The organism is Sphingobium estronivorans (assembly GCF_008692605.1).
GTDB lineage: Bacteria > Pseudomonadota > Alphaproteobacteria > Sphingomonadales > Sphingomonadaceae > Sphingobium > Sphingobium estronivorans.
This window is the reverse complement of sequence record NZ_LFCT01000011.1, coordinates 56,977-167,155: the sequence shown is the minus strand read 5'-3', so window position 1 is coordinate 167,155 and position 110,179 is coordinate 56,977. Positions and strand designations below refer to the sequence as shown.

The following is a 110,179-nucleotide window of genomic DNA, read 5'->3' as shown; positions in this document are numbered from 1 at the left end:
CATCATACTAACAATGTCAAAGAACTCACCAAAATCAGAAGCGGACAACCAGCACTCCTCGAACTTTCATTCGAGGATTTGGCCATCCTTGATGTTGGCGACCGTTCGCAGCGAAAACCGGAGGTCATCACCGCGTCGGTGGAGTGGCATCTAGGCGTGTCCGATGAGTCGGTCAACAGGAAAAATAGGATTTTTTCAAATTTCCTACAAAAGCCCGGGAAAGGCGAAATTCAGCGCCCATACGGCCAAGGCCGAGGGCCGACACGGGACAAGGGTTCAATCTTCCGCGCCGAGCTTTTGCCAGATCGGCGCGCAGCAAAAACAGTCAACCGACGTTGAGCACAACCGCCTGGTCGCGCGCATCGCGCAATCGGATATAGAGCTTGCCGTCTTTCGGCGCGGGCACGGATAGGCTGGACCCGGTAAAGCCCTGCGCGACCAGCGTCGGCTTTTCAAAGCCCGGCGTGCCGTCCACCGCATCGATCAGGAATAGGTCCCGCCCCCTGATGGTGCAATCCTGCCCTTCGCAGCTGACCCCCTCGATATGCGGCAGGCGCGCCAGCGTCACCAGCGGCTGCCAGTCGCTCATCTCATCCCCCCGCAACAGCCGGAAGCGCAGCGGCCCGGAAACAGGCGCCAGCGCGGCCGGATCGAGCGTCGCCACCATGACATCGGGGCCTGACAGCCGTATGCCGGGCCTGACGAACCTGGCGCCGTCCGCCGGGGCCACCTCCAGCACATCGTTCGGTTGAAAAGCGGCTCCCTGACCCATCCGCACCGAAAAGACCAACCGCCCGTCATCCGGCAGCAAATCCTCTCCCGGAAGCTGCAAGCGCCGCTCTTCGCCCGCCGGGCCGGGCGCAATGCTCTTGCCGATCAAGGTCACGCGGGGCCGCGCCTCCTCAACCGTCGCGGCCAGGTTGACCGAGCGCCCATCCTTCAGGCGCACCCGCGCGGTGGCCTGATCGCCCGACTTCAACGGCGCGCCTTCGCCCTTCGCCGCCAGCCGCAGCCGGTCCACCGACCCATTGCGCACCAGCCCATCGGGTTGCAGCATCATGCCCGACAGTTCGACAGCGGCAACCTGATCCAGCCGCTGCCCGGACAGGGTGGCCCAATTGTCCCCGGCATGGAGACTGAGCCCCTCCAGACGGCTCGCCTGCACATAGGCCCTGAACGGCAGGACGGAGGGTGCCGCCACGCCCTGATATTTGACCTCGACCTTGATATCGCCCGGCTTGCGGTCACTGAGCGGCAAGGACAGCAGCAGCTGGTCCGCCCCCTGCACCTTCCATGGCAGCGACTGCGCGGCGCCGTCCCCCTGCCGCAGCGTCACGCCCTCGACGCAGGCAGGCGCATCGCCGGTGAGGGTCAGCGCATTGTCGCGCCCGACGACCAATGTGGGCACCTCACCCGCCACCTTCCACGGCGCGTCACCGGGCGATTGCAGCGTGAAGTCCGGGCCCTCGAACCGCTCGAATCCCCAAAAACCGTAAACATGCCCTTTCACGGCGCCCGTGAAGGCCGCAGGCAGCGGATCGTTGCTCTTCACCACATAGCCGCCGCGATCCGCCCGCGCCTCCACCGGCAGATCGATCGTCTCGCCGGTCCCGGCGGTCAGCTTCACCATCATGTCCCGCGCATAGGCGGTGGAATAGATGAGCGGCGCACCCTCGACCGGCAGCACCACGCCGGGGCGCGCGGCGCAGATCGGGCCATTGGCGGCGCTGCGCAGACGGGGCGGGCTGTCCGCCTCGATGGAGGGCATGCCAACGACCAGCACCGATTTGGGCTTGCGGAAGGACGGCGCCTTGTTGAGCAGCAGCGAAGCGGACGCGTCGCGCCGCACGCTCAGCGTCGGCAGATAGTCGAATTCCGGACTGCTGAAGGCGCCGAAAATCTTCGCCACGTCGCGCACCACGCCGATATAGGGGCTGTAGAAACCATAGCCCGCCTCCCGCGTGGAACTGAGTTGCAGCGCGAGGTCGGTCGGCGCGCCGGTCAGCGTTTCGGCAATGGAGCTGCTGTGCACATCCGCCAGCACCAGTTGCTCCCGATTTTCGAGCAGGCAGCTTGCCTGAAGCTCGACCACCTTGGACAGGCATTCGTCATTGAGCTTCATCGACAGGCTGCGCGCCAGCGCCGGGGCGACCGAGCGCAGATATTCCGGATGGGTGTTTTCCTGCGCCCGGATCGCCGCCATGAAGGCATCCAGCCGCGAACGGTCGAGCGACGCCTGATTGAGTTCCTGCGTCGCGCGGATGAACTCGCCCGGCTTGCCGCGCACCGCGTCGACGATGGTGCCTTCCGCGCCGCCGGTTTCCGGCACCAGGAACAGGGTCATCTGCCGCGCGCCCTTGGGCACGGTCAGGGTGAGGCTGTTGTCCTTGTCCTTCTTTTTCCAGGTTTCGGCCGCTTTCACCCAATCCTTGGGCGGCGGATTGGTCGCGCCCCGCAAAAATGTCGAAAGCAGCAGGAAACGCGCGCCCTGATCCTCCGGCAGATCGGCCTTGATCGACAGCTTGTCGCCTTCGGCGAGGCTCGGCACCTGCGCGATGGGCAGCGTGACCTTGCCCCGCGTCACCGTGACGCGCAGGCCCGGTCCACTGAGTTCGAAGGGCGCGGGATCGGCCGCCTGCGCCGAGGCGATCGACAGCGCGACGCTCGCCGCGCCGCAGGCCCGGGACAAGGTTCTCAATCGGCTTGGCAACGGCATGATGTTCCGGTTTCTCTTCCAGCGATCGGGACCACGCTGTTCCACATCGGTCCCCCAATTCCAAGAGCGGAACCGATGCAACCGGCTTTGCGATGAAGGGCGAAGGCGACGGGACGAACGGCCCGGCTCGTCCCTTTCGCTTTGGGCGGGACCCGCCTTGGGGAAAGGGTTGGCAAGCCCGGCAATCCGGGTGTAGGATGGCTGCCATTGGCCATGAGGCGCTCCCTCATGCCGAGAGATGTTCGCCCCCAAAGGACGGGCATGTCCCGACAGAGGACCAAAGCAGAGCAACAGCGCGTCATGGCGTTCGGTCAGGAGAGCGAACCATGGCCATTGCCCATCCGTCGCCTGTAGCGTCCGCCAGGGACGATATTTCCATTCGCACCATCACCTTCGACGATCTGCGCATTTCCCTGCGCCAGGGCTGGGACGATTTCCTCGCCAAGCGCGGCGATCTGGTGTTCATCGGCTTCGTTTATCCGGTCATCGTCCTGCTGGCGATCATGTCCGCCAGCCGCATGTCGATCATGCCCCTCGTCTTTCCGCTGGTGGCTGGGTCGGTGCTGCTGGGACCGGCCTTCGCCAGCGGCTTCTACGAACTGGCGCGGCGGCGCGAGGCGGGGCTGGATTCCCGCTGGCGCCATTTCCTGGATGTGGTGCGCAAGCCGGGCACGTCGGCGGTGTTCGATCTCACCTGCGTGACGGCCATGCTGTTCATCGGCTGGATGGCGATGGCCTGGCTGATCTTCCATGTGACGCTGGAAAATGTGCCGGGTTCGACCTCCTCGACGGGCGCCTTCCTCTCCGCAGTGTTCGGCACGGCGGAAGGCTGGCAGATGATCGTCATCGGCAATCTGGTCGGCTTGTGCTTCGCGGTCCTGACGCTGGCGGTCAGCGTCGTGTCCTTCCCGATGGTGGTGGACAAGACGGTGAGTTGGGGCGTGGCGCTGCGGACATCCTTCCGCGTGGCATGGCATAATCCGGTCACGGTCCTGGCCTGGGGCGTGATCGTCGTGGCGCTGCTGTTCGTGGGCGCGCTGCCGGCGCTGGTCGGCCTGGCCGTGGTGTTGCCGGTGCTGGGCTATGCGACCTGGCATCTCTACACCCGCGCCGTGGTGCGGTAACAGACGCGGCCGCCCCGGCGAGCGGGGCGGCCGTCCGTCGGCACCTGCATTTTTGCACAACCAATGTGCCGTCATATCCGTATAAGTGCAAAGCCGATGCGGCTATCGTCGCTCCTGTCTCATCGGCAGGAGAGGTCAATATGCGTTCCATCACCCATTATATCCACGGCACCGCCGCGCCCCTTCCCGGCGCCCGCCTGTCCGACGTGCTCGATCCGGCGACCGGCGCGGTTCAGGCGCAGGTGGAACTCGCCAATCCCGCGCATCTCCAGAAGGCGATCGATTCCGCCCGCGAAGCCCAGCCCGCCTGGGCCGCGATGAACCCTCAGCGCCGCGCCCGCGTGCTGTTCCGCTTCAAGGAACTGATCGAGCAGAATATGGACAACCTCGCCCATCTGCTCTCGTCCGAACATGGCAAGGTGATCGCGGATGCCCGGGGCGACATCCAGCGCGGCCTGGAAGTGGTCGAATTCGCCTGCGGCATCCCCCATCTGCTGAAGGGCGAATATACCGAAGGCGCCGGCCCCGGCATCGACGTCTATTCGATGCGCCAGCCGCTGGGCATCGTCGCGGGCATCACGCCGTTCAACTTCCCGGCGATGATCCCGCTGTGGATGAGCGCCATGGCCATCGCCTGCGGCAACGCCTTCATCCTGAAGCCCTCCGAACGCGATCCCTCCGTGCCCGTGCGCCTCGCCGAACTGGCGATGGAGGCGGGCCTGCCCGCCGGCATCCTGAACGTCGTCCATGGCGACAAGGAAATCGTCGACGCCATTCTCGACCATCCCTACATCAAGGCGGTCAGCTTCGTCGGGTCGTCCGACATCGCCAATTATGTCTATGCCCGTGGCGCGCAGAACGGCAAGCGGGTGCAGGCCATGGGCGGCGCGAAGAACCATGGCATCATCCTGCCCGACGCCGATATGGATCAGGCGGTGGCCGACATTGTCGGCGCGGCCTATGGATCGGCGGGCGAGCGCTGCATGGCGCTGCCGGTCGTGGTGCCGGTCGGCGAAGCGACGGCGGACGCCTTCCGCGCCAAGCTGGTGAGCGCCATCGAAACGCTGCGTCCCGGCATCCCGACCGATCCCGACGCGCAATATGGTCCGCTCGTCACCGACCAGCACAAGGCGCGCGTGGAAAGCTACATCCAGATGGCGGCGGACGAGGGCGCGGAAATCGTCGTCGACGGTCGCGGCTTTGCGCTCCAGGGCTATGAGCAGGGCTTCTACCTGGCCCCGACCCTGATCGACCGGGTGACGCCGCAGATGAAGAGCTATCAGGACGAGATTTTCGGCCCGGTGCTCCAGATCCTGCGCGCCCAGACCTTCGAAGAGGCGCTCAGCTATCCGTCCAGGCATCAATATGGCAATGGCGTCGCCATCTTCACCCGCAATGGCGATTATGCCCGCCGCTTCGCCGCCGATGTCGAAGTCGGCATGGTCGGCATCAACGTGCCGATCCCGGTCCCGGTCGCCTATCACAGCTTCGGCGGCTGGAAGCGCTCGGGCTTCGGCGATCTCGACCAATATGGCATGGACGGCGTGCGCTTCTACACCCGCACCAAGAAGATCACCCAACGCTGGCCCACCGGCGGCGCGGTGGTCGACCAGAGCTTCGTCATCCCGACGATGAAGTGACGGCTATGGGAAGGGGGCGGCGGCGCAGCCCCCTTCCTCTATCCTGGCCGCACCGCTCAGCGGTTCACGGCGGACACCGGCCGCCGGACCGCTTGCCGGCTTCGCGCGCCAGCTTACCGGGGTCAGCCAGGCCGATGAGCTGGCGCACCTGCTCGGGATCGTGCCCGAACAGACCATGGAGCTATTATTGACCCGCATCGGCAAATAACTTCGTTTGCCGATGCAGGATGCGCCAGCCATCCGCTGCGCGGCGATATGATACGCGCACCACGCTGAACGTGTGGTTATGGATATGTCGATCGGATCCGCCTTGCGCCGTCACCCATTGGGTACGGATTTCAGCCACGGCCTCGTTTAAATCGACGGTGATACTGGGAGGCTGGAAGTAATGAAGGCCCGGCTGCGCATGAGCGTTTTTCGAGCAAAATTCCAGCAAGGCCTTCCGGCCGCGAATATTCTGTCCGGTCCGTGTCCCGACCCCAACGATTTCAAATACACCATCTTCATCGAACAGGGACGCCCAGCCATCGCAATCGCCAGCATCGTAGCGACGCGCATATTCTGCCTCGATATCATTCAATGCCAGCCGATCTTCGATGTAGGATAGCCGCTTTTCAACCGTGGAGGCATCCTCGCGACCGCCTTTCCGATGCACCTCACCGGCGTAAAGCGTCGAGGGCAAAACAGCCAATGCCGCCACGACCAACCATATCCCTTTCGCCACCGGCGTCTCCCTTGTCCGCTTCCTCGTGCAAATCGGAAGTCACAGCCTTCGCCCCTGCGCAGCCGGATCGACGCCATGCCGGTACAAGGGCTGCCATCATGTCGCCAACCGCGTCTCCCTCCCTGGCGATCAGACCAGTTCGACCGCCATGGCCGTCGCTTCGCCGCCGCCGATGCAGAGGCTCGCAACGCCGCGCTTGAGGCCGCGATTCTCCAGCGCGGCGAGCAGCGTCACGAGAATGCGCGCGCCCGATGCGCCGATGGGATGGCCGAGCGCCGTCGCGCCGCCATTGACGTTCAGCCTGTCGGCCGGGATGTTCAGTTCCTTGGCCGCAATCATCGCGACCACGGCAAAGGCTTCGTTGACCTCGAACAGGTCGACATCGCCGACCTGCCAGCCCGCTTTGTCCAGCACCTTGCGGATCGCCGGGACGGGCGCGGTCGTGAACTTCGCCGGTTCCTGGGCATGGGCGGCGGTGACGACGACCTTCGCGATCACCGGCAGGCCCAGCCTCTCCGCGACGCTCTGGCGGGTCATCACCAGCGCGGCAGCGCCGTCCGAAATGGAGGAGGCATTGGCGGGCGTGATCGTCCCGTCCTTGACGAAGGCGGGCTTGAGCGTGGGGATTTTCTCCGGCCGCGCCTTGCCCGGCTGTTCGTCGGTATCGACGACCGTGTCGCCGCCCCGGCCGGATATGGTGACGGGCACGATTTCCTTCGCGAAGGCGCCGCTGCCGATGGCGGCGTTGGCGCGTTCGAGCGAGCGGATGGCATAGGCATCCTGTTCCTCGCGCGTGAACTGATAGTCGCGCACCGCTTCCTCGGCAAAGACGCCCATCGCCTTGCCAGGCTCATAGGCGTCCTCCAGCCCATCCATCATCATCGTGTCGACGATGCGGTCATGGCCGATCCGCGCGCCCGAACGATGCTTGGGCAGGGCATAGGGGGCGTTGGTCATGCTTTCCATGCCGCCCGCGACGATGACGTCCGCCGTCCCGGCGGCCAGCGCCTCGGCCGCCATGATCGCCGCCTGCATGCCCGAACCGCACATCTTGTTGACCGTGGTCGCTTCCGTATTCAGCCCCAGCCCCGCGCCCAGCGCCGCCTGCCGCGCGGGCGCCTGACCGAGTCCTGCCGGCAGGACGCAGCCCATATAGATGCGGTCGACCGCACCCGGATCGAGCTTCGCCCGTTCGATCGCGGCCTCCACCGCCGCCGCGCCGAGCTGCGTCGCCTTGAGCGGCGAGAGCGCACCCTGGAAACCGCCCATGGGCGTGCGCGCATAGCCCGCAATGACGACCGGATCCTTGTGCATGTCCAACTCCTCTGCGAAAATTTTTATAGCCGCATTTCTCGTCCGTAAAGCCGCGACGTCGGCGCGGAAAGCCCGGCCGCGGCTCAGCCGATCATCATCAGACTGGCATTGCCCCCCGCAGCGGTGGTGTTGATGGAGGTCGACACCTCCTCCAGCAGCCAGTTGCCATGATAGGCAAGACCCCGGCGCGGGTCGGCGGCGTGGACCGACAGGATCGGGCCGGGCATGTGCACGGCAGCAGCCACCGCTGCTGCCACGCGATCGGTGCCGCCTTCCACCAGGACGGCGGCAAAGGGCCGGTCCGCCCGGGCCGGGAAGACCGCCGTCACGCTTGCGGGCAGACCGCCGGGCAGCGCCATGCCCTCGACAAAGCCGCGATTGCCGGTCGCCAGCACCACCGCCATCTGCTCGATCAGCCCGGCGGGGGTCTGCGGCTTCATCTGGATCAGCCCGCGCGGATGGAGCGCGTAGAGATTGCGTTCCCCGACCGGCCCCGGCAATTCCAGCGCCACGCCCAGCGCCGATTCCTCCCCATGGCGGCGCGCCATGGCGGCGGCGTCCCCGTCGCCCTTGGCGTCGAGCCAGGCGATGAAATCGTGCAGCGGCGAATCCAGATGCCCGGCGCGGGCCATGAACACCGGCGGTTCGACCACCAGCCGCCCCAGATAAAGCGGCCCGCCCGCCTTCGGACCGGTGCCCGACAGGCCGCAGCCGCCAAAGGGCTGGACCCCGACAATCGCGCCGATGACGTTGCGGTTCACATAGATATTGCCGACCTTCACCCGGCCGGTGACATGGGCGATCGTCTCGTCCAGCCGGGTGTGGAGGCCGAAGGTCAGGCCATAGCCGGTCGCGTTGATCGCCTGAATCAGCGGATCCAGCCTTTCCCGACGGAAACGGATGACGTGCAGCACCGGGCCGAAAATCTCTCGCTTCAGATCCGCGATATCCTCGATCTCGACGATCGTTGGCGGGACAAAGGTGCCGTGCCGCGTCTCGGGCGGCAGGTCCAGTTGCTCGACGGATCGGCCAAGGCCGCGCATCGCATCGATATGCGCCTCTATCCCCGCCTTGGCCTCGGCAGTGATGACCGGGCCGATGTCGACCGCCAGCCGGTCGGTGCGGCCGATGCGCAGTTCCCGGAGCGCGCCCTTCAGCATCGCCAGCGTCCGGTCAGCGACATCCTCCTGCAAGCAGAGGATGCGCAACGCCGAACAGCGCTGTCCTGCGCTGTCGAAGGCGGAGGCGATGACATCGGCCACCACCTGCTCCGCCAGCGCGGAGGAATCGACGATCATCGCATTCTGCCCCCCGGTCTCCGCGATCAACGGGATCGGCTTGCCCTCGCGCGACAGGCGGGTGGCCAGCTGGCCCTGGATCAGGCGCGCCACATCGGTCGAACCGGTGAACATGACGCCCGCGGCTTCGGGTGCGGCGACCAGCGCGGCGCCGACGACGCCATCGCCGGGCACCAGTTGCAGCGCATCGGCAGGGATTCCCGCCTCATGGAGCAGGCGCACCGCTTCGGCGGCGATCAGCGGGGTTTCCTCGGCGGGCTTGGCCAGCACCGGATTGCCCGCGACCAGCGCGGCGGCGACCTGCCCGGTGAAGATGGCGAGCGGGAAGTTCCACGGGCTGATGCAGACGACCGGTCCCAGCGCCGTCTGCGCCGGGCCGAAGGTCGTGCGCGCCTGCGCCGCATAATAGCGCAGGAAATCGATTGCCTCGCGCACTTCGGAAATGGCGTTGGGCAGGGACTTGCCCGCCTCCCGCACGATCAGGCCGAGCAGGATCGGCATCCGCGCCTGCATCGCATCGGCGGCCCGATCCAGCGTCGCTGCCCGGTCGGCAACGGGGACGTCATTCCAGTCCGATCCGCTAGCGCGGCGCACGGCGGCGGCGGCCTGTTCGGGCGAGGCTTCGGTCACGGTGCCAACCCGGTCACGATGATCGGCGGGATTGCAAACCGGCCGCGGCGCGCCCTCCCCGCCTTCCGGCGCGGCGGTCCATGCGACGGTCGCGCTCTGTTGAAGCGCGACGGTCAGATCGGCCAGCGCGGCTTCGTCGCTCAGGTCGATGCCAGCCGAATTACGGCGGTCGGGGTAGATGTCGGCGGGCAGCGCGATCTGGTCATGATGCGCGCCGGGGCGGGCCATAGCGCGGACAATCTCGACCGGATCGGCGATCAGCTCCTCCACCGGCACCAGCGGGTCGGCAATGCGGTTGACGAAGGAGGAGTTGGCGCCATTTTCCAGCAGGCGGCGCACCAGATAGGCCAGCAGCGTCTCATGCGTGCCGACCGGCGCGTAGATGCGGCAGGGCCGGTTGAGCCGCGCCGCGCCGACCACCTGCTCGTATAGCGGCTCGCCCATGCCGTGCAGGCATTGGAACTCATAATCGCCGACCGCGAAATCCGGCCCGGCGAGATGATAGATGGTCGCCAGCGTCTGCGCATTATGGGTCGCGAATTGCGGAAACACGGCGTCCGGCGCGGCCAGCAGCTGACGCGCGCAGGCGACATAAGCGATGTCGGTATGGACCTTGCGCGTATAGACCGGGAAATCGGCCAGCCCCTCGACCTGCGCGCGCTTGATCTCCGCGTCCCAATAGGCGCCCTTGACCAGCCGCACCATGATGCGCCGCCCGGCGCGGCGGGCGAGATCGACGATCCAGTCGATCGCATAGGGGCAACGCTTGCCATAGCCTTGCACCACGAAACCCAGGCCGTTCCACCCCGCCAGATCGGGATCGAGCGCAAGACTTTCCAGCAGATCGAGCGAAAGTTCGAGGCGGTCAGCCTCCTCCGCGTCGATGTTGATACCGATGTCATAGCCCTTGGCCAGCAGCGCCAGCTGCTTCACCCGTGGCAACAATTCGTCCATCACCCGGTCGGCCTGGGCGCGGGCATGGCGCGGATGCAGGGCCGACAGCTTGATGGAGATGCCCGGCCCTTCATAGATGCCGCGCCCGGCCGACGCCCGGCCAATGGCGTGGATGGCGCGCTCATAATCCGCATGATAGCGCGCCGCATCGGCGGCCGTCGTCGCCGCCTCCCCCAGCATGTCATAGCTGTAGCGGAAACCCCTAGCCTCCATCTCGCGGGCGCGCTTCAGCGCTTCGGCGATGGTTTCGCCGGTGACGAACTGCTCGCCCATCATCCGCATCGCCAGATCGACGCCGCGGCGGATCACCGGCTCGCCCGCCCGCGCGACCAGCCGCGCGAGCGCCGCGCCCAGCCCCCGGTCATCGACGCTGCCGACCAGCTTGCCGGTGACGACAAGGCCCCAGGTCGCCGCGTTCACGAACAGCGACTTGCCGCCGCCCAGATGCGCGCTCCAGTCGCCATCGGCGATCTTGTCGCGGATCAGCGCGTCGCGCGTCGCCGCGTCGGGAATACGCAGCAGCGCTTCGGCCAGGCACATCAGCGCCACCCCCTCCTGACTGGAGAGCGAATATTCCTGCACCAGCCCTTCGACCCCGTTGCCGCGACGGTTCGCGCGCAGCGCTGTCACCAGCCGACGCGCCGTCTCGCGCGCTTGCCGCCGGGTCGGCTCGTCCAGCGTGGCCGCTTCGATCAGCGGCGCGAGGCATTGGGCCTCGTCCCGGCGACAGGCGGCGGTGATGGCCTGCCGGAGCGGCGACTGTTCGCGAATGGGCGGGGCGAAGGCGGCGAAGGGGCGCTGGCTGGTCATGGCAACAGATTAGCGCAGTTCAGCCTGTCAATCCGACTGAATATTCCCTAATGTTGGTCGAAATGAACTTGTTATCGAACAAGAAGCAGGCGGATGGCATGGATAAGGACGATGAAAAGGTCGAACTGGATGGCTTCGACCGCAAAATTCTCGCTGCCTTGGCGCAGGACGGCCGGATCACCGTGACCGATCTTGCCCGGCAGATCGGGCTGTCGAAAACGCCCTGTCAGATCCGGTTGAAAAGATTGATCGACACGGGCGTCATTCTCGGCTTCCGCGCCGTCACCGATGCCGCCAAGCTGGGGCTCGATCATGTCGCCTTTACCGAGGTCAAATTATCGGACACGCGCGAAAAGGCACTGAACGAGTTCAACGCCGCCGTCCGCCGCATCGCCGAAGTGGAAGAATGCCACATGATCGCCAGCAGCTTCGACTATCTGCTGAAGGTGCGGACGGCGGACATTCGCCGCTATCGCATCGTGTTGGGCGAGAAGATTTCAAGCCTGCCCCATGTCGCCAACACCTCGACATTCGTGGCGATGGAGACCGTCAAGGAACACTAAAACATCGTGCGAAAAAGTGGGCACCGGCTTTTCGTAAAAAACGATGCGACAACCAAGAATTCCAGGTCGTCCGGCGTCGTGGGGCAGCCATGAAGCGGGCAAATATTGTCCATTGCGAAGAGAAGGGGAACGGATAGGATAATGGCCTACCATCCCCTGTCGGACCTGCGTTAGCGCCGTGCCATGACCGACTATGCCCGATTGCGCGACCAGATGGTCGATCGCCAGATCGCCGGACGGGGCATCCGCGACGCCCGGGTTCTTGCAGCGATGCGGACCGTGCCGCGCGAATGCTTCGTGCGCGAGGGAATGGAGGAATTTGCCTATAAAGACGCCGCGCTGCCGATCGAACAGGATCAAACCATATCCCAGCCCTATATCGTCGCGCTGATGCTGGAAGCGGCGGAGGTGCAACCCGGTGCCCGCGTGCTGGAGGTCGGCGCGGGGTCAGGTTATGCGGCGGCCTTGCTCAGTCGGCTCGCCGACCGGGTCTTCGCGATCGAGCGGCATGACGCGCTGGGCCTGCTGGCAAAAGAACGGATGGCGGCGCTGGGCTATGCCAATGTCGAAATTCGCGTGGGGGACGGCACGAGAGGCCTGCCGCCCGAAGCCCCCTTCGATGCGATCCTGGTCGCGGCCGGTGCCCCCGCCGTACCGGAGGCGTTGCGAACCCAATTGAAGGTTGGCGGCCATCTCATCGTTCCAGTCGGCGGTCCCGGACGACAAAGGCTGTGCAAGATCACACGGAAAAGCGCGGACCGCTATGTCGAGCGGGATTTGGGCGCGGTGATGTTCGTGCCGTTGATCGGCGAGCAGGGGTGGCGGGAGGATTGACCCTATGCGGGAAACCAAATTCCGGCTTCCCGCATAGGGTCGATGGCTTCAGGTCACGATGGCGGGATGCGCGATGCGCGGATCGCCCAGCATGGCGCGGTAGGAAGGCGGTGTGCGCCCGCCCGCCTCGGTAATGCCGTAGCGCGCCGCGATCTCGGCGGAGATCAGCGTCTGGCCGTTCAGCTCCGCCAGGTCCAGATCGTCATGGATCGCAGCCAGGATGCGGCCGTTGAATTCCGGCGTCTCGGCATCGGCCATGAACTTTTCATATTGTTCGGGATGTTCGGCCAGCGTCTGCTGGCTGCGTTCGGTCAGCAACGGTCCCATCCAGAGCGAGACGGCCGCCGCGCCCGTGCCGCGCAGATCGACGCCCATATCGGCGGCGAACTTGTCCACGCCCGCCTTCTGCGCGCCATAGGCCGGGCCATGCATATAGCAGACCGAACCGAAGGAGGAGGTGAAGGCAATGAGGCCGCTGCCCGCCGGAACCATCATCCGCGCCGCATGCCAGCTCGCCAGATAGTGCGAACGCAGGCCGACATTCAAAATCTCGACCAGATCGGGCGACTTCTCCCAGAAGGGACCCGGCTTCACCAGATCGTCGTGCAGGGCCGCGACATTGTTGACCAGCAGGTCCAGGCGACCGCTTTCATCGCGCACCTGCTCGAACAGCGCGGCGATGGCGGCGCTGTCGCCATGGTCGACCTGCACCGCGCGGCCTTCTCCGCCCACGGCATCGATCTGTGCGGCGGTGGCGCCGATGGTGCCGGGTAGCGCAGCGTCGCCTTCGCGCACCGTGCGGCCCGTCACATAGACGCGATAGCCCTTTTCCCCCAGCGCCGCCGCGATCCCGCGGCCCGCGCCCCTGCTGGCGCCGGTGACAATCGCCACCGGACGTTCGCTGCGTCCCATGTTCGTCTCCCCGTTACGCGGCTGCGCTGGACTTGCGCTTGTCGAGCGTCACATACGACCCGTTCGCGCGCTTCTGCAGTTCGGGCGCCTTGTCGCGCGAATTGTAGAACTGCTTGTACCAGAGACGGACCTTGCCATAGGGGCCGTCATTGGGAACCACCAGCGGGTTGAGGCACGCACGCTTGTTCTGCCAGATCTCCACGTCCTGCGCGAAGGCCAGACGGTCACCTTCCTGATATTCGAAAGCGGCAGCGCGCAATTCGTCGGTGATCGGTTCCGAACCGTCAGTCACCTGCACCATCAGACCGTGCCAGACGCGGATCTTGCCATCCTCGATCGGGGTGTGGGTGATCAGAATGAAGGATTTGAACGTGCCCTCCATCTCCGACTGGAGGATCGACGGGCCGGTGTACCAGGTGTCCAGCGTCAGCACGTCTTCCGGGTTGAGCGTCAGCGTGCGATGGCCGGCCGCATAATATTGGTGGACGATATGATCCTTGAACTCATTGGCGAAGTAGACAAAGTCCTTGGCGCCATGGATCGGGATGAAATGGCCGAAATCGGCCATATTGTCGACCACCTCGATCGGGTGGATGTCGAGATCGCCCATATGGTCGATCTTCCAGTTCACCCAGCCGGGCGCGTCGTAATGGCCGCCGAAATCGGGCAGGTCATATTCCGGCTCCAGCCCTTCAGGATCGTGCCAGACCCAGATGGTGCCGGCCCGCTCGACCACCGGGAAGGTCTTGAGCTTCGCCGCCTTGGGCACGAAGTCCGAATAGGGAATATGGTTGCACTGGCCGTCCGGGCCATAGCGCCAGCCATGGAAGGGACAGCGGATCGATTCGCCTTCCACCTGCTCGCCGTCGCGCACGATATAGGAAGTCGTGTTCTTCGCCAGATGCGCGCCCATATGCGGGCAATAGGCCTCGACCACATAGGGTTTGCCGCTTTCGCCGCGATAAACCACCAGATCCTGGCCGAAATAGCGGATCGCGCTGGGCGTCGATGTCGCCTCCGCGCTTTCGCCGATCATGAACCAGCCGCGCGGGAAATCGAATTCACCCAGACGGTAGTCCGCAGACTTTGCCATGTTCACATCCTCTAGACAGCGTTCGTGGTCTGCCCATGCCTTAGCATGGTTGGGCAAACGGCGCCAGAGAGGAAGCGCCGGCCACATCGGAAAAATCGGGAACATGCTACGCAAATAACGCCATGATGCGCAAATGCGTCTCTCATTGCGTCCTTGTTATCGCCAAAAATCCTGCGCATTATGATTTTCAGGGCGTCAGAGCGGCGGGCGAATCGGCCCGGTCCGGCCGAATGCCAAGGGAGAGAGAAAGATGCTGCTGAAAGACAAGGTCGTGATCGTTAGCGGGGTCGGCCCCGGCATGGGTCAGGCGCTCGCCCGGATCGCGGCGCGCGAGGGCGCGAGCGTCGTGCTGGGCGCGCGCAATGCAGATTTTCTCGAACAGGTGCGGCGCGAAATCGTCGAGGCGGGCGGCAAGGCCATCGCCGTTTCCTGCGACGTGTCGGACGCCGACCAGTGCGCCGCGCTGGCGCGGCAGGCGGCGGAGGCCTTTGGCGGCCGGGTCCATGGCCTGGTCAACAGCGCCTATTTCCATGGCGACTGGGCCTTTGTCGAAAATGGCGACCCGGCCGATTTCGCCAAGACCTTCGACATCAATTGCGTGGGCGCGCTGCGGCTGACGCAGGCATGCATCCCCTATCTGAAGGACGGCGGCGCGGTGGTGAACGTGTCGACCATGGCATCGGTTCGCCCCTTCGGCACCGAACATGGCATGGAAATGAGCTATGCCGTCGCCAAGGGCGCGCTCAACACGCTCAGCAAATATATGGCGACTGACCTCGGACGGCACGGCATTCGCGTCAACACCTGCCGCATGGGCTGGATTCACGGCGAGCCGGTGGAACAGCATATCCAGGCGCAGGTCGATGCCGGGCTGAACCGCGACGATGTGGTCCATGGCATCACGAAGGATATTCCGATCGGCATCATCCCGCCCGAGGCGGACTGCGCCCGGGCGGTGCTGATGCTGCTGTCGGACTATGCCCGCGTGGTGAGCGGCGCGACGCTGGACGTGAATGGCGGGCACTGGATGGCGCCCTGAACGGAGACTGCCGCCTTCCCGTCAGCGGTCGGTTTCGGCCAATGTCGGGATAGGCGACATCGGCGGAGCGTTATGGGCATAACCCATTTCCTCATGACGTTCCGCGATGCGCCAGCCGCTTTCGGTGCGGACCAGCCGGTCGCGATACCAGAGGCCGACGAAGAACAGCTGCTCCGTCCCATCTTCGGCCCGATGCAGCATGGGGTTGAACAGGATGGAGCGGCAGCGCGCGCTGTCGCCGTCCAGTTCCAGCTTCGGGGCCGCAACCATATGCTGGAAGAAGGGAAAGCGCGCCATCGCAACGGCAAGCCAGCGCTTGATCTGCGCCACGCCGCCCCTCGCGCCACCGGTTTCGCTATAGTCGATCACCGCATCGGGGGTGAAGATGTCGTCCAGCGCGTCCCAGTCGCGCGTGTCAATCGCATGGGTGTAACGGGTGAGGAGATCCTGAATCTCCAGCCGGTCGGACATTTCCTGCAAGGACAGCATGGCCTGCTCCTCTCCTGTTCGTCGAAACCGTACGCAATTTTGGAATGATTTTATATTTCTTGCGTCGAATGCGTAGATATACGACAGTTGGCCGCGCTCCAACAGAAAAGGATGCACCGGAGCGCTCCCTCCCATATGGGATTATGCAGATCATATTCGGGTTATAAGATCGCGGGGAAATGCGCGTTGCGCACCACCGTTGGAGAGGAAAAAGATCATGGCCACCCCGCCCCAGACCCCGCTTGACCGCGAAGCCCTGTTGCAGGCGGCGCGAGAGCGCGCGGGCCTCAGCGATTTTGGCGACCTGTGGTTTCTGGAACCCATGGATCGCTACCTGGAAGCGATGAATCGCGAAGGGCAACTGACCCCGGCGGGCCAGGGCGCGCAGACCGAAACCATCGTCAGGGGGCTGGTCAGCCGCCTGCGCATGATGGAGGACATCAAGCGCCATCCCGAAATATTGGACGAGCCACTGGAGGTCGCGGGCATCATATTGGGCCTGCCGCGCACGGGCAGCACCATATTCCAGCGCCTGCTGGCAAGCGCGCCCGGCATGACCGGGATCAAATGGTATGAGGCGCAGAATTTCGCCCCCTTCCCCGGCGAGGCGCGCGGCGAACCCGTCGAACGGCGGGCCTATGCGGACGCGCTGATCGAGGGGTGGTTGCAGGCGGCGCCGGAACTGGCTTCCATCCATCCGCTCGAGGCCGATGCGCCCGATGAGGAGATATTGATCCTGGGCCAGATGTTCGTCAGCACCATGGTCGAGGGGATGAGCTTCGTGCCCAGCTTCACGGCATGGCTGAACGATTATGACCAGTCGCGCGGGCATGAGGATCTGAAGACGATCCTGCGCTATCTGCAATGGCAGGACCCGTCGCGGCGCGGCCGCAAATGGATCCTGAAAAGCCCGTCCAACCTGCCCTATACGGAGGTGGCGGCGAACGCCTTCCCCGATGCGCTGCTGATCATGACGCATCGCGATCCGGTGCAGACCGTGCCCTCCTATGTCTCGATGCAGGCGGCGCTCTACAAATTGAGCACGACGGTCAGCGACGCCCAGGTGGGCGGCTTCTGGTTCCCGCGCCTGGTCGAATGGATGCGCCGGTTCGAGGCCGCGCGCGAACGGATCGGCGAGCATCGCTTCATCGACATCGACTATCGCGAGGTCGCCGCCCATCCCATGGCGCAGGCCGAGCGGGTGCTGGCGCGCTTCGGCATCGCGGTGGATGAGCATGTCGAGGAAGTGCTGAGCGAATTTCTCGCGGGGAACCGGCGCGAACAGCGGCCGATGCACGATTATTCGCTGGAACGCTTCGGCCTGGACGAAGCGGCGATCAAGCGGGAATTCGCCGCCTATCGAGCGCGCTATATCGGGGAATGACGGATGGGCGGCGCTGTCCTGCCCGGCAATTTGGTGGAGAGGACGAGATGACGGATTTGAAGGGCAAGATTGCGCTGATCACCGGAGCCGGGCAGGGCGTGGGCCAGGGCATAGCGCTGGCGCTGGCGAGCGAGGGCGTCAGCCTGCTGCTCGCGGGACGCACGGTGGAGAAAGTGGAACAGACCGCGCGTCTCGCCGCCGAGCGTGGGGTGCGGGCCATCGCCATCGGCTGCAACGTCAAGTCCGCCGAGGATCTGGCAACAGCCGTGGAGCGGGCCGTGGGCGAGTTCGGCGGCCTCGACATCCTGGTCAACAATGCGCAGGAAGTGCCGCTGGGGCCGCTGGACAAGGTGACGGACGACGCCTTTCTGGCCGGGTTCGAATCCGGACCGCTGGCATCTTTCCGGCTGATGAAGCTGGCGCGGCCGCATATGGCGGCACGGGGCGGCGGGACGATCATCAATTTCGCCTCTTCGGCGGGCATCCGGTGGGACATGGCAGGCTATGGCGCCTATGGCGCGGTCAAGCAGGCGACCCGTGCCCTGACCCGCGCAGCCGCGTCGGAATGGGGCGGGGACAATATCCGCGTGCTCACCATCGCCCCCCATGCCGAATCGCCGGGCCTGAAAGGATGGATCGAGAAGAATCCGGAGGAGGCCGCGGCCTTCTTCCGCACGATCCCGCTGGGCCGGGTCGGCGATCTGGAACAGGATATTGGCCGCGCCATCGTGGCGCTTTGCGGGCAGGACCTGCGCTATCTGACCGGCGCGACGATCCCGCTCGACGGCGGACAGGCGAATTTCGACTAAGCCCCATCAACAGAGGGAGAGGATATGGAAAAGCTGATCTGCGCGCTCTGGGCGCCGGAGGGCGAGGCGCGGGCCGATTTCGGCGCGCGCCTGACCGCCACCCTACCCGGCGCGCTGAAGGAGGTGGGCGCCAGCGGCATTCGCCTCAACATTCGCGACGCCGCGGTCGATCCGGCGGCCGGACTGGTTCAGACCTGGCAGGCGCCGCAGCAGGATGCCATCGTGCAATTCTGGCTGCCTTCGGCCAATGCGCTGTTTCGCGAAAAAGTCGATGCGGTTCTGGCGGCGTCAGCCGGACGCTTCGCGGCGTGGCTGGTGGCGGAATCGACGATCATCGCCAATCGCGATCATCCGCCGCAGGCCGGGGAGCGGAGTTGGGGCTGGAGCCAGGCCAGCTTCATCACCTTCCGCCCGGACAAGAGCTGGGACGATTGCGTGGCGCACTGGCATAGCCATCACACGCGGGTGGCGATCGATACCCAGTCCAATTTCGAATATGTGCAGAATGTCATCGTTCGCGCGCTGACGGCGGATGCGCCCGCTTATGACGCCTTTGTCGAGGAATGCTTCCCGCTGGAGGCCATGAGCAATCCCCAGGCCTTTTTCGACGCCGTCGGGGATGAGGCCAAATTTGCCGAGAATCTAAGGCTGATGATGGAAAGCTGCGGCGGCTTCATCGATTTCAGCAAGGTCGACATCATCCCGACCAGCCAGTTCGACTTCGCGAATCTGGATTGATCGAACGCACCGGGCGGAATTGCTTCCGCCCGGTGCGTTGAAGATCAAAACGCCGTTGCCGCGCCGTCCACGACCATCGGATGACCCGTTACGAAGCTGGCCGCGTCGGAGCAGAGCCAGACCACCGCTTCGGCGATCTCTTCCGCCTTGCCCATGCGGCCCATGGGGGTCATGTTCTCGACCACCGTGCGCAGTTTCGGATCAGCCGTGACCGCGGCGGTCATCGCGGTTTCGATCACGCCGGGGCAGACCGCATTGACGCGGATGCCCGCCTTGGCCCAACGCAGCGCGCCATGGCGGGTCAGGCCGACGACGCCATGCTTGGACGCGGTGTAACCGGGCTGGCTGGGATTGCCGACCAGGCCGTTGATCGAGGCGGTGTTGACGATCGCACCGCCGCCCTGCTTCAGCATCACTTCCGCCTCTTCGCGCATGCAGAACATCACGCCGCTCAGGTTGATGCCGATGGCCTTCGCCCAGACCTCATCCTCATATTCGTCGCGGCCCAGATTGTTGATGCCGGCATTATTGAACGCATAGTCCAGCCGCCCGAAATGGGTGACGGCGGCGGCGACCATCGCCTTCACCTGCGCGCCGTCGCTGACGTCGCACTGCTGCCAGGCCGCCTTGCCGCCCTGCGCCTCGATCAGAGCCACGGTTTCCGCGCCGCCCGTTTCGTTCACATCGCTGACCAGCACCGCCGCGCCCGAGCGGGCGAAGGCGAGCGCTGCCGCCCGGCCGATGCCGCCGCCCGCGCCCGTGACCAGCGCAACCTTGCCGTCCATGCCGTAATCAATCATTGCATCTTCACTTTCCTGTTCAGGGATTTCATTCAGCAGCTTGCGCCGGAGGCGGCGGCGCTTCGCCCCAGACGAGATAGCGGGACGCGCCGTCCTCCGCGATTTCCTCGGTCAGCATGGAGCTGATGCGGCTCACCGATTCCGCGATCCACCAGCGGCCGTCCTGGCGGCGGTAGACATCCTCATATTCCACCACCAGTTGCGTCACGGACCGCAGCCCGAGGATGATGGTGCGGAAATTGAGCGTCCAGCGCCCCCGCGCCTCGTCCGGCCCGGTCAGTTCGATATCGGCATTGCCCGCATGGTGAAGGTCGTAGACGCCGCCCTGGCAGGCCATGCTTTCGAACAGGGCGATGAACGCCTCCCGATCGGTGAACAGCGGAAAATTCTGATAGTCGAGCTTCAGGCCCTGCGGCGCCAGCGTGTCGCGCAGATCCTCCACCTGCTTGAGGTCGCAGGCGCGCAGATAGCGGGCCTTGAGCTGGCGGATGGCGTTGATGTCCTCCAGCGCGGCGATGCGCGCGGCAAGGCTTTCCAGAGTGACCGACATTCCCATTCTCCCTTGCTTCAGGCCTGCCCGGCTTCCTGCTTGACGATTTCCAGGAACAGCGGCCGCTCGCCGCCGCCATGGACGTCGAGCCGCGCACCGCTGACATAGGCGGCGCCCGGCGAGGCGAGGAACAGCACCGCATCGGCGATGTCCGCGCCGCGCCCCATGCGCTTGAGGGGCAAGGAGGCGGCGATGCGATCCTGCGCGCCTGCGCTGCCATAGGTCAGTTCCGACGTTTCGGTTTCGATGAGGCCGACGATGATCGCGTTGACGCGCACGTCCGGCCCCCATTCCTGCGCAAGGCTGGTGGTCAGGCTGACCAGTCCCGCCTTGGCCGCGCCGTAGATGGCCGTGCCCGGCGAGGGTCGGACCGCCGACACGCTGGCGATATTGACGACGGAACCGCCCGCCGCCTTCAGATGCGGATAGGCGGCCTGCGCCACATAAAGCGGCGCGAGCAGGTTCAGTTGCAGGATGCGTTCGGAAAAGCGGGCGCTGGCCGTGGCGGCATCGGCATGGGGCGAACCGCCCGCATTATTGACGACCAGGTCGATGCGGCCATGACGCTGCGCCACGGCGGCGATCCAGTCCGCCACGGCCGCCGGATCGCGAATGTCGCAGGCGTCGAACACCGCCGCCCGCCCATCGACGGCGATCGGCGCATCGGGTGCGGTGCGGCCGCAGGTAGCGACGTCATAGCCGTCCTCCAGCAGTCGGCGGACGATCGCGGCGCCGATCCCCCGCGTCCCGCCCGTGACGATCGCCACCCTGCCTTGCCCTGCCCTGCTCACGCCATCGTCTCCTGCCATTCCTTCACTCAACAACGTAATATATCATCGTGACAAATACGCATATGCCAGTTACTAGTCCATAACATATATATTTTGCGTGATGGAGAGAGGCATGGCATATTCGCTGCAAGAGCTGAGCGATTTCGAGGATATCCGCACACTCAAGCATCGCTATTTCCGGGGCATCGATACGGCGGATTTGCCCTTGCTGGCAACGCTGTTCACGGACGATATCAGCGTCGAATATCGCGGCGGCGGCTATAAGGTGAAGCTGGCCGGGCGCGACAATATGATGGATTTCCTGGCCAACAGCTTCCATTCCGGCACGGCGCCCATGCATCATGGCCATATGCCCGAAATCACTCTGACCGGCGCCGACGAGGCGGAGGGCATCTGGTATCTGGAGGACATCTTCATCAATCTGGATGACCAGCTCCACACCAGCGGCAGCGCCATTTATCGCGACAAATATCGCCGGGAAGACGGCGTGTGGCGGATCGCGCGGACCGAATATGACCGGCTGGTCGAGGTCGTTCAGCCCTTGGACTCCAAATTGCAGATCACCGCGCACTGGCTCGCCAACACCGGGCGCAAGCCGCATGAGCGCACCGACATCGGCCATTTCATCCAATGGGGTAATGGCTGACGGAGACGGGGAGCCAGCCTTCCTCTTGCGCGGTGGGCTGCGGCGTGGCTCTATAGCGGGCCTATGGACGATCCGAACGACACCGATGCCGCGTCGGCGAGGGACACTGCCGATGAGGCGGATGTCTCCTCGCTGCTGGAGGCGCTTTATGGCGGGCTGACGGAAAATCCACCTTGGGAGGGGTTTTTGCGCGCGCTGGCGGTAGCGGCCGACGCGCCCTTCGCCACGTTGCTGGTCGCGACCGGGCATAGCGGGATCGCGTCGCAGGTTACCCCCGGCGGCGATCCGTCCCGTTCCGCCGAATATGAGCAGCTGTTCGCCGCCGACCCTTTTGTCGACCTGCCCGAAGGCCGGGCCGTGATCTTCAGCGATTTCGTGCGCCATGTTCCGCCCCGCTTCCGCGAATGGCTGCACAAGGCAGGGACCGGCCAGATCATGGGCGTCGACCTGCATGCGCCGTCGGGCGCATCGGTGCGGTTGCGCGTCACCCGCGACATGAGCTGGCCCGATTTCGGAGAGCGGGAACTGGCATTGATAGCGCGGCTGGTGCCGCATCTGCGGATCGCGCTGAACCTGCACGCGCGGCTGACCTCGACCCAGGCCGAACGGCAGGTGTTCAGCAGCGCGATGGAGGGGCTGGCGGTCGCGAGCTTCATTCTGGCGCGCGATGGCCGGATCCTGCGGCGCAACGCGGTGGCGGACCGGATGCTGGTCGAAGCGACCGCCCTGGCCGAGCGCCAGGGCCGGCTGGAGCCGCTATTGGGTGCGGCGGCAGCGGCGCTGGACCGCCTGCTGCGCAACCCGCCCGCCGCCGGGGAAGAACAGCGGCTGGAGATTGCCGTGCCCGATGGCCAGCCGCTGCGGGGGGTGGCGCGGGCGTTGCCGGCCAATGCCTATGGCGACGGGGCCAGCCTGGCGCTGTTCCTGGCCGATCCGGCGCGGGTGGAGGGGCCCGATCCCGAATCGCTGCGCGACCGGTTTCAGCTCACGCCCGCCGAGGCGGGGCTGGCGGTTCAGCTTGCCCGCGGCGCGGCGCTGGTGGACGCGGCGCGGGCGCTCGACATCGCCCATAATACGGCGCGAGCCCATCTGCGCGCGATCTTCGCCAAGACCGGGACGCACCGGCAAGGCCAACTGGTCCATCTGTTGCGGACCATTGGGGGTGGGTTGACGATTTAGAGCGATTTCTTATCCGGCGATCTTTTCCGATCGCCTGAAAATCGCTCTAGAAAATCGCTCTAACCCTCGCCCTGTTTCCGCGTGATTTTGGCGATGCCTGCCTCATATTTGACGTTATGCACCGAAATCGAGGTTTCCACTCGCTGCACGCCCGGCAGGGGTCGAATCCGCTGAACGACAAGATCGTTCAACTGCTCCAGATTGTTGAACAGCCCCATGATCAGCAGGCTGTACCGGCCGAGCAGCGAGATGACGCAAGTGATTTCCGGAATGTCCGACAGGCTGCGCGCCAGTTCCTCGACATGGGATGGATCGGCATCGATCCCCAACATGCAGAGATTGGGCGATCCCGCCATGCGGAAGTCGGTGACGACCGTGAACTGGATCAACCCTTCATTCTGCAACCGCTTGATGCGGGTGCGGATGGTGCCTTCGGTCACGCCCAGTTCGGCCGCGATGGCGCGGTTGGAAATGCGCGCATCGCGCGCCAGCCTTTCGACGATGCCGTGGTCGAGCTGGTCGAGGCGGGATGTGGGAGCAGGAGCGGTCATAGCGGCACCACGTTGAATTCGAACTTCACCATGTCGACGGCGACGCCCGGCGAGATATGCGACACGCCGTCGATATCCGCGATATGCGCGAACAGCAATTGCTGCACTTCGGCGAAATCATGCAGGGCAACCAGCAATTCGATGTCATGACTGCCGCTCATGATGTTGACGCTCAACACCTCGCGCAGATCGGCCAGATCGCGCGCAACGGCCTCCACGTCGCGACCCTGCACCTGCACGCCCAGCGCAATGATGACGTTATAGTCATAGGCGGAAAAATCCGTGACCGCGACGACCCGCATGACGCGGGCATCCTCCATCTTCTGCAGGCGGGCGGAAACGGTGGCGGCGGTGACGGACAACCGTTCGGCGATTTCCTGGTTGGTGGCTCGTCCGTTCGTGCGCAATATTTCGATAATATTGGTGTCAAGACCGTCCAGCGCTGGCGGCGTCATCGTTCGCCCACTTCTGATCTGCATTGCCGCTCGCCCTCCTTTTCGATGCATGCGCCCTAGCCTGCCCGCCCAAGGAGTTCCAGATACAATGAAATCCCGCCGGTCAAAGCCAAGCCGTCCCCTCGTTACATCGGCAATATCTCTATCGACCCATATTACGAAAGAAAATAAATTTTTTTTCCGGTTTTCACATAATGCGTAACAATTTAGCATGTCGGCAACGTGGATGCGAAATCCTCTCGACTGTGCCGGTGGCGCGGAACGGACAAAAAAAGGAGAATATCATGCTTTCAAAGGTGAGGATCGGCAGCACCGATCTATCGGTCAGTGCGCTCTGTTACGGCACGAACATGCTCGGCACCGCCATCGCGCAACCGGAAGCGAACGCGATATTGGATCGGTTCGCGGCGCTCGGCGGCAATTTCCTCGACACCGCCCGTTCCTACGGCGACTGGATTCCCGACGCACCCAAGGGCGCCAGCGAGCGGGCAATCGGGGCATGGCTGAAGGGCCGGAAGCGGGAGGATTTCGTCATCGCCACCAAGGGCGGTCTGTTCGATATGCGGGTTGGCGATTACCGCAACCGGGTGAATCCGGAAGATGTCCGCAGCGACCTTCTGGAAAGCCTGGAGCATCTGGGCATCGACACGATCGACCTCTACTGGCTGCACATGGACAATGTGGACGCGCCGGTCGCGCCCATCATGGACATGCTGATCGACGCCAAGGCGGAGGGGAAGATCCGCTGGTTCGGCGCGTCGAACTGGACCGCGGCCCGCGTGCTGGAGGCCAATGAATATGCCCGTGGCAAGGGCAGCGAAGGCTTTGTCGCGCTGCAACCCTTCTGGGGCCTTGCCAAGCCGGATGAGGCGCATGCCGCGCAGCAGGGCTATGTGCTCTATTTCGAAGACCATGCCGAGCAGGCGCTGAAGGACAGCGGCCTTGCCATCATACCCTATTGTTCGCAGAGCCGCGGCTATTTCGCCATGCGCGAAAAGGGCGCCTTGCCTGAGGCGCTGGCCGCCTTTTACGCCAATCCGGCCAATGACGCCCGGTTCGAAGCCGCCCGGCGGATTGCGGCGGACCGTGGCGTCGGCATCAACGATGTCGCGCTGGCCTATCTCGTCAACCAGCCGCAGCCGACCATTCCGATCTTCGGCGCGTCCAGCCCCGCGCGGGTAGAGGAAAGCGTGAAGGCCGCCGAACTGCGGCTGTCGCCGGAGGAACTGGCGGCGCTGCGGGTGGGATGACCGGCGCTTTCGCCCCCCGGGCGACGCCGCGATATGAAACCTGCGATATGAGGGGGTAATCCCTTTCCCCCCGATTCGCGCTGTTCCGATCGGCGGTCACGGGCATAGGATGGCGCTGCATGCGCGATCCTTCCCCCTTCCGCCGTCCGCTGCGCATTGCCGTCCATTGCCTGGTCGGCGTGGCGTTGCTGCTGCTCTTCCTGCGCCAGGTCGACATGGGCGCGGCGATGGCGGCCCTGTCGCGCGCGGCGATGATGCCGCTGGGCGTCGCCCTGGCCGCCTATGCGCTGGATTTCCTGCTGCGCGCCGTCCGTTTCTGGGTACTGCTGGAGGCGGCGACGGGCCGGAGCCTGCCGCTGCGCGCCGTGCCCGCGCCCTTCATCGCCAGCTTCGGCATCAGCGACCTGTTGCCGCTGCGGGCCGGGGACCTGTTCCGCCTGGCCTGGTTCCAGCGGCATATGGCCGTGCGCACCGGCAGCGTGCTGGGCGCGATGCTGATCGAGCGATTTTACGATCTTGCCGCCCTGCTGCTGCTGGGCGTTGCGCTGGTGGCGCTGCATCTGCCGCCAATGGGTGGATTGGCGCTGATCGCGGTGGCGACGATCGGCATGGTGGGGGCGCCCCTGATCCTGCGTTTCCTGCCCGTCAGATCGCCCGCCGGGGGGCGGGATAAAAGCCTTAAAGGCCGCATCGCGCATGCTTTCCGCGACATGCTGGCCACCTTTGCCATCCTCCGTTCCCCCCGAAGGGTCGCGCTGCTGAGCGCCCTTTCCCTCCTCTGCTGGCTGCTGGAGGCGGTGCTGTTCCTGGGCGCCTGGGTCAGCCTTGGCGGCACGCTCGGCCAATGGCAGGCGCCGATGACCGCCTTCACCGCCAGTACGCTCGGCACGCTGGTCCCCGGCCTGCCGGGCCATTTCGGCACGTTCGAGCTGTTCGGACTGGCCGCCTTCACCCGCAGCGGCATCGCGGCGGACCATGCCGCCGCCGTGCTGCTGCTTGCCCACCTGCTGCTCTGGGCGCCGACCGCCCTGTTCGCGATTGGCTGGCTGCCCTTTTCAGGAAAGACGGCGAAGCAAGCCGATGGCCTGTTGCCGCAAGGGGGAGCGGTGCGCTGAGGCGTCCCCCACAGGCCGCCGCGCCCGGTAGCTGTCGTAGCTTTGCGCCAGCATCGTCGCATTGGACCAGCGCGGCGTCCATCCCATCGCCAGCAGCGGCGCGACATCGAAATAACAGTCGCGATGATAGGTCCGATATTGCCACGGCACCAGCGGCGACAGGCGCAGCGCATGCAGCGCCCCCAGCGCCATCATCGCAGGCAACACCGGCAGGCCGGCGATCCGCGAGCGGCTGCCCGCATGATCGATCAGCCCTTCCAGATCCTGGCGCAACGTGCCGAAATCATCCGTCCCCACATTATAGGTCCCGCCGTGCCCCAGCGACAGCGCCAGCAGGATGAAATCCACCAGATCCTCGACATGGACGAACTGCATCCGGTTGCGGCCGTCGCCGATGATGTAGAGCCGCCGATGCTCCGCGATCCAGTCGAACAGGATCTGGTAGATGCCGAGCCGCCCGTCCCCCAGCGTCGCCCGGGGCCGGATGGTGATGAGCGGCACACCCGCCCGCTCGCATAGCCCCGCCATCACCCTTTCGGCGGCCCATTTCGAGCGGCCATAGCTTTCCAGCGGTTGCGGCACCGTCTCGGCGGTGATCGGTCCCGGTGGCGGCAGGCCATAGACGGACGTGCTGCTGAGATGGACGATGGCATCGACGCCAGCGCGGATCGCCTCTTCCGCGAGGATGCGGCTGCCCTCGACATTGACCTGGTGATAGCGCCGCCCGGCATTGCTCTGCGCCACCAGGGCGGCATGGTGGTGCAACACGGTCACGCCCCGCATCGCCCGCGCCATCGCGTCGCGGTCGCAGATGCTGGCCTGGTGGAACTCGATGCCGGGCGGCAGGGCAGGGTCGCGCAGCAGATCGACCACGCGCACCCGGTCCCCCTGCTCATGCAACCGCCGCGCCATCGACGCGCCGATGAAGCCCGAGCCGCCCGTGACCAGATGCAGCGTCACGCAAATCTCCGTGCGATGGCGTGCAGCGCGTTGCGATGGGCGATGGCCATGACGCTGCCCTGCGGGTTGGCGATGGTCGGCCCGCACATCAGCGAGGCGTCCGCAATGCGCAAGCCGTCGGCATCGTGAATCCGTCCCCAGGAATCGGTGGCGCTCAACCGCCGATCCTCCCCCATCGGGCAGGAGGCGAAGACATGCACCGATGTCAGCATGGCCGACTTGCGCGGCAGGCATTCGGGCAGGGTCGCCATGTCCTCAACCGACCGGAGCATGGCGAAACCCGGCATGCAGGGCTGGACCGCCTGCGCGCCCGCCGCGAACAGGGCGCGGATCAGATGCTGGAGGCCGTCGTAAAGCTGATCCAGTTCCGCCTGCTCATGGCAAACCGACACGACGGGATCATGACAGCCCGGCAGGGTGCGGACCCGGCCATGGCCCGTGCCGTTCTGCACATAATAGAGTCCCATCCGCGCCGCATCGGCAGCGATCCGCGCCCGCATCGGGGGATTGGCCGCCAGAGCCAGCGCCAGCATCGCGGGCGAGCTGATCGAGCAGCCGATGCCGAAGCGCGGCTCGAACATCTTGATCTGATGGACCGGATCGGGGTCGCCCAGCCGGTTGACCGGCGTATCGAACAGCGCGACCGCCTTCAGCATCGGATGGAAGCGCAGGCTGTCGCCGATATTGTGCCGGATGCCCGACCGGCGCAACAAAGCGGGCGTCTGCACCGCCCCGCAGGCGACGAACAGCGCATCGGCGACGATGGTGACCGACCCCGTCGAGCGATGGCGCGCCGTCACTTCCCATCGGCCATTGATCCGGCGGATACGCTGCGCGCGCATATCCGCGATCACCCTTCCCCCCGCCTGGCGAAAACGCGGCACGAAGGTCGCGCTCATCGACTGTTTGCGCCCCGTCTCATAATCGTAGAGCCGGTGCGCGGCGATGGCATCCCAGCCGAGCCGCATGGCCCCCTCCCCCAGCCGCTGCGACAAGGGCGGCGGCGTGCCCGGCAGGGCGGCAATCCGCGCGGTCGCCTCGCACGCCTCGAAATGCGGGGCAAGAGCTTCGGGGGTCAGCGCATCGACATGATGGCTCCCCGCCCATTGCTCCAGCACATAGGGCGGCGTGCGGTGATAGAGGCCGCGATTGACCTCGCTTCCGCCGCCGACGCAGCGCCCTTCGACATAGGTGATGGAGGGATTGCCGAACGCCATGGTGACGCCGGCGTGGCGATATTTATGGAGGATTTCCTCGCCCGAAAAATGCGCCATGGCATCGAGCGGCAAATCGGGACCCTCCTCGACCAGCAGGGTGGAATAGCCCGCCTCGGCGCAGAGCGTCGCGGTGACGGAGCCGCCCGGTCCCGATCCGATCACCGCCACATCGGCGCGCAGCCTGTCCGCCACCGGCTCACTCATGCCAAAGGCTGACGAGCGCGAGGCTGACATAGAAGCGCATCAGCATATGCGCGGGTCCGGCCTCCCACGCCTCCATCTGCGCGCGGCGCTCGGCGGGGGACAAAGCATGGAAAAACCGCCCGCGCCGGGGCAATGGCCAGGCGTCGAAGAACAGCGTCGCCGCGCGCAAGGGCGGCCGCAAATAGCCCGGCATCGCCGCAAAACTCGCCAGCACGAAGTCGCGCGCAGCCTGCGGCGATCCGCCCGCGCCCTGCTCCCTTTCGGCGACAGTCGCGGCCAGCGCGCCGACGGTGGCGGTAAAGTCAGGCAGCATGGCCGAAGACCGGATCGTTATAATGGCGGAAATCGCGCCCCCGGATCAGCGCCCGCACCCCGGCCCGGCGCGCAGCCTCTCCATCCCGGTCGTCGCGGTCGCCGATCATCAGCGTGCGGGAGGGATCAGCCCCCGCCATCGCCATCAGCCAGCGCAGCCCCGCCGGATCGGGCTTCAACCGCCCGACATCCTCCGCCGCGACGGCGTAGCGCGTCGACAGGCCAAGCGCGGCGAGCTTCGCTTCCACTCGATAATCGCTATGGACCGCCACCTTATGGCTGGCCGACAGGCGGGCGAACAGCCGCCCGGCCCCCTCGACCCGGAAACGGCGCAGCAGCGGCAAGGGGCGCTGCTCCATCCACTCGCTGACCACCGCCCGCACCGCGCCGGGGTCGCAGCCGGGAAGGCAATATTGCTCCCGCGCGAAATCCTGTGCCATCGCCTCGGCCAGCGCCTCGCGGCGGCGGCGATAGGCGCCCAGCATGCGCGGCACCGCCGTGGACCGGCTGCGGATCACCTCCCCCGCCAGCATCACCGCCATCCGCCTGCGCACGGGCGGCTGGTCATAAAGCGTGCCGTCCAGATCGAACACGATCAGGTCCAGGCGATCCCAGTCGATCATGGCCGGACATAGATGAAGCTGGGCGTCGACAGATAGTTCAGGAACGGCATGTCGACGAAGGTGAGGATGGTGAGCGAGGCCGCCACCGCGAAGCTCGCCAGCATCAGCCGCCGGGACCGGAACAACCGCTCCGGCCGGGAGGCCACCGATCCGCGCAGCATGGCGAGCCAGAAATAGCTGGCGAAGAGGATCGCGATGAAGGGCAGCGCGAAAATATATTCCTGCCGGTATTTGATGAGGAACACCGCCAGGAAAAAGGCCGACAGCATCGCGTAGAGCAGGCAGGACACCGCCAGATTTTCCGCATTATACCGCCCGAAGGACCGGCGGTAGCGGGGCAGCAGATCGGCGCCGCCGTCGGCGGTGATATCCCGATATTCCGCCAGCCGCTTCGCCGCCATCAGGAAAGCGCCGCCCATCCAATAGGCGAAGAGCAGGCTGCTGGGCGGCATGGTGGCGGGGTCGATCATCGTCCAGCCCAGCATCAGACGGATGGGATTGTTGATGCTCTCGCTCACCACGTCCAGATAGACCCGGTCCTTGGTTCGCACCGGCTGGACGTTGTAGATGAGGCCCGACAGCACGAAGGCGGCGGCGGTCCAGGCGAAGAGCGGCCCCAATTGCACGGCCAGGCCCAGCCCCACGCCGACCAGCAGCAGATATTCGGCATAGATGATCGGCGCCGACAGGCTGCGATGGACGGCGGTGCGGGCGGACTTCAGCGGATGATAGGCGTCGAACTCCCGGTCCAGCCATTCGTTGATGACATAATTGGCCGAGGCGATGGCGACCGCGCTCACCAGACCAATCAGGATCGGAAGCGCCGCGATCTCTGTGGCCGGATGGCGCAGCACATGGGCGAGGACAATGCCCGGCAGGATGAACACATGCTTCGTCATATGGTCGAGCCGCGCGATCGCCACATAATCGCGCAGGCGGCCCCGGCCGGCCTTGGACGGCGCGGCCACGGGGCGGACAGTGATGCCGTCAGTGTTCATGATTCACTCCGTAGATGCTGCCGTCCGCGCGGCGGGTGATGAGGCGAAGGTCGAGGCGCCGGACCAGTTCGGTCTCGCTCGCCATGTAGAAGCGCCAGTCGACGCCGTTCAGGAACACGATATAGGCCTTGCCCCCGGCCAGCGCCCTGCGGGCATCGGCCAGTTGCGCGGCATAGGGGAAGGCGGGGTCCTCCCGCCCCGTGCGCAGCAGGATGTGCGCGGGAATGTTGCGCGCATGGCGGCGCAGCACATAGCCGATGGCATCGGGGCCGTTGCTGTAGAGGATGGCGTCGGACGGCAACTGCCCCACCGCCGCCAGCGTCGGCGAACGCGTCCATTGCAGCGACGCGAAGCCCAGCCCCTCCCGATAGGCCTGATGCACCCGGTCGGCGGTGCGCAGCATATGGCTGACCCCCATGAAGAGGGCGAGGCCGACCAGCGCGCCGTGCAGCTTGCGCGCCCGCCCGGTCTGCGCGGGCAGGCGGGCCAGAACGATGGTCATGGCCATGATGCTGGTGCAATAGACCGGATAGGCATAGCGGCTGTTGAGGTGGAGATTGGCCTCGATCGAGGTCGCCAGTACGATGAAGCCCAGATAGGTGAAGAAGAACAGGCCCAACGGCACCGCGAGCAGCGACGGATCGGCCTGCTCCCGGCTCAACACCCGCCGTCCATGGTGCCAGAGCAGGACGAGGCTTGCCGCCACCGCCATCAGGAACAGCGCGGCGCGGGGCGCGAAGGGCACTTCATCGGGCACGATCCAGGCGGTGAGCGCGGTGAAGCTGGTGAGCCAGTCGTCGGCGGTCATATTGCCCAGCCATTCCAGCGGACGGCCGGTGGATCGGCCGATCAGCCATTCACTCACCATCGCCCAGCCGAGGAACAGGAGGGCGGACGGCAGCGCCACATAGGCCACATCCCCCAGCCTGCGCAGCAAGGGCTGGCGCCGGTCGAGCAACAGGAACAGCGCAATGGCGGCGCCCAGCGGCGGCCCGGTGAAACGCACCAGCGACGCCAGCCCGACCGCGCATCCCACCGCCAGCAGCCAGCGCCGGTCGTCCGACCCCAGATAGCGCAGCAGCGCCCACATGCTGACCAGGATCATCGTCAGGAACAGCGGTTCCGACATGGCCAGCGCGTGCAGGGCGACGGTCTGCGGCGCGATCACCACCAGCGCCGTGCCCAGCGCCGCATAGCTCCCCCGCCCGCTCGCCTCGCGCAGAACGGCCCATGTCAGCGCGGCATTGAGCGCGCACAGTATAAGGCCGATGCCCCATGCCGCCGCGGCGATGTCGATCCCCGCCGCCGCCACCAGATGCAACAGCGCCGGATAGAGCGGCGCATCCCATGGCCGCGCCGCCAGCCCCATATAGCGCGTGCTGTCGGGATAAATGCCGATTCCATGATGGGTCGACAGAAGGAACAACAGCACCGCCGCCAGCGGAAAGCCGATGGCGCAGGCCGGGTCCAGCACCGGCGTCGGTTTGGAAGCGGCCAGCGCTTCCCGTGCCCGGAACTGGAACATTCACCGGTCCTTGGCGAAGGGGCGGCTCAGCACCCGCTTGGCATTTTCCACGACGAAACGGAGCGCGCTGTCGGCGATACCCCGCGCGAAAATATCGTCCAGCCCGTCGATCAGCTGATCGATCTGCGCCCGCGTCACGACGAAGGGCGGCATGAAATGCAATATGTCGCGCGCGCCCGGCTGGAAGTGGACGATGACATTGTGCCGCTCATAAAGCTGCCGCGCGACCGCGCCGATCAGCACGGTCTGATAGGTGAGGAAGAGCGGATTGGTCGACACGTCGATCAGCTTCGACGCCAGGTCCTCGCGGAAATTGAGGCGGATCGCGCGGAACAGCCCCCTTCCCCGGATGTCGATCAACGTGCGCGGATAACTGGCCTTCAGCGCCTCCAGCCGCGTCTCCAGATAGAGGCCCATTTCCGCCGCATTGTCGATCAGCCCGTCATCATAGAGGGTGTTCAGCGTCTCGATCGCCACCGCGCAGCTTTCGCCCAGACCGCTGAAGGTCGAACTGTGCAGGTTGCAGTCGTTGCGGTTGCCATAGGCGCGCTCGAACAGCGCCTGCGACGTCACCATCGCCCCCATGGCGCATTTTCCCCCGCCCAGCGTCTTGGCCAGCGTCACCATGTCGGGCACGACATTTTCGTGCATGAAGGCGCAGAAACGGCCGGTGCGGCCCGTCCCCACCTTCACCTCGTCGAAGATCGAGAGGATGTCGTTGTCGCGGCACAGTTGCGCGAACGCCGCCAGATAGCCCGGCGGCGGCACTTCGCAGGCGGTGCCCCGGATCGGTTCGATGATGGCGGCGATGATGCCGTTGCCCTTTTCCATCGCCTCCGCCGCGACCGCCGCGCGCAGGGCGTCGATGTCGCCATAGGGAACGTAGACGACATTCTCCTTGGGCACGCCCAGCAGGAAACCCTGATGCACGTCGGTCGCCGTCGTCAGCGCCAGCGCGCCATGGGTCTTGCCGTGGAACGCCCCCTTCATGCAGAGGAATTTCCGCTTGCCCTTGGGCGTCTGGATGCGTTCGGCCAGCTTCATCGCGGCCTCGTTCGCCTCCGCCCCCGATGTGGTGAAGAAGCTGGTGTCGAGCGGATCGGGCAATATCTGCGCCAGATTATAGGCAAGCGCCGCCTGCAACTTGCTGGGCGACAGCTTGGCGCAGTCGATCACGCGCCGTTCATGGCAAAGGCGTTCGGCCTCGATCACGCGCGGGTGATTATGGCCCAGCCCGACCACGCCCATGCCGGTCGAAAAATCCAGGACCTGCCGCCCGTCGGTCAGGTGCAGCACGGTCCCCTCCGCCGCGCGCACGTCCATGCGGTCGAGGCCCAATATGCCGAAAATCTGGAGCATGTAGCGGTTGACGTGATCGGCATAGAGCCGGTTCGCCTGCCCCATGTCGAGCGCCAGCGCCTGATCCAGCGAAAGCAGATCGGGTTTCAGCATATAGGCTGGTGGCGGAAGGTCATCCCGAATCTGCGTCGCCATCTTGCCTCTGCCCCCAGTTTGTTTCGGATGCGGGCAGGATAGGCGGCGCCGGCGGGCCGGCGGAATCCATGGAATTATATACTTCGAAGGAACCGGGGCTAACCCTTCCAGCTATCCCCTTTTGCCCGCTTTGGGGTGGTCAGGCGTCCGGCGGGGCGCCGGACTCCATCCGCTGGTAATAAAGCGCCGCCAGCGCCGTGCGATTATTGATCCGCAGCTTCTGGAAGATATTGTGCAGGTGGATTTTCACCGTCCCCTCGCCCGCGCCCAGTTCGCGGGCGATCAGCTTGTTCGACAGGCCGCTGCACGCCAGCCCGGCAATCTCCAGTTCCCGTGGCGTCAACCCGGCCAGCCCCGGCGGCGGCGGCGGCGCCTCCATCGGCAGGCTGCCGAGCTTGACCGCCACATCCTCCGCGAACCAGCGTCGCCCGCCCGCCACGCTGCGCAGGCAGTCGATCAGCGTGTCGGGCGCGGCCTCCTTCAGCAATATGCCCCATATGCCGTGGGCCAGCGCCTCGGCCGCCTGGGGCGGCGTGATCATCGCGGTCAGGAACACCGCCCGCACCGGCAGGTCCGCCGCCCGGATGCGCCGCAGGATCGCAAGTCCGCTGACATCGGGCATGTTGATGTCCAGCACCGCCAGATCGGGCTTCAACCTGTCGATCATGGCAAAGGCCTCGGCGCCCTGCGTCGTGCTGCCGACGACCGTGAAATCGCGCTCCATCGCGACCAGATCGGCCAGGCCGCGCAGCAGCACGGGATGATCGTCGACCAGAAAGACGCTGTACCGGGTCATGACGGTCCGCTCATGGCAGGGGCACCTCGATCCGCAGTGCCAGCCCGGGAGCATAGCGGGTGATGGCCAGGCTGCCGTCCATATCCTCCACCCGCGCCAGCAACGAACGGGGCCGGGACGGATCGTCATTATCCCCCGCAACCATGCCGCAGCCATTGTCCGCGATGCAGAGACTGAGGCCATGGCCGATCCGGCTGAGTTCGACGTTCAGCCGCGTCGCGCCGCCATGGCGCACCGCGTTGGCGGTCGCTTCCGACAGAAGCTGCGCCAGTTCGCGATGGACGAGGGCGGGCGCCTCCATGTCGGGAGGCGTGACCGTCAGGCCGATGTCGCAGCCCCACTGATCGCACAGATCGTTCACATTTTGGGAAAGGCTGGCCGACAGGTGGCGGACGGCGGCCATGTCGGGCGCGCGGCTGCCCTCGACGAACAGGCGGATGCGCTGTTGCTGGGCGGCCATCATCGCGCTCACCGCCTGAAGCGACGGACGGGCGGAGGGTGGCACGGCGGCGGCGGCGGCCTTCAGCGTCAGCGTCGCCGCCGTCAGGTCCTGCAACACGCTGTCATGCAGGTCGCGGGCAAGCCGGACGCGTTCCTGGTCGCGCGCGCTTTCGGCGATGGCCTGCGTCAGCGCGAAACGTTCCAGCTCGTCGCCGATGCGCTGAGCAGTGATCCGCGCGAGCGCGGCGTCATCCTCGCGGCGGCCGGGCGCGTCGAGCACATAGAGCCGCCCCTTGCCGCGCGTCCCGGCGAAGGGTGCCGAGCGGATGTCCCGCATCGCCGGCACCGGCCAGCCCGCCGCCTGTGCGATACCGCCGATCCCAGTCCGTTCGGCGGCACTGGACAAGGGCAGCAATATCAGCCCATCCGGCCCGTACAGCGCGGCGCGGCCATAAGGATCGGCACGGTCCTGCCACAACAGGATCAGCCGCCCCGCGCCCAAAAGCCGGGCGGCATGGTCCAGCATGTCATGCAGCCATGCCCGCTCGTCCATGCTGGCGGGCATGGCGGACCAGGAGGCAAGCTGGGCGAAGCGCTGCCCGCTGCGCGCGCGGTAGGCGCCGAAATAGCCGAGCATCGCCGCCGCCACCAAAAAATAGGCCGACCGCATGATGACCACATTCAGTTCCGAATCGCCATCGGTGAGATCCTGCCATCCCACTATGATCATCATGATTTCCATGGCGACCGCGCCCAGCACCGCGCCGCGCATCCCCCAGCGCAAGGTGGTCGCCAGCAGGATGAAGGGCACGAAGGGGAAGAAGGGGCTGTCCAGTTCATCGGTGAGGAAAACCAGCGTCCCCAACGCCAGCACATCCACGCCATGGGACAGCAGGTGCAGCGGATGGGCGAGCGAGCGGCGCAGCGGGCGCGGAATGAGCAGCAGGGAGAAGAGGATATAGGCGCCCAGCACCAAATGCGCTTCGTCCAGCGACCGGGCGGGGCGCGTGGGGTCGAGATAGATGGCCAGCGCGGCGAACAGGGCCGACACCAGGCGCCCGGCGGAAATCAGCCGTTCCGGGTCAGCGCCGAGATGGATTTTCGCGGCGAGGCGGAGCCTGTTCGGCAAGGAACCGCGCTGCGCTTCGTCATCCTGGCCCGGTCGTTCCATGAAACACCCTCGGAAATGTCTGTCATGACGGACAGCGGCGCTCAATTGCGATTATGGATAGGGATGGCGGGGACCGGCTGGCGGGAAACGCGTCAATGCCATCGATTTCACGCCGAAAAGGGATATAAGGATTATCCCTGATGGCGACGGCGCCAAAGAAGGGCCTCGTCAGGCAGGGCACGAACGTTGCTTGCCGGGAGACAGTCGATGAAATCGGTCCTGCTGCACATCCACGAAGATCATGGCGCGGAAAGCCGCTTGCAGGCGGCCTGCGATCTGGCCCGGGCTTCGGGCGCGCACATCCATTGCGTGCAGGTGACGAGCATGCCCGATTTCGTCGCGGCGGACATGTATGGCGGCGCGTCCATGGCGCCCGCGATGATGGCGGAACTGTACGACATCGACGAAAAGGCCAGGCTCCGCGTCGAGGACCGGCTGCGGCGGGAGGATGTCAGCTGGGACTGGCGGCATGTCGAGGGCGACATGGTGCACGGCCTGCTGTCCGCCGCGACGCTGACCGACGGGGTCATCGTCACCCTGCCGTCCGGCGCGCGTCGGGAACTGGCCGATCCGCTGCATCTGGCCGCCGATCTGGCGCTGGCCGGGCGGACGCCGGTGATCGCAGTGCCGCAGGAGGCGAAATCCTTCTCCGTGACCGGCCGCGCGGTCGTGGCGTGGGAGGGGTCGCAGGAAGCCTCTACCGCATTGCGGCTGGCCGTGCCGCTGCTGAAGCTGGCGGAGGAGGTGCATGTCGTGACGGTGGAGGAAGCGGGCAAATATCCCTTCCCCGCCACCGATGCGCCGGAATATCTGGCCCGCCATGGCATCAAGTGCCAGTTCCACACCTGGCCGCAGGACGGCCGCACGATCGAGGCGGCGCTGAAGGCCGCGATCGGCGTGCTGAAGCCGGACTGGATGGTGATGGGCGCCTTCGGCCACAGCCGCCTGCGCGAAATGGTATTCGGCGGCGTCACCCGCACCATGCTGCGCGAAGTGCGCGTGCCGTTGTTGCTGGCGCACTGACGCGGCGCTTTGGCGGCTGGGGTTGAAGATGCTTCTGCGGGATGGCCGGCCCATGGGGCACGCTCGATCCCGAGCCAGTCATTCCTGTTCAGTGTCCGGATGCGACCAGTTGTGGTCATTCATCTGGATATGCGTGATACTCTGAAGCGGACGTTAACGGAAAATACCTTGGAGCCGGAACAGGCCGAATGCACGAATTGATGTTGAGATGAGGATATGAGTGGTGTCTTATTAGAGCAATTCACATCAAGCTCACTGCGGAAGCCATAAATAAACATGAATCTCATTGATCGGCGCCTTTTTTATATCTGGTTGTTAGGGACGATAGGAACCGCCTGCGCGATTTTCCTGCCAGGAATAGTCGTTCTGCTCATGCTGACGCTTATCGGCATCCCCTTGGCGTGGCTTATCGTCCTCGCGCCGGGAGCGTGGATTTATTTAACGCCGACGCTAGCAATCTATATGATCCTGCGGAGAGTGTCGGACGGCACTCCGCGTTTGGCAATGCTGGCGGCCGCCGCCATACTGCCGCTGGCGGTTGGCTTTGGTATTCCACGGTGGGCCAATGGGATCACTGAACGACGCGTTCAGGCCCTGATCGCGCAAGATCACGGCGCCCCTCCAATACTGCCGGTTGGTCTTTCCGTCACCCATGCAATCGACAGAGGCTTAGGTTCCTCCGGCAAGTGTTGGGACATTTGCCAGCGGCTCCTATTTTCGCTCGTGGCAAAGAGCTTTGTCGAAGTGCCGCTCGACAAGCTGTCGATGCGCGCATCGCGGCTGACCTCTGCGCGCCGCTTTTCACTCGGGCCGATTGGACCGGGATGCAACAACGAGCGATTACAAACGACCTACGCCACGAGCGCAGAAATCGGGCGCGAAATCCCACCCCCGCCTCCGCCACTTTCAGATAAACTGGAGAATTTCGCTGAGGAGGGATTGTGCTTGCATGACGATGCGGTGCGAGATGTGCGCTCCGATGTCCTCATTGTCGAACGTTGGAACTACGATCCGGCTTTTCGAAGCTTTCGTTTCGACGGTGAGGGTTGGCGCCTTTCACTTCATCCCATCACCCCATTCAAACGGCGCGAAGTGTTCCGTCTTACGCCTTCAGGCTTGGTGCGGCTTATGCGCCGCACTGAGGTCCGGTATGCGCGCTTGGCGGAGCCTTTATGGCTGTCGCCAGGATTCAGTTTCGATACGGCGTCGCCGACGCACTGGGCTTGGCGCGATCAGCGTGTCATCGGCAGTCCGGTGGAAAGCTTTCAGCCAACCAAATGGAACGGGCTAATTGCCAATGATCTGGCGGTGCATGGTCTGCGATGAACGGGCGACGTAGCTTCTAAACGAAGCTGACATGCAGAACGAATGGCCGCTAATTTTCTATGCCTGTTTGTAAGCCGTCAGTCCGCTTCCCACCCTTTCGTCATCCCAGCGCAGGCTGGGATCTCGGGAGATAGCGCGCGACATGGCCTGAGACCCCAGCCTGCGCTGGGTGACGATGGGGGCCTTGGCGTGACGGAGGGGCGGCGTCCGCCACCCACCCAACCGCCCTCTCAAGCCACGAGCATCACCGCCAGGCCAATGCAGGCCAGGCCCGTGGCGAGGGACACGAAACGCCCCCAGGGCAACAGCTTTTCCAGCGCGACCAGCAGCGTCAGCAGCGCGATCCAGGCGATGTTCATGATGCCGCCCACGAACAGCAGCACCATCAGCATCCAGCAACAGCCGACGCACCAGGCGCCGTGGACCATCCCCATGCGCAGCGCGCCCGTCCGGCCGGGGCGATAATAGCGGCTGAGGAACACCGCCGGGTTGCGGCACTGGCGCAGGCAGGCGTCCTTCCATGGGCTGAGTTGATAGAGGCCCGCCGCCGCCAGCAGCCCCGCCGACAGCCAGCGGCTGGATGACGCCATCGCCATGGGCGCCAGCATCGCGGCGGCGCTCAGCCACCCTTGCGCAATCGTCGCGAGCAGGGAGAACAGGCCCCAGACCAGCAGATAGCCCGCCAGGAAGCTTTCCGTCGCGGGACGGGTCTCGATCTCACGATGGGAGACGGCGCGGGCGTAAAGCAGGATCGTCGGCGCGGCGGAGGGCAGCATCATCGCCACCATCATCACCCACCACATGGCCAGCGTCAGCGCGAACTGCGCCGCCGTCCAGGGACTGGCAGCCGGCATGGGCATCGCCATCGTCGAATCTGGCATCGGATCTGGCATCGCGTCCGGCGGCTGAAGGCCGGCAGGCGCGAGCGAGGCCATCGGAGCCATGTCCATGCCCGCCCCCAGCAGCAGCCAGCCCCAGGCGAGCAGGATGAGCGTAGCCAGCGCAGCGAGGGACAGGATGCGATGCCGGGCGAGCACCGCCTCCACTTCAGTCCTCATGCGCTTCGGACGACGCCATGGCTGTCGAGATGAAGATGGGCAAACTGGCCGTAGCTCGACCCATGGGCCAGCGGCATCGGGTCGGTCGAGCGGGTCGCGCCGGAGCCAATCTCCGCCACTTCATATTCGAAGCCGTCGGGCAATTGAATGCGGGCGCGGACTTCGGCGCCGTTGACCGGGCTGCGGATCGGTTCGCCGTCCATTTCCAGATGCCCGGGGATACGCAGCCGGCCCTTGCGTCCCTCCACATCCACCTCGAACTGCAAGGGCACGAACAGGGGGTCGTGCAGGGTCGTGATGGTGGAGGCAAAGACCGCGAAGACGGTCGCGAACGGATCGGTATCGCCGCCGGTCATGATGGTGAGCAGCGCATGGCGCTGCGCTTCGGTGGCGCGTTCATCGACGAAGGCGACGCATTCGCCACGGCCTTCGTGGATCGGACCGGGCCAGCGGAAGACGCCCGCGATGTTGAGGCCCGACAGGTCCGTGTCGCCATGATGGCCTTCGTCGATGGCGATGCCGACGGCCGCCTGGCAATGGCCCTTGTCCGGCAGGCCGCCAAACTGGCAGTTGCAGCCATATTCGCAATTGCAGTTGGCGAATTCCCGGCCCTTGAGCTTCCAATAGACCATGGCGAGTCCCCCTTGGATGGGTGCGCGGGGACTATAGCATATCGGTTGGGTGGCGTTCCAGATTTTCGGAAGGGGAGCGGCTCGTTCAGGCGTGGAAATGGGCGACCAGCGCATAGCGGTCGCCGGGGTAGAGCAGGCGGGCGTAGGTGATGCGTTGCTCGCCCTGCCCCTTATCCACCCACGTCCAGCGTTCCAGCGCCATGCAGGCGGCGTTTTCGGGAACGTGGAGCCTGTCCGCCATGGCGGGGTCGGCATTGATCGCGGTGATGCGGTGTTCCGCCTCCGTCCAGGGGACATGGCCGAGCAGCCACGAGCCGGGGGGTTCGGCGCTGAAATCGACATCAGCGGCTTCGGGGACGGCGGCAAGGTTGATCAGGCGATGTTCGAGGGCATAGGGCAGGTCTTCGGCGAAATGGCGGCATTCCATGACCAGCAGTTCGCCGCCGGGGACGCGGAGCAGCGCCCTGTCCTCCTCCGTCGCCTTGCGCCGATGGCGGGAGAGGAGTTCGAGGCGATAGGTCAGGCCCTGTCCCTCCACTTCCGCGCGGATGTCGGGGATTTCGAGCGCGGCCCGGTGGAAGCGCGGGGCGGCGACGAAGGTGCCCGCGCGCTTACGGCTTTCCAGCAGGCCCGATTGCACCAGCGAGCGCAGCGCCTTGTTCACCGTCATGCGGGAGCAGCCATAGGTGTCCATCCACTCATGTTCATAAGGGATGCGGTGGCCGGGGCGCCATTCGCCCGACATGATGCGGCTTTCTATGTCGCGGCGGATGCGGCTGTGGAGGGCGGTCAATCGAGGAGAGCCTTCAGGAGTTGGTTATAGCGCGCCTCTATCGCGGGGCGGCCATGGTGAACGCCCGCGCTAACCCGCTTCCTGCCGTCGCACCAGACGCTATCGATCCGGGCGCGGGCGAAGATCCAGCCGTCGAGCAGGGCGTGGGCGGGCGGGTCGCGACGCAGGGTCACGATGTCGGCGCGAGCGCCGGGGGCGAGCGTTGCGGGGGACGCGCCGAGGGCGTGGGCGCCTTGCCGCGCGGCATTGTAGAGGCTGGCACCGGTGGATTGACCGGGTGCTGACGCCAGCAGGTTGCGGCCTTGACGGCTCAGGCGCTGGCCATATTCGAGCAGGCGTAGTTCAGCGGCAACGTCGATTTCGACGTTGGAATCGGAGCCTATGCCGATCCGGCCGCCTGCCGCCAGAAAGGGTTGGGCGGGGAAGAGGCCGTCGCCCAGATTGGCCTCGGTGATCGGGCAGAGGCCGACGGTGGCGCCGCTTTGCGCGATGCGGTTGCGTTCGCTCTCGGTGATGTGGGTGGCGTGGACGAGGCACCAGCGGCGGTCGACCGGGGCATGATCCATCAGCCATTCGACCGGGCGCTGGCCGCTCCAGCCGAGGCAGGCGTCGACCTCGGCCATTTGTTCCGCGATGTGGATGTGGATGGGCCCGTCCGGCGCGAGGGGAAGGATGGCGGCCAGTTCTTCCGGCGTGACGGCGCGCAGGCTGTGGGGGGCGATGCCCAACGGGACGTCCAGCGGCTTCAGGGCTTCCAGCAGGCGGGCGAAGCTGTCGCGGTCGTGGAGGAAGCGGCGTTGGCCATGGGTCGGCGGCGCTCCGCCGAAATCGGCATGAGCGTAGAAGACCGGGAGCAGGGTCAGGCCGATGCCGCTGTCCCGGGCGGCCTGTGCGATCGCTTGGGCCATGGCGGCGGGGTTGGCATAGGGCGCGCCATTGGGGTCGTGGTGGAGATAATGGAACTCGCCGACGCGGGTGAAGCCGCCTTCCAGCATTTCGGCATAAGCGAGCGCGGCGATGGCGTGCAGCCCTTCGGGGTTCAGGCGGTCGACGAAGCGGTACATCGCCTCTCGCCAGGTCCAAAAGCTGTCGGCAGTGTTTCCAGCGCGTTCGGTCAAGCCCGCCATGGCGCGCTGAAAGGCGTGGCTGTGGACATTGGGGAGGCCCGGAAAAGCGGGGCCGTGGCGTTCGTCTTGGGGCTGCGGGTTCGTGTCGGAGGTGAGGGTCGCGATCCGGTTTCCGGCCAGCGTGATGCGGACGCCCTTGCGCCAGCCTTCGGGGAGCAGTGCCTGTTCGAACCAGAGCGCCATGCGCTTCCTCTCTGGACAATGGTGAGGAGGCGCATTTAGGTATATACATTATTGAGTCGACGCCAGTGGGAAATAGGATGCCACCTCCCTGCGACAGAGTTTGGACCCATGCCCGGATCGCCACTTTTTGCGAGGACGCTGGACGGGAGGGGATGGATGTCATTGAAGGCGGCGCCGTGGGCGTGCGCGGGGGTGCGATCTGCTATGTCGGGAGCGCGCGGCACGCGCCCGATGCGGTGGAGGTCATCGATTGCGCCGGACGGTGGATCACGCCGGGGCTGATCGATTGCCACACCCATCTGGTGCATGGCGGCGACCGGGCGGCGGAGTTCGGGATGCGGCTTTCGGGCGCCAGCTATGAGGAGATAGCGCGGGCCGGGGGCGGGATCGTCTCCACCATGCGGGCGACGCGGGCCGCGAGCGAGGATGAACTGGTCGCGAGCGCCCTGCCCCGGCTGGATGCGCTGATGGCCGAGGGCGTCACCACGGTCGAGGTGAAGTCGGGCTATGGGCTGGATTTCCAGAATGAAATGAAGATGCTGCGAGCGGCGCGGCGGTTGGGGGAAGCGCGATCCGTGTCGGTTGCCACGACCTTTCTGGGCGCGCACGCGCTGCCGCCGGAATGGGCCAGGGATGCAGACGGCTATATGGACGGGCTGATCGCGATGTTGCCGCAGGTCGCGCCGCTGGCCGATGCGGTGGACGGGTTTTGCGAGGGGATCGGCTTTTCGCCCGCGCAAATCGGGCGGCTGTTCGACGCGGCGAAGCGGCTGGGACTGCCGGTGAAGCTGCATGCGGAGCAATTGTCCAACCTGCATGGCGCGGAACTCGCGGCGCGGCATGGCGCGCTGTCCGCCGATCATCTGGAGCATCTGGACGAGGCGGGCGTGGCCGCCATGGCGAGCGCGGGCACGGTGGCGGTGCTGTTGCCGGGCGCGTTCTACTTCATGCGCGATACGCAGGTGCCGCCGGTCGACGCCTTGCGGCGGGCGGGGGTGCCGATGGCGCTGGCGACCGACTGCAATCCGGGAACGTCGCCGCTGACGTCCCTGCTGCTGGCGATGAACATGGGAGCGACCTTGTTCCGGCTGACCGTGGAGGAATGTCTGGCCGGGGTGACGCGGGAGGCGGCGCGCGCCTTGGGATTGATCGACCGGGTCGGGACTTTGGCGGTGGGCAAGAGTTGCGACCTGGCCATCTGGGATATCGAGCAGCCCGCTGAACTGGTGTATCGCATGGGGTATAATCCGCTCCATGCCCGTGTGTGGAGAGGAAAATGAAGCTCATTCCGGGCGAGGTCTCGCTGGCGCAATGGCGGGCGATTTACGAGGGCGCGGCGGTCGGGCTGGACCCGGCCTGCGTGCCCCGGATCGCGGCGGGCGCGGCGGCGGTCGAGCGCATATTGGCGCGGCACGAGCCAGTGTACGGGATCAATACCGGCTTCGGAAAGCTGGCGAGCGTCAAGATCGGCGACGAGGATCTGGCGGTGCTTCAACGCAATATCGTGCTGAGCCATGCGGCAGGGACGGGCGCCCCCTCCCCCGTGCCGGTGGTGCGGTTGATGATGGCGCTGAAGCTGGCGAGCCTGGCGCAGGGGGCTTCCGGGATCAGGCCGCAGACCGTGGCCTTGCTGGAGGCGATGCTCGCGCGCGGATTGACGCCGGTGGTGCCCGCGCAGGGGTCCGTGGGGGCGAGCGGCGATCTGGCGCCGCTGGCGCATATGACGGCCGCCATGATCGGCGTGGGCGAGATATGGGTCGAGGGTCAGCGGCTGCCCGCGGCGGAGGCTCTGGCGCGGGTGGGTCTCGCGCCGGTGGAGCTGGGGCCGAAGGAAGGGCTGGCGCTGCTCAATGGCACGCAGTTTTCTTGCAGCTATGCGCTGGCCGGATTGTTCGGGGCGGATCGGCTGTTTCGCACAGCGCTTGTCACCGGGGCGCTCTCGACCGAGGCGGCCAAGGGGACCGACGCACCCTTCGATCCGCGCATTCACCGGCTGCGGCGCCATGGCGGGCAGATCGCCGTGGGTGAGGCTCTGGCGGCGCTGATGGCGGGGTCGGCCATTCGCGCTTCCCACCGCGCCGACGATCCGCGAGTGCAGGACCCCTATTGTCTGCGCTGCCAGCCGCAGGTGATGGGCGCCGCGCTGGACGTGATGCGGTCGGCTGCGGCCATGCTGGAGACGGAGGCCAATGGGGTTTCCGACAATCCATTGATCTTTGCCGACACGGACGAGGCGCTGTCGGGCGGGAATTTCCATGCCGAGCCGGTGGCCTTTGCCGCCGACATGATCGCCATGGCAGTATGCGAGATCGGGTCGATAGCCGAGCGGCGGATCGCGATGCTGGTCGATCCGGCGCTGTCGGGGCTGCCTGCCTTTTTGACGCCCCGGCCGGGGCTCAACAGCGGCTTCATGATCCCGCAGGTCACGGCGGCGGCGCTGGTCAGCGAGAACAAGCAGCGGGCCTTTCCGGCGAGCGTCGATTCCATCCCGACCTCCGCCAATCAGGAGGATCATGTGTCGATGGCGGCGCATGGGGCGCGGCGGCTGGCGGAGATGGTGGACAATGCGCAAGGCGTCATCGGCATCGAATATCTGGCGGCGGCGCAAGGATGCGATTTTCATGCGCCCCTGACCTCCTCCGACGCGTTGGAGGCGGTGCGGGCGCGGCTGCGCGCCGAGGTGCCGCATCTGGAGGAGGACCGGCATTTCCATCCCGATATGGAGATCGCCAATCGCCTCGTGCGGACGGGCGCGGTGATGGAGGCGGCAGGGCTGGCCCTGCCGGGCGTGCTGTGATGGATTGGCTGGACGTCTTTCCGGGCAAGGCGCCTCTGGTGGTCGCCTTGCCGCATACGGGCACCGATCTTGCGGATGTGGAGGACAGGTTTCTTTCGCCCGCGCTGGCGCGGCAGGATGCCGACTGGTGGGTCGACCGGCTTTATGGGTTCGCGCGGGATCTGGGCGCGACGGTGGTGCGTACGGCGGTGTCGCGCAGCGTCATCGACGTGAACCGCGATCCGTCCGGGGCGTCGCTCTATCCGGGGCAGGCGACGACGGAGCTTTGCCCGACGACGACCTTCGACGGCGCGCCGCTTTATCCGGCGGACGGACCCGATGAGGCGGAGATCATCCGGCGGGTCGACCGCTGGTTCGTGCCCTATCATGCGGCGCTGGCCGGGGAGATTGCCCGGCTGCGGGTCCGGCATGGACGGGTCGTCCTCTATGATGCGCATTCGATCCGCAGCCATGTGCCAAGGCTGTTCGACGGCGAATTGCCTGTATTCAACATCGGGACCTTCGGCGGGGTGAGTTGTTCGCCTGTCCTCTCCACGGCCGTGCAGGAGATTTGCGGGGCCAGCGGGCAGAGCCATGTGCTGAACGGGCGCTTCAAGGGCGGGTGGACGACGCGCAACTATGGCGAGCCGGGCAAGGGCGTGCATGCGATCCAGATGGAGCTGGCGATGCGGGGCTATCTCGACGAGCCGCATGGGGTCGACGCCGGCCATTGGCCGCCGGTTTTCGATGAAGATCGGGCCGCGCCGATGACCGATATTCTGACCGATGTGCTGAATGGCTGCATCCGTTTTGCGGTGGAGAAACGCTGATGACCCGTATCGACAACAGCCGCGTCATCCGGCCCGCCACCGGCACGGCGTTGAGCGCGAAAAGCTGGCTGACCGAAGCGCCGCTCAGGATGCTGATGAACAATCTGCATCCCGACGTGGCGGAGCGGCCGGAGGAACTGGTCGTCTATGGCGGGATCGGGCGGGCGGCGCGGGACTGGGAAAGCTATGATCGGATCGTTGAGACGCTGAAGCGGCTGGAGGATGACCAGACTTTGCTGGTGCAGTCGGGGAAACCCGTGGGCGTGTTCCGGACGCATGCCGATGCGCCGCGCGTGTTGATCGCCAATAGCAACCTCGTGCCGCATTGGGCGAATTGGGAGCATTTTCACGAACTCGATAAGCGCGGGCTCGCCATGTACGGGCAGATGACGGCGGGGTCGTGGATCTATATCGGCACGCAGGGGATCGTGCAGGGGACCTACGAGACCTTCGTCGAGATGGGGCGACAGCATCATGGCGGCACGCTGAAAGGCAAATGGCTGCTGACGGCGGGTCTGGGCGGCATGGGCGGCGCGCAACCCCTGGCCGCGGTGATGGCGGGGGCGTCCTGTCTGGCGGTCGAGTGCCAGCCGAGCCGGATCGAGATGCGGTTGCGGACCGGCTATCTGGATGTGGCGGCGGCATCCATCGCGGAAGCGCTGGAAGTCATGGAGCGCAGTTGTGCCGAGGGGAAGCCGGTTTCGGTGGGGCTGCTGGGCAATGCGGCGGAGATTGTGCCGGAACTCTATCGGCGGGGCGTGCGGCCCGACCTTTTGACGGATCAGACCAGCGCGCATGATCCGGTGAACGGTTATCTGCCCATCGGCTGGACCGTGGCGGAGTGGATCGAGCGGCGGGAGCGGGAACCCGAAGCCGTCGCCAAGGCCGCGAAGGCGAGCATGGCGGTGCATGTGCGGGCGATGCTGGACTTTCAGGCGGCGGGCGTGCCGACCACCGATTATGGCAATAATATCCGGCAGATGGCGAAAGATGAGGGGGTCGAGAACGCCTTCGATTTTCCGGGGTTCGTGCCTGCCTATATCCGGCCCTTATTCTGCCGGGGGATCGGGCCGTTCCGGTGGGCGGCGCTGTCGGGCGACCCGGAGGATATTTACCGGACCGATGCCAAGGTGAAGGAGTTGCTGCCCGATGACGCACATCTCCATCAGTGGCTGGATATGGCGCGGGAGCGGATTCACTTTCAGGGGCTGCCGGCGCGGATTTGCTGGGTGGGGCTGGGCGACCGGCATCGGCTGGGGCATGCCTTCAACGAGATGGTGGCGAAGGGCGAGTTGAAGGCGCCGGTGGTGATCGGTCGCGATCATCTGGATTCAGGGTCGGTCGCATCGCCCAATCGCGAAACCGAAGCGATGATGGACGGCAGCGATGCCGTGTCCGACTGGCCATTGCTCAATGCGCTGCTCAACACCGCTTCGGGGGCGACATGGGTGTCGCTGCATCATGGCGGGGGCGTCGGCATGGGCTATTCGCAGCACTCCGGCATGGTCATCGTCGCGGATGGAACCGAGGCGGCGGCGAAGCGCTTGGAACGGGTGTTATGGAACGATCCCGCGACCGGCGTGATGCGGCATGCCGATGCCGGCTATGCCATTGCGCGCGATTGCGCGCGGGAAAAGGGATTGGATTTGCCCGGCATATTAGGATGAGATTGTTTCATATTCCATGACAGCGCGATGATTCTGTTTCGGGAAATGGCGGAATCGCCGCGAAATTGAAACCCCATTTCCCCTTGCCCATGCGATAAGGCATTCCATGGCACAGGCTGAACAGGCACTTCCCAAGGGCGCGGCGGCGGACTGGACGGTTCCGCAGGACTGGACGGCCTATGGCGCGGACGAACATGCGATGTGGGACCGGCTGTTCGAGCGGCAGGCGGCGATGCTGCCGGGGCGGGTCGTGCCGGAATTTCTGGAAGGGCTGGACATATTGCGGATGACCAAGCCCGGCATTCCCGATTTCGCCGAATTGTCGGAACGGCTGATGAAGCGCACCGGCTGGCAGGTGGTGGCGGTCCCGGGACTGGTGCCGGATCGGGTGTTTTTCGAACATCTCGCCAATCGACGCTTCGTTGCCGGGCGCTTTATCCGCAAGCCGGAGCAGATCGATTATTTGCAGGAACCGGACGTCTTTCACGATGTCTTTGGCCATGTGCCGTTGCTGACCCATCCGGCCTTCGCCGATTATATGCAGGCCTATGGCGAAGGCGGTCTGCGCGCCGACCATATGGGCGCGATCGATCATCTGGCGCGGCTTTACTGGTATACGGTGGAGTTCGGGTTGATGCGGCGGGAGGGTGCGTTGCAGCTTTATGGGGCAGGCATCGTCTCCTCCTATGGCGAGTCGGTGTTCGCGCTGGACGATGCATCGCCCCATCGGATCGGTTTCGATCTCAAGCGATTGATGCGGACGGAATATCGCATCGACGACTATCAGCAGAGCTATTTCGTCATCGACAGTTTCGAGGATCTCCTGGCGAAGACTTCAAACGTGGATTTCGGCCCCATGTATCGGGAATTGGAAGGAGCGACCGACCTGGCGCCAGATGCGCTGCTGGCGGAGGATCGCGTCTATCATCGCGGGACGCAGGATTATGCGCGGGCGAAGATGCCATGCTGACGCATGATCTGGTGGCGGACCGATCCTTTTTCGGTGGCTTGGCCGTGCAACCGGCCGACGCGCTGCTGGGGCTGATCGGGCTGTATCGGGCGGATGATCGGCCGGGGAAGATGGATCTGGGCGTCGGCATGTTCCGCGACGATCTGGGGAGGACCCCGGTGATGCGCGCGGTCAAGGCGGCCGAGGCGCAGCTGGTCGAGACGCAAGCAACGAAATCCTATCTGGGCGCGGAAGGCGATGTCCGCTTTGCCGAATTGCTGGCGGAGGTCGCCTTCGGGACGGGGTCTGACCGGCTGACCGGCGTGCAGACGCCCGGCGGGACCGGGGCGCTGCGGCTGGGCGCGGAGTTGATCGCGCGGAGCCGTCCGGGCGCCACCGTCTGGATCGGAACGCCGACCTGGCCCAATCATGCACCGATCTTTCGGGATGCGGGCCTGGCGATCCAGACGCATCGTTTTTTCGACGTAGCGAGCGCGGCGATCGATTTCGATGCGATGGTCGAGGATCTGGGCGAAGCGCAGGCGGGCGACGTGCTGTTGCTGCATGGATGCTGCCACAATCCGACCGGTGCTGGCTTTACCGGCGCGCAATGGTGGGACATCGCGCGGCTTTGCGAGAGCCGGGGTTTGCTGCCGTTCATCGACCTAGCCTATCAGGGGCTGGGCGATGGGCTGGAGGCGGATGCGGCGGCAATGCGCGCCTTGCTCAAGGCGCTGCCCGAGGCGGTGATCGCCTATAGCTGCGACAAGAATTTCGGCCTGTATCGGGAGCGCGTGGGCGCGCTGTGGGTGCAGTCGGCTTCGACCGAACCGGTGCGCGGCAATCTGCTGGCGCTGGCGCGATCGATCTGGTCGATGCCGCCCGATCATGGCGCGGCGGTGGTGCGGCTGGTGCTGGAGGATCCCGCGTTGCGCGCCGATTGGGCGGCGGAGTTGGACGCGATGCGGGCGCGGATCAACGGGCTGCGCGCGGCATTGGCAGCGAGCCATCCCCGGCTGGAAACGATCGCCGGGCAGCGGGGCATGTTCGCGCTGTTGCCGCTGGGACCGGATGCGGTGGAGGCGCTGCGCCGGGAGCATGGCATTTACATGGCCGGCAATGGCCGGATCAATATTGCGGGCCTGACGCTGGAGAATATTCCCGCCTTTATCGTGGGCGTCGCGCCCTATTTATCGTAATCGAGAGGATCGCCTTATGGTCGATAACAATAATCCGCTGGGGCTTAACGGTTTCGAGTTCGTTGAGTTCACCTCGCCCGATCCCGAAGCCATGGGACGCCATTTCGAACAATTGGGGTTCGTTGCCAGTCATCGGCATCCCACCAAGAATATCACCCGTTACAAGCAGGGCCGCATCAACCTGATGCTGAACCGCGACGATGCGGGGCGGGTCGCGGCCTTTCGCGGCGAGCATGGTCCTTCCGCCAGCGCCATGGCCTTTCGCGTGGCCGATCCCGAGGCGGCGATGGCCTGGGCGCTGGAGCATGGCGCCAAGCCGACGGATGAGGACGATACCGTCATTCAGGGGATAGGCGGTTCCTATCTCTATTTCATCAGGGATGGGGAAGATCTCTACGCCGATTGGGCGGCGTTTCCCGGCTGGCAGGAGGCGGAGGCCAAGAATAATGTCGGGCTCGATCTGCTCGACCATTTGACCCACAATGTCCGGCGCGGACAGATGCGGGTGTGGAGCCAGTTCTACCGCACGCTCTTCGGTTTCGAGGAGCAGAAATATTTCGATATCAAGGGACAGGCGACGGGCCTCTTCAGCCAAGCGATGATCGCGCCGGACAAGGCCATTCGTATTCCCCTCAACGAAAGTCAGGACGACAAGAGCCAGATCGAGGAGTTCATCCGGCAATATCATGGCGAGGGCATTCAGCATCTCGCGCTGACCACCGCCAATATCTATGAGACGGTGGAAAGGCTGCGGGCGCGCGGCGTGAAGTTGCAGGACACGATCGAGACCTATTATGAGCTGGTCGACAAGCGCGTGCCCGGCCATGGCGAGGATCTGGAGCGGTTGAAGAAGAACCGCATCCTGATCGACGGCAATGTCGGCGAGGAAGGCATTTTGCTCCAGATCTTTACCGAAAATATGTTCGGGCCGATCTTTTTCGAGATCATTCAGCGCAAGGGCAATGAAGGTTTCGGGAATGGGAATTTCCAGGCGCTGTTCGAAAGTATCGAGCTGGATCAGATCCGGCGCGGGGTGATTACGGTGGATGCCTGATACCAAGGTTGGTCAAGCCCGCGCGGCGCTTGAGCGAAACCCACTTGTGATCGGTCGAAGACCCAGCACGATGGTATGAGCCGGGCGCCGCTGGACAATTGCAACCATTTTGAACCAATCGCATTCGGTTTTGCGTAATCGGCGCGCGCAAAAGCGGAGGCGCAATTACGCAAAACCGGACTTTCCGCGCTGGAACCGGCTTGCGCGACATTGCGCCGTAACGGTTCCTTCTTTCATGCCCTGACAATCGCTGCAAGGCTATGAAATCCCCTGTTTTCTGGGGGAGTATCCATGCGGCTGGGTTTGAAAGCGAAGCTGACCATCGCCTTGGGGCTGGCGGCGGCTTGTGCCTTTCTGGTCCTGGGCATTCGGGAATTGCGCAGCGGGGCCGCGATGGCGCGCCATGCGGCTACGCCCGCCCTGCCCGCCAAGACGCCTGTGTCCACCGTGCTGCTGGTGCAGGCGGCGCGCCCGATCCGCACCGGGGAAACCATTACCGCCGCGATGATCCGTAACGCCGCGGGCGATCCGGCGCGTTATCCACGCGCCGCGACCGCCGCCGAAGTGGTGGGCAAGGTGGCGACGCGGGACATAGCCGCCTGGGCTTTGATCGCCCGCGATGCGGTAGGGATGGAGAGCAAGCTCGCCATTCGCGTGCCGATGGGGATGCGGGCGATCAGCATCGATACCACGGCGGAGATCGCCGTCGCCGGGCTGGTGCGGCCGGGGGACCGGGTGGACGTGCAGGTCGTCTATCCCGGCGCCGATGCGATCAGTGGCGCGCGCGGCTCCGGGCGGAGCCGCGCGCAGGCGCTGTTGCAGATGGTGCAGGTGCTGGCGGTGGGCGAGGTCGTGCTGGGGACGCCGCAGGGTTCGGGAGCGGATGGGTCGCTGTCCTCCCCTCCCCAGCCGGCGCGCACGGTGACGCTGGCCCTGACGCCGGAGCAGGTGTCGACGCTGTCGCTCGCGAAGAGCATTGGCGCGCTGACGCTGTCGCTGCGCAATCCGGCGGACAATGCGCAGGTGGCGGTGGCGATGGCGGCTTCGTCCGCGCCTGATCCGGTGCCGCCGCCTGTAGCGCCGCGCATGGCGGCGGTTCCCGCATCAGTGCCTGCGCCGCGTGCCGCACCCCGGCCCGCCCCTCATGCCATCGAACTGGTCGTCGGCGACCGGCGCGAAACCATCTATTCGGGGAGTGCCGGCCGGTGAAGACTTTATTGACCCTGATCGCACTGGGTCTGCCCATGTCGGCGGCGGCGCAGACGGCGCTCCACATGAGGGAGCAGCGCACCCTGTCCTACCCCCGCGCCATCGGGCGGGTCGAGGTGGACCGGGAGGGCGTGTTGTCCGTCGCCGCGCCAACGGCCCGGTCGTTGCGAGTGACGGCCATTGGCGCGGGGGAGGCGACCGTCAGCGTCTATGGCGGCGACGGCGGGCTGATCGCGCAGGAGCCTGTCCGCGTGGAGGCCGACAGCGCGCCGGTCGTCCGGGCCGGCGAGCAGGTCGTGGCGGTGGACGTGCAGTTCGCCGCGGTGTCCACGACGACGCTGAAAGCTTTGGGGTTCAACTTCTCGAAACTGAGCGGGGATATTCAGGGCGCCATTGTTTCGCCGAGCAGCCTGGGCAGCGCGGCCTTCAACCCCGGCGGCCTTGCGCTGGAGGCCAGCGCGCCGATCCAGAACGCTTTCAACCTGTTCCTGTCCGCGCCCAATCGCGGCATCGGGGCGGTGTTGAGCGCGCTGTCGTCCAATGGGCTGTCGCAATTGCTGGCGCAGCCGACGCTGCTGGTACGCTCCGGGGAGCAGGCGAGTTTTCTGGCAGGGGGCGAGTTTCCCGTGCCGGTGCCGCAGATTTCAGGATCGGGCAATACGCTGTCGATCCAGTATAAGGAGTTCGGCGTGCGGTTGTCGGTCACGCCCTATGTGTTGTCGAAGGATCATATCGTCCTGAAGATCGCGCCGGAGGTCAGCGAACTCGATTATAATAATGGCGTACAGTTGCAGGGCTATGTCGTGCCGGGGCTGCGGCGGCGGTCGGCGGAAACGACCGTCGAACTGGGCAGCGGACAAAGCTTCGTGATCGCGGGCCTCAGCTATTCCAGCCAGACGGTGACGAAGGAAAAGGCGCACTTTCTGGGTGATATTCCGGTGCTGGGCGCCTTCTTCAAGCGGCAGCAGAACCAGAAGGAAAAGCAGGAACTGATTATCGTCGCCACGCCACGGCTGGTGGGTCCGGTGAAGGCGGAGGAGATACCGCCGCTGCCGGGCGCGGCGACGGCAGGGATCGATCCGGGCATTGGCGACATGATTCTGGGCACGGACGGGCTGGACCAGACCAGCGTGCCCTTTGGCATGGTGAGGCGGTAAGCGATGGCGACGATCTTCCTGCTTTCCGTCGACCGGATGCTGGCGCAGCGGATCGATGAAGCGATGGCCGGGCGCGCGACGATCGAACTGGTGCAGTCGATTGAGCGGGAGGCTTTGGCCGGGCCGTGCCTGATCGTGATCGACCGGGCAGCGATTCCGCCGGAGCGGGCCTTGTCCGCCGCCATCGCGACAGTGGTGGAGAGTGCGAGCGGGCGGCCCGTGGTGCTGGCGACCGAGGACATGCAGGCGGAACCCTTGCTGCGCGCCATTCGCGCCGGGGCAAATGATGTCATTCCGCGTGGCGGCGAAGGGGCGGAGATTGCCGTCATTCTGGCGCGGCTGCTGAACGAAGCCGTCGTGGATCGGGCAAGCCGGGGGCGGCTGACGCTGGTGCTGGGCGCGGATCGGGATGCCTGCGCGATGGTCGCGACCGATCTGGCGATGACAGGCGCGGGCGGATCGACTTTGCTGATCGACTGTACTTTGCCGACCAGTGCGGCGGCGACTTATCTGGACATCAGTGTCGATTATGGGCTGGCTTCGGCGATTGGCGACAGGGAGCGGCTGGACGCCAGCCTGCTCGCCAGCACGGTGGCGCGGCATGGGCCGAGCGGGTTGATGCTGCTGACCTTCGACGGGGGAACCGGGGCGGAGCCTGCGGGGCTGTTGCCCGGCGACCTGGCGGCGCTGATCCGGCTGCTGCGGGGCTGTTGCAGCGATGTGGTGCTGAATGTCGGAAGCCTGCGCCATGGCGGGCTGCTGCGCGAGGTGGTCGCGGAGGCGGATCGGGTGGAACTGCTTTGCGGCCAGTCGATCCGGGAGATCGAGGCGTGCCGGAGGCTGCTCGACCGGATCGGGGCGGAGCGCGACCGGGTGGAAGCGATGCGGTTGCTGGTGTGGGACCATCTGCCCGGCGTGCTGCTGGACGGGCGGCGGATGGCGGAGGCTCTGGGGGTCGGGTCGGTGCTGCCCTTGCCGGTGGATCGCGGACGGATGCGCAATGCGCTGAACGCCGGGCGGCCGCTGGCGATGGAAGCGGATGGCGGGGCCTATATGGCGGCGATCAGGCGGGCCTGCGGGGTCGCGGCGACCGGCGGCGGGATGGATCGGTTGCGGCGCAGGATGCGCAAACTGGTCAGCGATTTCGAGCCTGATGCGAACATCTGGCGGCTCGGAAATCGCGGCAAACAGGAACGTGCGGAGAAAGCGTCGTGAGTGTGCTGACCGGGGAAGAGGGCTTCGTGCCCGCGCGGGAGGTGCGGATCGCGCCGCTCGCCCAGCCCGCCGCGCAGCGGATGAGCGACAGCTATCAGTTGGCCAAGGCACAGACTTGCGCGCAGTTGATCGAGCAGTTGGAAGCGCGAGGGGAGACGGCGGAAACGCTGGGGCCGCGGGCGCTGCGCGAGGAGATTGAGCAGGTTATCGCCAGCCGCAGCCGACGGGGGCAATTGGCGCTGAACAGCGCGGAACGGCTGTTGCTGATCGAGGATGTCGAGGATGAAGTCGCGGGCATGGGGCCGCTGGCGCCTTTGCTGCGCGACGCCGGGGTGGACGACATCATCGTCAACGGGCCGGGGCATATCTATGCCGAGCGCGGCGGCTTGCTGGAGAAGGTCGAGACGCGGTTTCGCGATGACGCGCATCTGATGAATATCATCCAGCGGATCGTCGGGCCGATCGGGCGGCGGGTGGACGAGGCCAGTCCCTATGTCGATGCGCGGCTGCCGGACGGGTCGCGGGTGAATATCGTTATTCCGCCGGTGGCTTTGGACGGGCCGACGCTCTCCATCCGCAAGTTCCGGTTGCAGAGCATGACCATCGAGGACTGTGTCTCCGCCCAGATGATGAGCGCGGACATGGCGGCTTATCTTTGTGCGGCGGTGCGGTCGCGGCTGAATATCCTGATTTGCGGCGGGACCGGGGCGGGCAAGACGACTTTGCTCAACATGCTCTCGACCTTCATCGGGGACCGGGAGCGGCTGATTACCATCGAGGATGCGGCGGAACTGCAATTGCGGCAGAGCCATGTGGTGCGGCTGGAGACGCGGCCGCCGACCGTAGACGGCAGCCGGGAGGTGAGCAGCCGCGAACTGGTGCGCAATGCGCTGCGGATGCGGCCGGACCGGATCATTTTGGGCGAAGTGCGCGGCGTCGAGGCCGTCGAGATGTTGCAGGCCATGTCGACCGGGCATGACGGGTCGATGGCGACCTTGCACGGTAATTCGCCGCGGGACGCCTTTGCCCGGCTGGAGATGCTGCTGGGCTTTGCCGGGGTGCAGAGCGACATTCGCGCGATCCGGCGTTTCATCGCCAACAGCGTGCATGTGGTGGTGCAGTTGCAGCGGCTCGCCAATGGCAGTCGGCGGGTGATGTCGGTCAGCGAGGTGACGGGGCTGGAGGGCGATGCCTATTCGCTCAATGACCTGTTCGCCTTTCAGGAGCAGCCTGCCCTATCGGGATCAGGCGCGTTTCGCACCCTGTCCTTGCGGCCCTTTTTTGCGGCGCGGCTGCGGGATTATCGGAGCGGGGGGCCATGCTGAGCGGCGTCGCCTTTCTGCTGCTGGCGGCAATGATCCTGAGCGGGATCGGCCGGGTGCTGCTGGCGGAGCGGGGACGGCAGCGGGCGGAGATCGACCGACGGCTGGGTCTGGGTCCGGCGGCGGTGGTGCATCGTCGGGTGGTGTTGTCGGTGCCGGACAGGGTCGCGCCCTTGCTGGTGCAGGCGCAGGTCGAAGTGACGGCGCGGGCGCTGGGGATGATCGGTAGCGTGCTGGCCTTGTCGGCGCTGTTTGCCTTGCTGGCGGCAGGGCCGGTGGCGGCCGTGATCGTGATCGCCGCTATGCCGCTGGCGCTGCTGGGCTGGGTGCGGCGGCGGGCGCAGCGGCGGGTCGAGGCGCTGATCGAAGCGCTGCCCTATTATATCGACGCCGTGCGGCAGTTGCAGGCGGTCGGCAATTCGCTGGCGCAGGCGCTGGAGCGCGCGCTGAGTGACGCACCCGCGATTGTGCGCGACTATATCGCGCCGGTCGCGCGCCGGCTGGAACTCGGCGCGCCGGTGGCGGACGCGATGCAGATGCTGGCGGAACGGCTGCGCGTTCCCGAAATATCGATGCTCGCCGCCGCGATCCGCACCAATATGCGCTATGGCGGGTCGATTTCGGCGGTGCTGCTGAACCTGTCCAGCATCCTGCGCGAGCGCATCCGCATCAAGCGCGAGTTGAAGGCGGCCATTTCCGAAGCGAAGATCAGCGGGCGGGTGCTGATCGTCATGCCGCTGGTGGCCATGGCGGCGCTGGTGGCGATGAACCCCGCTTATGTCGATTTCTTCGTGCACGATCCGCGCGGGCACAGGCTGGCCGTCGTGGCGGTGGTGCTGCAGGGGCTGGGGATGCTGGTCATGCGGCGGGTGATGAGGCTCGCCTTCTGATGGGCGCGTTGTTCCTTTTTTGCGCGGCGCTGGGCTTGGCCTGTGCGCTGACGGGGGCGCGGATGCAACTCGCTGACCGGCGGTTGGAGGCGCGGCTGGGCATGGGCGGGGAGCGGGCCGTCTTCCGCCTGCCGGGGGCCTTTGCGGCGCGCGGGCGGGATCGATCGGAGATTGCGGGCAAGCTGATGCTGGCCGGTTTTCAGGATGCGCGGGCGGCGGACTGGTTCCTATGGGCACGCATGGCGGCGACCGCGGGCGTGGCGCTGGCGGTGATGCTCGCGGCGCGGATCGCGTGGGGCGGCTGGTTCGCCCAGCCGCTGCTGATCGTGATCGCCGCGGGCCTCACCTATGTCGGGGCGAAGCAGGCGATCCAGATACTGGCGGCACGGCGGGCGCGGGCGATCATGGCGGAATTTCCCTTCCTGCTCGACCTCATGCTGATGATGCTGGAGAGCGGCATTTCGCTCGACCAGTGCTTCCGGTCCATTGCGCGGGAGGAAGCCATCGCCGTGCCGCATCATGCGCGGCTGATCGCGATGCTGGTGGCCGATCTGGACCGGGGCCTGCGCTATGAACTGGCGCTGGACCGCTGGGCGGCGCGGGTGGCGGTGAGCGGGGCGAAGGAACTGGCGGCGCTGTTCCGGCAGGCACTGTTCCAGGGTGTCGAGCTGGCCCCGGCGCTGCGCGAATTCGTGCGCGAGTTCACCCAGCGCCGCGTTGCGCGCGCGCGGGAGGCGATGGGCGGCATCATGCCTGGGGCTATGCGCTGCTGCGCGCGGGGCAGGCGGGGGCGGCGATCGAAGCCTTGCGGGGGGCAAGCGATCTGGCGCCGCAGATGACGGTCATTCGCAACAATCTGCTGTTGGCGCTGATGGTCGGCGGCCAGCGCGCCGAGGCCGAGGCCGGGTTGCGGCGCATCGGGGATGGGGCGCTGCGGCAAAAGCTGGCGGCAGAGGCTGCGCGGATCGGGACGGGAGGCTGAAATGATTTTACTGATGGTGATGCTGGCCTCCCCTCCTCCCATGCCGGTGGAGAGTGAAGCGCGGCGGGTGGTGGAGGCGCAATTGCGCGCCGCACCTCGGGTAGAGGATGAACTGTCCGCCGAGGAAGCGGCGCGCATCCGGCAACTGTATCGGGAAGCCATCGGCCAGCGCGTCGAGCGGGCGGCGGATGCACCGCGGTGAAGCCGCTTGCCGCCCTTTGGCGCGATCGGTCCGCCGCCGTGGCGCCGATGGTGGCCGCCCTGGGGGCGATGCTGATCGGGGCGGCGGGCTTTGCGCTGGATGCGGGGCTTTATTATGTGGGGCAGCGGACCCTGCGCGCGGCGACCGATGCCGCCGCGCTCGCCGCCGCGATGAACCCGGCGCAGGCGGCGGCGCGGGCACGCGACAGCCTGACCCGCAATGGTTATGACCCCACCATTCTCCAGTCGGTGGAACTGGGGCGCTATTGCCCCGATGTCGGGCTGAACGCCGCGCAGCGCTTCGACGCCGGCATGGCATTGTGTCCGGGCAATGGGCGGGTGAACGCCGTGCGTATCCGCACCGGCCAGCCTGCCCGCCGGTTCCTGATGCAAGTGCTGGGACCGGCCAATCCCCTGCCCGATCTGGCCGCCAGCGCCACCGCCGCGCGCATCGATGAAGCCGGGGTCGGCATCACCTCCGGCATCCTCACCGTCACCAATGCGCTGGTGAACAGCGTCAACGATCTGCTGGGCGCGTTGTTGGGGGTGAAGCTGCGCCTCTCCACTGCCGATGTCGAGGCATTGATGGCCAGCAACATCGATGCCGGGCTGTTCTTCGATGCCCTGGCACAGCGGGTCGGGGAGAGCGGAACCTATGGCGCGCTCACCAGCCGGACGGTGGGCTTGCAGGATCTGCTCCATGCCGCCGCCAGCGCTGCCGACAACAGCGCGACCGCCGCCACGCTGACCTTGCTCGCGGGGCAGGTGAGCAATGGCTATGCGGTGCCGCTGAGGGGGCTGTTCGGCCTGGGCGTGTGGAAGAATATGCCGGTGGGCGGCGCGAATGAGGCACCGGCGCTGCGCGCGGGGATCAATGCCTATCAGCTGTTTTCCTTCGCGGTGCAGGCCGGCAATGGCAGCGTCGACCTGTCGAACGCCATCGGCACCGTCGCGCCGGGCAGCAGCGTGAAGCTGGCCGCGCTGGCGACCGGGCCGATGGACCGCCCGCGCTTTTCCTTCGGCCCGGCGGGGGAAACCAGCGTCGCCACATCGGCGCTGCGGCTGCAATTGCAGGTCGGGCTGACCAATATCGCGCTGCTCAATAATCTGGTGTCGATCAACCTGCCGGTGACGATCGACATTGCGGCGGCGCAGGGACAGCTGAGCGCCATCGACTGCCCCGACACGGCCGAGCAGGCGCGGGACACGCGGGTGACGGTTCAGGCGAATACGGGGCTGGTCAACGCCTATATCGGATCGGTGCCCGCCGGTGCGATGACGCGGCCCATGCCTGCCTTGTCCGCCGCCGACGTGCAGTCGACCCGGATCGTCAGCCTGCTGGGCATCGTCACCGTGGACAGCCGCGCCGTGGCGCAGCCGGTGATGGGCAATAGCGGCGCGCTGCTCTTCGGCCCCGGCGGGCAGGGCAGCATCGGGCGGCCCGGATCGCCCGGCACTTCGGCCAGCATCGGTAACGGGTCGCTGGTCGGGCCGTTGCTGACGTCGCTGGTCGGCAGCCTTGCCGCGTCGGACGGATTGCAGGTGCAGTTGCTGGGCCTGTGCATTCCCATCGTCTGCGAAACGACCACGGCGCTGGCGCGGTCGCAATTGCTGAACGGGCTGGTCAATCCGCTGGCCGCGCTGGTCGGGACGACTATCGATCCGCTTGTCACCAACCTGCTTGCGGCGCTGGGCATCCAGCTTGGCCATGCTACGCTCTGGGTGACGGGTGCGCGATGTGGAGTGCCGGTGCTGGTCTGAGATTTTGGCGAGCGGTCCCTCCCCGCCCCTCGCCGCCCATCATTTCGGGGAGACTGAGGAGAAGAGAAGATGAAGAAGTGGACCCAGTTGCTCGCCCGTCTGAAGCGGGATGAAAGGGGCCTGACGGCGGTGGAATATGCCGTGCTGGGCGCGGTGGTGGTGGCCGCCATCGTCGCGGTCGGCACCAATTTCCAGACCCAGTTGGGCGCGGCCTTCACGACCATGTTCAACAGCATCCCCAAGGGCTGATCCACCATGCGCAAGGGGGTGCGCCAATTTCCGGCATGCGAAAGGGGGCTGGCGGCGCTGGAATTCGCGCTGCTGGCGCCCGCATTGCTGATGCTGGTCTTTGCGGTCGTGCTCTATTCCTTTTACTTCGCGGCGTTGATGGGGGTGCGCCATGCCGCCGTGGAGGGGGCACGCGCTGCGGTTGCGGGCCTGTCCACCGCCGAACGCACGACGCTGGCGCAGAACCGGGCGCGGGCGGTGATCGACGGCTATGGCACATTATTGTCGGCAGGCGGCGGGCCGGTCATCACGGCGGGGGCGGATGCGACAGGGACCTTCCGGGTGCGCGTCAGCTACAGCATGAGCGGCAGTCCGATGATGCGCTATGCCGGGTTGGTGCCCATGCCTTCGCCCAGCGTCAGCGCCAGCATCATCGTGACCAACGGGAGCTATTGATATGAACGGGATGCAATGGATCGGCTGCGCGGCGCTGATCCTGCTGCTGTTGCCGGTGCTGGTGTTGCATTGGGAAGGGCGGGCGGTGACGGATCGCTTCTATGGGCTGATCGCGCTCTGCGGTATCGGTTTTGCCGGGCTGGCGCATGGCGTGTCGGGGATGGCGATGGCGGGGGCGATTGGGCTGGCTTGCCTGGCGCTGCTGTCGTCTGCCATTGCCGTGCTTGCGCTGCGGTGGCGGTTGCTGACGGGCGGGCATATCAAGCTGTTGGCGGCGGGCGCGACCTGGTTGAGCGTGACCGGCGCCTTGCTGATGCTGGGGTTGGCCCTTGCGCTGTTCCTGATCGCCGCCGTCATTTTGCGTGTACGCAAAGCCGCCGATCCCCGGCCCGACATGGCGGGTATCGCGGCCATCGCCCTGCTTTCGGCTCAGTTCATGGCGTAACCGGCGCGGCCCGGGCCGCGACGATGGTTTCGCGCAGTCGGGCCAGCACCTCATCCAGATCGGTATCCTCCGCGATGCTGAGATCGACCGTCAGGCCGCCGCTGCGGCTGGCCTTGGCCCGGCCGATGCGCGCCCCGCCGGCGATGATGGCGATGTCGCGCGCCTCCTCCGGCGATTGCGGCGTGGCGGCTTCCCGCAGCCGGGCGAGCACCGTGGCGGGCGGGATCATGCGCTCGCCCTGAAGTGCCAGCGTCTGTTGCTGCTCCCCGATCAGCCGCGCTTCGGCGATCATCCGTCCGCGCTGTTCCGGGCGGCGGAGCAGCGGCGTCAGCAATTCCGAATAGCGCACTTTGAGTTCGTCCTTCGTGGCGAAGGCGTTGACCACCTCCTCGGGCAGTTGGGCGAGCGCCAGCAGGCGGCTGAGCTGGCTGTTGGAGAGGTTCAGCGCCTCCGCCATGCGCGACTGCACCCCGCCATAGAAGCGATCCACCGCCGCCTGATAGCTGCGCGCCCGGTCCAGTTCGCTGATGTCCGCCCGCTCGCGATTTTCGATGTCGGCAAGGCGGAAGGCTTCCTCATCCGACAGGTCGACGACCAACGCCGAGAGCCGCATGTCCGGGCGGCCATGATGGTTGAGCCAGTCGACCGCGAAGCGTCGGCGGCTGCCGACCAACAGTTGATAGGGCCGATCCGATCCCGGCGGGTTGAGACGCACCAGCACGGGGATGCGGTTGCCACCCTCGCTGGCGATGGACTCGATCAGCGAACGGCAGCTGTCCGCCGTCAGGCCGGGCTGGTCGCGGGGATTGCCGTCCCACACCGAACATTCGCCCGGCTGGATCGAAATGGCCGAGCGCGAACCCGTGCCATGGTCCGCGAAGCAGGCAAGCCGCTGGTCGAGGCGGCTGAGCGCCTCCTGGTCGCCGGCTACTTTCGGGGCGGGCGGTTCATAGGACAGCGCGGCCAATATGTCGCGGATGAAGCGGGCCATGGATCACTCCCTTTTTGCGTATCTTGGGACACGCAATAGCCGGTTGCGCGGCGCTTGGGTGAGGAAGCCGGTCCGTTTCGGCGCAATCCCCCTTCAGAAACGCCGGCCGAGCGTCAGCGTCGCCGCATGGATATGGCGGTCGGAGCCAAACTCGCCCGCATAGCCGAGGCGAACGGTCGTGCGGCTGTTCCAGGTGGCGCTGAGGCCCGCATTCACCAGTCCCGCATCGCGCGCCAGCCGGGTCGGGCGGAGGGTGAAGATGGGCAGATCGCGAGTGGCGAAGCGCGCCTCGATCCGGCTGTCGGGACGGCTGCGCAATTCGCGCTGCCATTGCGCTTCGACCGAGGGGCGCAGCGTCCAGCCGCCTTGCGCGACGTTCGCGGACAGGCGAGCGCCCAGCGCGCCGCGCAGCGATTGGGTGCGGAAGGGGGCGACTTGCAGTGCGGCGGGGCCGCCATTTTCGGTGAAGCCGCTGACATCGGCATAGCGATAGTGCAGCCCGGCAAAGGGCTGGACCCGCAAGGCGCCCGCGCGGACCATCGCGCCCGCCTCGCCCGACACGGCCCAGCCGTCGCCGTCGACAGGTGCGATCATCCGGTCGGCAAAGCCGGTCCAGCCGACCTGCCGCCGCAGCTTATATTCGGACAGGGTGTAGGACGCGGTCGCATCGGCATAGAAGCGGCCGTTATTGTAGCTGACATAGGGTCCGATGTGGCTCGTGAACAGGGTGATGCGGGGGCGCTGCGCCCGGTCGAGCCGGGCGTCGAGACCGTCAATGCCCAGCGTCGCGCCAAGGATGAAGCCACGCACCGGCGTGACGTCGATGGCGAAGCGGAGCGAGCGGCTGTCGGAATCCGCCGCCGGGCGGTCGGTTCGTCCCTTGTATCGCGCCTGTTTGACGCCGCCGGTCAGCATCATGTGGATGGTCCGATCGCCGCTCGTCGGCACGCTGGCGGAGGCGTCGACGGCGATGCTGCGCCGTTCGGCCAGCCAGCTTCGAATTTCCCGGTCGCTGGCGTCCATCGTCTGGATCGAAAGGCGCGGGAGCAGACTGTCGCTGCGCGGCGACAATTGCCCCAGCGCGTCGGCGCGGGTCGCCGCATCCGGCAGGGCGTCGATGGAGCCGAGCATGGCCGCGCGGTCGCTACTGGGCGCGGGCGCGGCGTCGAACATCACGCCGACCGCCGCTTCGCCCGGCGTCGCCGCATAGGGCGCATAGGGTCCGGCAAGGGCTGGCTCCGCCACGGCGCCGAGTAGCAGGACAGCGCCGATCAGGGGCGCAAAAGACCATTTCGACAAGATAATTTCCCCTCTTTTTGAATATTTTGCGTGTACGCAAAGCCGATCAAGCAAGCGTGGATGGGCGAAGCGATCCGCCAGGCAGTGCGCGAATGGCAGGCGCAGGCGGCGGCAGGCCCGGATCGCGCCGGAGGCTGGAGCGCCCCAGCAAGGCGCCCGCCATCCACTCCATCTCCTCGTCCAGCGCGATCTGGAGGTGGCGCCCGGATTCGACGCCGTCGACGATCACCGTGGGGCAGACCATCCGCGCCAATAGGATCAGATGCCCCAACTGCGCCCGATGGTCCGGCGAACGGGGCGCCATCTGCATGAAGGCGCCGTCCAGCTTCACCATGTCGGGCGCCAGCGCCATGAGCTGCCCGACCGAGGCCCGGCCCGTCCCGAAGCGGCCGATGGCGATCCGCACGCCCAGCGCCTGAAGCTGGCGCAGACGGGGCTGGCAATCGTGCATGGCGGGCGGCGGGTCGCGTTCGACAATCTCGATCACCAGCCGCCTTGCAAGGCCCCGGTCACGCTTCAGGCGGAGGATCAAGTCGCTCCACCCTGCATCCTGCCCCTTCAGGCTTCGCGCGGAAAGGGCGACGGACAGACAGGCCAGCGGATCGGCCGCCAACGCGTCGATCACATCGGCCAGCAACGGCCGGTCGAGCCGATGGGCCAAACCCAGCCCGGCAAGCGCGGCATAGCCCGCCGCGCAATCGACCGCCACGCCATCCTCCCCGACGCGGCGGAGTTGCGCTTCATGATAGAGGATCGCGCCCGGATCGCGCGGGCTGGCAATGGGCCGCCACGCGAAATGGGTCGTGCCGCGCCGGACGGCCTGCAACAGCGCCACGGCAAGCTGCATGTCGCGGCGATAGCGGAAGGCGGGCGAGGGAATATCGTGGGCGGGATCGATCCCGTCGCGGTCCAACGAGACGGAGAGGAGGATTTCCTGCCCGTCGAAATGGAAAGGCTCCGACTCCAGCATGGCGCGGAGGCGATCGCCCGCCATGCCGGCATGGCGCGCCGCCGCTGCGCGCAGATGCTGTTGCGCGGCATAAGCGGCCTGTTCGCCATAGGCGGCACGGATCGGCGGCAGATTGTTCAGGCGAACGGTCGACAGATGCATGAATGTCCTTCCCCGATGAAATATGGGTTTGAGGAGGCGGTGCGCCGCCGCCTCCTCGCCCCCGCCCATCCCCCGGGGGCACTGGGAAGATGGGCTACCGGCGCGCGCGGCCCGCCATGCATGAGGTCATGCCGGGCCGCACGCCCATGTCAGTGGCTGCGCCCCAGCAGCCCGCCCAACAGGCCGGTGACGGGCGCGGTGACGCTCTCCGCCGGGCTGCCCGATCCGGTCGCGGGTGCAAGGACGCCATTCACCAGCCCGGTGACGGGCGCCAGCACATCCCCGGACAAGGGAGCGCTCCCCTGCCCTCCCCCGAGCAGGCCCGTCACCACCCCAGTGACGGGCGCAAGCGACGAACCGCCCTCACCGCCGCCCGGCAGCGTCGGCGCCAGACCGTTCACCGCATCGAGCACGGGTGCGACGGCACCGCTCACCGTGCTGGTGACGGCAGCGACCGCCGGAGCAGCCGCGCCGCCGATCTGGGTGACGGCGCTTTCCGCCTGCGGTCCCAGCACGCCGCCGACCAAAGTGCCGACCGGCTGCAATCCGGCCTCCACCCCTGCGGCCGTGGTCGGCAACGCCACGTCGACCAGATTGCCCTGCGACAGGACGCCGACCGTGGCGAGCTGGCCCGTGACCGCGCCGCTGTCCGCAGGCAGCAGGTTGACACCGACCAGCGTGGAGGGTGTGGACGGGCCGGTCAGCGCATTTCCGCCGACATTCGCGCCGACCAATGGACCCCCGATTGCGCCCGAGGGATTGCCGCCCACGCCGCCCAGCGGACCCGTCACGCCGCCAACGACATTTTCCACCAGCCCGGTAACGGGGGCGAGCGCGCCATTTTCTCCCACCAGCGGGCCGGTGACGGGCGCCAGGACCTCGTTCACCGTGCCCAGCAGCGGTGTGGCGACCTGATCGACGGTCGATGTGACCGTCGCCACCGTGGGTGAGAGGCCGTTGGTCAGTTGCGTCACCGCGCTGCCCGCCGGAGCGCCGAGCAGTGTTCCGGCAAGGGTGCCGACCGGGGCCAGTCCTTGCTGGACACCCTGCGGGGTGGTGGGCAGCGCCACTTGCGCGACGGTGCCGTCGCCGGTCAGCAGATCCACCGTCGCTACGCTGCCGGTCGCACCATCGGCGCCGGGCAGGATGTTGACGCCGACCAGCGAACCGGGGCCGGTCGGGCCGACGACCGGAACATTGCCAACCGAAACACCGATGATCGATCCGGTGCTGGCGCTACCGGGGCCCGTGGGACCGGTTGGACCGGAGGGACCTGTAGGACCCGTCGGACCAGACGGGCCGGTCGGGCCAGAAGGACCGGTTGGACCAGTAGGTCCCGTGGGGCCGCCAGGGCTGCTCGGCCCATTGGGGCCTGCGGGACCCGAAGGGCCGCTCGGGCCGCTGGGTCCGCTGGGACCATTAGGACCGCCGGGGCCGTTGGGACCTGCCGGACCGGAGGGCCCGGTCGGTCCTGTGGGGCCGCTGGGATGGCTCGGGCCCGATGGGCCGGAGGGCGACTGGCCGCCGCCTGCCCCAATATCGAACCCGACACCATCGGCGCAGGCGCCGAGCAGGAGAAGAGGAATGGCGGTGGCGCACAGCAGATAGCGCCTTCCCGACCGGACCGATCCGTGACGTCGCATTGAAAACTCCCTGTTTGACTGCGATCAGCTCGCGACAGGTTCAGATTAGGACCGACAGTTCTTATCGCCTCGTCAAGAAGAAACCGCTCTGGTGGGAATGGTTCAGGAGTCAGGAAACGCCGCTTTCGCGCCACGCAAAGGCGGGGTGGCCCATCCGCAACGCCCCGCGCCTGACGTGGAATATCGCGAATATTGGGCGTTTCTTTCGCGTCTATAGGCTTTCTCGGTCGCAACAGGGGTCGAAGTCCGCGCAAATCCGGGGTGAAGAATATTCCCCCGATCTGGACATTGTTCCCAACGGCGTCAGCGCCAGCGCGGTCCTTCGATCCAGCTGACCAGGCTTCGCCGCATGCCCCGGGTCACAGGCAGGACGCGGTGCTGGAGGAAGGACGGAAAGATCAGCATGCTCCCCCGGGATGCAAAGCTGGCGCCCGGTTGCTGCAGGCCGAAAAATTCGAACACACCCCCTTCATAGTCCTCCGGGTCGGACAATTGCACGACCACGGACAGTTTCCGGTCGAACGGGCGCGCCGATTCCAGCCAGACATCCTGATGCCAGTCATATTTGCCCTGCGCCCGGCCATGATATTCGGTGAATTGCAGTTCGTAGGGACCGACAATGTCGATGCCGAAATTGGTGCGGTTGGACGAATGGACGAACTGCATCAGCCGATCGACCACATCCTTGTCGCGATGCACATCCAGCCAACTGATCGTCGACGACCGATAGGCCTGATCGCTGCGCTCCGCCTGAGCGAAACCCACGGTCGCGGATTGCCGTTCGGAGAGCGCGGCCCGCTTGATGATGGCATCGCATTCCGCGCCGGTCAGCGCGGACGGCCAGACCTCCCACACATTGTTCATCTGTCGCTTCCCTGTTTTGCTGTCGTCTTTTTTGCGTCCACGCAAAAGGCGCGGTCAGAATGCCCGGCTGACGCCGAAGAAGAAGCGCGCCCTGCGGCTATAGGCGGGATTGGGGCGCTTGACCGGAACGGCGACCTCCGCGTTCAGCCGCCATTTGGGGCCAAGCGCCACGCGCACGCCGCCGCCCGCCGACGCCAGCCGATGATCCTGCGCCGCCAACCCATAGGCCGGGCGCGCCGTGGCATGGGCGAGCGCGGCGTCGGCATAGACGAACAGCGCGCTGGCCTTCAGCAGCGGCGACCGGGCGGGAAGCGACCAGGCCAGTTCCAAGCTGCCCGCCAGCGCCTGTTCCGCGGTCAGCGTACCGGTGCGAAAGGCCATGCCCGCCCCCCGACCGCCCAGGGAAAAGCGCTCCGTCACCGGCAGATCATCCTTCGAATATTGCGCTTTCACGGTCGCCTTCATCATCCATTGTTTCGTCAGGCTTTCGACGGCGACTGCCTGAACATTGACCTTGGTGAAGCCGGTTTCGGAAAAGCCGGCGAAGGCCTTCGCGCCCAGCGCGTCGAGGCCCCGGCTGACGACGGCGGACAGGGCGTGGCCGCTGGTCGCATCGGCATGGGACCAGGACGCGCCGAGCCGGACCGTCCGCGACCGATAGTCCCCGAACCGGACGTCGAGAAAATAATTGTTGCTGTCGATCCCGTCGAGCGAGGCCGTGACCGACATATGGGTGCGGGCGGAACGAATGACCGGATAGCTGAGCGACAGCCCGGCCAATGTCGCGTCCCCTTCGATCCGGCTGTCGCGCGAGCGGCTCTGCAAATGGGCGGCCTGGGCGGAGAGGGTCAGGCCATTGCTGTCCATGGGCGTGGCGTGGCTGATCGAATAATATTGATAACGGTCCGGATAGAAGGGCAGATAGCCCGACAGGCGGGTGGTGTCGCCTTCGCGCAGCAGGCCGTTGGCGGTGATCGAGAGTTGCGCCTGCACCCCCTCCACCACATTGCTGACGCCGCTATTGTCGATCAGCAGGCCGATCTGCACCTGCGTGCGCTTGACGATGAGGTCGATCCGCAAGTCGCCGGGCTGGGCCAGTTGCCGGATCTGCGCATCGACCGTTTGCCCCGGAATGTCGCGCATCAGCGACAGGGCGCGGTCCAGCGTGCGCTTGCGCAGCGGCGTTTCGCGCATCAGCCGCCGCATATGCGCGGCGATCAGGCGGGTGGGCGTGCTGGGGGAGAGGCCGGCCAGCCGATAGTCGCGCACCCGCCCCTCGACCAGCCGCACCGTCAGCACGCCGCCGGTCGGCACCTGCGCCGGGATGGAGACGGAATAATAGGCAATGTCGCTCTTCGCATAGACAGCGCCGACCGCCTGGGCGATGCCTTGCAGCACATCCGTCGTCAGCGGACGGCCGATAAAAGGCGCGGTGGCGGCATCGAGCCGCGCGGGATTCAGCGTCGATCCGGCATAATGCAACGCGGTGAGCCGCGTCGTCGCGGCGGAGGGCGCGGGCGGAGCAAGCTGGACCGGGGGCGCGGAACGGACCTGCGGCGGGGGCACGGGCGCGATCCGGGGTTCCACCCGGTCGGAACGGTCGCGGTCGATGACCGGCGCCTGATCCTGCGCCATGGCGGGCATGTGAAGCAGCAGGCCAAGCAGCATCGCCAGCGCAAAGCCCGTCACTGTCCTGATAAAGCTGACCATCTTTCCCTGCCACCCCGGATCCGTTGGCGAGGATGGGCGAAAAGGACGGCGCCTTCATCTGGAACCGCGACCGGATCGGTTGTTTCGGCAAGCTTTCGGAAAGATGAAGATGAGGGGAAAAGCTGGACGATACAGGTCCGACGACGCGACAATTGTCGCCATTTCGGTCCAACTCGCCGTGGCGGACATGGCGTCTGATTCCGCCCCGGATCGGCCGTGACGTCCGGATTTGGACCGAAAAAGCGAAAATAAGTCGATTTTATCGCTGTTTTTGGGCGCTGACCGGTCGCAAAGGGACTGGTTGAGCGCGATGAGACAGGTTAAGACCATCCGTCCACGAAAGGGAGACGATTATGAATAACGCTGAACTCGCTGAAGCACTGGCTGCCGATCACGGCCTGACCAAGGCCGACGCGCGCAAATATGTCGACAGCGTCTTCACCGCGATCGCCGGTGCCGCGACGAAGGGCAGCGAAGTGTCGCTGAACGGATTCGGCAAGTTCAAGGTCAAGGACCAGCCCGCGCGCGAAGGCCGCAATCCTTCGACCGGCGCCGTGATCCAGATCGCCGCTTCCAAGAAGCTGACCTTCACCCCGGCCAAGGCCGTGAAGGACCAGCTGAACGGCTGAAGCAGCGGGCGCCGACCTGTTCGGCGCCGCGATGGCTTTTCCCATTGAACATGGCGCGCACCTGCTTCCCGTGGGTGCGCGCCATTTTCTTGTCGGTTCGCTGCGCTGCGAGGAATTGCATCAGACGCAATCACCCTGTCGCGCTTCGCATTTGCCATTTCCGCCGCGACGGGCCATTTGGCGGGTGCCTTTCAGGCATCCTCTCCTAAACTCAGTAGGCCGGTCGAAAGACCGGCCTTTTTTTTACGATCTCCGGTTTGCGAAGTCGGAAAGTGGGATCGGATCGGACGCGGCGTCGCGCGCATCAACATGTCGTCCCATTATCCGCTTCGCAGAACCTGTATCGGACCCATGAAGTCCACGACCGATTGTCCGAAAACCATTTCGTTGAGCGCGACTGTTGGGCGGGCGCGCTTCAATGCTCCTCGGCTCCCGCCAGAATTATACCAAGGCGCGATGAGTTTGACTCATCGGACCTTGGTAAAGCCGCGCGGCGCCTGAGCGAAACCCACTTGTGATCGGTCGAAGATCGAGCGCGATGCTATTACTGTTCAAGCCACTCCCCCTCCCCCGGTTCCATCAATCCTGCAATCGTCGGCCAACTGTGTCATACCGGCACGATAATTCTGTCTTCATGACTGCCAAATATAGCGTAGCGGATCGCTTTTCCATTGTTTCGGATTTACATTTGCGTCAAAACCGCGCAAAAGACCGCTTCTACTACTCATATAATGGGAAGCGGGGCCAATGTCTGAAGATAAGCAGCCTGACATTACGACGCTCACTGTTCAGTTGGTAAGCGCGTTCGTCTCCAACAATACAGTGCCGAGCGAAGGACTTGCCGATCTCATCCGCACGACGCGGTCCGCCCTGACTGAAAACCCCGCGGACACGGCCGCCGAACCGGCAGCGCCGACCTACACGCCCGCCGTCTCGGTCCGCAAGAGCCTGTCCTCGCCCGAGCATATTCTGAGCCTGATCGACGGCCGACCCTATAAGACGTTGAAGCGTCACCTGGCCAGTCACGGCCTGTCCCCGACCGAATATCGGGAACGCTATGGCTTGCCCAAAAGCTATCCGCTGGTCGCGCCCAACTATTCGGAAGCGCGCCGTGCAGTCGCCACCAAGCTCGGTCTTGGCCGCAAGCCGGTGAGCAAGAAATCGGCCGCTCCGGCAAAGGCCGCGCCCGCGGCGCCGAAACCGGCGGTCGAGGTCAAGGCGCCCGCCGCTGAAGCCAAGGCCCCGGCCGCGAAACCCGTAGCAGCCGCAAAGGCACCGGCAGCGCCGAAGGCCGCGCCGGCCAAGGCCCCAGCGGCAAAATCCTCCGCATCGCGCAAACGCCTCTCCATCGCCGCCCCGGCCACCGAGAAGAATGCTGCGCCGGCGGCAAAGGCTCCTGCCAAGGCAGCCTCCAGGAAAAAGCCCGCAGCGGCCAAGGCGCCGACGCCTGACGCCGCTGCCTGACGGACATCGTCTGTTATAGAGGCTCTCCCTACAGGAGGCCCCTCGAGATTACGCCCTGACCGTGCCGTGCCGGTCGGGGCGTTTTCATGCCCCCTTCCGAAAACCAGCCCCGCTTGGCCGAGGACAAGCAAAACTTGGTTTGCCGGAATCAATCTATCATCTAAGTAGAGATTGCCTGAGCGGCACGGCTGGTCCCCGTGCCGGATGACACTATCGCATCGACCCGCGGCTTTTGATCGGGATGCAGCTTGCTCCGCGTGACCAACGGCTAAAGCGCACGATTTCGGGCGACAACGCCAGATCGTGTTCCCCCCGTCAATATTGGGGATGAAGCGATGCACGATATAGTTTTCCCTTAACGGCCAAAAATCGTCTGTCGGCTTGGCCGAACAGCGTCACCTGCATTGCAGCCTGATCCGGTGCCCCTTCCCGGTCCGATGCAGCTGCCTGCGATTCTGACATTTCGGCGACAAGATCGCCGGGAAAGGACGATCATGCCCAGTCTTCCACAAAATCGCCTTGCGCAAACTGCATTTCCAGGCCCGCGCGGCTATTCCGTCTCGCTGCTCCAAACCGCCGCCGCCCTTTACGGTTCGGACGTGGCACGACGACTCGGCGAACAAGACGGTCTTATGCACGCCCAGAGCCTGGGCCGCGATGGCACCATTGCGTTCATTGAGGACGAAGATTTATGCCATCATACATATCGGCATATGGCAAAATGAACGGTTTTGGCTGATCTATAAGTTCATATTTGGCAAGAATTTCAATTCCTAATTTGATAATTAAAATCTGCTTTTGAATTATAAAATAGCTAATATTTTAAATTAATATCTTATTTTTACTCATATAAAAACAATATATATTAAAGAATATATATAAATATCATGATATATTCAAAAATATGATAAGTTCATGTTTATAATATTATTTTGAATAACGCAAATAAGCCTCCCACCCATTTTCGACAAAAATACCGATAACATTTTCCTAACCTTTTCCAGACAGATTGATCCGGATTGAGACGTGTCAACTTTCAGTTGGGGGAGGAACGTCGTGTATCGATCCTGCATAATATTCGTCATGTTTCTGGCGCCGAGCTCTGCATGGGCAACGGATGCCACGACGACGATGGGCGTGTCGGCCACAGTGCTGAATGCCTGTCTCGTGACGGCCACCAACATGGCTTTTGGAACCTATAATCCCACCTCTTCGACACCGACGGACGCAACCAGTGCGATCAACGTCACATGCACCCCCGGAACATTGTTCAATGTCGGATTGAATGCGGGCAGTACAGCGGGAGCCACGGTTTCCACCCGCCAGATGCTGAACGGTGCGACGCCACTCGACTATTCGCTTTACAGCAACGCCGGGCGCAGCACCAATTGGGGCAATACGCCGGGATCGGACACGGTTTCGCAGACAGCGTCAACCATCCTGCCGATATCGTTCACCGTCTATGGTCGCATCCCTCAACAACAAAGCGTGGGTGCTGGAAACTATACGGACACCGTCACCATTACTGTGAGTTACTGAAGAGTCACTATCCATGACAGGACATTTATTGGGTTCCAGGCCCGGCCGGGGTCTGGCAGCGGGTTTGTGCGCCCTGCTGATGGCGGGGACGCTCCCCGCGCGCGCCGCATCGCTCCGCATCTTGCCGGTCCGGATCGAAATGACGGCGGAAAAGCAATTCTGCGCGCTGACCATTGCCAACGATGATGCGAATGCGGCGACATTACAGATCAGGGGCTTCGGCTGGCGCGCGGATAAGGCGGGCCAGGTCCAATTGGACCCCGACACCGGCCCCATGATCAATCCGTCAATCGTCACCATTCCCGGCGGCGATTCCCGCCTGATCCGTTGCAGCCTGCCTGCCAAAGCCGGATCGCGCGAGGAGAGCTACCGGCTTATAATCGACGAGCTGCCGACGGCGACGGCTGCGCCGGGCACCGTCCGGACGCTTTTGCGGTTCAGCATTCCCCTGTTCCGCGCCCGATCCAGCGCATTGCCCTTGCTGAGCTGGTCGCTGGGGCAGGATGCCGGCGGACAATCGAAGCTGGTTCTGGTCAACCAGGGCGACCGCCATGTTCAAGCCGGGGCCGTCAACCTGCGATCCGTGGATGGCGGCAGGCAACCCGTGAAACTGGACCGCAGTTTCTACCTCCTGGCCGATGGGCGCATCGAATTGCCGGTCGGTCCAGTGGACGGTCGCAGCATTGTGGGGGTGGAGGTGGAAACCGCCCAGGGAAGGCTGACCGCTGCCCGCGCCAGCCCCGAGCAGTAGGGCGCCTGTTCGATGACCGCCGCTGCCTGGCAATATGCAGGGCAAGGCACATCGATGTTTGCCATGAGCCTGCTCTTGTCGATGGCCGGGCCGGCGATGGCTTCCGGCCTGGCCACGGCCATGGCGGTTCCCACCGTTTCAACGCCGGATTTGTCGCCACAGGCACGGGCCATACCTGTCGGAATCGTCATCAACGGGCACCCGATCAGCGATCCCTGCCTGATCGTCGAAAGCCAGGGTCAATTGTTCGTAAGACAGGACATGCCGAGCCAATGGGGCCTGCAACTGCCCGCGGGACGTCCGCAAATCCGTGTGGACGGCGCGGACTTTGCCTCTCTCGATGGACTCCCCGGCCTTTCGGCGAAGCTGGACAGCACGGGCGTGACGCTGTTGATCGATGCCGCGCCATCTTTGTTTCCAGCCGTGCATGTCGGGGGATCGCAACAGAGCCTGCCGGTCATGGAGGCCGCGCCCGCGCAATATGTCGGCTATGATCTGTCCGTGTCGCGATGGAAGGGCCAATGGACGGCCTCTGCCGTGCTGGACGCAGGGATGTCGGGAAATTGGGGCGTTATCGGGACGACCGCCCTGATACAACAGGGGGCGGACAGCCGCGGCGCAGTCCGGCTCGACAGCAATTTCATCCGCGACTTTCCCGATCGGCGGCTTCGGCTGATGCTGGGCGATGCGGTGACGCGCGGGGGCGACTGGACCCAGCCCGTGCGGTTTGCCGGAATACGGCTGGGCACCGATTTTTCGCTGGCGCCCCAGGATATCACCTATGCCCTGCCCCGGCTTTCGGCATCGTCGACCTTGCCCTCCGTGGTGGAGCTGGCGGCAGCGAGCAGCCGCCAGAGCATGGCCGTGCAGCCGGGCGATTTTGCCATCGATTATCAGCCGGTCTTCACCGGCGCGGGAGAGGTGACGATGACGATCCGCGACGCCAGCGGCATTGCGCGGACTGTTACGCAAAGCTTCTACACCAGCCCGCGCCTGCTGCGGGAAGGGCTGGACGACTTCTCGCTGGAGGCGGGGTTTCTGCGCAGGCATTTTGGCGAACGCAGCCTGTCCTATGGCGCGCCCTTCGCCGCCGGTTTCTGGCGCCATGGCCTTGGCGGCGGACTGACGCTGGCCGGGCGCGCGGAGATGAGCAAGGATGTGCAGACCGCCGGGCTGGGGCTGGGCTTCATCTTGTCCTCCTTAGGTGAGATCGGCCTGTCGGCGGCGGCATCGCAAAGCCGTTTCGGCGACGGGTTCATGTGGCGCGCGCAATTTCAGCGCATAACCCCCCGCTATTCCATCACGGCCAGCTATCAGGCGGAAAACGCCGCCTTCGTTCAGGTCGGCGACGACAAGCTTCTACCCGAAAGCAGCCGGGAATTGATCGTGGCGGGCAGCCTGGCCCTTGGCCGGTTGGGCAGCATGAACGCCAATTATCTTGAGAATGAGGGCGCCGAAGGACACCGCTTTTCCACAGGCTCGGTTTCGTACGGGACAAATGTCGGTTCGGCCTGGCTGTCGCTGGGGGCGCGGCAGACGCGCACGGCGGAACAACGCAACAACAGCCTGTTCGGATCGCTCACCCTGCCCTTCGGCGCCCGCTCCAGCGCGGGGCTGTTCGTCGAAGGCAAGCGTATCGCCGCCAGTTTCAGCCAGACGCCGCCGCCGGACAAGGGCTGGGGCTATCGCTTCCTCGCCTCGCGTGAAACGGAGAATGTCTCGCGCGTCGAAGGCGCCGTCACCTGGCGCACCGCTGTGGGCGATATCGATCTGTCCGCAAGCCGCATGGGCGATGCCGAAGGCGTGCGCTTCCAGGCACGGGGAGCGCTGCTGCGGCTGGGTGGAACGATCGTCGCCGTGCCGCAACTCGACTATGCCTTTGCGGTGGTCGACGTGATCTCGGACCAGGAGGTGACGGTCCTGTTCGAGAACCGGCCGGTCGCGCGCAAAGCGGGCGGCGGCAGGCGCGCCGTCATCACCGGGCTGCAACCCTATTCGGCCAACCGGATTGCCGTGGATCTCAACGATCTGCCGATCGATACGGTGGTCACCTCAGCCGAGAAAAATGCGGTTCCCGGCTACAGGCAGGCCATCAGGGTCCGTTTCGGCGGGCAACCCGCCCATCCGGCCACGCTGCATCTGGTGGATGCAAGCGGCGCGCCGGTCGCGGCGGGACTGACCGTCACCGCCGGGGATGCGGCGGCCGGCATCACCGGCCATGACGGCGCGGTCTTTCTGGCCGATGCGCGGGAAGGGCAGGAGATTGTGCTGACCGGTCCTGCTGTGGCATGTCGCGCTATCGTACCGGCCGTGTCAACCGATCGGGGGATGGCAAAGATCGGGCCCGTGCCTTGCGCACCCATGCAGGAGGAAAAAGGATGAGGGCCGTCGGATATGGGCTGGCTGCTCTGGCCAGCATGATCATGGCATCGTCGGCCTCGGCCTGTACGCTGTGCAGCTGTTCGGCTTCGACGACGGGCATCAGCTTCGGCGGCTATGATCCCGGCGCGACGGGGCCGAAGGACGGCGCGGGAAGCGTCACGCTCAGCTGCACCGGCCTGATTTCACTGGCTGGAACGATAGACATCACCATGAGCCCAGGCAGTTCCGGCACCCCGCTGGCCCGCCAGATGACACAGGGTGCCGCGCGCCTGAACTATAACCTCTATACCGACGGCAGTCGGACAACCGTCTGGGGCACGGGTTCGGCGAGCACCGGCATCGTCAGCGCAACATTGACGGGCCTTTTGTCCTTCAGCCAGACCGTTTCCGTCTATGGCCGGATTCCGGCGGGACAATGGGTGCAGGCCGGCCCCTACGCCGACAGCGTGATTGTCACCATCGCCTATTGATCGGCGCCCCCCCGCACAGCCGAAGGGCGATCGTTGGGGATGGTACCGATCAGGAATACACCCCCCGTCTGTCCATCGGCCGTCCGGAGCGGTGCCGCATTGATCCAGATCGGCTCGCTCCCGGCATCGCCGCCCACGAAGCCCGCCGTCATGCCGAACGGCGTTCCCGACGTCAGCAGATTTTCCATGGCATCGCCGATCGTGCCCCGGCTCGCTACGTCGAACAGGGTCCCGAATCTGACGCCGAGAATGCGATTTTCATCGGTTCCCATCAACTGCGCCAGGGCGGGAGAGACGTGGGTCACGCAGCCCCTGAGATTAAAGGCGCCACGCGCAAGGCTGGGCAGACCGTCGATCAAATATTCATAAGCGGCCGTCCGCGCGTCCTGATCGCGCAATGTCACCCGATCGGTGATTTCATCGGCCAACAGGGCGAAGCCGCCCCGGAAAGGCATGATTTGAACGCGGTAGAGCCATGACTGCCGACCGAAGGGGCTGAGTTCGAACTCTTCCGCGACGCCGGTGTCGCGAACCCTTTCCAGCGCGCGAAGGACGAAATAATAGTCGGGACCGACGAGCAACTGCGATAACGGTTTATTGCGGGCCTCGTGCTCGCTCACCTCCAGCCGTTTGCGGGCCGCAAGATTGATGCGCACCAGATTGAGCGCTCGGTCGACAAGGATGACTTTCGTTGCGATCAGATCCAGCAGCAGATCGAGACTGGCGGCGTTATCGTCAATATCGAGCGTTGTCCGCTGTCCATTGGACAGTTGTACGAACAATTCCGTCGAAATCAACGACAGGCTGATATGGCCGTGATTCATGATGTGGACGGGTTCGCTCAGTGCATGGCGGGAATGTGTCGCGAAATGCCGAATCAAAGCGGTTGCAGTAACAATCTGGCCAGACGGAATATCATCCAATGACCTGCGCTCCTTCTCTCCGTTCATGCCGTCGACTGTTTGTAAAATACAGCCGATCATTGCAGCTTTGTTGAAACGATAATTAAACGATGCCGCGCTGTCGACGAAAATAAGGGTCGAATTTCGCGAAAAATCGCTTGAAATGAAGATATTGCCCGATCGTGATGAAATGCCGCAGGGGCAGCAGCCATATGTATTATTCGTAAAATCATCTGTCCGGGCCTTCGCGCGCTCTTAGCCGCAAGACCGGCATTCTGGCCTGGGGACACGGAATGTTTCGCTCATACGCTTGGGTGGGCATTCCTTCAACAGGGCCAAGTCTATGCGGGACGACGCATCGCCGAAGATATCCAGTCTTATCGGGGCACCGGCAAAAGGACGACCACTGACTTCAGGACGATGGCTGATAACAGCCGCAATGCTCGCCGGCACCGGTCAGAGTATCGCCGCCCATGCCAATGTGGTCAGCGCCTGTTCGGGCGTGAGCTTACCAAAATCGGTGCTGACCCAGACGATCGGAGACGTCATCACCCCGGTGCTGGCGCCCGTCGAATCGACATTGAACGCCTTGCCGCTCGTGAACATCAATCTGGGCATCAACGCCGCACTGGCCAATGCGGCTGCGGGCGCGCCGATCAACCTCAACGTCCTCGACATCAACGGCAATGCGGTCAACCTGCTCGCCGATCCGACCTGCGAAACCACGTCCGACAGCTTCAGCCTGCTCACCCCCAAGGGGATTTCCTTTGGCGGCAACCGGATTACGGGACTGGGCACCCCCGGCCTTGCAGCCAGCGCGGGCGAACTGGATGCCATCGCCATCGGCAATCTGGCCAATACATCCGTTGGCGCCTTCAACGCGGTTGCGATCGGTTCCGGCGCTTCGGCGACGCATGGCGGCAGCGTGGCGCTGGGTTCCGGCTCGATCGCGAACGGGCTGACGCTCAACCTGCCGGCTTATCTGGTCGGTGGCACGGCCAGCGCGGAAGTGAATGTCGGTGGACGCCGCATCACGGGCCTCGCCGCCGGCGCCAACCCTACGGATGCCGTCAATGTCGCGCAGCTGCAAGCCGTCAACGACGCTCTGGGCACATTGGCCGGCAACGCCGTGCAATATGACAATAGCGCCCGCGCGCTTGTCACGCTGCAGGGCGCTTCGGGGACGCGGATCACCAATCTCGCCGCGGGGACGGTCAGTGCCACCAGCACCGATGCCGTCAACGGCTCGCAGCTCCAGGCGACCAACGATCTGGTCGCCCAGAACAGTGCAGCCATCAGCCAGCTCAGCTACGATCTTGCCGTATTGAACGATCTGGCGGTCAAATATCAGGATAGCAGCAAGTCGACCGTCGTCCTGGGCGGCGTGAGCGGCACGACCATCAAAAATCTCGCACCCGGCAGTGCTGGCAGCGATGCGGTCAATGTATCGCAACTGCCCAGCGCCCCCAGCGGCGGCGGGGGAACAGGGAGCACGCCCCAGGATGCGCTTCCCTATGACCCCGCCGTCCAAGCCTATAATGCGGCGCGCGGCGGCATCGACCAGCAGATTGTGGGGGTCGCGCCCGGAACTGTGAGCGCCACGTCGACCGATGCGGTGAATGGCGCGCAGCTTTACGCAACCAATGTGCAACTGGCCTATAACAGCACCGCCATCACCGATCTTCAGGAAGGGCGCGCGGGTTTCCTTCAGGTGAACAACAGTTCCAACTATGCCAAGCCAGTTGCCAGCGGCACGGATACGCTGGCCGCCGGGGCCGGCGCCACGGCATCAGGCGCCAACAGCATGGCGGTGGGCACGCTGGCGCAAGCGCAGGCCGCCTCCAGCGTCGCGCTGGGCTACGCGTCCGTGGCGGACCGGGCGAACAGCGTGTCGGTCGGCAGCGCGGGGGCCGAGCGGCAGATCACACATGTCGCCAATGGCACGTCCGCGACGGATGCGGTCAACCTCGGCCAGTTGCAAAGCGGCATGGGACAGGCGGTCAACGTCGCCAACAATTATACGGATGCGCGTATCAACGCTCTGGCCGCGAGCGATCCGCAGCTTGTTTATAATCTGACCGCGATCACGGAGCTTCAGGAGGGGCGCGCCGGCTTTCTTCAGGTGAACAACAGTTCCGCCTATGCCCCACCGGTGGCGAGCGGGACGGACACGCTGGCCGCCGGGGCCGGCGCCATGGCATCGGGCGTCAACAGCATGGCGGTGGGCACGCAGGCGCAGGCGCAGGCCTCTTACAGCGTCGCGCTGGGCTATGCGTCCGTGGCGGACCGGGCGAACAGCGTGTCAGTCGGCAGCGCGGGGGCCGAGCGGCAGATCACCCATGTCGCCGATGGCACGACCGCAACGGATGCCGTTAATCTGCGCCAGTTGCAAAGCGGCATGGGACAGGCGGTCAACGTCGCCAATGCCTATACGGACGTGCGGTTCAACTTGCTCAATAGCGGTTTGCGCAATCTGCGCCGGGATGCGGAAGGGGGCACGGCCGCCTCGATGGCGATGGCCGGCATCCCGCAATTTTCGGAAGCGGGGACCGGCACTCTGGGGGTCGGCATGAGCACCTGGCAGGGTGAACATGCCATCGCCATGGGCCTGTCCAAAGTATCCGATAACGGCCGCCTGATCGTCCGCGCGGCCGCGACCTACAATAGCCGCAGTCAGGGAGGCGCCAATGCTGGCTTTGGCATCGCATTCTAGGCTTGTCTGGCGCCTTGGGGGGCTGGTCCTGGCCCTCGCCGCAGCACAGGCACGGGCGGAAGAGCCGGCCTTCATGCCGGATATTGCACCCTTGTCGGACTTTCCCGATCCCAGCCATGCGACCCGTCGCGAAGGGCTTTTCCTGCCGCCCGGAATGCCGCGCCTGTTGATGCCTGGCATGACCAAGCGTCAGGCCTATGCCTTGCTGGGCGCGCCGCATTTTCATGAAGGCCTGTTCGGTGAACGCCGATGGGATTATATCCTGAATTTCCACACCGGATCGGGAACGGCCTATCGGATCTGTCGCCTGCAATTGCGCTGGGACCGTCGCATGCGCCTGGACCGCATGGCGTGGAGCAGCGAAGATTGCCGCGCCGCTGTCTATCCCATCATCCCGGAAAGACGCGACACCGCCGTCCCGCCTTTACCGGTCCCGGCCCCAGCTCCAGACCCGGCCCCCCTCACCCTCTATTTCGACTTCGACAAGGCCGATCTCGACCAGAAGGCCTATCAGGATCTGGCCCGGTTCGTGGCGGCGAATTCGAACCGCGACGCGAAGCTGTCGATCATCGGCTATACGGACGGAGCGGGACCCGACGCCTATAATGACCGGTTGAGCCTCATGCGGGCGGACATGGTCGCCAAGAGTCTCGTCGCGCTCGGCATGCGGCTATCGAATTTGCAGATTTCCGGCGCGGGGGAAAGGTCTCCGGCCCGACCGGGCGAAGCGGATGTGCGGGATCCCCTGAACCGGCGGGTGCAAGTGGCGTTTTTGAACGGCGGATAGGATGAGGGATCAAGCGCGGAAATGGCGCGCATATGCCTAAAAATTAGGCAGCGCTGGAGCCGCGCTGGAGACCGAAACAGGCCTTCGCCATAGGATTGCATGCTGGAGCCGCCATCGGCGTCTGGCGGGCCTTATAGCGCCAAATTGCCGTCATTCTTCTTTTGTTCCGATTCCGGGGCCGCGGATCATGCGTCGCCCACTCTCATGCCGACCATCCCCGGGCAGCGCTCTCCAAAATTGAGCACTGGCGGTCATCGTTCCTCCGTGGCATAAGCAGCGATGTGGACGGCCCGCCTCATCGCGCCGGAACTATGCCCCTCCCCTCCCCACGCAGCCTCCTCATAGAGGATACAACCAAACCCCCTCTTTGGTTGGATCGTCCAATGCGCTACCCTTAGGAAATGCGCGATTTTTCATCCTCTCCCGATCATGCCCTGCTGCTTCTGGGTCGGCTCGACGGAAGGTTGGTCAACAGCCCCGCGACGGATATCTGGCTGGCCCGTGCCCGGCTGAAGGGCGCGGCGGCGCTGGCGGGCTTTGCGGGGGTTCCGATAGCGGTCAGGGACCTTCAGGACTGGATTTGCGGCCGATCCCCGCCGCCCCGGCACAGCGAAGGGCTGAACGATCCCTTGTCCATCGCTGCCCTGTTCCATTTCGCGCTCTCGGCCACGGAAGGCCATCGCGATCCGGTCGCGCGGGCGACGCTGAACGTCTCGCGCAGCTTGCTCGACGACCGCCGGGAAGCCGATCTCTGGGCGCCGGAGGATCTGGTGCGCTTCGGTCCGGTGTGGCGCACGGCGCAGATGCTGCTGGAGGCCCCCTACCCTGCCGCCTCGCTTCCCGCCATCGCCCAGCGCCTGATCGATATTCGGGGCAGTCTGGAAGCGCCCGCGACCGAGGGCCAACTGCTCACGACCATCGATGGGCGGCAGTTGCGGATCGCGCCGCGACAGTTCGACATGGGATGGCTGCTCGCCTGTCATCTGCCCGCGGCACTGGTCGCGGCGGGCCTGGCCATGCATGCTCTGCCCTCCCTGGTCGATCTGCCCCGTTTCTTGCCGGACGATGGCGAAGCGTTGGCGGCTCAGATCGCGGCGATGATCGCGCGACAGGCGGGACAGGGACTTGCGGAACTGGACCGGCTGGAGCGGAAGCTGGCGCGCTTGCCCGACGAGTTGCGCGTGACGCGGCGGAGCCGGGCGCCGCTTCTGGTGCGGCTGGAACTGGCTTATCCGGGTCTGAGCAAAACGGCCGTTGCCCGATTGCTCGGCATTTCCCACCAAGGCGCGACCAAGTTGGTGGCGCAGGTCGAACGCCTGACCGAAGAGCGGCTTTTCACCATGGGCGATCGTTAGACGGCCCTTCGCCTTTGCCCTCCCATCCAGACTTTCCCAAAGACAATATCTCCCTGGGGTTACAGGGTTTATAGAAAGGTTAGAGAGTTACAGACCCCGGAGCCCGCGTCCGAATCGCCGGAATCGCACGAGTCGGGATGCTCAGCCCGTTCCCATAAGGTCGATGGTTCGTTCCCGGAGTGTCGAACTTGCCGTTCCCGATATGTCGGGGAAGCGTTCCCGAAGGGCCGAAGGCCGTTCCCGGAATGTCGAAGGGTGCGGATGAGGGGTGAGAATGGAGCCGGGATTGAATCAGTTTCCCAAAGGGTGCCGGGAAGGACGTTCAAAATTATCGATGAGTTGAGGGGAACGGGAATCGCCTGCCGGAAGCACGGCGTGGGCCAAGGTCTTTACCCGACACTTCAGGAACGGGCCTCCTCCTTCGTCGCGCATGTGGCTTTACCGGATCGGCGCCATTCCTCTCGGTCATGATAGCGGCAATAGGGGGCTGTCATGTGCCAATATCCCCTGATCGCACCAGAATCCGGCATCGCGCGGTCAGGGAGTTCCCCGGGCGCAATCGGGACGCAGAAGGCGTCTTCGGCCTCCTTTTACCGGACGGGTCGTGCCCGTTGGAAAGCCGGTTCCCGTGCTCATAGCAAGATACGATGAGCCTGACTCATCGTATCTGGGTAAAGCCCGCGCGGCGCCTGAGCGAAACCCACTTGTGGTCGGTCAAGGACCGGACACGATGGTATAAGGCGCTCGACAGGCAGGGGGAAAATGATGGGGGGAACCGGCGCCATTTCCCTGGGGGCGAGGCTCTGCGCCGGTCGGGGCGTCAGAGGCGGTGCCGGTTCTTTTCATGGAAGCGGCGGACGAAGCCGATGAACGCCTTCTGATAATTGACCGGCGTGCGCGCCGTATCGCCATCGAGCCAGTCGCGAAATTCCTGATGCAGCGCCTGATAGTCCCAGCCCGGGCATTCGGCGCGCAGGGTCGCCAGCGTCGCATCGGTGATTCCGCCCGCGCTCGCTCGGGCGGACAGGCCGGCCACGGTGCGGCGGATCATCGCGCTGGCGTCGAACAGCTCCTGTTTTTCCGCCACCATGGCGGGTGAGGCAGCGGGCGCAGGCGCGGGGCTTGCCGTCCTGGCTGCGGCGGAGACCGCGCTTTTGGCGGAAACCGACGGCGCGGCCAGCGGGTCGGTGGAAGAGCGGCGGCGCATCCGTAGCGAAGGTTCGCGTTTGCCGTCCGGCTGTTCCAGCAGCAGCGTGTAGCCGGGCAGGGGATCGCGCTCGGCGATCTTCGCGATCTCGAACTTGAAGCGGCGATAGGCGCCCTCGGCCCCCGACTTGTCGAACAGCGTCGGCATGGAAATGGCGAAACCGCCCTCCCCTGCCCCGCCGGCATGTTTGCGCGCAACCTTGTAGAGCCAGCGTTCGCGTCCGCCGGTCAGATCGAAATAGGCACGGTCGATGCTGAGCACCCCGCCCTGCATCAGCACGCCTTCATAGAACCAGTTGGACAGTTCGATGGTCATGCCGCGCGACCGTTCGGTGCGTTCGTCGACCAGTTGGGTCCAACCGTCGAGCCAGCTGAAGGTCGCTTCGCGGCGATTTTCGGCGCGGATATTGGTCTTGATCGTGGTCGAAACCAGGCGGTCGAGCGATTGGCCGAGCAGTTCATAGGCGCGTCCGGTGGTCGGCCGGTGGATGGCGCGCAGCAAATCATACGGCATGAGATGCAGCTTGCGCGGAATGTCGTTCAGGCCCCGCCGCGCCATGTCGGCCAGCACGGAAGCGCAATAGATGAGGATATCGGCATCCCAGATCGTCGCCATGCCATAGTCGGGGTTGGCGGAGACATGAACCCAGGCCTTGCCGTCTGGCGAGGTATAGTCGATCGGCTTGACGCGCTTGGTCTTGGCGAGACTGAAGAAGGGGCGCTCCATCATCTCCCGCTGATCGCGCAACGGCATGTCCGCAATATAGGGAAGGAAGAGTTCGAACTGGTCGGTAATCGGGGTCTTGCCAGTCTTTGTCGTGCCTGGGCGGCTCATGGGCGGATCCTGAATTGGTGCGGCAGCCCGTGGCGGACGATGTCAGCCTGGCAGAAGCGGAGAGCGGCGGTGAAGGGGGCGGCGCCCAAACTGTTTCCCCGGGGAAAGGGGAAAGCGGCGTGCGCGAAAGGGGAGGGGCGTTTCCCCGGGGAAACGGGGGGCGGGAACAGGGCGCGGCGGATCCACCCCCTGTCGCGCCGCGCTCGACTGTGCCCCCCGCCGTCCATCAGCGTTGCAGGCCCATGCCCTGCCGTTCGAGATAGTCCAGCGTGTCGCGCAGCGCCGAGGCCAGCGTCTCCCGGTCCGCGCCCGATCCGGCATGCAGGCGGATGGTGATGCCCTGGCGGTTAACCGACTGGACGGTCAGCGCCGGACGGCCATAAGGGGTTGTCCAGGTGAACGGCTCGGCCTTGGGTTCCGACCGGGCGGCGCGCGGCGCCTCCAGCAAGCGTTTCAGCACTTCGGCGGCGGGAAGGAGAGGTGCCCCCGCCGTACGCAGGGCGCGCTGTTCGGAGGCAAGGCGTCCCGCCTCCGCATGAATGGCGGCCAGCGCATTCTTGTCGTCCAGCGACTGGGCCAGCGCGTAGGCCGGTTTCAACTGCACATCGGCAGGAGAGGCGAAGGCATCGATAATCGCATCGGGAATGCCCGCCACCTTGATCATCTTGCTGAGCCAGCCCTTGGAGAGCTTCAGCCGCTCCGCCATCCGGGTCAGGTGGCTGCCATAATGGGTCTTGAGCGCCTCGGCATAGTTGCGCGCGCGTTCCAGGTCCGACACATCCTTGCGCGCGCGATTTTCGAGGTCCGCGAGGCGGAAGGCCGCTTCATCGTCGAGCTGGGCGACCTGCGCCACGAACATCATGTCGGAATAGCTGTTGGCGCGCAGCCAGCTGATCGACCAGTGGCGGCGGGTGCCGGCGATCACTTCATAGTCATGATCCGGGTCACCCTCTATGCGACGGACCACGGCGGGGACCTTCTGGCCGCCCTCCGCGATGATCGAGTCGATCAGTTCGCGGCAATTGTCCTCGGTCAGATGGCCATAGAGGCGCGCATTGCCCTGCCAGATGCGGACTTTCGCCGGGTCGAGCAGCAATTGCGTGACCTGCCGCACCTCCCCCGACGCCAGCCGGGCGAGCGCGGATTCGCGGCCGAGCAGGGTCGTGCCGCGCGCGCGCTCCGTGCGTGGGGCGGACGGGGCAGGGGAGGGGGCCGGCTCCGCAGCCGGGGCTTCGCCCCCCATGGCCGCGACAGGCGCTTCCGGTTCGTCCGAAAGCAGGGCGGCCAGATAGTCGGATTGTTTACGCGCCATGATATTCCCCCTTGACGGATATGGAACATATGGTGAACATTGCCCAGTAGGACAGGCTTTTATGCCGCGTTGACCCATTATGCATTGACAACATCCTCCTCGCGCGCGGGCGCGACCCGGCCCCAGCCCTGACGGACCAGCGCCTCGATCTGCCCCAGCGCCTCGTCCAGATTGGCGCGGCAGCGCTTGTGGGTACGCGGGGTGCCGATCGGCTTTTCCAGCTCATAGACCGTCATCATGCGCATCGCCGCATGGCTGATCTCCGCGCTGTCGAGAATCGGTACGGGCAGCAGCGCCGGGCCGAAGCTCTGCTCCATGATCGCGCGGACCATCGAGTGGCTGGGATCGTTGCTGTCGAATTTCGAGCAGAGCAAGCGAACGAACTGGTAATCGACCTCGATCCCCGCCTGCTGCAACTGCCCGATCACCTGATCCATCATCGAAAGGAACTGGACGGTCGAGCAGAAGTCGGGCGTGGTCGCGGCCAGCGGCACCAGCAGGGCATTGGCCGCCTGCATCACCGCCAGGCTGATCGTGCCGAGCGCTGGCGGCGGGTCGAGCAGCACCACGTCATAATGGCGCGCCAGGTCCATCAGCCCCTGTTTCAACTTGCGGAAGCGCGCCGCCAGGACCGACCCCCCGTCGCTGCCCGCCGCCGCCAGTTCATATTCAACGTCGAACAGTTCCAGATTGGACGGGATCAGGTCGACATTGGGCCAGGCCGTATGTTTGACCGCATAGAGCAGGTCGACCTGCGTCGGATCGATCGACAGATAAGGGTAGAGCGTCTCTTCCCGCTGGATGTTGAAATGCGGGTTGAAGCCGAACAGGGTGGTGGTGGTCGCCTGGGAATCGCAGTCGACCACCAGCACCCGATAGCCCTGCACCGCGAAATAATGGGCGAGGTGGGTGGTGACCGTCGACTTGCCGACGCCGCCCTTGAAATTCTGCACCGCAACGATCGCGGGCACGTCCAGCCCGGCGCGCTCGGGCGAGGCGCCCAGCACCTGCCGCATGTTCAGCAGTTCTTCCACCGTATAACCGGGGCGGCGTCCGTTTTCGGTCGGCGGGGCAGGGGGCAGGCGGCCATCCTCCTCCGCCATGCGAATCCGATTCGTCGAGCAGCCCAGCAGTTGCGCCGCCTCGGCAATGCCAAAGCGGACGTTGAGCTCCTTGCGGCTTTCCGGCAGAAAAGCCTTGCGTCGCAGGCGTTCGACCATCTTTTCGCCGGCTTCCGCCAGATCGCCGATCTGGGTTACCACTGCGTTCATTTCTGCCCTCATGCCCGAAGTTGAAGCTTGTTTGGAGCAGATATGCCATAAATACTTCAAATTGACAAATGGCGGGAAATCGGCGTCCCTTATTTGCCCTTGGGACCATTTGAATGGCAAAACGGGCTCAACCGGCAGAACAAGCGCTTCTTCGCCGTCCAACCGCATCCGTTGGTTCACCCCTGATTCAGTCACCGTAAAAATCCCCTTTATACAAGGGCTTCGGATCATCGATTCACCCGAGCGAAGGCACACCCCGACAGAATCGCATTGTCGGAATGGGGCCACTCGGCTTGGACCGTGACGTTTTGTTGCACTTAGGGAGAAGACGATGGCGTTGTTGACGAAAATGGCCCCGGTTGGGCTGGTGCTGGTGGGTTCGCTGGCTCTGGGCGGTTGCGCCACCAAGGGCTTCGTGCGCGAACAGGTGGGCGCCGTGAATCAGCGGGTCGACGCGCTCGAGCAGAAGCTGCAGGCGACCGACGGCACCGCCAGGCAGGCTCTGACCGAAGCGCAGGCCGCCTCGGGTCAGGCGCAGAATAACGGCCAGCGGCTGGACCAGCTCAATGCCCGCGTGGACAGCGTCGAACAGCAGATGCAGCAGGCCCAGCGGAAGCGCGCGCGCAACTGATGCGGCCTGGCCTTTCCTTGCCGATCGTGACCATGCTTCTGACGGCTGCCGGACTGGCGCTGGCCGCACCGGCGATGGCGGCGGATATGGCCGGGGCGGGGCACGGGGATTCCGGCACGACGACCCGGTCGGAGGATGCCACGCGCGTCGCCGACTGGATCGCCGGGTCGGGGGACAATCACGCCTTGCCCTATATCATCATCGACAAGAAGGGGGCCGCCCTCTTCCTGTTCGATGCCCAGGGCAAGGCGTTGGGCCAAGCGCCGGTGCTGATCGGCAAGGCGCTGGGCGATGAGGCCACGCCCGGCATCGGCACGAAGAATCTGGCGGAGATCGGCCCGGCGGAAAAGACCACGCCCGCCGGCCGCTACCTTGCGAAATTCGGACTGGCGGCGGGAAAGCAGCGGGTGCTGTGGGTCGATTACGCCACCTCTGTGGCGTTGCATCCGATTCCCAAGGGCAATCCGAAGGAACGGCGCCGCGTGCGGATGCTGTCCCCCGAAATAGACGATAACCGGATCACCTTTGGCTGCATCAACGTGCCCAGGGCGATGTATGGCAAGAGCATCGGCCCGCTGTTCCGCGGGAAGGGCGGCTATGTCTATATACTGCCCGACAGCAAGCCGCTGGAGGATGTGTTCCCGCGCCTGCGGGTGCAGGCGGCGATGACCGGCGGCGCGTCCTGACGCCCCATGTCCCCCCCACCGCGCGGCGGAAGGGGGACAGGTCCGATCACGGTTGCGCGGTCAATCCAGCAGCCGCGATTCCGGCCAGCGCGCAGATTTCGTCATTGTCGCTAGTATCGCCCGTGACGCCGACCGCGCCGATGGGCGTCCCGTTCGCGCCAACCACGATCACGCCGCCGGCGGCCGGCACCATGCCCTGCGGCGCCATGGCCGACACCGATGCGATGAATGTGGGGCGCTCGACCGCCATGGTGCCGATCGTCCGGCTGGATACGCCCAGCGCCAGCGCGCCGCCCGCCTTGCCGCAGGCGATCTGCGGACGCAGGGTCGATGCCCCGTCCTGCCGCTGGAAGGCGATCAGATGGCCGCCCGCGTCCAGGACGGCGACGCTGAGCGGCTTCAGGCCGAGTTCCCGTCCCTTGGCAAAGGCGGTGGCGATGATGCTGTTGGCGTGATCGAGGCTGATATGGCTCATGCTGAAATTTCCTGTTTCAAAGGGTTAAGTGCCTGGGGCGCCGGGCCGCCCGTCGCCCAGTCCAGAAGTTCGACGGTATGCACGACCGGCACGCCGATCCGCGCGCCGATCTGCATGGCGCAGCCGATATTGCCGGTCGCGACGACATCGGCCGCCAGCTTGTCCAGCGCCTGCGCCTTGCGGTCGCCGAGCTGGTTCGCGATGTCCGGTTGCAGCATGTTGTACGTGCCCGCCGACCCGCAGCACAGATGCGCTTCCCGTGGCGTCTGGACCGCATAACCGGCGTCCGTCAGCAGGCGTTTGGGCGCGTCCGTGACCTTCTGCCCATGTTGCAGCGAGCAGGCGGCATGATAGGCGACCTTCACGCCCCGGTCCTGCGCGGGCGGCAGGTCGATGCCGGCCAGGAATTCGGAAATATCCTGTGCCAGGGCGGAGACCCGCGCGGCTTTTTCCGCATAGACGGGATCGTCGCGCAGCAGGAAGCCATAATCCTTGATCGTCGTGCCGCAGCCCGATGCCGTCACCAGAATCGCGGCCAGGCCGCCCTGGTCGATTTCCTTCGTCCACGCGTCGACATTGCGGCGGGCCTGGCTTTGGGCTGCATCGGTCTGGCCCATATGGTGGACCAGCGCGCCGCAACATCCCTCACCCTTGGCGAAGACGACATCATAGCCCGCCCGGTGGAGCAGCCGGACCGCCGCGCTGCGGAATTCGGGGCGCAGCACGCTCTCGACGCAACCGCCCAACAGGCCGACGCGCCCCTTGACCGCGTCGGCGGGCACCGATGGCAGGGACGGGGAGGGCGGGATGCGGCGCGGCGCCATGGCGAGCATGGCGGCCAGCGGCTTCAGCGCCTGCCACTTGCCCAGTATCGGCGCGGCGGGGCGGGCCAGCGCGCCCAGCCGCAGCGCGACCCGGAACCGCCCCGGATAGGGCAGGATGCGGGCGATCAGGCCCCGGAACAGCCGGTCGGCCAGGGGGCGGCGGTATCGCTCCGCGATATAGGACCGGGCATGGTCGACCAGATGCATATAGTTCACGCCCGAAGGGCAGGTGGTCATGCAGGACAGGCAGGACAGGCAGCGGTCGATATGCTTGACGACCTCGGCCGTGGGGGCGCGCTCCTGCTCCAGCATGTCCTTCATCAGGTAGATGCGGCCCCTGGGGGAATCCAGCTCATCGCCCAGCAGGACATAGGTGGGGCAGGTCGCGGTGCAGAAACCGCAATGCACGCATTTGCGGATGATCCCCTCCGACGAGGCCATGGCCGGATCGGCCAGCAGTTCGGGGGTAAAGCGGGTCTGCATCGTTAAAATCGTCCTGTTTCGAACAGCCCCAGCGGGTCGAAAGCGCGGCGCACCCGCTCTTCCAGGGCGGCCAGGGCGGCAGGCTGCGGGTGGAAGGCGGGAATGTGCGCGCGCATCTCCGCCGGCGCGCGCACCAGCATGGCATGTCCGCCCGCGCGTGCGGCGGCATCGCGCACCAGCACCGGATCGCCGGCAAAGCCGATCCAGAGCAGCCCGCCTGCCCAGTCGGCCAGCCATGCCGCGCCATGCGGCTCCAGTGCGGCGACGACGCCGGGCGCGCCGCTGGGCGGGATGTTGATCCGCCATAAAGGCCGGTCGGCCGGCAGCGGGTCCAGGGTGCGAAGCGCGCGCCAGATGCTCTCCGCCAGCGGCATGTCGACCGGCTCGACCGGCGCGATGGCGGCAAGGACGGTCCGCAGCATCTCGCCGCGCGCCTTCACGGACGGCGCGAAACCTTCGATGCGGAACAGCGTCAGCGCCGGACCGTCGCGCAGGGACGCGGGGATATGCGCGGCCGCCGCGATTTCCGCCTGGGAACCCATGGCGATGGCCATTGCCCTGACGGCCTGCTCCGTCGTCAGCCCCGCAATGGCGGACGTCACCGCCATCGGCGGGCGCGGCAGCACCTTGAGCGTCAGTTCGCTCAGCGCGAACAGCCGCCCCCAACTGCCCGTCGCCAGCTTGGGCAGGTCGTACCCCGTCACATTCTTGACCACCTTCGCCCCGGCGACAAAGGCCTGTCCCCGGCCCGATACGGCGTGGATGCCCAACAGATGGTCGCGCGCGCCGCCCGCCGACAGCCGGCGCGAACCCGCCGCACCGGCGGCGATCACGCCGCCGATGGTCGCCGAACCCGCCGCCCGGCCGAACAGCGGGCCGTGGTCGAACGGTTCGAACGCCAGCATCTGCCCTTGCGACGCGACCAGCGCCTCGACCTCCGCCAGCGGGGTCCCGGGACGGACCGTCAGCACCAGTTCGGCCGGATCATAGTCCACTATGCCGGCAAGACCGGCCAGCGACAGGGTCTCCGCCTCCACCGGGCGGCCCATATCCGCCTTGCTGCCTCCGCCCGTTATGGCCAGCCGCGCGCCGCGCTGCGCCGCATCGAGGATCGCCTCGGTCAGTTCCGCTTCATCGGTCGGCCGGATCATGGTCGCCAATCTCAGAAACGGGGAAGTTCGGGGTGGGGCAACTGGCCGCGATGCACATGCATCCGGCCCAGTTCGGCGCAACGGTGGAGCTGCGGAAACACCTTGCCCGGGTTCAACAGCAATTCCGGGTCGAAGGCGCATTTCAGCCGCTGCTGATGGGCAAGGTCGGTTTCAGAGAACATTTCCGGCATCAGGTCCCGTTTTTCGACGCCCACGCCATGTTCCCCGGTCAGGACGCCGCCCACCTCCACGCACAGGCGCAATATGTCGTTGCCGAATTCCTCGGCCCGTTCCAGTTCGCCCGGGACGTTCGCGTCGTAGAGGATCAGCGGGTGGAGATTGCCGTCCCCGGCATGAAAGACATTGGCGACCCCCAGGCCGTAACGGTCGGACAATTGCTCCATGCGCTTCAGCACCTCGGGCAGGCGGCGGCGCGGGATCGTGCCGTCCATGCAATAATAATCCGGGGCCAGCCGCCCGACCGCCGGAAAGGCGGCCTTGCGCCCGGCCCAGAAGGCCACGCGCTCCGCCTCGTCCCGGGAACAGCGGATCGACAGGGCGCCATTGGCGGCGGCGATCCGCTCGACCTCTTCGGTCAGATGGTCGCATTCGGCCATTGCCCCGTCCAGCTCCACGATCAGCAGCGCCTCGACGTCGAGCGGATAGCCCACCCGCACATAGGCTTCGGCGGCGTGGATCGCCTTGCGGTCCATCATCTCCATGCCGGCGGGAATGATGCCCGCGGCAATGACGTCCGCCACGCACTGGCCGGCGCCCTCGACGGTCGGAAAGCCGATCAGCAGGGCGCGGGCGGCCTGCGGGCGGGGCAGGATGCGGACCGTGACTTCGGTCACGACGCCCAGCAGGCCTTCGGACCCGACGATCGTGCCCAGCAGGTCGAGGCCCGCCGGATCGAGATGCCGCCCGCCGATGCGCAACACCTCCCCGTCCATCAGCACGATTTCGCAGCCGATGACATTGTTGGTGGTCAGGCCATATTTGAGACAGTGCACGCCGCCCGAATTTTCCGCGACATTGCCGCCGATGGAACAGGCGATCTGGCTGGACGGGTCGGGCGCGTAATAGAAGCCGCGCTCCTCCACCGCCTGGCTGATGGCGAGGTTGGTGACGCCCGGCTGCACGACGACCAGCCGGTCGTCATAGTCGATGTCGATGATCCGGTTGAGCCGCGACAGGCCCAGCAGCACGCCGTCCTCCAGCGGCAGCGCGCCGCCCGACAGGGACGTGCCGGACCCGCGCGGCACGACCTTCACCTTATTGGCATGGCACCAGGCCAGAATGGCCGACACTTGCTGCGCGGTTTCCGGCAGCACGACCAGCAGGGGCGGTTGGCGATAGGCGGTCAGCCCGTCCGATTCATAGGGGCGCAGCGCATCCGCATCGTCGATGACGCTTTCGCCGGGCACGATCGCCCTCAGCGCGGCAATGATGTCGGCGCGTTTTGCCAGCGTGGCTCCATCGGGTTCGGGCATTCGCAATGACACGCCGGCTCTCCTCTCCCCCATCCTGTAAACCTTAAGCGAACCATGCGGTAGACCATAGAAAAGAGATAGATAATTTCCCCGGAGGAAATAATGTCCCGCCGGGCCGGAAAAAGCGCCGGCCCTCATTTTTTACTTTTCGGTACCAGGAGAGGGGCCGGATGAACCAAGAGAAAATATCGGAGAGGCTGACGCCAGGCCATTATTTCACCCTGGCCCTGTTCGTCTCGCTCTACATGCTGAACGCGGGGGACCGGATGATCCTGTCGGTTCTGCTTCAGCCGGTGAAGATGGAATTCGCGCTCAGCGATACGCAGTTGGGCCTGTTGACGGGCCTTGCCTTCGCGATCTGCAACTGCATCGCCGCCGTGCCGCTGGGCGTCGCCGCCGACCGGGTCAATCGCAGCATCCTCATCGCCGTCTGCCTGGGTTTCTGGAGCGCGATGACGCTGGTGCAAAGCTATGCCACCAGTTTCGTGCAGCTCGTCATTGCCCGCATGGGCGTGGGGATCGGGGAAGCGGGCGCCCCGCCCGCCGCCATGTCGCTGATCTCCGACCGGTTTCCCGCCAGCCGCCGGGCCACGGCCTTGTCGATCGCCTTTCTGGGCGCGCCGCTGGGTTCGATGTGCGCGCTGGCCGCCGGGGGATGGATCGCGCAGCATTATGGATGGCGCGTCGCGTTGCAGGCCTGCGCGGTCCCCGGCTTCTTCGTCAGCCTGCTGCTGCTGCTGTTCCTGAAGGACCCGGCCCGGCGGAAATCCCCTTCCGCCGCCGCGCCGGGCGAAAACTCCAGCCTGTCGGAAACCGTGCGGCTGCTTTGGTCGCAGCCTGCTCTCCGCCATATATTGTTCGGCCTCATCCTGGCCGGCTTCGCCCTGTCGGGCGAAGCGACCTGGTCCGCGTCCTTCTTCATCCGCACGCATCATCTGACCCTTGCGCAGGTCGGCTCGTCCCTGGCGTTGATCGGCGTCGTTGCGGGGGTCGGCGGCACGATGGTCGGCGGGGCCCTGACCGACCGGCTGAGCCGCCGCGATCCGCGCTGGGCGACGGGCACCATTGCCTTGGCCAGCTTCTGCGCCGCGCCGCTGATCGTCTGTTATCTGCTGGCGACCGATCTGGTGACGGCCTTCTGCTTTTTCGCCCTTTATAATTTCTGCGCCAATATGTGGCTCGGCCCCAGCTACAGCGCGGCGCACAGCCTGGTCCCGGCGCATATGCGCGGCAAGATGACCGCGATTCTCTATGCGGTGGCGGGGCTGTTCGGCTATGGACTGGGCAGTCAGGGCATAGGGCTGCTGAGCGACCTGCTGGCGCCCCATATGGCCAATCCGCTGCGCTACAGCCTGCTCATGCTGGGTCTGGTCTGGCTTGGGTCGGCGATCAATTTCGCGCTGGCGGCGCGCACGCTGGTCAGGGAGCGGGAGCAGCTTCACCAACGGTTCGGCAGCATCGGTCCGGCTCCCATCGCCTCTGTTCACTAGAGCGGCGATCTGATTGAATCGGATCGCCGCTCTAAGCCATTTGTTTGCCGCGATTTCTTACCCGGCGATCATTTCCTATCGCTGGGGAATCGCTCTGGGAGACGGCGCGGGACCTGCCGTTTCAGGCAGGCGTTCCGGAAAGCGGCGGAGGGGTCCAGGCCGCGTCGTCCAGGGACCAGGGAGAGGTTGCGCCGGGCAGGGCAGCGAGGAAGCGCGCGCTGCTGTACAGGGTCGCGCCCGCATGGATCGCGAGATCGGCCTCGATCCAGAGTACGCCGCCGCTGTCCCCGACCCGTCGCGCTTCGCCGGAAAAGACGATGTCCGTCCCCGGCGTGATCGGCACGATCATCCGCAGCCGCCACCGGGCGATCCGCGCCTGCGGTCCCGCCCAGTCCGTCAGATAGCCGCAGAACCAGCCGGTCTGCGCGGGGGTGTTGAGGATGATGCCCGGCAAGCCTGCGGTGAGCGCATGGCCGTGGTCGTGATGTTGCGGCTGCCAGTCGCGGCTCGCCATCGCGCCCAGCACGACATGGCGCGCCGTGACATGGACCTGCCGTTCGGGCAGTCGTTCCGCCGTGACGGTCATGCCGCGCCTCCATAGCCGTAGAAGCCCAGCGTCTCGATCCCCAGCAGCGCGTCGTCGGCCTGCCGCCGATAGAGGACGCTGATCGTCCAGTAGCGCCCCGTCCCAAGCTTGTTGGCGGTCATCGGGCCGATAGTGTCGAGCCGCTGCTCGGCATAGACGTGGTCGCCCGGCCGGACCGGCGCGTGCAGTTCCGTCTCCGCGCGCGTGACCACGGCCTTGGGCAGGCCCAGCGCCTCCTTCACCCGGAAATGCAGTTCGAGCGCGCGGCTGGGCGGCGCGCCGCCCGCCATCCACGGATCGGGCCGGTTCCAGGCGGACAGCAGGGCAGGGGGGGCCATAGGTCCCCCGGCAAGCGCGGCCGCCTCCGCCGTGTCGCGGTAAAGCGGATTGCCATCCTCCACCGCCGCCGCGAACAGCGCGATGCTGCCCGGCTCCACGGTCACGCCATCGCGTTCGACCACCATCACGCGGCCGATCCAGGCGGCGGCTTCGGGCGGAACGTCCCCGGCAGTCATGTCAGTTGAGCGGCAGGCCAAGGCCGCGCCGGGCGATGATGTTCTTCTGCACTTCCGACGTGCCGCCGCCGATCGTGTCGAGCGGGGTGGTCTGGTAAAAATGCTCCCACACGCCATTGTCCACCGCGCCCTGCGCGCCGTGACGCAACAGCCCCGTGGGGCCGAGCGCGTCGAGCACGAAGTCCGTCAGTTGCTGGCCGAGCCGGGTCGAAAACACCTTGTACATCGCCGCTTCGACGGCGGGTACGCGCCCCTTGCTCGCTTCATTGACGACGCGGCGTTGCAGCATCTTGGCGGTTTCGAGGTCCGTGGCGAGCCGCGCGACGTCGCGGCGGATGACAGGGTCTTCGGACAGCGGCCGTCCTTCCCGGTTCGTCGTCCGCAGCGCCTCCACCGCGCGCTCGAACTTCCGCAGCAGCGGGTTGACGGTGTAGAAGGTGAAGCGTTCGAAATCGAGCGCCTCGCACACATAGGTCCAGCCCTTATTCTCCTCGCCCACCAATCGGTCGGCGGGCACGCGGACATTGTCGAAGAACACTTCGTTGGTGCGATGGTCGCCCATCGTCTTGGTTTCCCGCACGGTAAGGCCGGGATGGTCCATCGGGATCAGGAAGACGCTGATCCCCTTATGCTTGGGCGCGTCGGGATCGGTGCGCGCGGCGACCCAATACCAGTCGGCGAAATGGGCGGAGGTGGTCCAGACCTTCTGCCCGTTCAGCACCCATTCGTCGCCGTCCCGCACCGCCTTCAGGCGCAGCGAGGCAAGGTCGGACCCGGAGGAGGGTTCCGAATAGCCCAGCGCGAATTCGATGTCGGCGGCCAGGATCTTCGGCAGGAATTCCGCCTTCATCGCTTCCGATCCATGGCGGATGATGGTCTTGCCGATGCAGCCCACGCCCTTGCCGATCAGCGGCATGCCGCGCAGCGCCAGTTCCTCGTTCAGCAGATATTCGTATATGCCCTCAATCTCCTGCCCGCCAAACTCTTTGGGCCAGGACATGCCGATATAGCCCTGCTCGGCCATGCGCCGGTTGAAGGCGCGGCGTTCGGGGCTGTTGGCCAACTGGGAATGGGCGTCGCGGTCGGGTGCCATCACCTCGGCGGCGTCGGGCCGCTCGGCCTGCGCGTCCAGGAATGCCCGGACTTCCTCGACGAATTTCCGTTCTTGCGGCTTCAGGTTGAAATCCATTTTTACGTCCTTCTCAAGCCGGTTCGGGCGTGCGTTCGGTGGCGGCGATGGGCGCTTCATAGGCGGCCATCGCTTCGGCCACGTCCGCCCGCACCTGCGCCAGCTTCGTTTCCTTGACGAGATCATAGCCCTTCACGCGGGCATAGCTTCCCGCGATCCGCGCCGCTTCTTCGACCCTCTCGGGCGACAGTCCGGCCAGCAGCCGATCGACCAGTGCCTCATATTCGCCCGGCAGCGCCCGTTCCATGCGGCGATGATGCATGTAGCCGAACGGATCGAAGGGCGTGCCGCGCAGCCCCTTCATCCGGCCCAGCAGCGCGAAGCCGTGGCGCATCCACGCGCCGAAGCGCATCTTGCGCGGGCGTCCGTCCTTGTCGCGCTTGGCGAACAGCGGCGGGGCGAGGTTGAAGTGGATCCGGTAATCGCCCTCGAACGCCGCGCCCAACTGCTCATGGAAGCGGGGGCTGGAATAGAGCCGCCCGACTTCATATTCGTCCTTGTAATAGAGGGTGTTGGCGTAAGCATTGGCGACGGCGAGCGACAACGGCCCGGTCTTGCCCGCGACCCGGGCCTCCGCCAGGGCCACGCGATCGACCAGCGCGGCATAACGCTGCGCCAGCGCCTCGTCCTGAAAGTCGGTGAGCAGCCGCGCGCGCGTCTCCACCACGCTTTCCAGCCCCGCGACCGGCGTGGCGGCCTGCGCCTTGGATGACTGGTCGAGCCACTCCGCCACCCGTTCGGGATGGCAGGCCGCGATCCGCCCCATGGCGAAGGCGCGCAGGTTGAGCGGCACCGCCGCGCCATTCAGTTCGATGGCGCGCTCCAGACTTTCAAGGCGGATCGGGATCAGCCCAAGCTGCCACGCCATGCCGACCAGCAGCATGTTCGCGCCGATCGTATCGCCCAGCATCGCCATGGCGGCGGCGGTGGCGTCCAGCCCGTTCAGCCGCGCGGGATCGGCATGGCGGGCGATCACGTCCACCAGCTTGCCGTCGCTGAAGTCCAGATCCGGGTTGCTCGCGAAGCTGGAGGTCGGCGCGACGAACCGGTTATAGACCACCGCCGTGCGATCCGCCGCCATCTTCGAGATGCCCTCGGCCCCCGCCGCGACCACCAGATCGCAACCGATGACCAGATCGGCCGCTCGCTCCGGGATGCGCGGCGCGATGCCGCCGACTTCACCCTGGGTCAGGCGCACATGGCTCGTCACCGGGCCGTTGCGCTGGGCCAGGCCGGACATGTCGAGCACGGACACGCCGCGCCCCTCGATATGCGCGGCCATGCCCAGGATCGCGCCCACCGTGACCACGCCATTGCCGCCGATCCCGGCGACCATGATGCTGTAGGCGTGGCCGATATCGGGCAGCGCGGGCAGGGGCAGTCCCTCGGTGGAAAAGGCTTCCTCCACCGCCTGCGACCGTGCCTTGCGCGGCGTGCCGCCCTCGACCGTGACGAAGCTGGGGCACAGGCCCTTCACGCAGCTATAATCCTTGTTGCAGACGGACTGGTTGATCCGCCGCTTGCGGCCGAGCGCGGTTTCCACCGGCTCCAGCGCGACGCAGTTGGACTGGACGCCGCAATCGCCGCACCCTTCGCAAACGTCGGTGTTGATGAACAGCCGCTCGTTCGGATCGGCGACCTTGCCGCGCTTGCGCAGGCGGCGGCGCTCGGTCGCGCAGCTCTGGTCGTAGATGATGGCGGTGACGCCGGACACCTCGCGCATCTCGCGCTGCACGGCGTCGAGGTCGTCGCGATGGTGGAAACTGATCCCCGCCGGGAAGTCGCCGGACTTGTGGCGGGACAGTTCGTCGGTGACGAGCGCGACTCGCTTCACCCCTTCCGCCACCAGTTGCGCGGCGACATGCGGCGCGGTGATCGCGCCGTCGAAGCTTTCGCCCTCGATCGGCTGGCCGCCGGTCATCGCGATCGCGCCGTTCAGCAGGATCTTGTAGGTGATGTTGACGTCGGCGGCGACGCAGGCGCGCACCGCCAGCAGGCCCGAATGGAAATAGGTGCCGTCGCCCAGATTCTGGAAGATATGCTCGCGGTCGACAAAGGGCGCCTGTCCGATCCACGGCGCGCCTTCGCCGCCCATATGATAGAGCGTTACCGTCTTGCGCTCCGGCAGCCAGGTGGCCAGGCCGTGACAGCCGATGCCGCCCATCGCGATCGACCCTTCGGGCACGCGCGTGGAGGTGTTGTGCGGGCAGCCCGCGCAGAAGCTGGGCATCCGCACCAGCCCGCCCGCCGCCGCCGTCACGGCCGCCTGCGGCACGACCGCCTCGACGCCGGAAAGCATCCGCCGCGTCTCGCCGTCATAGTCGAATTTGAGCAGGCGGCGGCGGATCGCGCGCGTCACCGTGTCGGGGGCCAGTTCGCCGACCTGCGGCAACAGCGGCGCGCCGCTCTCGTCGGTCTTGCCGACCAGACGCGGTCGGCGGTCGGCGGGCAGGTTATAGAGGATGTGGGCCAGCTGCTCCTCGATGACGGGGCGCTTTTCCTCGACCAGCAGCAATTCCTCGCAGCCTTCGGCGAAGGCGCGCAGCCCCTTGGGCTCCAGCGGCCAGCTCATCGCCACCTTGTAGACCGCGATGCCCAGCTCCTCCAGCCGATCATGGATGCCAATCTGGCGCAGCGCCTCGATCACGTCGAGCGTCGCCTTGCCCGTGGTGACGATGCCCAGCCGGTTGCCCGATGCCTTGCCCGCGATCCGCCGGTCGATGCCGTTGGCGCGTGCGAAGGCCTGCGCTGCCACCAGCCGCTGTTCATATTGCCGGGTTTCCGCCGCGATCGGCCATGTGCCCAGCTGCATGTTGAGGCCGCTGGGCGGCATGACATAATCGTCCGGCGTGCGGATGACGACGCGCGCGGGATCGACCAGCACGCTGGCCGAGGATTCCACCGTGTCGGTCACGCATTTGAAGCCGATCCACGCGCCCGCATAGCGCGACAGCGCGAAGCCCATGATGCCGAGGTCCAGATAGTCCTGGACATGCGCCGGGTTGAACACGGGCATGCCGAAATGGATCAGCGCATGTTCGCTCTGATGCGCGACCGTGGAGGAGCGCGCCGCATGATCGTCGCCGCACAGCACCAGCACGCCGCCATTGGCGGCCGTGCCGCCATAGCTGCCATGTTTGAGCGGATCGCCCGAACGGTCGACGCCCGGCCCCTTGCCGTACCACATGGCGAAGACGCCGTCATAGCGGCTCTCGTCGATCAGGCCGACCTGCTGCGTGCCCCAGACGGCGGTGGCCGCCAGATCCTCGTTCACGCCGGGCTGGAAGACGATGTGATTCGCCTTCAGATGCTTTTGCGCCTGCCACAGCGCCAGATCGTAGATGCCCAGCGGCGATCCGCGATAGCCGGAAATGAAACCGGCGGTGTTGAGGCCCGCCGCCACGTCGCGCGCGCGCTGCATCAACGGCAGGCGGACGAGCGCCTGGCTGCCGCTGACATAGACGCTGCCTTCTTGCGCGGTATATTTGTCGTCAAGGCTGATATGCTGGGTCACGTCAGGCGCTCACCTGCTGAAGCTCGACGGTCGCACCCGCGCCGTCCTCGATCTGCGCGGCCCAGGTTCCGGGGCGGATTTCGCGCGGCGGATGCGGCACCGGATAGCCCCCGGCGCGCGCCGCCTCGACGATCGCCTCCAGATTGTTCACCTGCAAGGTGATGTAGCGCAATCCCGTCTCGCTGGCGAAGCCGCCGGTGCTGGCGGTCCGCTCAACCGGCGCGTCGGGCACGACGATCCGCAGGACCGCGTCGCCCACGGAGAGGCGGATGATCGTCATTCCCGGAAAGCTGATCTCTCCCATCAGCGGAAAGCCCAGCAGTTCGTGCCAGAAGGCAAGGGCTTTTGTCCTGTCATTGGCCACAAGGCCCACGTCGAGATGGGCGACGGCGAGTTCGGCGGTCATTGCGCGATGTCCTTCCTGTCGATGGCTTCCCCGGCATCCTGGATATTGTCGGCGGTGAGGCCATGATGGCCCCACAAGTCTCCCGGCCCACGATAGCGCGGCGTCCAGTCCGGTCCCACCCGGATCGCGTCGCAGCCGATCTCGACCTCGAACCCGAAGGGGCTGGCCATGTAGAAGGACAGCATATTGTCGTTCGTATGCCGTCCGAGCGAAGCGGTGATCTTGCACCCCGCCGCCATCGCGCGATCCAGCGCCATGCCCACCATGTCGACGCTGGGCACTTCCAGCATCATATGGTGCACCGCGTTGACCGGGGCCAGCTTCATGAGGCCAACGCTGTGGTGGCGCGGATTGACATGGTAGAAATTGACCGTCATTTCGTCTCCGACATGATAATAGTCGGTCAGCCGGAAGCCAAGCAGATCGGTGTAGAAGGCTTCGCACGCCTCGAAATCGGCGACGAACAGGTTGAGATGGCCAAGGCCCATGTCGCCGGTCAGGAACCGCATGCCCAGCGGCGAGACGAAACCGTCCTCGACCAGCGGACCGTAGAACAGCTCGATCGCATTGCCCGCCGGATCGCGGGTGAAGCCGATGCCGGTCACGGCGCGGGCCTCTGCGTCCGTCGCTGTGCCTCGCCGCGCCTCATGTCCCGCCGCTGCGAGTTCGGCCAGCGCCTGTTCCAGCTCGCGCGGTCCCTGCACCTCCAGCCCCATATAGAGAAGGCCCGCATTGTCCGCATGGGGATGGATGGCGATGCGCCACGACCAGTCGTCCACCCGGAAATAGAGCGATCCGTCCTCCGCCCGGCCCCGATCCCCGGCGGGCGGCAGATGGAGGGGCCGACCCGGAACGCGGCCGGGGGCGAGACCGATAATGTCGAGCGCGTAACCGCGCCACGCTGCCGGGTCAGGCGCGCCGAACCCCAGATAGCCCAAGCTGGTAATGTTCATGATTTTCTCTCCTGCGCCCGTTGACGCTTTATGAATTAAGTACTAGCGGTACTGAAAATCATGTCAACGGCTAATCCGGCTCTCTTCCGGTATATCGTTGGTATGGATCGTCATGCGTCTCGGGCGCAATGGAGAGGGTAATGGATCTCGATCTTACCGATGAGCAGCAGATGCTCCGCGACGCCTTGCGCACGCTGTGCGAGGCGGAAGCCACGACGCAGGTCGTGCGCGCCGCCGAGCAGGAACCCCGCGCGGCCGATGGGTTGAAGCGCGCCCTGGCCGAAATGGGTGTCCCGGGCCTCCGGATCGCGCCGGCGCAGGGCGGATCGGGGCTGGGCCTAACCGAACTGGTGGTGGCTTTCATCGAACTGGGTCGTGCCCTGGCGCCCGGCGCGCATTTCGAGAGCGGGGTGGTGTCCGCCGCGCTCCTTTCCGCCTTCGCGGACCGGGACAGCCGTGCAGCGGCCATGCTGACGGGGATTGCGGACGGCTCCACGTCGGTCGTCACCGCCTGGCAGGAGGAGGATGGCCGGATCGAGCCGAACAGCATCCAGACCACGCTGCGCCGGGACGGCGAGGGCTGGCGCGCCACCGGAACGAAGTCGTTCGTTGCCCATGCGGCAATGGCAAAGCATTTGCTGCTTCTGGCGCGACACCCCGAACAGGCCAACCGCACGGTACTCGCCATCGTCTCGCCATCGGCGGGCGGGATCGAGGCCGTGCCGTTGCCGAACCTGGCCGATGAGCCATTGTCGAACCTGCATTTCCGCGACGCGCCGGTGGAAGCCGTGCTGGGGCTGGAAGGCGGTGCGGACGCGGCCTGGGCGGCGATGTTCGATCAGGCGCTGGTCGCCATGGCGGCGTTGGCGGTCGGCGGGGCTGAAAAGGTGCTGGAGATCACCGTGAAATATGCCTCGGAGCGCGAGCAGTTCGGCAAGCCGATCGGCGGTTTTCAGGCGATTGCCCATTATCTGGCCGACGCCGCCGTTCTGGTCGAAGGGGCGCGGGCGCTCGTCTATCGCGCTGCCAGCGCGGCCGATGAGGGCAGCGATTTCCGCCATTTCGCGCAGATGGCCAAGCTGAAGGCGGGCAAGATATTCCGCGACGTGTCGGCGACCGCGATTCAGGTCCATGGCGGGCTGGGCTTCACGACCGAGGCCGATCCGCAGCTTTACTATCGCCGCGCCAAGCATCAGCAGTTGATGTACGGCGATCCGGCCTGGCTGGAGCGGCGCATCGGCGACACCGTGCTGTCCGGCACCCATTCGGTGTTCGCGTGATGGGCGGCGATCTCATCCTGGCGGGGCGGCCCGCCATCGTCACCGGCGCGGGCGGCGGCATTGGTCGTGGCCATGTCCTGAACCTCGCCGCAGCGGGCGCGCCGGTGGTCGTCAACGACATCAATGAGGAAGCGGCGACGGCGCTCGTGGCCGAGGTTGAGGCCGCGGGCGGCCGTGCCATCGTGTCCACCGACAATATTGCCTCGCGCGAGGGCGCGCAGGCACTGATCGCCCGGTGTATCGATGCGTTTGGGTCGGTCCGCATCCTCGTCAACAATGCAGGCAATCTGCGCGACCGCACGCTGCTCAAGATGACCGACGAGGATCTCGACGCGGTGCTGACCGTGCATGTCAAGGGCACCTTCTGGTGTACGCAGGCGGCGGCGCAGGCGATGGTCGATCAGGGAGTCGGCGGCGCGATCATCAACACCACGTCCGGCGGCCATTTCGGCAGCTTTGGCCAGACTGCCTATGCCGCGTCTAAGGGGGCGATTGCATCCATGACCTATACCTGGGCGCTGGAATTGGCAAAACATGGCATTCGCGTGAACGCCATCGGGCCGCTCGGCACCACCGCCATGTCGAAGACCTATCGCACCGCCGACGGGAAGCCCGGCGACGATTTCGATCCGACCGCCAATGGTCCCGCCGTCGTCTTCCTCTGTTCGGACGAAGCCGATTATGTGTCGGGCCAAATCTTCGGCACTGGCGGCGAGCGGCTGTCGCACATGGTCCAGCCGCATTATGGCAAGACGCTGGTGATGCCCGGCGGCTGGACGCTCGACGCGATCCGGCGGCATTTCCGCACCCAGATGCAGGGGCAGTTCGGCGCCTTCGGCATATTGGGCAAGCCCTATCCCTTCCATGACGGGGTGCGGGCGCCGGTGAAGGAGCCGACCCAATGAGCGGCATCGCGGCCTATGGGGTTCATCTGCCGATCCACCGGCTGCCGCTGGCGGTGCTGGCGGGCAAGAACAAGGAAGGCGGGCCGGAACGCACGGTCGCGTGGGCGGACGAGGACAGCGTCACCATGGCGGTGGAAGCCGCGCGCAAGGCGCTGGTGGGCCGGGACCGGGACGGCATTGGCCTGCTGGTCTTCGCCACCACCACCCATGCCTTTGCGGAGAAGCAGGGCGCGGCGCTGATCGCGGCTGCGCTCGGCCTGCCCGCGCAGGTGCGCACCGCCGATGTCGGCCATTCGCTGCGCGGTGGCGCTCAGGCGCTGGGCGCGGCCTTCGATGCGGTGGATGCGGGTCATGTCCGTGAGGCGCTGGTGATCGTGTCCGACTGCCGGATGGGCGCGCCCGGCTCCGATCTGGAACGGAGCGGCGGCGACGGCGCGGCGGCGTTCCTGGTCACGGCGGAGGCGCCGCTCGCCACCTTCATCGGCTCTGCGCAAGAGAGCCAGGAACTGGTGGACATATGGCGGCGCGCGGGCGACCGCTTCACCCATGGCTGGGAAGAGCGTTTCACGACCTCTTATGGCTATCTGGAACCGGCGGTCGCCGCCGCGAGGAGTCTGACCGACCGCTTCGCGGACCTTGATCCCGCTGGCTGGACATGGGCGGCGAGCGCCCCCAATGCCCGCGCCCTCGGCACCTTCGCCGGGAAGATGAAGCTGGGGGAGGGCAGGGTGCGTCCCGGCCTCTATGACAGGATCGGTTTTGCCGGGGCGGCGCAGGCGCCGCTGCTGCTCGCCGGCGCGCTCGATGAAGCGCAGCCGGGCGACCGGATCGCGATGCTTGTCCATGGCGACGGCGCGGAGGCATTGCTGTTCGAAGTGAAGAGCGCCGCGCCTGCCGCCGCGCTCCAGCCGGCGCTCGACCGGAGGATGCCGGTGCGCACGCTGGCCTCCTATCGCCGCGCGCGGGACCTTGACCTCAGCGAATATCCCGCCGTCGACGATCAGGGGATTTCCGCCACCATCCATTTTCGCGAGCGCGCCGAAAATCTACGGCTTCAGGGCCAGCGGTGCGCCTGTGGCGAACCGCAATTTCCCAAGGGACGTGTGTGCATCCGCTGCGGCGCGAAGGACGATTTCACCGACGAGGATTTCGCCGAACGGAGCGGGCAGATCGTGACCTATACGCTCGACGCCTTCTTCCCCGCGCCCGATCCGCCAACTCCGGTGGCTGTGGTGCAGGTCGACAACGGCCCGCGCATCTACATGCAACTGGCGGACATTGCGGCGTCGGAGGTCGATATCGACCTGAAAGTCCGCTTCGCATTCCGGCGCATCCATCAGGCGGGACGGCGTCCCAACTATTTCTGGAAGGCCGTCCCCGAAAGGTCCCTGTCATGAGCCTCAAGGACAAAGCCGCCATCGTCGGCGCAGGCTGTTCCAAATTCGCAGAAAACTGGACCAGCGACGCGCAGGACATGATCGTGGAGGCGGTGTACGAAGCCTATGCCGACGCGGGCATCGACGAACCGAACCGGCAGATCGACGCGATTTATTGCGGCTCGCTCTATTCGCTGGCCGGGCCGGTCGACGTGTCGGAGGCGCTCAAGCTCTACAAGCCGCTGACCTCCGTCTATAATTATTGCGCGACGGGGACGGAGACGGTGCGCGCCGCCTGCATGGCGGTGGCGGCGGGCGTCTATGACACGGTGCTGGCCGTCGGTTATGACAAGCCCAAGGATCGCGGCGTGTCCGGCCCGCCGGTCACCATGCGCGGCGTGCGCGATCTGCCCGCCACGCCCGCGGGCTGGTTCGCGCTGGCCGCCGCGCCCTATTTCAAGGCGTTCGGCGCGGGTCGCGAGCATCTGGCGCAGATCGCGGTCAAGAACCATCATAATGGCACGCTTGCGCCCAAATCCTTCCTGAAGAAGGAGATCACGGTCGAGGAGGCGCTGGGCGCGCGGATGATCTCCTGGCCGTTCGGCCTCTATGATTGCGCGGCGCAGACGGACGGCGCGGCGGCGGTGATCGTCACCCGCGCCGACCTTGCGCGGACATTCCGCCCCGATCCGATATGGGTCAAGGCGATCGTCTCGCACTGCTCGCCCAATCCGCATACTGACCCCGATCATGATTTCCTGCGCTGGAAGGCGACGGAGAGCGCGGCGGCGGACGCCTACCGCATGGCGGGCATCGACGATCCCTTCCGCCAGATCGACGTCGCGCAGCTGCATGACTGCTTCACCCTGACCGAATTGCTGAGCTACGAGGATTTGGGATTCATCCCCAAGGGCGCGGCCAAGGAGCATATCGAAAGCGGCACCTTCACCCTTGCCGGGGAACTGCCGGTCAACACCGACGGCGGGCTCAAGACCTTCGGCCATCCGACCGGGGCCAGCGGGGTGCGGATGATGGTGGAAAACACGCTCCAGTTGCGCGGGGGAGCGGGCGCGCGGCAGGTGAAGGGCGCAACGACCGCGCTCAGCCACAATATCGGCGGCTATCCCACTGGCTGCGCGATCAGCATATTGGGGGTCGAATGAGCCGGTCGTTCGAAACGCTGGACTATGCCGTGCGCGACGGCATCGCTGTCCTGACACTTGATCGGGAAGCGCGCCACAATGCGGTCAATTCGGTGATGAACCGGGAATTGCCCATGGCGTGGCAACAGGTCGAGGCGGACCCGGATGTTCGCGTCGCCATCGTCACCGGGCGGGGGACAAAGGCGTTTTGCACCGGTGCGGATCTTGGCGACCTGCCGCAGACGGATGACAGGCTGGACTCGATCCGCTGGACGGCGGCGCAGAATCGCGTCACGAAGCCGGTGATCGCCGCGATCAACGGCATGGCCATCGGCGGCGGCCTGCATTTCCCCGCCGACGCCGATATCGTGCTCGCCGCCGACCATGCCACCTTCTTTGACAGCCATGTCGCGGTGGGGCTGGTGGCGGCGCTCGAACCCATCGCCATGGCGCGGCGGATGCCGATCGGCGCGGTGCTCAAGATGGCGCTGACGGGCGGGCGCGAACGGATGACGGCGCGTGAAATGCATCGTCTGGGTTTCGTTGATGAAGTCTTGTCGGCTGATGCGCTGATGGACCGCGCTTTCGCGCTGGCGGCGATGATCGCGCAAAACTCGCCCACCGCCGTCGCCCGCACCAAGGCGGCGATCTGGGCGGCCAAGGAATTGCCCTTGCATCAGGCGCTCGACAATGGCTGGCGGCTGATCCAGGCGCAGAACGGCCACCCCGATCTGGCCGAAGGCATCGCAGCCTTCGGGGAAAAGCGCGCGCCGGTCTGGGCACCGCGCGGGCCGGAGGATCTATGATGCGCTATGGTACCGTTTTGGAGGAGCGGCGTGGCTCGGTCGCGATCCTGCGGCTGAACCGCCCGGATCGGCTGAACGCCTACACGCCGGAGATGGGTGAGGACCTTGTCGCCGGTTTCCGCGCCGCCGCTGCGGATGAGGCGGTTCGCGCGATCGTGCTGACCGGCGAAGGTCGCGCCTTTTGCGCGGGCGCGGACCATGACTGCTTTTTCCATGGGACCGGGGCGTCCGGGCTTCGCATCGGCGAGGAAGCCTTCACGCGGGATTTCGCCGTCGAACTGGCGGCCATTCCCAAGCTGACCATCGCGGCCTTCAATGGCGCTGCCGTGGGCATTGGCGTGACGATGAGCCTGTGCCTGGACCTCAGGCTGGCCGCGCCGGGCGCGAAGCTGCGGCTGAATTTCGCCGAGTTGGGCATATTGCCGGGACTTGGCTCGACCGCCCTGCTGCCCCGGTTGATCGGCCTGTCCGCCGCCAAGAAATTGCTGCTGTGCGAGCGCATGGTGACGGCGGAAACGGCGCTGGAGATGGGGCTGGTCGATGAGGTGGTGGATGCCGCCACGCTGATCGACCGTGCCGTCGCGCTGGGCGAAGCCGCCGCCGCCTGTCCCGCGCCGCTGATCGCCGCGATCAAGGCGCGGCTGGACGCCAGCGCGGGCGAGGATGTCGCCGCCGCTGTCGCCGCCGAACGGTCGGTGAGTGCGATGCTGCGAGAGAAAAACTGATGCGGGCGGTTCGCTACGACGATATGGCGGCGCTGGCCGCGATCCAGGACAGCGGCTTCGGCGACTGGGGACCTCCCCTCGTCATCGACAGGGCGATGGTCGAAGATTTCCTCCGCATCGCCGGGACAGGCCCTCTGGACGGGCCGGTGCCCGGTTTCCTGCTGGCGAGCATTCTGCCCCGGCTTTCGCCCCCCCGTGATTGGCAGGTCGAAGGCTATCGTTCGGCGGTCAATCTGGGCTGCCCCGTCATTCGCTTTCCCGATCCGGTCGCCATCGGCGCGGCGATCCGGTGCCGGTCGCGGCTGGTCGAGGCGAGGCCGCACCCGCGCGGGACCGTGATGGCCTTCGGCTTTGAGGCGCGCGCCGACCATGACGGACAGGCCTGCCTGCTCTGCACCATCGAGGTGCTTTATCTGGGGGGGGCCTCGTGAGCCTCGCGGGCAAGGTGGCGATCGTCGGCATCGGCCAGACCGCGTTCGGCAAGGGGCTTGTCCCCCCCGAGCGGGCGCTGGCCTGCGAGGCGATCATCGCCGCGCTCGACGATGCGGGCATCCCGGCGCAGGAGATTGACGCCGTCTCCAGCTACACGATGGAGGCGACGCCCGATTATGAGATCGTGCGGTCGGTCGGCCTCGGCCCGCTTCATTTCTTCTCGCAGGCGCCGCATGGCGGCGGCGCGGGGCCTGCGGCGGTCGGCCATGCCGCGCTCGCCATCGCCAGCGGGGTTGCGCGCAACGCGGTCGTCTGGCGCGCGCGCAAGCGCTCCGGCGCGGGATCGCGGGTCTGGGCGCAGACCGGGGCGGTGATCGAGGATGTATGGAAATGGTCGCGACCATCGGGCATCCTGCGCCCGGTCGATGAGGTGGCGATCACCACCCGCCGCTACTTCCACGAATATGGCGACGGATCGGAGGCGCTGGCCACCGTCGCGACCACGCTGCGCGACTATGCGCAGGCCAATCCGGCCGCGATGATGCACGGCAAGCCGATGAGCCGGGAGGCATATTTCCAGTCCCGGATGGTCGCCGATCCGTTGCGCCTGTTCGACAATTGCCTGGAAAGCGACGGCGCCTGCGCGCTGGTCCTGACGTCGGCGGAACGGGCGCGCGATCTGCCGGGACCGGCCGTGCTGATCGAGGGCTTTTCGCAAGGGCTGGTGCCCGGCACGCAGCCGATGCCCGATTTCCACCGTACCGACACTTTCACCAACAGTTCCGCCATTACCGCCGCCAATCTGTGGCGCCAGACGGACCTGACGCCCGCCGCTGTCGATGTCGCGCAATTTTACGACGCCTTTTCGCCGCTGATCCTTTTCTCTCTGGAAGCCTATGGCTTTTGCGGCCGGGGGGAGGCCCGCGATTTCATCCTGTCCCAAGGGATCGGGGCAGGGGGCGCGCTGCCCGTCAACACCGCCGGCGGCAGCCTGTCGGAAGCCTATCTGCACGGCATGAACCTGATCCTGGAAGGGGTGCGCCAGTTGCGCGGGACCGCCGCGACGCCGGTGGCCGATGCCCGCGTGGCGCTGGTGACCGGCTGCGACGCCACCCCCAATGGCGCGCTGCTGCTGAGGAGGCCGGATTGATCGCGAACATACCCCTTCCCGCGCGCGACGGCCCGTTCGAGGAGGGCTTCTGGTCCGCGCTCGACGCCGGCACGCTCGCGCACCAGCGTTGCCGGGATTGCCGGCGCTGGCATTTTCCGCCGCGCCACCGCTGTTCGGACTGTGGCGGCGCGCTCGCCTATGAGCCCGTTTCGGGCCGGGGCAGGCTCTGGTCGTTCACCGTCGTCCATGCGCCGGTATTGCCTGCGTTCGCGCCCTTCACGCCCTTCGTCGCGGCGGTGGTGGAGCTGGACGAGCAGCCCGGCCTGCGCATGGCGGGCTATCTCGTTCATCGCGCCGGCGATCCGATCAACGCCGTCGCGCCCCAATCCCTGACCATCGGAATGCCCCTGCGGGCGGTGATCCAGCCTCTTTCGGAGGATGTTCGCTGGCCGCAATGGGAACTTATATCGGAAGATGAGACAGCATGAACGACGATACGCGCCTGACCGTGGATTACGATCCCTTCTCGCACGAGGCGATGGCCGAACCGGCCGACCTCTACAAGGCGATGCGGGCGGAAGGCTGTCCCCACTGGATCGGGAAATATAATGCCTGGGCGCTGACCCGCTTCGACGACCTGCGATCCGCCAGCCTGAAAAACGCCGCGCTGGATTTCACCCACGGCCAGACGCCCGGCCAGCTTCTGCTTGGCGAGCCGGTGCCGACCACTTTCATGACGATGAACGTGCCGGACAACCGCAAATGGCGCGGTCTGCTCGACCCCTTCTACACGCCCGCGGGCGTCGAGGCGGAGCGGCCCCGGCTCGAAGCGCTGGTGCGGGATGAATTCGCCCCGCTGATCGGCCGCGACACCGTCGACATCTATCATGAATTCACCAGCCGCGTGATGTGCATCAATTCCGGCTATAATCTGGGGCTGGATCATGACGAAGCGGTCGCCTGCCGCAAATTGATCGACGACATTCTGCTGTATCGCGAACCGGGCCAGGTCGGCGCGACATCGCCGGTCAACCAGGCCGCCGCGCAGCAGCTGGGGGGGCTGCTGCACGGCCATATCGCGAAGATGCGCCGCGATCCGATGCGCGCGGGTCCGCACGGGCGGGTGCTGATGGAAGCGGAGGTGGACGGTCGCAGGCTCGACGATGGCGAACTGCTCAACTATCTGTTCAGCCTGCTCGTCGTGGGGTCGGAAACGACGCCGATGGCGGCGGCGGGGACCTTTTACTATCTGGCCCGGCATCCCGATCAGAAGGCGGCGGTGCTGGCCGATCCGTCGCTGGCCAGGGCGGCGTTTCTGGAAACCTGCCGGTTCGACCAGCCGACCAACATGCTGGCCCGCCGCGCCCGCGCCGATTTCGAACTGTCGGGCTGCCCGATCAAGGCGGGCGACAATCTGCTGTTCATCTATGCGTCCGCAAACCGCGATGAAAGCCGGTTCGAACGGGCCGATGAATATGATATTTTCCGCACCGGCCCACAGGATATTTCCTTCGGCGTCGGCGCCCATTTCTGCCTTGGTGCCTATCTGGCCACCATCATGGGCGAATTGATGGTCCAGCAGCTGATTCATCATGCCGCCGATTTCGAGCTGATCGAGGATGGCGTCGAACGCGCCTATGGCGAGCATCTGAGCGGCTTCATGACCATGAAGCTGCGCATGCGCTGGAAATAAGGGGGGAGGGCGCCGGGTTCAGGCGGCGCCCCGCCCGCGCGCCTTGGCTTCCGCCAAGGGCGGCCGCGCGGCCGGACTGCGCAGCCCGGCCAGGATGATCGTCAGCATCTGCCGGAAATCGTCGAGCATGTCCTGCTCCATCGCGTAGAAAGAGCGTTGCAGAAGCGGCGCCATGATGATCTCGTCGGCCTGATCGACATCGGTATAGGGCGGCAGTTCCCCGCGGCCGACGGCGCGGCGCAAGGCGGCCTTGGTCGGCTGGCGCCGCCTGTCGATGGTCGCGCGCAGCGCCTGGGCAAGGGCCGGATTATGCGCGGCTTCGCTCACCAGCCCCGGCAACACGCTGCCCAGCGGGGTCGACTGGAGCACGCGCTGATACTGGCCGATCAGGTCGAGAAGCTCCTCCAGCAGATCGCCGCGATCCATGACCTCCAGTTCCGGCAGCCG

At 65.8% G+C, this 110,179-nt stretch carries 103 protein-coding genes (1 of these 103 cut by a window edge); 57 read left to right on the top strand and 46 right to left on the bottom strand.

What is annotated here, in order from left to right; translation table 11 throughout:
- Positions 1 to 339: hypothetical protein (locus F7P65_RS21985; protein ID WP_162854588.1), on the top strand; the 339-nt coding region annotated here is incomplete at its 5' end.
- Here F7P65_RS21985 and F7P65_RS09795 read toward each other — a convergent pair.
- On the bottom strand, positions 326 to 2,716 hold the full coding sequence (locus tag F7P65_RS09795) for a hypothetical protein (RefSeq protein WP_150291550.1): 2,391 nt from the start codon (positions 2,714 to 2,716) through the stop codon (positions 326 to 328). The two genes, F7P65_RS21985 and F7P65_RS09795, sit on opposite strands and share 14 nt — an antisense overlap.
- 326 nt (positions 2,717 to 3,042) lie before the next feature.
- Between F7P65_RS09795 and F7P65_RS09790 the strand changes: the two genes are divergently transcribed.
- Both F7P65_RS09790 and F7P65_RS09785 read left to right on the top strand, forming a co-directional pair.
- Complete coding sequence (locus F7P65_RS09790) at positions 3,043 to 3,840, top strand: DUF2189 domain-containing protein (RefSeq protein WP_150291549.1); 798 nt, start codon at positions 3,043 to 3,045, stop codon at positions 3,838 to 3,840.
- A 140-nt stretch (positions 3,841 to 3,980) separates the two neighbouring features.
- Positions 3,981 to 5,480, top strand: a complete 1,500-nt coding sequence (locus tag F7P65_RS09785) for a CoA-acylating methylmalonate-semialdehyde dehydrogenase (protein ID WP_150291548.1) — start codon at positions 3,981 to 3,983, stop codon at positions 5,478 to 5,480.
- 184 nt (positions 5,481 to 5,664) lie between these two features.
- On the opposite strand, the gene F7P65_RS09780 is transcribed toward F7P65_RS09785, so the two are convergent.
- From F7P65_RS09780 to putA, 3 genes are all read right to left on the bottom strand, one after another.
- Complete coding sequence (locus F7P65_RS09780) at positions 5,665 to 6,204, bottom strand: nuclear transport factor 2 family protein (protein ID WP_162854587.1); 540 nt, start codon at positions 6,202 to 6,204, stop codon at positions 5,665 to 5,667.
- 129 nt (positions 6,205 to 6,333) lie between these two features.
- Positions 6,334 to 7,518, bottom strand: coding sequence for an acetyl-CoA C-acyltransferase (locus F7P65_RS09775; protein WP_150291546.1), 1,185 nt, complete (start codon positions 7,516 to 7,518; stop codon positions 6,334 to 6,336).
- Between the two features lie 83 nt (positions 7,519 to 7,601).
- Complete coding sequence (gene putA / locus F7P65_RS09770; RefSeq protein WP_150291545.1) at positions 7,602 to 11,210, bottom strand: trifunctional transcriptional regulator/proline dehydrogenase/L-glutamate gamma-semialdehyde dehydrogenase; 3,609 nt, start codon at positions 11,208 to 11,210, stop codon at positions 7,602 to 7,604.
- 98 nt (positions 11,211 to 11,308) lie between these two features.
- Between putA and F7P65_RS09765 the strand changes: the two genes are divergently transcribed.
- A complete protein-coding gene (locus F7P65_RS09765) occupies positions 11,309 to 11,773 on the top strand; it encodes an Lrp/AsnC family transcriptional regulator (protein ID WP_150291544.1) in 465 nt (154 codons plus the stop codon).
- A 183-nt stretch (positions 11,774 to 11,956) separates the two neighbouring features.
- Positions 11,957 to 12,607, top strand: a complete 651-nt coding sequence (locus F7P65_RS09760) for a protein-L-isoaspartate(D-aspartate) O-methyltransferase (RefSeq protein ID WP_150291543.1) — start codon at positions 11,957 to 11,959, stop codon at positions 12,605 to 12,607.
- Between the two features lie 48 nt (positions 12,608 to 12,655).
- Here F7P65_RS09760 and F7P65_RS09755 read toward each other — a convergent pair whose 3' ends face one another.
- Positions 12,656 to 13,519: an SDR family NAD(P)-dependent oxidoreductase gene (locus F7P65_RS09755; protein ID WP_150291542.1), complete on the bottom strand. Its 864-nt coding sequence runs from the start codon at positions 13,517 to 13,519 to the stop codon at positions 12,656 to 12,658.
- A gap of 13 nt (positions 13,520 to 13,532) precedes the next feature.
- Positions 13,533 to 14,612, bottom strand: coding sequence for an aromatic ring-hydroxylating dioxygenase subunit alpha (locus tag F7P65_RS09750; RefSeq protein ID WP_150291541.1), 1,080 nt, complete (start codon positions 14,610 to 14,612; stop codon positions 13,533 to 13,535).
- A gap of 250 nt (positions 14,613 to 14,862) precedes the next feature.
- On the opposite strand from F7P65_RS09750, the gene F7P65_RS09745 reads away from it, so the two are divergent.
- A complete protein-coding gene (locus F7P65_RS09745) occupies positions 14,863 to 15,651 on the top strand; it encodes an SDR family oxidoreductase (protein ID WP_150291540.1) in 789 nt (262 codons plus the stop codon).
- Between the two features lie 21 nt (positions 15,652 to 15,672).
- On the opposite strand, the gene F7P65_RS09740 is transcribed toward F7P65_RS09745, so the two are convergent.
- The gene (locus F7P65_RS09740) at positions 15,673 to 16,140 is read right to left on the bottom strand and encodes a nuclear transport factor 2 family protein (RefSeq protein ID WP_150291539.1); all 468 of its coding nucleotides are present in this window, start codon (positions 16,138 to 16,140) and stop codon (positions 15,673 to 15,675) included.
- Between the two features lie 217 nt (positions 16,141 to 16,357).
- Between F7P65_RS09740 and F7P65_RS09735 the strand changes: the two genes are divergently transcribed.
- From F7P65_RS09735 to F7P65_RS09725, 3 genes are read left to right on the top strand one after another with little or no spacing between them, the layout of a single operon-like run.
- Positions 16,358 to 17,524, top strand: coding sequence for a sulfotransferase family protein (locus tag F7P65_RS09735; RefSeq protein WP_150291538.1), 1,167 nt, complete (start codon positions 16,358 to 16,360; stop codon positions 17,522 to 17,524).
- 47 nt (positions 17,525 to 17,571) lie between these two features.
- Positions 17,572 to 18,333 (top strand): SDR family NAD(P)-dependent oxidoreductase, encoded by a 762-nt coding sequence (locus F7P65_RS09730; RefSeq protein ID WP_150291537.1) that lies wholly within the window; start codon positions 17,572 to 17,574, stop codon positions 18,331 to 18,333.
- Positions 18,334 to 18,357: 24 nt separating this feature from the next.
- A complete protein-coding gene (locus F7P65_RS09725; RefSeq protein ID WP_150291536.1) occupies positions 18,358 to 19,071 on the top strand; it encodes an EthD domain-containing protein in 714 nt (237 codons plus the stop codon).
- Positions 19,072 to 19,115: 44 nt separating this feature from the next.
- On the opposite strand, the gene F7P65_RS09720 is transcribed toward F7P65_RS09725, so the two are convergent.
- Genes F7P65_RS09720 through F7P65_RS09710 form a run of 3 tightly spaced genes read right to left on the bottom strand, consistent with a single transcriptional unit; the run spans position 19,116 to position 21,212 of the window.
- On the bottom strand, positions 19,116 to 19,871 hold the full coding sequence (locus F7P65_RS09720) for a glucose 1-dehydrogenase (RefSeq protein WP_150291535.1): 756 nt from the start codon (positions 19,869 to 19,871) through the stop codon (positions 19,116 to 19,118).
- Between the two features lie 28 nt (positions 19,872 to 19,899).
- Complete coding sequence (locus F7P65_RS09715) at positions 19,900 to 20,421, bottom strand: nuclear transport factor 2 family protein (RefSeq protein ID WP_150291534.1); 522 nt, start codon at positions 20,419 to 20,421, stop codon at positions 19,900 to 19,902.
- 17 nt (positions 20,422 to 20,438) lie between these two features.
- On the bottom strand, positions 20,439 to 21,212 hold the full coding sequence (locus F7P65_RS09710; protein WP_240334256.1) for an SDR family oxidoreductase: 774 nt from the start codon (positions 21,210 to 21,212) through the stop codon (positions 20,439 to 20,441).
- 112 nt (positions 21,213 to 21,324) lie between these two features.
- On the opposite strand from F7P65_RS09710, the gene F7P65_RS09705 reads away from it, so the two are divergent.
- On the top strand, positions 21,325 to 21,858 hold the full coding sequence (locus tag F7P65_RS09705) for a nuclear transport factor 2 family protein (protein WP_150291532.1): 534 nt from the start codon (positions 21,325 to 21,327) through the stop codon (positions 21,856 to 21,858).
- Positions 21,859 to 21,921: 63 nt separating this feature from the next.
- Positions 21,922 to 23,037 carry a helix-turn-helix transcriptional regulator gene (locus F7P65_RS09700; RefSeq protein ID WP_150291531.1) on the top strand — a complete coding sequence of 372 codons (1,116 nt, stop codon included), beginning with the start codon at positions 21,922 to 21,924 and terminating at the stop codon, positions 23,035 to 23,037.
- A 59-nt stretch (positions 23,038 to 23,096) separates the two neighbouring features.
- Here F7P65_RS09700 and F7P65_RS09695 read toward each other — a convergent pair whose 3' ends face one another.
- Both F7P65_RS09695 and F7P65_RS09690 read right to left on the bottom strand, forming a co-directional pair.
- Positions 23,097 to 23,588: an Lrp/AsnC family transcriptional regulator gene (locus tag F7P65_RS09695; RefSeq protein ID WP_150291530.1), complete on the bottom strand. Its 492-nt coding sequence runs from the start codon at positions 23,586 to 23,588 to the stop codon at positions 23,097 to 23,099.
- A complete protein-coding gene (locus tag F7P65_RS09690; RefSeq protein ID WP_162854586.1) occupies positions 23,585 to 24,067 on the bottom strand; it encodes an Lrp/AsnC family transcriptional regulator in 483 nt (160 codons plus the stop codon). The genes F7P65_RS09695 and F7P65_RS09690 overlap by 4 nt, the downstream gene beginning before the upstream one ends.
- Positions 24,068 to 24,327: 260 nt before the next feature.
- Here F7P65_RS09690 and F7P65_RS09685 point away from each other — a divergent pair, with 260 nt between their 5' ends.
- Together F7P65_RS09685 and F7P65_RS09680 are read left to right on the top strand one after the other, a co-directional pair.
- Positions 24,328 to 25,293, top strand: coding sequence for an aldo/keto reductase (locus F7P65_RS09685; protein WP_150291528.1), 966 nt, complete (start codon positions 24,328 to 24,330; stop codon positions 25,291 to 25,293).
- A gap of 119 nt (positions 25,294 to 25,412) precedes the next feature.
- Positions 25,413 to 26,408, top strand: a complete 996-nt coding sequence (locus F7P65_RS09680) for a lysylphosphatidylglycerol synthase transmembrane domain-containing protein (protein ID WP_150291527.1) — start codon at positions 25,413 to 25,415, stop codon at positions 26,406 to 26,408.
- Here the strand turns inward: F7P65_RS09680 and F7P65_RS09675 are convergent.
- From F7P65_RS09675 to F7P65_RS09635, 9 genes are all read right to left on the bottom strand, one after another.
- On the bottom strand, positions 26,349 to 27,368 hold the full coding sequence (locus F7P65_RS09675) for an NAD-dependent epimerase/dehydratase family protein (protein WP_205452007.1): 1,020 nt from the start codon (positions 27,366 to 27,368) through the stop codon (positions 26,349 to 26,351). The two genes, F7P65_RS09680 and F7P65_RS09675, sit on opposite strands and share 60 nt — an antisense overlap.
- Positions 27,365 to 28,789: a GMC family oxidoreductase gene (locus tag F7P65_RS09670; RefSeq protein WP_150291526.1), complete on the bottom strand. Its 1,425-nt coding sequence runs from the start codon at positions 28,787 to 28,789 to the stop codon at positions 27,365 to 27,367. The genes F7P65_RS09675 and F7P65_RS09670 overlap by 4 nt, the downstream gene beginning before the upstream one ends.
- On the bottom strand, positions 28,782 to 29,102 hold the full coding sequence (locus F7P65_RS09665; RefSeq protein ID WP_150291525.1) for a hypothetical protein: 321 nt from the start codon (positions 29,100 to 29,102) through the stop codon (positions 28,782 to 28,784). Before F7P65_RS09665 ends, F7P65_RS09670 begins: the two co-directional genes overlap by 8 nt.
- Positions 29,092 to 29,724 (bottom strand): HAD family hydrolase, encoded by a 633-nt coding sequence (locus F7P65_RS09660; protein ID WP_150291524.1) that lies wholly within the window; start codon positions 29,722 to 29,724, stop codon positions 29,092 to 29,094. Before F7P65_RS09660 ends, F7P65_RS09665 begins: the two co-directional genes overlap by 11 nt.
- Positions 29,721 to 30,722: a UbiA family prenyltransferase gene (locus F7P65_RS09655; protein WP_150291523.1), complete on the bottom strand. Its 1,002-nt coding sequence runs from the start codon at positions 30,720 to 30,722 to the stop codon at positions 29,721 to 29,723. Before F7P65_RS09655 ends, F7P65_RS09660 begins: the two co-directional genes overlap by 4 nt.
- Positions 30,712 to 32,247, bottom strand: coding sequence for a glycosyltransferase family 39 protein (locus F7P65_RS09650; RefSeq protein WP_150291522.1), 1,536 nt, complete (start codon positions 32,245 to 32,247; stop codon positions 30,712 to 30,714). The genes F7P65_RS09655 and F7P65_RS09650 overlap by 11 nt, the downstream gene beginning before the upstream one ends.
- Positions 32,248 to 33,741, bottom strand: a complete 1,494-nt coding sequence (locus F7P65_RS09645) for an aspartate aminotransferase family protein (RefSeq protein ID WP_150291521.1) — start codon at positions 33,739 to 33,741, stop codon at positions 32,248 to 32,250.
- A gap of 139 nt (positions 33,742 to 33,880) precedes the next feature.
- Positions 33,881 to 34,537: a response regulator gene (locus tag F7P65_RS09640; RefSeq protein WP_150291520.1), complete on the bottom strand. Its 657-nt coding sequence runs from the start codon at positions 34,535 to 34,537 to the stop codon at positions 33,881 to 33,883.
- Between the two features lie 10 nt (positions 34,538 to 34,547).
- Complete coding sequence (locus F7P65_RS09635; RefSeq protein ID WP_150291519.1) at positions 34,548 to 36,149, bottom strand: sensor histidine kinase; 1,602 nt, start codon at positions 36,147 to 36,149, stop codon at positions 34,548 to 34,550.
- 207 nt (positions 36,150 to 36,356) lie between these two features.
- Between F7P65_RS09635 and F7P65_RS09630 the strand changes: the two genes are divergently transcribed.
- Both F7P65_RS09630 and F7P65_RS09625 read left to right on the top strand, forming a co-directional pair.
- Positions 36,357 to 37,172, top strand: a complete 816-nt coding sequence (locus F7P65_RS09630) for a universal stress protein (protein WP_150291518.1) — start codon at positions 36,357 to 36,359, stop codon at positions 37,170 to 37,172.
- A 276-nt stretch (positions 37,173 to 37,448) separates the two neighbouring features.
- A complete protein-coding gene (locus F7P65_RS09625; RefSeq protein WP_150291517.1) occupies positions 37,449 to 38,498 on the top strand; it encodes a hypothetical protein in 1,050 nt (349 codons plus the stop codon).
- A 230-nt stretch (positions 38,499 to 38,728) separates the two neighbouring features.
- Here the strand turns inward: F7P65_RS09625 and F7P65_RS09620 are convergent, their stop codons facing one another.
- The 4 genes from F7P65_RS09620 to F7P65_RS09605 form a co-directional block, all read right to left on the bottom strand.
- Positions 38,729 to 39,556, bottom strand: a complete 828-nt coding sequence (locus F7P65_RS09620; protein ID WP_150291516.1) for a DUF2182 domain-containing protein — start codon at positions 39,554 to 39,556, stop codon at positions 38,729 to 38,731.
- A complete protein-coding gene (locus F7P65_RS09615) occupies positions 39,553 to 40,188 on the bottom strand; it encodes a DUF1326 domain-containing protein (RefSeq protein ID WP_150291515.1) in 636 nt (211 codons plus the stop codon). Before F7P65_RS09615 ends, F7P65_RS09620 begins: the two co-directional genes overlap by 4 nt.
- Before the next feature lie 85 nt (positions 40,189 to 40,273).
- The gene (hutC, locus tag F7P65_RS09610; protein WP_205452005.1) at positions 40,274 to 40,981 is read right to left on the bottom strand and encodes a histidine utilization repressor; all 708 of its coding nucleotides are present in this window, start codon (positions 40,979 to 40,981) and stop codon (positions 40,274 to 40,276) included.
- Positions 40,978 to 42,336, bottom strand: a complete 1,359-nt coding sequence (locus tag F7P65_RS09605) for a formimidoylglutamate deiminase (RefSeq protein WP_420853315.1) — start codon at positions 42,334 to 42,336, stop codon at positions 40,978 to 40,980. Before F7P65_RS09605 ends, hutC begins: the two co-directional genes overlap by 4 nt.
- A 32-nt stretch (positions 42,337 to 42,368) precedes the next feature.
- On the opposite strand from F7P65_RS09605, the gene hutI reads away from it, so the two are divergent.
- The 19 genes from hutI (at position 42,369) to F7P65_RS09510 (ending at position 60,632) form a co-directional block, all read left to right on the top strand.
- A complete protein-coding gene (gene hutI, locus F7P65_RS09600) occupies positions 42,369 to 43,571 on the top strand; it encodes an imidazolonepropionase (protein ID WP_150291513.1) in 1,203 nt (400 codons plus the stop codon).
- Entirely contained in the window at positions 43,568 to 45,088 is a 1,521-nt protein-coding gene (gene hutH, locus F7P65_RS09595; protein ID WP_150291512.1) for a histidine ammonia-lyase, read from the top strand. The genes hutI and hutH overlap by 4 nt, the downstream gene beginning before the upstream one ends.
- A complete protein-coding gene (gene hutG, locus F7P65_RS09590; protein WP_150291511.1) occupies positions 45,088 to 45,897 on the top strand; it encodes an N-formylglutamate deformylase in 810 nt (269 codons plus the stop codon). The genes hutH and hutG overlap by 1 nt, the downstream gene beginning before the upstream one ends.
- Positions 45,897 to 47,564 (top strand): urocanate hydratase, encoded by a 1,668-nt coding sequence (hutU, locus tag F7P65_RS09585; protein ID WP_150291510.1) that lies wholly within the window; start codon positions 45,897 to 45,899, stop codon positions 47,562 to 47,564. The genes hutG and hutU overlap by 1 nt, the downstream gene beginning before the upstream one ends.
- 106 nt (positions 47,565 to 47,670) lie before the next feature.
- Positions 47,671 to 48,534 (top strand): phenylalanine 4-monooxygenase, encoded by an 864-nt coding sequence (gene phhA / locus F7P65_RS09580; protein WP_150291509.1) that lies wholly within the window; start codon positions 47,671 to 47,673, stop codon positions 48,532 to 48,534.
- Positions 48,528 to 49,712 carry an amino acid aminotransferase gene (locus F7P65_RS09575; protein WP_150291508.1) on the top strand — a complete coding sequence of 395 codons (1,185 nt, stop codon included), beginning with the start codon at positions 48,528 to 48,530 and terminating at the stop codon, positions 49,710 to 49,712. The genes phhA and F7P65_RS09575 overlap by 7 nt, the downstream gene beginning before the upstream one ends.
- A 16-nt stretch (positions 49,713 to 49,728) precedes the next feature.
- Positions 49,729 to 50,766, top strand: coding sequence for a 4-hydroxyphenylpyruvate dioxygenase (gene hppD, locus F7P65_RS09570; RefSeq protein WP_150291507.1), 1,038 nt, complete (start codon positions 49,729 to 49,731; stop codon positions 50,764 to 50,766).
- Between the two features lie 291 nt (positions 50,767 to 51,057).
- Positions 51,058 to 51,975 (top strand): Flp pilus assembly protein CpaB, encoded by a 918-nt coding sequence (gene cpaB / locus F7P65_RS09565; RefSeq protein WP_150291506.1) that lies wholly within the window; start codon positions 51,058 to 51,060, stop codon positions 51,973 to 51,975.
- 8 nt (positions 51,976 to 51,983) lie between these two features.
- The gene (locus F7P65_RS09560; RefSeq protein ID WP_150291565.1) at positions 51,984 to 53,132 is read left to right on the top strand and encodes a pilus assembly protein N-terminal domain-containing protein; all 1,149 of its coding nucleotides are present in this window, start codon (positions 51,984 to 51,986) and stop codon (positions 53,130 to 53,132) included.
- A 3-nt stretch (positions 53,133 to 53,135) separates the two neighbouring features.
- Positions 53,136 to 54,347, top strand: coding sequence for a CpaE/TadZ family protein (locus F7P65_RS09555; RefSeq protein ID WP_150291505.1), 1,212 nt, complete (start codon positions 53,136 to 53,138; stop codon positions 54,345 to 54,347).
- Entirely contained in the window at positions 54,344 to 55,672 is a 1,329-nt protein-coding gene (locus F7P65_RS09550) for a TadA family conjugal transfer-associated ATPase (protein WP_150291504.1), read from the top strand. Before F7P65_RS09555 ends, F7P65_RS09550 begins: the two co-directional genes overlap by 4 nt.
- Positions 55,666 to 56,559 carry a type II secretion system F family protein gene (locus F7P65_RS09545; RefSeq protein ID WP_150291503.1) on the top strand — a complete coding sequence of 298 codons (894 nt, stop codon included), beginning with the start codon at positions 55,666 to 55,668 and terminating at the stop codon, positions 56,557 to 56,559. Before F7P65_RS09550 ends, F7P65_RS09545 begins: the two co-directional genes overlap by 7 nt.
- Positions 56,559 to 57,398 carry a type II secretion system F family protein gene (locus F7P65_RS09540; protein ID WP_150291502.1) on the top strand — a complete coding sequence of 280 codons (840 nt, stop codon included), beginning with the start codon at positions 56,559 to 56,561 and terminating at the stop codon, positions 57,396 to 57,398. Before F7P65_RS09545 ends, F7P65_RS09540 begins: the two co-directional genes overlap by 1 nt.
- Positions 57,395 to 57,541: a hypothetical protein gene (locus tag F7P65_RS22335; RefSeq protein WP_240334254.1), complete on the top strand. Its 147-nt coding sequence runs from the start codon at positions 57,395 to 57,397 to the stop codon at positions 57,539 to 57,541. Before F7P65_RS09540 ends, F7P65_RS22335 begins: the two co-directional genes overlap by 4 nt.
- Position 57,542: 1 nt before the next feature.
- Positions 57,543 to 57,743 (top strand): hypothetical protein, encoded by a 201-nt coding sequence (locus F7P65_RS09530; RefSeq protein ID WP_150291501.1) that lies wholly within the window; start codon positions 57,543 to 57,545, stop codon positions 57,741 to 57,743.
- Entirely contained in the window at positions 57,740 to 59,503 is a 1,764-nt protein-coding gene (locus F7P65_RS09525; RefSeq protein ID WP_240334253.1) for a TadG family pilus assembly protein, read from the top strand. The genes F7P65_RS09530 and F7P65_RS09525 overlap by 4 nt, the downstream gene beginning before the upstream one ends.
- A 69-nt stretch (positions 59,504 to 59,572) precedes the next feature.
- A complete protein-coding gene (locus tag F7P65_RS09520) occupies positions 59,573 to 59,752 on the top strand; it encodes a Flp family type IVb pilin (protein ID WP_150291500.1) in 180 nt (59 codons plus the stop codon).
- 6 nt (positions 59,753 to 59,758) lie between these two features.
- Positions 59,759 to 60,187 (top strand): TadE/TadG family type IV pilus assembly protein, encoded by a 429-nt coding sequence (locus F7P65_RS09515; protein ID WP_150291499.1) that lies wholly within the window; start codon positions 59,759 to 59,761, stop codon positions 60,185 to 60,187.
- Between the two features lies 1 nt (position 60,188).
- Complete coding sequence (locus tag F7P65_RS09510; RefSeq protein WP_150291498.1) at positions 60,189 to 60,632, top strand: hypothetical protein; 444 nt, start codon at positions 60,189 to 60,191, stop codon at positions 60,630 to 60,632.
- On the opposite strand, the gene F7P65_RS09505 is transcribed toward F7P65_RS09510, so the two are convergent.
- From F7P65_RS09505 to F7P65_RS09475, 6 genes are all read right to left on the bottom strand, one after another.
- A complete protein-coding gene (locus F7P65_RS09505) occupies positions 60,622 to 61,623 on the bottom strand; it encodes a ParB/RepB/Spo0J family partition protein (protein ID WP_150291497.1) in 1,002 nt (333 codons plus the stop codon). The two genes, F7P65_RS09510 and F7P65_RS09505, sit on opposite strands and share 11 nt — an antisense overlap.
- Before the next feature lie 93 nt (positions 61,624 to 61,716).
- Positions 61,717 to 62,922 carry an autotransporter outer membrane beta-barrel domain-containing protein gene (locus tag F7P65_RS09500; RefSeq protein ID WP_240334252.1) on the bottom strand — a complete coding sequence of 402 codons (1,206 nt, stop codon included), beginning with the start codon at positions 62,920 to 62,922 and terminating at the stop codon, positions 61,717 to 61,719.
- A 46-nt stretch (positions 62,923 to 62,968) separates the two neighbouring features.
- Entirely contained in the window at positions 62,969 to 64,033 is a 1,065-nt protein-coding gene (locus F7P65_RS09495; RefSeq protein ID WP_162854585.1) for an EAL domain-containing protein, read from the bottom strand.
- 149 nt (positions 64,034 to 64,182) lie between these two features.
- Entirely contained in the window at positions 64,183 to 65,676 is a 1,494-nt protein-coding gene (locus F7P65_RS09490) for a hypothetical protein (RefSeq protein ID WP_240334251.1), read from the bottom strand.
- Between the two features lie 303 nt (positions 65,677 to 65,979).
- The gene (locus tag F7P65_RS09480; RefSeq protein WP_150291495.1) at positions 65,980 to 66,540 is read right to left on the bottom strand and encodes a 2OG-Fe(II) oxygenase; all 561 of its coding nucleotides are present in this window, start codon (positions 66,538 to 66,540) and stop codon (positions 65,980 to 65,982) included.
- A gap of 54 nt (positions 66,541 to 66,594) precedes the next feature.
- Positions 66,595 to 68,250 carry a ShlB/FhaC/HecB family hemolysin secretion/activation protein gene (locus F7P65_RS09475; RefSeq protein WP_150291494.1) on the bottom strand — a complete coding sequence of 552 codons (1,656 nt, stop codon included), beginning with the start codon at positions 68,248 to 68,250 and terminating at the stop codon, positions 66,595 to 66,597.
- 353 nt (positions 68,251 to 68,603) lie between these two features.
- On the opposite strand from F7P65_RS09475, the gene F7P65_RS09470 reads away from it, so the two are divergent.
- The 7 genes from F7P65_RS09470 to F7P65_RS09440 all read left to right on the top strand — a co-directional run bounded on the left by F7P65_RS09470 (position 68,604) and on the right by F7P65_RS09440 (position 75,485).
- Positions 68,604 to 68,879 (top strand): HU family DNA-binding protein, encoded by a 276-nt coding sequence (locus F7P65_RS09470; protein ID WP_150291493.1) that lies wholly within the window; start codon positions 68,604 to 68,606, stop codon positions 68,877 to 68,879.
- A 747-nt stretch (positions 68,880 to 69,626) separates the two neighbouring features.
- A complete protein-coding gene (locus tag F7P65_RS09465) occupies positions 69,627 to 70,343 on the top strand; it encodes a Ros/MucR family transcriptional regulator (protein ID WP_150291492.1) in 717 nt (238 codons plus the stop codon).
- Between the two features lie 494 nt (positions 70,344 to 70,837).
- Complete coding sequence (locus F7P65_RS09460; RefSeq protein WP_162854584.1) at positions 70,838 to 71,068, top strand: hypothetical protein; 231 nt, start codon at positions 70,838 to 70,840, stop codon at positions 71,066 to 71,068.
- A gap of 358 nt (positions 71,069 to 71,426) precedes the next feature.
- Positions 71,427 to 71,882, top strand: a complete 456-nt coding sequence (locus tag F7P65_RS09455) for a Csu type fimbrial protein (protein WP_150291490.1) — start codon at positions 71,427 to 71,429, stop codon at positions 71,880 to 71,882.
- 13 nt (positions 71,883 to 71,895) lie between these two features.
- Positions 71,896 to 72,633, top strand: a complete 738-nt coding sequence (locus F7P65_RS09450) for a fimbrial biogenesis chaperone (protein ID WP_150291489.1) — start codon at positions 71,896 to 71,898, stop codon at positions 72,631 to 72,633.
- 12 nt (positions 72,634 to 72,645) lie between these two features.
- Complete coding sequence (locus tag F7P65_RS09445) at positions 72,646 to 75,015, top strand: fimbria/pilus outer membrane usher protein (protein WP_150291488.1); 2,370 nt, start codon at positions 72,646 to 72,648, stop codon at positions 75,013 to 75,015.
- The gene (locus F7P65_RS09440; protein WP_162854583.1) at positions 75,012 to 75,485 is read left to right on the top strand and encodes a Csu type fimbrial protein; all 474 of its coding nucleotides are present in this window, start codon (positions 75,012 to 75,014) and stop codon (positions 75,483 to 75,485) included. Before F7P65_RS09445 ends, F7P65_RS09440 begins: the two co-directional genes overlap by 4 nt.
- Here F7P65_RS09440 and F7P65_RS09435 read toward each other — a convergent pair.
- Entirely contained in the window at positions 75,479 to 76,468 is a 990-nt protein-coding gene (locus F7P65_RS09435) for a PAS domain-containing protein (RefSeq protein WP_150291486.1), read from the bottom strand. The two genes, F7P65_RS09440 and F7P65_RS09435, sit on opposite strands and share 7 nt — an antisense overlap.
- Before the next feature lie 358 nt (positions 76,469 to 76,826).
- Here F7P65_RS09435 and F7P65_RS09430 point away from each other — a divergent pair, with 358 nt between their 5' ends.
- The 3 genes from F7P65_RS09430 (at position 76,827) to F7P65_RS09420 (ending at position 81,242) form a co-directional block, all read left to right on the top strand.
- The gene (locus F7P65_RS09430; protein WP_162854581.1) at positions 76,827 to 79,100 is read left to right on the top strand and encodes a YadA family autotransporter adhesin; all 2,274 of its coding nucleotides are present in this window, start codon (positions 76,827 to 76,829) and stop codon (positions 79,098 to 79,100) included.
- Complete coding sequence (locus tag F7P65_RS09425) at positions 79,075 to 79,887, top strand: OmpA family protein (protein WP_150291484.1); 813 nt, start codon at positions 79,075 to 79,077, stop codon at positions 79,885 to 79,887. The genes F7P65_RS09430 and F7P65_RS09425 overlap by 26 nt, the downstream gene beginning before the upstream one ends.
- A gap of 401 nt (positions 79,888 to 80,288) precedes the next feature.
- Positions 80,289 to 81,242 carry a hypothetical protein gene (locus tag F7P65_RS09420; protein WP_150291483.1) on the top strand — a complete coding sequence of 318 codons (954 nt, stop codon included), beginning with the start codon at positions 80,289 to 80,291 and terminating at the stop codon, positions 81,240 to 81,242.
- 820 nt (positions 81,243 to 82,062) lie between these two features.
- On the opposite strand, the gene F7P65_RS09415 is transcribed toward F7P65_RS09420, so the two are convergent.
- The 3 genes from F7P65_RS09415 to F7P65_RS09405 all read right to left on the bottom strand — a co-directional run bounded on the left by F7P65_RS09415 (position 82,063) and on the right by F7P65_RS09405 (position 85,866).
- Positions 82,063 to 83,283 carry a replication initiator protein A gene (locus tag F7P65_RS09415; protein WP_150291482.1) on the bottom strand — a complete coding sequence of 407 codons (1,221 nt, stop codon included), beginning with the start codon at positions 83,281 to 83,283 and terminating at the stop codon, positions 82,063 to 82,065.
- A 226-nt stretch (positions 83,284 to 83,509) separates the two neighbouring features.
- A complete protein-coding gene (locus tag F7P65_RS09410) occupies positions 83,510 to 84,595 on the bottom strand; it encodes a ParB/RepB/Spo0J family partition protein (protein ID WP_150291481.1) in 1,086 nt (361 codons plus the stop codon).
- 77 nt (positions 84,596 to 84,672) lie between these two features.
- The gene (locus F7P65_RS09405; RefSeq protein WP_150291480.1) at positions 84,673 to 85,866 is read right to left on the bottom strand and encodes an AAA family ATPase; all 1,194 of its coding nucleotides are present in this window, start codon (positions 85,864 to 85,866) and stop codon (positions 84,673 to 84,675) included.
- A gap of 331 nt (positions 85,867 to 86,197) precedes the next feature.
- Here F7P65_RS09405 and F7P65_RS09400 point away from each other — a divergent pair, with 331 nt between their 5' ends.
- Together F7P65_RS09400 and F7P65_RS09395 are read left to right on the top strand one after the other, a co-directional pair.
- Complete coding sequence (locus tag F7P65_RS09400) at positions 86,198 to 86,497, top strand: hypothetical protein (protein ID WP_150291479.1); 300 nt, start codon at positions 86,198 to 86,200, stop codon at positions 86,495 to 86,497.
- Between the two features lie 32 nt (positions 86,498 to 86,529).
- Complete coding sequence (locus tag F7P65_RS09395; protein ID WP_150291560.1) at positions 86,530 to 87,183, top strand: hypothetical protein; 654 nt, start codon at positions 86,530 to 86,532, stop codon at positions 87,181 to 87,183.
- Positions 87,184 to 87,229: 46 nt separating this feature from the next.
- Here the strand turns inward: F7P65_RS09395 and F7P65_RS09390 are convergent, their stop codons facing one another.
- From F7P65_RS09390 to F7P65_RS09375, 4 genes are read right to left on the bottom strand one after another with little or no spacing between them, the layout of a single operon-like run.
- Positions 87,230 to 87,658, bottom strand: coding sequence for a GlcG/HbpS family heme-binding protein (locus F7P65_RS09390; protein ID WP_150291478.1), 429 nt, complete (start codon positions 87,656 to 87,658; stop codon positions 87,230 to 87,232).
- On the bottom strand, positions 87,655 to 88,965 hold the full coding sequence (glcF, locus tag F7P65_RS09385; protein WP_150291477.1) for a glycolate oxidase subunit GlcF: 1,311 nt from the start codon (positions 88,963 to 88,965) through the stop codon (positions 87,655 to 87,657). Before glcF ends, F7P65_RS09390 begins: the two co-directional genes overlap by 4 nt.
- Positions 88,966 to 88,967: 2 nt before the next feature.
- A complete protein-coding gene (locus F7P65_RS09380) occupies positions 88,968 to 90,116 on the bottom strand; it encodes an FAD-binding protein (RefSeq protein ID WP_150291476.1) in 1,149 nt (382 codons plus the stop codon).
- A gap of 11 nt (positions 90,117 to 90,127) precedes the next feature.
- Positions 90,128 to 91,621, bottom strand: coding sequence for an FAD-linked oxidase C-terminal domain-containing protein (locus F7P65_RS09375; protein ID WP_150291475.1), 1,494 nt, complete (start codon positions 91,619 to 91,621; stop codon positions 90,128 to 90,130).
- 158 nt (positions 91,622 to 91,779) lie between these two features.
- Between F7P65_RS09375 and F7P65_RS09370 the strand changes: the two genes are divergently transcribed.
- Positions 91,780 to 93,099, top strand: a complete 1,320-nt coding sequence (locus tag F7P65_RS09370; RefSeq protein ID WP_150291474.1) for a spinster family MFS transporter — start codon at positions 91,780 to 91,782, stop codon at positions 93,097 to 93,099.
- 121 nt (positions 93,100 to 93,220) lie between these two features.
- On the opposite strand, the gene F7P65_RS09365 is transcribed toward F7P65_RS09370, so the two are convergent.
- Genes F7P65_RS09365 through F7P65_RS09340 form a run of 6 tightly spaced genes read right to left on the bottom strand, consistent with a single transcriptional unit; the run spans position 93,221 to position 100,262 of the window.
- Entirely contained in the window at positions 93,221 to 93,685 is a 465-nt protein-coding gene (locus tag F7P65_RS09365; protein WP_150291473.1) for a MaoC/PaaZ C-terminal domain-containing protein, read from the bottom strand.
- Positions 93,682 to 94,200: an FAS1-like dehydratase domain-containing protein gene (locus tag F7P65_RS09360; RefSeq protein WP_162854579.1), complete on the bottom strand. Its 519-nt coding sequence runs from the start codon at positions 94,198 to 94,200 to the stop codon at positions 93,682 to 93,684. The genes F7P65_RS09365 and F7P65_RS09360 overlap by 4 nt, the downstream gene beginning before the upstream one ends.
- 1 nt (position 94,201) lies before the next feature.
- Positions 94,202 to 95,389: an acyl-CoA dehydrogenase family protein gene (locus F7P65_RS09355; protein ID WP_150291471.1), complete on the bottom strand. Its 1,188-nt coding sequence runs from the start codon at positions 95,387 to 95,389 to the stop codon at positions 94,202 to 94,204.
- A 13-nt stretch (positions 95,390 to 95,402) separates the two neighbouring features.
- Positions 95,403 to 98,903 (bottom strand): indolepyruvate ferredoxin oxidoreductase family protein, encoded by a 3,501-nt coding sequence (locus F7P65_RS09350; RefSeq protein ID WP_150291470.1) that lies wholly within the window; start codon positions 98,901 to 98,903, stop codon positions 95,403 to 95,405.
- A gap of 1 nt (position 98,904) precedes the next feature.
- Positions 98,905 to 99,309, bottom strand: coding sequence for a VOC family protein (locus F7P65_RS09345; protein WP_150291469.1), 405 nt, complete (start codon positions 99,307 to 99,309; stop codon positions 98,905 to 98,907).
- Complete coding sequence (locus F7P65_RS09340; protein WP_150291468.1) at positions 99,306 to 100,262, bottom strand: VOC family protein; 957 nt, start codon at positions 100,260 to 100,262, stop codon at positions 99,306 to 99,308. The genes F7P65_RS09345 and F7P65_RS09340 overlap by 4 nt, the downstream gene beginning before the upstream one ends.
- Positions 100,263 to 100,402: 140 nt before the next feature.
- On the opposite strand from F7P65_RS09340, the gene F7P65_RS09335 reads away from it, so the two are divergent.
- From F7P65_RS09335 to F7P65_RS09290, 10 genes are read left to right on the top strand one after another with little or no spacing between them, the layout of a single operon-like run.
- A complete protein-coding gene (locus F7P65_RS09335) occupies positions 100,403 to 101,542 on the top strand; it encodes an acyl-CoA dehydrogenase family protein (RefSeq protein WP_162854578.1) in 1,140 nt (379 codons plus the stop codon).
- A complete protein-coding gene (locus F7P65_RS09330) occupies positions 101,542 to 102,447 on the top strand; it encodes an SDR family NAD(P)-dependent oxidoreductase (RefSeq protein WP_150291466.1) in 906 nt (301 codons plus the stop codon). Before F7P65_RS09335 ends, F7P65_RS09330 begins: the two co-directional genes overlap by 1 nt.
- On the top strand, positions 102,444 to 103,844 hold the full coding sequence (locus F7P65_RS09325) for an OB-fold domain-containing protein (protein ID WP_150291465.1): 1,401 nt from the start codon (positions 102,444 to 102,446) through the stop codon (positions 103,842 to 103,844). Before F7P65_RS09330 ends, F7P65_RS09325 begins: the two co-directional genes overlap by 4 nt.
- The gene (locus F7P65_RS09320; protein WP_150291464.1) at positions 103,841 to 104,986 is read left to right on the top strand and encodes an acetyl-CoA acetyltransferase; all 1,146 of its coding nucleotides are present in this window, start codon (positions 103,841 to 103,843) and stop codon (positions 104,984 to 104,986) included. The genes F7P65_RS09325 and F7P65_RS09320 overlap by 4 nt, the downstream gene beginning before the upstream one ends.
- Complete coding sequence (locus tag F7P65_RS09315) at positions 104,983 to 105,771, top strand: enoyl-CoA hydratase/isomerase family protein (protein ID WP_150291463.1); 789 nt, start codon at positions 104,983 to 104,985, stop codon at positions 105,769 to 105,771. Before F7P65_RS09320 ends, F7P65_RS09315 begins: the two co-directional genes overlap by 4 nt.
- The gene (locus F7P65_RS09310; RefSeq protein ID WP_150291462.1) at positions 105,768 to 106,496 is read left to right on the top strand and encodes an enoyl-CoA hydratase/isomerase family protein; all 729 of its coding nucleotides are present in this window, start codon (positions 105,768 to 105,770) and stop codon (positions 106,494 to 106,496) included. Before F7P65_RS09315 ends, F7P65_RS09310 begins: the two co-directional genes overlap by 4 nt.
- On the top strand, positions 106,496 to 106,927 hold the full coding sequence (locus tag F7P65_RS09305; RefSeq protein ID WP_150291461.1) for a hotdog family protein: 432 nt from the start codon (positions 106,496 to 106,498) through the stop codon (positions 106,925 to 106,927). Before F7P65_RS09310 ends, F7P65_RS09305 begins: the two co-directional genes overlap by 1 nt.
- Positions 106,924 to 108,078, top strand: a complete 1,155-nt coding sequence (locus F7P65_RS09300) for a thiolase C-terminal domain-containing protein (protein ID WP_150291460.1) — start codon at positions 106,924 to 106,926, stop codon at positions 108,076 to 108,078. The genes F7P65_RS09305 and F7P65_RS09300 overlap by 4 nt, the downstream gene beginning before the upstream one ends.
- On the top strand, positions 108,075 to 108,527 hold the full coding sequence (locus tag F7P65_RS09295) for a Zn-ribbon domain-containing OB-fold protein (protein ID WP_162854576.1): 453 nt from the start codon (positions 108,075 to 108,077) through the stop codon (positions 108,525 to 108,527). The genes F7P65_RS09300 and F7P65_RS09295 overlap by 4 nt, the downstream gene beginning before the upstream one ends.
- A complete protein-coding gene (locus F7P65_RS09290; RefSeq protein ID WP_150291458.1) occupies positions 108,524 to 109,732 on the top strand; it encodes a cytochrome P450 in 1,209 nt (402 codons plus the stop codon). Before F7P65_RS09295 ends, F7P65_RS09290 begins: the two co-directional genes overlap by 4 nt.
- Before the next feature lie 18 nt (positions 109,733 to 109,750).
- Here the strand turns inward: F7P65_RS09290 and F7P65_RS09285 are convergent, their stop codons facing one another.
- Positions 109,751 to 110,179, bottom strand: the 3' portion of a protein-coding gene (locus F7P65_RS09285) for a TetR/AcrR family transcriptional regulator (protein ID WP_162854575.1). Its footprint extends 240 nt past the window's final position; 429 of the gene's 669 nt are visible here — the last part of the coding sequence; the start codon falls outside the window, past its right edge — the gene reads right to left on this strand; the stop codon is at positions 109,751 to 109,753.

Bases quoted from the DNA above. Each gene is read 5' to 3' on its own strand.
- F7P65_RS09430 (WP_162854581.1), top strand. From the start codon at position 76,827: ATGCTCGCCGGCACCGGTCAGAGTATCGCCGCCCATGCCAATGTGGTC.
- F7P65_RS09335 (WP_162854578.1), top strand. From the start codon at position 100,403: ATGGATCTCGATCTTACCGATGAGCAGCAGATGCTCCGCGACGCCTTG.
- F7P65_RS09740 (WP_150291539.1), bottom strand. From the start codon at position 16,140: ATGCTGTCCTTGCAGGAAATGTCCGACCGGCTGGAGATTCAGGATCTC.
- F7P65_RS09775 (WP_150291546.1), bottom strand. From the start codon at position 7,518: ATGCACAAGGATCCGGTCGTCATTGCGGGCTATGCGCGCACGCCCATG.
- phhA (WP_150291509.1), top strand. From the start codon at position 47,671: ATGGCACAGGCTGAACAGGCACTTCCCAAGGGCGCGGCGGCGGACTGG.
- F7P65_RS09750 (WP_150291541.1), bottom strand. From the start codon at position 14,612: ATGGCAAAGTCTGCGGACTACCGTCTGGGTGAATTCGATTTCCCGCGC.
- F7P65_RS09730 (WP_150291537.1), top strand. From the start codon at position 17,572: ATGACGGATTTGAAGGGCAAGATTGCGCTGATCACCGGAGCCGGGCAG.
- F7P65_RS09305 (WP_150291461.1), top strand. From the start codon at position 106,496: ATGCGGGCGGTTCGCTACGACGATATGGCGGCGCTGGCCGCGATCCAG.
- F7P65_RS09480 (WP_150291495.1), bottom strand. From the start codon at position 66,540: ATGAACAATGTGTGGGAGGTCTGGCCGTCCGCGCTGACCGGCGCGGAA.
- glcF (WP_150291477.1), bottom strand. From the start codon at position 88,965: ATGCAGACCCGCTTTACCCCCGAACTGCTGGCCGATCCGGCCATGGCC.
- F7P65_RS09545 (WP_150291503.1), top strand. From the start codon at position 55,666: ATGCTGAGCGGCGTCGCCTTTCTGCTGCTGGCGGCAATGATCCTGAGC.
- F7P65_RS09765 (WP_150291544.1), top strand. From the start codon at position 11,309: ATGGATAAGGACGATGAAAAGGTCGAACTGGATGGCTTCGACCGCAAA.
- F7P65_RS09655 (WP_150291523.1), bottom strand. From the start codon at position 30,722: ATGAACACTGACGGCATCACTGTCCGCCCCGTGGCCGCGCCGTCCAAG.
- F7P65_RS09745 (WP_150291540.1), top strand. From the start codon at position 14,863: ATGCTGCTGAAAGACAAGGTCGTGATCGTTAGCGGGGTCGGCCCCGGC.
- F7P65_RS09630 (WP_150291518.1), top strand. From the start codon at position 36,357: ATGAAATCGGTCCTGCTGCACATCCACGAAGATCATGGCGCGGAAAGC.
- F7P65_RS09685 (WP_150291528.1), top strand. From the start codon at position 24,328: ATGCTTTCAAAGGTGAGGATCGGCAGCACCGATCTATCGGTCAGTGCG.
- F7P65_RS09395 (WP_150291560.1), top strand. From the start codon at position 86,530: ATGCTTCTGACGGCTGCCGGACTGGCGCTGGCCGCACCGGCGATGGCG.
- F7P65_RS09680 (WP_150291527.1), top strand. From the start codon at position 25,413: ATGCGCGATCCTTCCCCCTTCCGCCGTCCGCTGCGCATTGCCGTCCAT.
- F7P65_RS09640 (WP_150291520.1), bottom strand. From the start codon at position 34,537: ATGACCCGGTACAGCGTCTTTCTGGTCGACGATCATCCCGTGCTGCTG.
- F7P65_RS09695 (WP_150291530.1), bottom strand. From the start codon at position 23,588: ATGACCGCTCCTGCTCCCACATCCCGCCTCGACCAGCTCGACCACGGC.
- F7P65_RS09625 (WP_150291517.1), top strand. From the start codon at position 37,449: ATGAATCTCATTGATCGGCGCCTTTTTTATATCTGGTTGTTAGGGACG.
- F7P65_RS09515 (WP_150291499.1), top strand. From the start codon at position 59,759: ATGCGCAAGGGGGTGCGCCAATTTCCGGCATGCGAAAGGGGGCTGGCG.
- F7P65_RS09370 (WP_150291474.1), top strand. From the start codon at position 91,780: ATGAACCAAGAGAAAATATCGGAGAGGCTGACGCCAGGCCATTATTTC.
- F7P65_RS09425 (WP_150291484.1), top strand. From the start codon at position 79,075: ATGCTGGCTTTGGCATCGCATTCTAGGCTTGTCTGGCGCCTTGGGGGG.
- F7P65_RS09790 (WP_150291549.1), top strand. From the start codon at position 3,043: ATGGCCATTGCCCATCCGTCGCCTGTAGCGTCCGCCAGGGACGATATT.
- F7P65_RS09380 (WP_150291476.1), bottom strand. From the start codon at position 90,116: ATGATCCGGCCGACCGATGAAGCGGAACTGACCGAGGCGATCCTCGAT.
- F7P65_RS09355 (WP_150291471.1), bottom strand. From the start codon at position 95,389: ATGGATTTCAACCTGAAGCCGCAAGAACGGAAATTCGTCGAGGAAGTC.
- F7P65_RS09690 (WP_162854586.1), bottom strand. From the start codon at position 24,067: ATGCAGATCAGAAGTGGGCGAACGATGACGCCGCCAGCGCTGGACGGT.
- hutI (WP_150291513.1), top strand. From the start codon at position 42,369: ATGCCACCTCCCTGCGACAGAGTTTGGACCCATGCCCGGATCGCCACT.
- F7P65_RS09575 (WP_150291508.1), top strand. From the start codon at position 48,528: ATGCTGACGCATGATCTGGTGGCGGACCGATCCTTTTTCGGTGGCTTG.
- F7P65_RS09700 (WP_150291531.1), top strand. From the start codon at position 21,922: ATGGACGATCCGAACGACACCGATGCCGCGTCGGCGAGGGACACTGCC.
- F7P65_RS09415 (WP_150291482.1), bottom strand. From the start codon at position 83,283: ATGAGCCGCCCAGGCACGACAAAGACTGGCAAGACCCCGATTACCGAC.
- F7P65_RS09725 (WP_150291536.1), top strand. From the start codon at position 18,358: ATGGAAAAGCTGATCTGCGCGCTCTGGGCGCCGGAGGGCGAGGCGCGG.
- F7P65_RS09315 (WP_150291463.1), top strand. From the start codon at position 104,983: ATGAGCCGGTCGTTCGAAACGCTGGACTATGCCGTGCGCGACGGCATC.
- F7P65_RS09620 (WP_150291516.1), bottom strand. From the start codon at position 39,556: ATGAGGACTGAAGTGGAGGCGGTGCTCGCCCGGCATCGCATCCTGTCC.
- F7P65_RS09435 (WP_150291486.1), bottom strand. From the start codon at position 76,468: ATGATCGGCTGTATTTTACAAACAGTCGACGGCATGAACGGAGAGAAG.
- putA (WP_150291545.1), bottom strand. From the start codon at position 11,210: ATGACCAGCCAGCGCCCCTTCGCCGCCTTCGCCCCGCCCATTCGCGAA.
- F7P65_RS09470 (WP_150291493.1), top strand. From the start codon at position 68,604: ATGAATAACGCTGAACTCGCTGAAGCACTGGCTGCCGATCACGGCCTG.
- F7P65_RS09465 (WP_150291492.1), top strand. From the start codon at position 69,627: ATGTCTGAAGATAAGCAGCCTGACATTACGACGCTCACTGTTCAGTTG.
- F7P65_RS09785 (WP_150291548.1), top strand. From the start codon at position 3,981: ATGCGTTCCATCACCCATTATATCCACGGCACCGCCGCGCCCCTTCCC.
- F7P65_RS09715 (WP_150291534.1), bottom strand. From the start codon at position 20,421: ATGTCGGTCACTCTGGAAAGCCTTGCCGCGCGCATCGCCGCGCTGGAG.
- F7P65_RS09540 (WP_150291502.1), top strand. From the start codon at position 56,559: ATGGGCGCGTTGTTCCTTTTTTGCGCGGCGCTGGGCTTGGCCTGTGCG.
- F7P65_RS09755 (WP_150291542.1), bottom strand. From the start codon at position 13,519: ATGGGACGCAGCGAACGTCCGGTGGCGATTGTCACCGGCGCCAGCAGG.
- F7P65_RS09670 (WP_150291526.1), bottom strand. From the start codon at position 28,789: ATGAGTGAGCCGGTGGCGGACAGGCTGCGCGCCGATGTGGCGGTGATC.
- F7P65_RS09455 (WP_150291490.1), top strand. From the start codon at position 71,427: ATGTTTCTGGCGCCGAGCTCTGCATGGGCAACGGATGCCACGACGACG.
- F7P65_RS09505 (WP_150291497.1), bottom strand. From the start codon at position 61,623: ATGGCCCGCTTCATCCGCGACATATTGGCCGCGCTGTCCTATGAACCG.
- F7P65_RS09635 (WP_150291519.1), bottom strand. From the start codon at position 36,149: ATGGAACGACCGGGCCAGGATGACGAAGCGCAGCGCGGTTCCTTGCCG.
- F7P65_RS09440 (WP_162854583.1), top strand. From the start codon at position 75,012: ATGAGGGCCGTCGGATATGGGCTGGCTGCTCTGGCCAGCATGATCATG.
- F7P65_RS09705 (WP_150291532.1), top strand. From the start codon at position 21,325: ATGGCATATTCGCTGCAAGAGCTGAGCGATTTCGAGGATATCCGCACA.
- hutU (WP_150291510.1), top strand. From the start codon at position 45,897: ATGACCCGTATCGACAACAGCCGCGTCATCCGGCCCGCCACCGGCACG.
- F7P65_RS09495 (WP_162854585.1), bottom strand. From the start codon at position 64,033: ATGCATCTGTCGACCGTTCGCCTGAACAATCTGCCGCCGATCCGTGCC.
- cpaB (WP_150291506.1), top strand. From the start codon at position 51,058: ATGCGGCTGGGTTTGAAAGCGAAGCTGACCATCGCCTTGGGGCTGGCG.
- F7P65_RS09490 (WP_240334251.1), bottom strand. From the start codon at position 65,676: ATGCGACGTCACGGATCGGTCCGGTCGGGAAGGCGCTATCTGCTGTGC.
- F7P65_RS09475 (WP_150291494.1), bottom strand. From the start codon at position 68,250: ATGGTCAGCTTTATCAGGACAGTGACGGGCTTTGCGCTGGCGATGCTG.
- hutG (WP_150291511.1), top strand. From the start codon at position 45,088: ATGGATTGGCTGGACGTCTTTCCGGGCAAGGCGCCTCTGGTGGTCGCC.
- F7P65_RS09405 (WP_150291480.1), bottom strand. From the start codon at position 85,866: ATGAACGCAGTGGTAACCCAGATCGGCGATCTGGCGGAAGCCGGCGAA.
- F7P65_RS09340 (WP_150291468.1), bottom strand. From the start codon at position 100,262: ATGAACATTACCAGCTTGGGCTATCTGGGGTTCGGCGCGCCTGACCCG.
- F7P65_RS09735 (WP_150291538.1), top strand. From the start codon at position 16,358: ATGGCCACCCCGCCCCAGACCCCGCTTGACCGCGAAGCCCTGTTGCAG.
- F7P65_RS09330 (WP_150291466.1), top strand. From the start codon at position 101,542: ATGGGCGGCGATCTCATCCTGGCGGGGCGGCCCGCCATCGTCACCGGC.
- F7P65_RS09645 (WP_150291521.1), bottom strand. From the start codon at position 33,741: ATGGCGACGCAGATTCGGGATGACCTTCCGCCACCAGCCTATATGCTG.
- F7P65_RS09290 (WP_150291458.1), top strand. From the start codon at position 108,524: ATGAACGACGATACGCGCCTGACCGTGGATTACGATCCCTTCTCGCAC.
- F7P65_RS09795 (WP_150291550.1), bottom strand. From the start codon at position 2,716: ATGCCGTTGCCAAGCCGATTGAGAACCTTGTCCCGGGCCTGCGGCGCG.
- hutH (WP_150291512.1), top strand. From the start codon at position 43,568: ATGAAGCTCATTCCGGGCGAGGTCTCGCTGGCGCAATGGCGGGCGATT.
- F7P65_RS09665 (WP_150291525.1), bottom strand. From the start codon at position 29,102: ATGCTGCCTGACTTTACCGCCACCGTCGGCGCGCTGGCCGCGACTGTC.
- F7P65_RS09510 (WP_150291498.1), top strand. From the start codon at position 60,189: ATGAACGGGATGCAATGGATCGGCTGCGCGGCGCTGATCCTGCTGCTG.
- F7P65_RS09460 (WP_162854584.1), top strand. From the start codon at position 70,838: ATGCCCAGTCTTCCACAAAATCGCCTTGCGCAAACTGCATTTCCAGGC.
- F7P65_RS09660 (WP_150291524.1), bottom strand. From the start codon at position 29,724: ATGATCGACTGGGATCGCCTGGACCTGATCGTGTTCGATCTGGACGGC.
- hppD (WP_150291507.1), top strand. From the start codon at position 49,729: ATGGTCGATAACAATAATCCGCTGGGGCTTAACGGTTTCGAGTTCGTT.
- F7P65_RS09345 (WP_150291469.1), bottom strand. From the start codon at position 99,309: ATGACCGCCGAACTCGCCGTCGCCCATCTCGACGTGGGCCTTGTGGCC.
- F7P65_RS09310 (WP_150291462.1), top strand. From the start codon at position 105,768: ATGATGCGCTATGGTACCGTTTTGGAGGAGCGGCGTGGCTCGGTCGCG.
- F7P65_RS09445 (WP_150291488.1), top strand. From the start codon at position 72,646: ATGACCGCCGCTGCCTGGCAATATGCAGGGCAAGGCACATCGATGTTT.
- F7P65_RS09360 (WP_162854579.1), bottom strand. From the start codon at position 94,200: ATGACTGCCGGGGACGTTCCGCCCGAAGCCGCCGCCTGGATCGGCCGC.
- F7P65_RS09720 (WP_150291535.1), bottom strand. From the start codon at position 19,871: ATGATTGATTACGGCATGGACGGCAAGGTTGCGCTGGTCACGGGCGCG.
- F7P65_RS09650 (WP_150291522.1), bottom strand. From the start codon at position 32,247: ATGTTCCAGTTCCGGGCACGGGAAGCGCTGGCCGCTTCCAAACCGACG.
- F7P65_RS09320 (WP_150291464.1), top strand. From the start codon at position 103,841: ATGAGCCTCAAGGACAAAGCCGCCATCGTCGGCGCAGGCTGTTCCAAA.
- F7P65_RS09420 (WP_150291483.1), top strand. From the start codon at position 80,289: ATGCGCGATTTTTCATCCTCTCCCGATCATGCCCTGCTGCTTCTGGGT.
- F7P65_RS09450 (WP_150291489.1), top strand. From the start codon at position 71,896: ATGACAGGACATTTATTGGGTTCCAGGCCCGGCCGGGGTCTGGCAGCG.
- F7P65_RS09530 (WP_150291501.1), top strand. From the start codon at position 57,543: ATGATTTTACTGATGGTGATGCTGGCCTCCCCTCCTCCCATGCCGGTG.
- F7P65_RS09555 (WP_150291505.1), top strand. From the start codon at position 53,136: ATGGCGACGATCTTCCTGCTTTCCGTCGACCGGATGCTGGCGCAGCGG.
- F7P65_RS09390 (WP_150291478.1), bottom strand. From the start codon at position 87,658: ATGAGCCATATCAGCCTCGATCACGCCAACAGCATCATCGCCACCGCC.
- F7P65_RS09615 (WP_150291515.1), bottom strand. From the start codon at position 40,188: ATGGTCTATTGGAAGCTCAAGGGCCGGGAATTCGCCAACTGCAATTGC.
- F7P65_RS22335 (WP_240334254.1), top strand. From the start codon at position 57,395: ATGACGGTCATTCGCAACAATCTGCTGTTGGCGCTGATGGTCGGCGGC.
- F7P65_RS09410 (WP_150291481.1), bottom strand. From the start codon at position 84,595: ATGGCGCGTAAACAATCCGACTATCTGGCCGCCCTGCTTTCGGACGAA.
- F7P65_RS09520 (WP_150291500.1), top strand. From the start codon at position 59,573: ATGAAGAAGTGGACCCAGTTGCTCGCCCGTCTGAAGCGGGATGAAAGG.
- F7P65_RS09400 (WP_150291479.1), top strand. From the start codon at position 86,198: ATGGCGTTGTTGACGAAAATGGCCCCGGTTGGGCTGGTGCTGGTGGGT.
- F7P65_RS09760 (WP_150291543.1), top strand. From the start codon at position 11,957: ATGACCGACTATGCCCGATTGCGCGACCAGATGGTCGATCGCCAGATC.
- F7P65_RS09365 (WP_150291473.1), bottom strand. From the start codon at position 93,685: ATGACCGTCACGGCGGAACGACTGCCCGAACGGCAGGTCCATGTCACG.
- F7P65_RS09325 (WP_150291465.1), top strand. From the start codon at position 102,444: ATGAGCGGCATCGCGGCCTATGGGGTTCATCTGCCGATCCACCGGCTG.